The 114027-nt window shown below is 46.8% G+C and carries 82 protein-coding genes, 1 tRNA gene and 1 riboswitch; of the genes, 55 read left to right on the forward strand and 28 right to left on the reverse strand.

Annotated elements, in window-relative coordinates; genetic code table 11:
* The first annotated feature begins 394 nt into the window (after positions 1 to 394).
* Both polA and QZY95_RS13085 read left to right on the forward strand, forming a co-directional pair.
* Entirely contained in the window at positions 395 to 3034 is a 2640-nt protein-coding gene (gene polA / locus QZY95_RS13080; protein ID WP_290924234.1) for a DNA polymerase I, read from the forward strand.
* A gap of 282 nt (positions 3035 to 3316) precedes the next feature.
* Positions 3317 to 4504 (forward strand): class I SAM-dependent rRNA methyltransferase, encoded by a 1188-nt coding sequence (locus QZY95_RS13085; RefSeq protein ID WP_290924236.1) that lies wholly within the window; start codon positions 3317 to 3319, stop codon positions 4502 to 4504.
* Positions 4505 to 4598: 94 nt separating this feature from the next.
* Here QZY95_RS13085 and QZY95_RS13090 read toward each other — a convergent pair whose 3' ends face one another.
* Complete coding sequence (locus QZY95_RS13090) at positions 4599 to 5507, reverse strand: hypothetical protein (RefSeq protein ID WP_290924238.1); 909 nt, start codon at positions 5505 to 5507, stop codon at positions 4599 to 4601.
* Between the two features lie 378 nt (positions 5508 to 5885).
* On the opposite strand from QZY95_RS13090, the gene QZY95_RS13095 reads away from it, so the two are divergent.
* From QZY95_RS13095 to QZY95_RS13110, 4 genes are all read left to right on the forward strand, one after another.
* Positions 5886 to 7040 carry an alanine--glyoxylate aminotransferase family protein gene (locus tag QZY95_RS13095; protein ID WP_290924240.1) on the forward strand — a complete coding sequence of 385 codons (1155 nt, stop codon included), beginning with the start codon at positions 5886 to 5888 and terminating at the stop codon, positions 7038 to 7040.
* Positions 7041 to 7057: 17 nt separating this feature from the next.
* Positions 7058 to 7333 (forward strand): DUF1844 domain-containing protein, encoded by a 276-nt coding sequence (locus QZY95_RS13100; RefSeq protein WP_290924241.1) that lies wholly within the window; start codon positions 7058 to 7060, stop codon positions 7331 to 7333.
* A 24-nt stretch (positions 7334 to 7357) separates the two neighbouring features.
* A complete protein-coding gene (argC, locus tag QZY95_RS13105) occupies positions 7358 to 8410 on the forward strand; it encodes an N-acetyl-gamma-glutamyl-phosphate reductase (RefSeq protein WP_290924243.1) in 1053 nt (350 codons plus the stop codon).
* An 841-nt stretch (positions 8411 to 9251) separates the two neighbouring features.
* The gene (locus QZY95_RS13110; RefSeq protein WP_290924245.1) at positions 9252 to 10427 is read left to right on the forward strand and encodes an aromatic amino acid transport family protein; all 1176 of its coding nucleotides are present in this window, start codon (positions 9252 to 9254) and stop codon (positions 10425 to 10427) included.
* A gap of 66 nt (positions 10428 to 10493) precedes the next feature.
* On the opposite strand, the gene rdgB is transcribed toward QZY95_RS13110, so the two are convergent.
* Both rdgB and QZY95_RS13120 read right to left on the reverse strand, forming a co-directional pair.
* Positions 10494 to 11126: an RdgB/HAM1 family non-canonical purine NTP pyrophosphatase gene (gene rdgB / locus QZY95_RS13115; RefSeq protein ID WP_290924406.1), complete on the reverse strand. Its 633-nt coding sequence runs from the start codon at positions 11124 to 11126 to the stop codon at positions 10494 to 10496.
* A gap of 179 nt (positions 11127 to 11305) precedes the next feature.
* Positions 11306 to 12865: an ATP-binding protein gene (locus QZY95_RS13120; RefSeq protein WP_290924247.1), complete on the reverse strand. Its 1560-nt coding sequence runs from the start codon at positions 12863 to 12865 to the stop codon at positions 11306 to 11308.
* A gap of 76 nt (positions 12866 to 12941) precedes the next feature.
* Between QZY95_RS13120 and rimO the strand changes: the two genes are divergently transcribed.
* The 7 genes from rimO to QZY95_RS13155 all read left to right on the forward strand — a co-directional run bounded on the left by rimO (position 12942) and on the right by QZY95_RS13155 (position 23369).
* A complete protein-coding gene (rimO, locus tag QZY95_RS13125) occupies positions 12942 to 14240 on the forward strand; it encodes a 30S ribosomal protein S12 methylthiotransferase RimO (protein WP_290924250.1) in 1299 nt (432 codons plus the stop codon).
* Between the two features lie 210 nt (positions 14241 to 14450).
* Positions 14451 to 16163, forward strand: coding sequence for a 30S ribosomal protein S1 (locus QZY95_RS13130; protein ID WP_290924253.1), 1713 nt, complete (start codon positions 14451 to 14453; stop codon positions 16161 to 16163).
* Positions 16150 to 17052: a signal peptide peptidase SppA gene (gene sppA / locus QZY95_RS13135; protein ID WP_290924256.1), complete on the forward strand. Its 903-nt coding sequence runs from the start codon at positions 16150 to 16152 to the stop codon at positions 17050 to 17052. Before QZY95_RS13130 ends, sppA begins: the two co-directional genes overlap by 14 nt.
* 67 nt (positions 17053 to 17119) lie before the next feature.
* A complete protein-coding gene (gene malQ / locus QZY95_RS13140) occupies positions 17120 to 18622 on the forward strand; it encodes a 4-alpha-glucanotransferase (RefSeq protein WP_290924257.1) in 1503 nt (500 codons plus the stop codon).
* Between the two features lie 322 nt (positions 18623 to 18944).
* On the forward strand, positions 18945 to 20168 hold the full coding sequence (locus tag QZY95_RS13145) for a 6-phosphofructo-2-kinase/fructose-2,6-bisphosphatase (RefSeq protein WP_290924260.1): 1224 nt from the start codon (positions 18945 to 18947) through the stop codon (positions 20166 to 20168).
* A 354-nt stretch (positions 20169 to 20522) separates the two neighbouring features.
* Positions 20523 to 22559, forward strand: coding sequence for a DNA mismatch repair endonuclease MutL (gene mutL, locus QZY95_RS13150; protein ID WP_290924262.1), 2037 nt, complete (start codon positions 20523 to 20525; stop codon positions 22557 to 22559).
* A 465-nt stretch (positions 22560 to 23024) separates the two neighbouring features.
* Entirely contained in the window at positions 23025 to 23369 is a 345-nt protein-coding gene (locus tag QZY95_RS13155) for a DUF190 domain-containing protein (RefSeq protein WP_290924265.1), read from the forward strand.
* A gap of 94 nt (positions 23370 to 23463) precedes the next feature.
* On the opposite strand, the gene rfaD is transcribed toward QZY95_RS13155, so the two are convergent.
* From rfaD to QZY95_RS13175, 4 genes are read right to left on the reverse strand one after another with little or no spacing between them, the layout of a single operon-like run.
* Positions 23464 to 24435: an ADP-glyceromanno-heptose 6-epimerase gene (rfaD, locus tag QZY95_RS13160; RefSeq protein ID WP_290924268.1), complete on the reverse strand. Its 972-nt coding sequence runs from the start codon at positions 24433 to 24435 to the stop codon at positions 23464 to 23466.
* 18 nt (positions 24436 to 24453) lie between these two features.
* Positions 24454 to 25131, reverse strand: coding sequence for a YkgJ family cysteine cluster protein (locus QZY95_RS13165; RefSeq protein ID WP_290924270.1), 678 nt, complete (start codon positions 25129 to 25131; stop codon positions 24454 to 24456).
* Positions 25132 to 25167: 36 nt separating this feature from the next.
* On the reverse strand, positions 25168 to 26535 hold the full coding sequence (locus QZY95_RS13170; RefSeq protein ID WP_290924273.1) for a DUF1566 domain-containing protein: 1368 nt from the start codon (positions 26533 to 26535) through the stop codon (positions 25168 to 25170).
* A gap of 16 nt (positions 26536 to 26551) precedes the next feature.
* The gene (locus QZY95_RS13175) at positions 26552 to 27286 is read right to left on the reverse strand and encodes a metallophosphoesterase family protein (protein ID WP_290924276.1); all 735 of its coding nucleotides are present in this window, start codon (positions 27284 to 27286) and stop codon (positions 26552 to 26554) included.
* A gap of 358 nt (positions 27287 to 27644) precedes the next feature.
* On the opposite strand from QZY95_RS13175, the gene gnd reads away from it, so the two are divergent.
* From gnd to QZY95_RS13190, 3 genes are all read left to right on the forward strand, one after another.
* Entirely contained in the window at positions 27645 to 28544 is a 900-nt protein-coding gene (gene gnd / locus QZY95_RS13180) for a phosphogluconate dehydrogenase (NAD(+)-dependent, decarboxylating) (protein ID WP_290924279.1), read from the forward strand.
* A gap of 8 nt (positions 28545 to 28552) precedes the next feature.
* Positions 28553 to 30157 carry a glucose-6-phosphate dehydrogenase gene (gene zwf / locus QZY95_RS13185; protein WP_290924281.1) on the forward strand — a complete coding sequence of 535 codons (1605 nt, stop codon included), beginning with the start codon at positions 28553 to 28555 and terminating at the stop codon, positions 30155 to 30157.
* A gap of 233 nt (positions 30158 to 30390) precedes the next feature.
* Positions 30391 to 33162: a helicase C-terminal domain-containing protein gene (locus QZY95_RS13190; protein ID WP_290924283.1), complete on the forward strand. Its 2772-nt coding sequence runs from the start codon at positions 30391 to 30393 to the stop codon at positions 33160 to 33162.
* A gap of 197 nt (positions 33163 to 33359) precedes the next feature.
* On the opposite strand, the gene QZY95_RS13195 is transcribed toward QZY95_RS13190, so the two are convergent.
* The gene (locus QZY95_RS13195) at positions 33360 to 33749 is read right to left on the reverse strand and encodes a hypothetical protein (RefSeq protein WP_290924285.1); all 390 of its coding nucleotides are present in this window, start codon (positions 33747 to 33749) and stop codon (positions 33360 to 33362) included.
* Between the two features lie 441 nt (positions 33750 to 34190).
* Positions 34191 to 34348: riboswitch (cobalamin riboswitch) on the forward strand.
* A 171-nt stretch (positions 34349 to 34519) separates the two neighbouring features.
* On the opposite strand from QZY95_RS13195, the gene QZY95_RS13200 reads away from it, so the two are divergent.
* Positions 34520 to 36589, forward strand: coding sequence for a ribonucleoside triphosphate reductase (locus QZY95_RS13200; protein WP_290924287.1), 2070 nt, complete (start codon positions 34520 to 34522; stop codon positions 36587 to 36589).
* An 81-nt stretch (positions 36590 to 36670) separates the two neighbouring features.
* Here QZY95_RS13200 and QZY95_RS13205 read toward each other — a convergent pair whose 3' ends face one another.
* On the reverse strand, positions 36671 to 38041 hold the full coding sequence (locus tag QZY95_RS13205; protein WP_290924289.1) for a PFL family protein: 1371 nt from the start codon (positions 38039 to 38041) through the stop codon (positions 36671 to 36673).
* Between the two features lie 86 nt (positions 38042 to 38127).
* Complete coding sequence (locus tag QZY95_RS13210; protein ID WP_290924291.1) at positions 38128 to 38691, reverse strand: ACT domain-containing protein; 564 nt, start codon at positions 38689 to 38691, stop codon at positions 38128 to 38130.
* Between the two features lie 288 nt (positions 38692 to 38979).
* On the opposite strand from QZY95_RS13210, the gene QZY95_RS13215 reads away from it, so the two are divergent.
* The gene (locus tag QZY95_RS13215) at positions 38980 to 39672 is read left to right on the forward strand and encodes an amino acid racemase (RefSeq protein ID WP_290924293.1); all 693 of its coding nucleotides are present in this window, start codon (positions 38980 to 38982) and stop codon (positions 39670 to 39672) included.
* 74 nt (positions 39673 to 39746) lie between these two features.
* Here the strand turns inward: QZY95_RS13215 and QZY95_RS13220 are convergent, their stop codons facing one another.
* Both QZY95_RS13220 and QZY95_RS13225 read right to left on the reverse strand, forming a co-directional pair.
* Positions 39747 to 40841: an SO_0444 family Cu/Zn efflux transporter gene (locus tag QZY95_RS13220; protein ID WP_290924295.1), complete on the reverse strand. Its 1095-nt coding sequence runs from the start codon at positions 40839 to 40841 to the stop codon at positions 39747 to 39749.
* Positions 40842 to 41110: 269 nt separating this feature from the next.
* Positions 41111 to 42244, reverse strand: coding sequence for a hypothetical protein (locus tag QZY95_RS13225; RefSeq protein WP_290924296.1), 1134 nt, complete (start codon positions 42242 to 42244; stop codon positions 41111 to 41113).
* 449 nt (positions 42245 to 42693) lie between these two features.
* Here QZY95_RS13225 and topA point away from each other — a divergent pair, with 449 nt between their 5' ends.
* The gene (gene topA, locus QZY95_RS13230) at positions 42694 to 44979 is read left to right on the forward strand and encodes a type I DNA topoisomerase (protein ID WP_290924298.1); all 2286 of its coding nucleotides are present in this window, start codon (positions 42694 to 42696) and stop codon (positions 44977 to 44979) included.
* Positions 44980 to 45212: 233 nt separating this feature from the next.
* On the opposite strand, the gene QZY95_RS13235 is transcribed toward topA, so the two are convergent.
* A complete protein-coding gene (locus QZY95_RS13235) occupies positions 45213 to 45554 on the reverse strand; it encodes a hypothetical protein (protein WP_290924300.1) in 342 nt (113 codons plus the stop codon).
* A gap of 281 nt (positions 45555 to 45835) precedes the next feature.
* On the opposite strand from QZY95_RS13235, the gene QZY95_RS13240 reads away from it, so the two are divergent.
* From QZY95_RS13240 to QZY95_RS13295, 12 genes are all read left to right on the forward strand, one after another.
* The gene (locus QZY95_RS13240) at positions 45836 to 49240 is read left to right on the forward strand and encodes a PAS domain S-box protein (RefSeq protein ID WP_290924302.1); all 3405 of its coding nucleotides are present in this window, start codon (positions 45836 to 45838) and stop codon (positions 49238 to 49240) included.
* Positions 49241 to 49299: 59 nt separating this feature from the next.
* Complete coding sequence (locus tag QZY95_RS13245) at positions 49300 to 50739, forward strand: sigma-54 dependent transcriptional regulator (RefSeq protein ID WP_290924304.1); 1440 nt, start codon at positions 49300 to 49302, stop codon at positions 50737 to 50739.
* 469 nt (positions 50740 to 51208) lie between these two features.
* Positions 51209 to 54862 carry a pyruvate:ferredoxin (flavodoxin) oxidoreductase gene (nifJ, locus tag QZY95_RS13250; RefSeq protein WP_290924306.1) on the forward strand — a complete coding sequence of 1218 codons (3654 nt, stop codon included), beginning with the start codon at positions 51209 to 51211 and terminating at the stop codon, positions 54860 to 54862.
* Between the two features lie 141 nt (positions 54863 to 55003).
* Positions 55004 to 56689, forward strand: coding sequence for an L-lactate permease (locus tag QZY95_RS13255; protein ID WP_290924307.1), 1686 nt, complete (start codon positions 55004 to 55006; stop codon positions 56687 to 56689).
* A gap of 178 nt (positions 56690 to 56867) precedes the next feature.
* Positions 56868 to 58253: an FAD-linked oxidase C-terminal domain-containing protein gene (locus QZY95_RS13260; RefSeq protein ID WP_290924309.1), complete on the forward strand. Its 1386-nt coding sequence runs from the start codon at positions 56868 to 56870 to the stop codon at positions 58251 to 58253.
* 4 nt (positions 58254 to 58257) lie between these two features.
* Positions 58258 to 59553, forward strand: coding sequence for a (Fe-S)-binding protein (locus tag QZY95_RS13265; protein ID WP_290924311.1), 1296 nt, complete (start codon positions 58258 to 58260; stop codon positions 59551 to 59553).
* Positions 59554 to 59803: 250 nt separating this feature from the next.
* Positions 59804 to 61918 (forward strand): phosphate acetyltransferase, encoded by a 2115-nt coding sequence (pta, locus tag QZY95_RS13270; RefSeq protein ID WP_290924313.1) that lies wholly within the window; start codon positions 59804 to 59806, stop codon positions 61916 to 61918.
* Positions 61919 to 61945: 27 nt separating this feature from the next.
* A complete protein-coding gene (locus QZY95_RS13275) occupies positions 61946 to 63148 on the forward strand; it encodes an acetate kinase (protein WP_290924315.1) in 1203 nt (400 codons plus the stop codon).
* Between the two features lie 117 nt (positions 63149 to 63265).
* On the forward strand, positions 63266 to 64339 hold the full coding sequence (locus QZY95_RS13280; RefSeq protein ID WP_290924316.1) for a DRTGG domain-containing protein: 1074 nt from the start codon (positions 63266 to 63268) through the stop codon (positions 64337 to 64339).
* A gap of 318 nt (positions 64340 to 64657) precedes the next feature.
* Positions 64658 to 65254, forward strand: coding sequence for a lactate utilization protein (locus QZY95_RS13285; protein WP_290924318.1), 597 nt, complete (start codon positions 64658 to 64660; stop codon positions 65252 to 65254).
* A gap of 2 nt (positions 65255 to 65256) precedes the next feature.
* Entirely contained in the window at positions 65257 to 67401 is a 2145-nt protein-coding gene (gene ldhH, locus QZY95_RS13290; protein ID WP_290924320.1) for an L-lactate dehydrogenase (quinone) large subunit LdhH, read from the forward strand.
* A gap of 341 nt (positions 67402 to 67742) precedes the next feature.
* Positions 67743 to 69560, forward strand: a complete 1818-nt coding sequence (locus tag QZY95_RS13295) for a methyl-accepting chemotaxis protein (RefSeq protein ID WP_290924321.1) — start codon at positions 67743 to 67745, stop codon at positions 69558 to 69560.
* A 94-nt stretch (positions 69561 to 69654) separates the two neighbouring features.
* On the opposite strand, the gene QZY95_RS13300 is transcribed toward QZY95_RS13295, so the two are convergent.
* Positions 69655 to 70542, reverse strand: coding sequence for an NAD(P)-dependent oxidoreductase (locus QZY95_RS13300; protein WP_290924323.1), 888 nt, complete (start codon positions 70540 to 70542; stop codon positions 69655 to 69657).
* A gap of 470 nt (positions 70543 to 71012) precedes the next feature.
* On the opposite strand from QZY95_RS13300, the gene QZY95_RS13305 reads away from it, so the two are divergent.
* The gene (locus QZY95_RS13305) at positions 71013 to 71702 is read left to right on the forward strand and encodes a response regulator transcription factor (RefSeq protein WP_290924326.1); all 690 of its coding nucleotides are present in this window, start codon (positions 71013 to 71015) and stop codon (positions 71700 to 71702) included.
* Positions 71702 to 73114 carry a HAMP domain-containing sensor histidine kinase gene (locus tag QZY95_RS13310; protein ID WP_290924328.1) on the forward strand — a complete coding sequence of 471 codons (1413 nt, stop codon included), beginning with the start codon at positions 71702 to 71704 and terminating at the stop codon, positions 73112 to 73114. The genes QZY95_RS13305 and QZY95_RS13310 overlap by 1 nt, the downstream gene beginning before the upstream one ends.
* Positions 73115 to 73220: 106 nt before the next feature.
* On the opposite strand, the gene QZY95_RS13315 is transcribed toward QZY95_RS13310, so the two are convergent.
* Positions 73221 to 73856, reverse strand: a complete 636-nt coding sequence (locus tag QZY95_RS13315) for a hypothetical protein (protein WP_290924330.1) — start codon at positions 73854 to 73856, stop codon at positions 73221 to 73223.
* A gap of 77 nt (positions 73857 to 73933) precedes the next feature.
* Positions 73934 to 75253, reverse strand: a complete 1320-nt coding sequence (locus tag QZY95_RS13320) for a TolC family outer membrane protein (RefSeq protein ID WP_290924332.1) — start codon at positions 75251 to 75253, stop codon at positions 73934 to 73936.
* A 590-nt stretch (positions 75254 to 75843) separates the two neighbouring features.
* Between QZY95_RS13320 and QZY95_RS13325 the strand changes: the two genes are divergently transcribed.
* The 5 genes from QZY95_RS13325 (at position 75844) to QZY95_RS13345 (ending at position 82718) form a co-directional block, all read left to right on the forward strand.
* Positions 75844 to 78207, forward strand: coding sequence for a type I secretion system permease/ATPase (locus QZY95_RS13325; RefSeq protein WP_290924334.1), 2364 nt, complete (start codon positions 75844 to 75846; stop codon positions 78205 to 78207).
* 12 nt (positions 78208 to 78219) lie between these two features.
* Complete coding sequence (locus tag QZY95_RS13330; RefSeq protein ID WP_290924336.1) at positions 78220 to 79548, forward strand: HlyD family type I secretion periplasmic adaptor subunit; 1329 nt, start codon at positions 78220 to 78222, stop codon at positions 79546 to 79548.
* Positions 79549 to 79728: 180 nt separating this feature from the next.
* The gene (locus QZY95_RS13335; RefSeq protein ID WP_290924338.1) at positions 79729 to 80415 is read left to right on the forward strand and encodes a transglutaminase-like cysteine peptidase; all 687 of its coding nucleotides are present in this window, start codon (positions 79729 to 79731) and stop codon (positions 80413 to 80415) included.
* 14 nt (positions 80416 to 80429) lie between these two features.
* Entirely contained in the window at positions 80430 to 82496 is a 2067-nt protein-coding gene (locus QZY95_RS13340) for an HD domain-containing phosphohydrolase (protein WP_290924340.1), read from the forward strand.
* Positions 82497 to 82642: 146 nt separating this feature from the next.
* A tRNA-Phe gene (locus tag QZY95_RS13345) sits at positions 82643 to 82718 on the forward strand.
* Positions 82719 to 82839: 121 nt separating this feature from the next.
* Here QZY95_RS13345 and QZY95_RS13350 read toward each other — a convergent pair.
* A complete protein-coding gene (locus QZY95_RS13350; RefSeq protein WP_290924342.1) occupies positions 82840 to 84240 on the reverse strand; it encodes a class II fumarate hydratase in 1401 nt (466 codons plus the stop codon).
* Between the two features lie 130 nt (positions 84241 to 84370).
* A complete protein-coding gene (locus QZY95_RS13355) occupies positions 84371 to 84715 on the reverse strand; it encodes a helix-turn-helix domain-containing protein (RefSeq protein WP_290924344.1) in 345 nt (114 codons plus the stop codon).
* Between the two features lie 143 nt (positions 84716 to 84858).
* On the opposite strand from QZY95_RS13355, the gene QZY95_RS13360 reads away from it, so the two are divergent.
* From QZY95_RS13360 to QZY95_RS13430, 15 genes are all read left to right on the forward strand, one after another.
* Positions 84859 to 85362, forward strand: coding sequence for a lactoylglutathione lyase family protein (locus QZY95_RS13360; RefSeq protein WP_290924346.1), 504 nt, complete (start codon positions 84859 to 84861; stop codon positions 85360 to 85362).
* A 48-nt stretch (positions 85363 to 85410) separates the two neighbouring features.
* A complete protein-coding gene (locus QZY95_RS13365) occupies positions 85411 to 85920 on the forward strand; it encodes a nitroreductase family protein (RefSeq protein ID WP_290924348.1) in 510 nt (169 codons plus the stop codon).
* A gap of 941 nt (positions 85921 to 86861) precedes the next feature.
* The gene (locus tag QZY95_RS13370; RefSeq protein ID WP_290924351.1) at positions 86862 to 87662 is read left to right on the forward strand and encodes a 2-amino-3,7-dideoxy-D-threo-hept-6-ulosonate synthase; all 801 of its coding nucleotides are present in this window, start codon (positions 86862 to 86864) and stop codon (positions 87660 to 87662) included.
* Between the two features lie 24 nt (positions 87663 to 87686).
* Positions 87687 to 88658: a 3-dehydroquinate synthase II family protein gene (locus QZY95_RS13375; protein ID WP_290924354.1), complete on the forward strand. Its 972-nt coding sequence runs from the start codon at positions 87687 to 87689 to the stop codon at positions 88656 to 88658.
* 1 nt (position 88659) lies between these two features.
* A complete protein-coding gene (gene pheA / locus QZY95_RS13380; protein WP_290924355.1) occupies positions 88660 to 89850 on the forward strand; it encodes a prephenate dehydratase in 1191 nt (396 codons plus the stop codon).
* 25 nt (positions 89851 to 89875) lie between these two features.
* On the forward strand, positions 89876 to 91198 hold the full coding sequence (gene aroA / locus QZY95_RS13385; RefSeq protein ID WP_290924357.1) for a 3-phosphoshikimate 1-carboxyvinyltransferase: 1323 nt from the start codon (positions 89876 to 89878) through the stop codon (positions 91196 to 91198).
* Positions 91186 to 91977 (forward strand): prephenate dehydrogenase/arogenate dehydrogenase family protein, encoded by a 792-nt coding sequence (locus tag QZY95_RS13390; RefSeq protein WP_290924359.1) that lies wholly within the window; start codon positions 91186 to 91188, stop codon positions 91975 to 91977. Before aroA ends, QZY95_RS13390 begins: the two co-directional genes overlap by 13 nt.
* A 105-nt stretch (positions 91978 to 92082) precedes the next feature.
* The gene (locus tag QZY95_RS13395) at positions 92083 to 93498 is read left to right on the forward strand and encodes an anthranilate synthase component I family protein (protein ID WP_290924361.1); all 1416 of its coding nucleotides are present in this window, start codon (positions 92083 to 92085) and stop codon (positions 93496 to 93498) included.
* Between the two features lie 192 nt (positions 93499 to 93690).
* Positions 93691 to 94284 carry an aminodeoxychorismate/anthranilate synthase component II gene (locus tag QZY95_RS13400; protein ID WP_290924363.1) on the forward strand — a complete coding sequence of 198 codons (594 nt, stop codon included), beginning with the start codon at positions 93691 to 93693 and terminating at the stop codon, positions 94282 to 94284.
* A 205-nt stretch (positions 94285 to 94489) separates the two neighbouring features.
* Positions 94490 to 95482, forward strand: coding sequence for an anthranilate phosphoribosyltransferase (gene trpD / locus QZY95_RS13405; protein WP_290924365.1), 993 nt, complete (start codon positions 94490 to 94492; stop codon positions 95480 to 95482).
* Positions 95475 to 96236 (forward strand): indole-3-glycerol-phosphate synthase, encoded by a 762-nt coding sequence (locus QZY95_RS13410; RefSeq protein WP_290924367.1) that lies wholly within the window; start codon positions 95475 to 95477, stop codon positions 96234 to 96236. Before trpD ends, QZY95_RS13410 begins: the two co-directional genes overlap by 8 nt.
* 18 nt (positions 96237 to 96254) lie before the next feature.
* On the forward strand, positions 96255 to 96893 hold the full coding sequence (locus tag QZY95_RS13415) for a phosphoribosylanthranilate isomerase (protein WP_290924368.1): 639 nt from the start codon (positions 96255 to 96257) through the stop codon (positions 96891 to 96893).
* A 44-nt stretch (positions 96894 to 96937) separates the two neighbouring features.
* Positions 96938 to 98113, forward strand: a complete 1176-nt coding sequence (gene trpB, locus QZY95_RS13420) for a tryptophan synthase subunit beta (RefSeq protein WP_290924370.1) — start codon at positions 96938 to 96940, stop codon at positions 98111 to 98113.
* A gap of 10 nt (positions 98114 to 98123) precedes the next feature.
* Positions 98124 to 98885 (forward strand): tryptophan synthase subunit alpha, encoded by a 762-nt coding sequence (gene trpA, locus QZY95_RS13425; RefSeq protein ID WP_290924372.1) that lies wholly within the window; start codon positions 98124 to 98126, stop codon positions 98883 to 98885.
* A 208-nt stretch (positions 98886 to 99093) separates the two neighbouring features.
* On the forward strand, positions 99094 to 100821 hold the full coding sequence (locus tag QZY95_RS13430) for a methyl-accepting chemotaxis protein (RefSeq protein WP_290924374.1): 1728 nt from the start codon (positions 99094 to 99096) through the stop codon (positions 100819 to 100821).
* Positions 100822 to 100987: 166 nt separating this feature from the next.
* On the opposite strand, the gene QZY95_RS13435 is transcribed toward QZY95_RS13430, so the two are convergent.
* From QZY95_RS13435 to QZY95_RS13465, 7 genes are all read right to left on the reverse strand, one after another.
* Complete coding sequence (locus tag QZY95_RS13435) at positions 100988 to 101791, reverse strand: AraC family transcriptional regulator (protein ID WP_290924377.1); 804 nt, start codon at positions 101789 to 101791, stop codon at positions 100988 to 100990.
* Positions 101792 to 101862: 71 nt separating this feature from the next.
* On the reverse strand, positions 101863 to 102921 hold the full coding sequence (locus QZY95_RS13440) for a low specificity L-threonine aldolase (RefSeq protein WP_290924379.1): 1059 nt from the start codon (positions 102919 to 102921) through the stop codon (positions 101863 to 101865).
* A 298-nt stretch (positions 102922 to 103219) separates the two neighbouring features.
* Positions 103220 to 106201: an AIR synthase-related protein gene (locus QZY95_RS13445; protein ID WP_290924381.1), complete on the reverse strand. Its 2982-nt coding sequence runs from the start codon at positions 106199 to 106201 to the stop codon at positions 103220 to 103222.
* 320 nt (positions 106202 to 106521) lie between these two features.
* On the reverse strand, positions 106522 to 107490 hold the full coding sequence (locus QZY95_RS13450) for a polyprenyl synthetase family protein (RefSeq protein ID WP_290924383.1): 969 nt from the start codon (positions 107488 to 107490) through the stop codon (positions 106522 to 106524).
* A 95-nt stretch (positions 107491 to 107585) separates the two neighbouring features.
* Positions 107586 to 108311, reverse strand: coding sequence for a futalosine hydrolase (mqnB, locus tag QZY95_RS13455; protein ID WP_290924385.1), 726 nt, complete (start codon positions 108309 to 108311; stop codon positions 107586 to 107588).
* Positions 108308 to 108457 (reverse strand): hypothetical protein, encoded by a 150-nt coding sequence (locus QZY95_RS13460; RefSeq protein ID WP_290924387.1) that lies wholly within the window; start codon positions 108455 to 108457, stop codon positions 108308 to 108310. Before QZY95_RS13460 ends, mqnB begins: the two co-directional genes overlap by 4 nt.
* An 80-nt stretch (positions 108458 to 108537) precedes the next feature.
* The gene (locus QZY95_RS13465) at positions 108538 to 109851 is read right to left on the reverse strand and encodes a nucleotide sugar dehydrogenase (RefSeq protein ID WP_290924389.1); all 1314 of its coding nucleotides are present in this window, start codon (positions 109849 to 109851) and stop codon (positions 108538 to 108540) included.
* A gap of 56 nt (positions 109852 to 109907) precedes the next feature.
* Here QZY95_RS13465 and QZY95_RS13470 point away from each other — a divergent pair, with 56 nt between their 5' ends.
* A complete protein-coding gene (locus QZY95_RS13470) occupies positions 109908 to 110105 on the forward strand; it encodes a DUF2065 domain-containing protein (protein WP_020000240.1) in 198 nt (65 codons plus the stop codon).
* A gap of 101 nt (positions 110106 to 110206) precedes the next feature.
* On the opposite strand, the gene ubiE is transcribed toward QZY95_RS13470, so the two are convergent.
* Positions 110207 to 110923: a bifunctional demethylmenaquinone methyltransferase/2-methoxy-6-polyprenyl-1,4-benzoquinol methylase UbiE gene (gene ubiE, locus QZY95_RS13475; RefSeq protein ID WP_290924396.1), complete on the reverse strand. Its 717-nt coding sequence runs from the start codon at positions 110921 to 110923 to the stop codon at positions 110207 to 110209.
* Positions 110924 to 110935: 12 nt separating this feature from the next.
* Entirely contained in the window at positions 110936 to 111100 is a 165-nt protein-coding gene (locus QZY95_RS13480) for a hypothetical protein (protein ID WP_020000242.1), read from the reverse strand.
* Between the two features lie 332 nt (positions 111101 to 111432).
* On the opposite strand from QZY95_RS13480, the gene QZY95_RS13485 reads away from it, so the two are divergent.
* A complete protein-coding gene (locus QZY95_RS13485; protein WP_290924401.1) occupies positions 111433 to 112134 on the forward strand; it encodes a DVU0298 family protein in 702 nt (233 codons plus the stop codon).
* A gap of 53 nt (positions 112135 to 112187) precedes the next feature.
* Here the strand turns inward: QZY95_RS13485 and QZY95_RS13490 are convergent, their stop codons facing one another.
* Positions 112188 to 113369 (reverse strand): dicarboxylate/amino acid:cation symporter, encoded by a 1182-nt coding sequence (locus tag QZY95_RS13490; protein ID WP_290924403.1) that lies wholly within the window; start codon positions 113367 to 113369, stop codon positions 112188 to 112190.
* Positions 113370 to 114027 lie beyond the last annotated feature (658 nt).

The following is a 114027-nucleotide window of genomic DNA, read 5'->3' on the forward strand; positions in this document are numbered from 1 at the left end:
CTGCGTGAAAGGCAGGTGTCCTGGGCCAGGCTAGACGATGGGGACGCTTCTTAGTGCTTCGTGAGTTCCCTCACGTGCGAAGAGGTATTTATGGAAAACAGTGCTGACTGTCAAACAGTTTTTTATCTTTTTCTCAGTTTTCTTTCTCCAAAAAACGACACAATGCAAACAACACCTTTAAAAGCAAAATGTTAGCTACTAAAAAACGTTTAACCTTTGTTCTGCCTAACGTTGCAGAACAAAGTTTTTGTATTTGCAGCGAGCAAGGTAAGCAGGTATCATTCGTTTTTTGCGCTAACAGATGCAGGTGAAGCGGCAGCCACTCTCTTACTTCCATTTCTAATTACACAGCAATGCCGCCAGTAATACAACCCCCAACACCTATCTATATTATATGTCTTTACAAGAACGCCTCGGTCTTACATCTAAGCCAGTATACCTTATCGATGGCTCAGCTTTTATATTTAGAGCTTTTTATGCCATGCAGCACCTTAAACGTGCAGATGGTTTTCCAACAAACGCACTGTTTATCGTTTCCCGTATTCTTATGAAAATACTGCGAGACGAGTCTCCCGAATATATTACGTTTGTTCTTGACGGGCGCGGTAAGAATTTCCGCCATGAACTTTATGGCGAATACAAAGCTAACCGCTCTGCTACACCAGAAGACCTGGTCCTTCAGCTTGAACCAATTAAAGAAATGGTTCAGCACCTTGGTATTCATCTCATTGTTTCTGATGGCTGCGAGGCTGATGACTGCATTGCCGCGTTGGCAAAAAGACTTAAAAAAGATCATCCTGTTATTATTGTTGGGGCAGATAAAGATTTAAAACAGTGCCTTGATACCAATGTTTTCATGTGGGATCCGGGTGCAAAGCAAGAAAAACTTACAAGTCTTGCTGACTTTGAAGAAGAAACTAGTCTCACACCAGCACAATGGGCTGATTATCAGGCAATTATCGGTGACTCCTCCGATAACATTCCCGGCGTACCGGGCATCGGCCCTAAAACCGCTGATAAAATTTTTGCTCAATTCAAAACTCTGGAAGAAATTCGAGACGGCTTTGAAGAATTAAAGCCAAACCTGCAAAAGAAATTTGCAGACCACCTTGAAAATATGTTTGTGTTCCGTCAGTTAACGACCCTCAATACTGACACATGCGACCACGAACAGCTGGACAGCTTCAAGCTGAAACAAATCGAGCGCGATACTGTTTTAGACTTTGTCAAAGAGTACGAACTGCGCGCACTTGTTCGCGAAGTAAATGCTCTGTCTCATTCAGACACTCCAGCACCTGCTCCAAAAAAGAAAAAAGTAGCAACCGATCAACTCGGTCTCTTTGGTGGCGGGGAAAAAACTCTGCCAGATGAACCGGATGCAAGCCCTGCTATGTCTGTCAATGACGTTACAGGCATTACATCCTGCAAAGACAAACGAGTCGCTGTTCTTCTTGCAGAACAAACAGAAAGCAATTCTGTTCTTGTGGCTGTTGAACAAACAGAATTTTTGTATGCAGGCAAAATGGATGAGCTTGCAGAGTTCTGCACCGTAGCGAAACAGATAATTACTCCAGACGCAAAAGCACTTTTCCGTAAACATGCCGGATGGGCTTCTATTGCCCCAGAAAAGCTTCTCGACCTTGGGCTAATGGCATACTTACTGAACCCCGAGGATAGAGACTATTCATGGAAAAAATTATCCCGCAAAGCTGATGAACTCGAAATTTCCCGTAAGAACGGTGGGCTGTTAGCACTTGCCATTGCTGAAGAACTCGAGCGAAGCCTTGACGGCGGACACTTGCGCCCTCTCATGCTTGATATCGAACTTCCTTTGGTAGGTGTACTTGCTGACATGGAAGAAGCCGGAATCCGCATCGACAGATCAGCTTTTGCTGACTTCTTAAAGGAAGTTCAGGCTGATCTTGATAATCTGACCCGCTCCATTTACGAAATCGCTGGCAAACCATTTAATATTCGCTCATCGCAACAGCTTGGAAAAATCCTGTTCGAAGACCTTGGCTTAGCGTCAAAAACTAAAACCAGCGGTGGTCAGGCTTCCACCTCACAAGCTGTTCTTGAAAAGCTTGCAGGTGAACACAAAATTATTGATCTCATTCTTGAGTACAGAAAGCTTGAAAAACTTCGCTCAACTTACCTTGAGCCACTGCCGAAGCTTGCAGATGAAGAAGATCGCATCCATACCACATTCAATCAGCTTGCGACAGCAACAGGACGCCTTTCTTCCAGCAACCCGAACCTTCAAAATATTCCGGCTCGAGGCGAATTCGGCACTCGTATGCGCGGATGCTTTGTTGCCGCAGAAGGGAAGAAACTGGTCTCTGCTGACTACTCCCAAGTAGAACTTCGTGTTTTGGCCCATTGCTCACAAGATCCAACACTACTTGAAGCGTTCAAACAGGATCGGGATATTCACAGCAGTACCGCTGCTCTTCTCTTTGATGAGTCAGTAGAAGCTGTGACTTCAGACCAACGACGTGACGCCAAAACCATTAACTTCGGCTTAATCTACGGCATGGGACCACAGAAGCTTGCAGGCGAACTGCAAATTTCTCTCAAGGAAGCAAAAGAATTTATTGCCCGCTACTTTGAAAAGCTCCAACACTTAAAAGAGTTCTATGACAAAGTAGAAGAAGACACGAAAAAACTTGGTTATGTAGCAACGCTCGCCAGCAGACGTCGTTACCTTCCGGAAATTAATTCCGGAAACAACATGCTGCAATCGCAAGCACGTAGACAAGCTATTAACACTGTTATTCAGGGCAGCGCCGCAGACATTATCAAAATAGCGATGATCAAGACCGCTCGCGACGAGAAGCTTAAAGAACTCGGCGCACAGCTTATCCTGCAAATTCACGATGAACTGGTACTTGAAGTACCTACTCAAAACGCAGAAGCTGCCGCTGTACGACTTCAGGAAATCATGTCTAATGTAGCGCCTGACGGTAAAACAATGATGGACGTTCCGCTAAAAGTTGATGCTGGAATCGGTGACCGCTGGAACGAAGCTCACTAACGAGCGTACCTACGGTAACAATAACGCCCGTTTAAAAAACGACGTGCCAGGATAATGTCAGCTTCTCCTTATATACCGTTACCGAACGTACCTAAGCCGTTTTCTTTATAATAAGTAGCTTATTTCGTCATACGAATCATAATAACGATTTTTTGGAAGGCGCTTTGAGGGATGCAGATTCCATGTACGTCCTCTCAGTCACCAAAACATAAATGCACACATCGGGGCGCATATCGCGAACCCGAGCCTAACAGTATGGTTTACAGGAAACCAAAAGAACAGATGAAACAATTAATTCTCAAAAAAGGTGAAGACCGTCGTATCCGCCTCGGTCACCTCTGGATTTTCAGCAACGAAGTAGACACAAAAAAAAGCCCGCTCAAAGAGTTTGAACCGGGTGAAAGCGCTGTTGTTGTAAACGCTCAGGGACGTCCAATCGGCTCAGCATATGTGAACCCAAATTCTCTTATCTGCGCCCGCATGATCAGCAATCGTCCTCATGAAGGACTTTCTGAAGCACTGCTCGACAAACGTATTTCTCAGGCACTTACCCTGCGCGACTCAATGTTCGACAAGCCATTTTACCGTATGGTTTTCGCAGAAGGTGACTTCCTGCCGGGTCTCGTAATCGATCGTTACGATGATCTTCTTGTAGCCCAGCTCACAACAGCCGGCATGGAAAAAATGAAAGATCAGATTACATCTGTTCTGTGCGATATTATGCACCCTAAAGCAATTCTCTTCCGTAACGACTCTGCAAACCGCCCTCTGGAAGGGTTGGATCGTTATGTTGAACAAGCGGTAGGCACTGTCCCTGCTAAAGTTGCTATCGAAGAGAATGGCGTTAAATTTGAAGTTCCGATGATCGAAGGTCAAAAGACGGGCTGGTTCTATGACCAGCGCACGAACCGCCGTGACTTTGCATCGTTCTGTAACGGCAAACGTGTTCTTGATGCGTTCTGTTACGCTGGCAGCTTCGGCTGTAACGCAGTCAAAGCAGGTGCGAAAGAAGTTACGTTCCTCGATGCTTCCAAAATAGCTCTTGAAGCTGCTGTGCACAACGCAGGGCTGAACGGCTCACCGGACAAAGTTGATACCGTCTACGGAGATGCTTTAGATACATTGCAGGAGTTAAAAGATTCTGGCGCACAGTTTGATGTCATCTGCGTCGATCCGCCAGCATTTATCAAACGCAAAAAAGCGTTTAAAGAGGGACTCTCAGCATACCAGCGTGTCAATAAACTCGCTATGGACCTTGTGGTTGATGGCGGTATTGTTACCAGCTGTTCCTGTTCACAGCACCTTAGCGCTCAGGACTTGAACCGCGTTCTTCTTCACGCAGCTTCCAAGTCCAAAACACGCATCCAAACCCTCATTCAGGGTCATCAGGGTCCAGACCATCCTGTTCACCCTGCAATGCCAGAAACTCACTACCTCAAAAGCTACACTGTCCGCGTGTTCAAAAGCTAAGAACCATCGCGTATAAATATAATAAAAAAGGCGGAGCACTTGCTCCGCCTTTTTTATTAACGCTTTTATGGTGCGTCAGCTATGCCTTCTCAATCTAATCAAAGGTGGTATCCGGCATAACCACAGCCTTTCCGTCTTCTATGCGCACATCAATGGAGTATACAGTATCTGGATCTCCATGATGATCAAACACAAAACGAACTTCTTCAAACGGTGAAAGAAGTGGTAATTCATCAAGGCTTCTTATCCGAAGATTATGTCCGTCCTGAACGTATATTTCTTCTTTTTCAGCAGCAGCACGTGCAGTCTTTTCGATCTGATCCCGTGATATCTGAGGCTGTACAGAAGGGTTCAGCGGATATTTTTTACCGTCATTTACCATCACATGCTGAACACCTTTACTGGTAATAATCAGGTCATTCCAGCCGTTTGTTTTTTTCTCGAAAACAAATACTGGTGGTTCAGATACTGTAAAACGAGATAGTTTTTTCCCGTCAGCTGAAAACAAAAATGCTGTACATCCTCCAGAACCGCAAAAGTACGGATCCTGAATCAAAACAAACAATTCTGCTTTCCCGTCACCGTTCAAATCATGTTCACCATACTTAAACGGAGTACGATCTTTTGGCATTTCAGCTTTTTCAGGAGCGAAAACCTGTTTTTCAACAAGTGCATACACATCTTGCTCAGAAAATTGCGGAGCTACTTTTCCAGCTGCTTTAACAGCGCTGGATGTTTTCGTATCCTTTGCTGAACTATCCTCGGGCTTATTCTCTTTAACAGATTGATCTGGTGTACTCTTATTTTCGATGACAGTAGACGTCCCTGTCTTACCGGCACTATCCTGTTGATGAGAGCTCTCAGGAGAAATTGACTCCGCCGGCGCTGCCGTTGTTGCGGGTTCAGCAGGCTTTTCCGGTGCTGAATCACAACTTACAAGAGCAAGCTGAAGCAGCAGTGCTGCAACGATCCAAACCAAAATAAACATGTTTCTCTGTTTCATACTAACTTCCAATTTTAAATTTCGACGCCCTAAAAATTGCGACCGAACTGCCACTATCCCACAGACAACGCTGTATGACCATACAGCTGTAAAAGGTTGTCTACTGGAGTAATGCGCCCGAAGATTCGGATTGTCAACGCAACATAACGTTATATAAAAAGATTTTGCTCCCATTGTGCATAATAAATTGTTTTTTTGCCTCACTTGCTTGCTTTTATTTTTTTCATTGCCAATGTAGAGTCAACAGGATGAAGTTTGGTTCAAAAGCAGGAGACTGTTCCCTGCCTTCCCGCCGAGCAAAGGAAAAACGTCCGTGCCGGCCTTTATATTGAACCCCGAATATCTCATTCAGCATTTACTACCATTGCGGAGAAGATCATGCTTAACAAAAATAGATTGTTAGCACCGGGTCCGACCCCGGTTCCAGAACGTGTCCGTCTCGCATTAGCGCAAGACATGATCCATCACCGCAAGCCTGAGTTCAAAGCTATAATGGCGCAGGTTCAGCAGCGGTTACAGAAACTTTTTGGCACAGCACAGCCGGTTATGCCGCTGGCATGTTCCGGCACTGGTGTTATGACAGCAGCAGTAACCAACCTATTTGCTGCCGGTGAAAAAGTTCTGGTTATTGAAGCAGGTAAGTTTGGCGAACGCTGGTCAGAAATCTGTGAAGCCAGTAACGTAGCAGTAGAAAAAATCATCTTGGACTGGGGACAGGCAGTTACTGCAGATGCTGTTGCAAACATGCTGGATCGTCACCCTGACTGCAAAGGTGTTCTCATTCAGCTTTCAGAAACCTCCACAGGCGTACTTCATCCTGTCGAAGATGTTGCAGCCGTAACCAAAAAACGGGATGTACTTCTGGTTGTTGACGGTATTTCTGCTGTATCAATTTCTCCATGTGCTATGGATGAATGGGGGATTGACTGCCTTCTCACCGGTTCTCAAAAAGGATTAATGCTTCCTCCGGGGTTAGGTCTCATTGCATGCAGCGACAAAGCTTGGAAAAAAGCTGAATCAGTTACTCCATCTTGCTTCTACTTCAATCTCCTCGCTGAAAAACAAAAAATTTTGCAGGATCAAACACTGTTCACCACGCCGGTAAGTCTCATTGTTGGCCTTAACGAAAGTCTTGCAATGTTTGAAGAAACAGGATTTGATGTTGTCTTTAAAAAACAATGGGCTTTGACCATGATGGCACGCACGGCCGTTACTCACATGGGACTCGAGCTGCTTGCTAAAGATCACTTCACCTGGGGTCTCACAAGTGTTCTGGTTCCTGAAAACGTAAATGCCGGTGAAGTGCTCGCATATGCCAAGGACAACTTCGGTGTTATCCTTGCCGGTGGCCAAGCTCACATGAAAGGGCGTCTTGTTCGCATAGGACATATGGGCTGGGTAGATTGGGCAGATCTCGCTGCCGGTCTGCATGCGTTTGCCGAAGGTTGCAAAGCTTGCGGCGGCACCATAGCTTCAGGCTACCTTGAGAAGGGTCTGACAGCATACCATAGTACATTGAACGCCTCTGAATAATATCAAAGGAGCGCACCATGGCTGACCAAAACACAGAACAAACCGGCATGCCGGAAGTAACTTTTTCCACATTCATACTTTCCATTGGCTCTTCTGCACTTGTACAGCTTGGCGAAGTCCCTGATCCAGAAAGCGGACAAATGATGGAAAACCTGCTCGCAGCAAAACATTCCATTGATATCCTTTCAATGTTGCAGGAAAAAACAAAAACCTGCCTTGAAAATGACGAAAAGCAGCTGCTCGATACACTGCTTTACGATCTGCGTATGAAATACGTAATGAAGACAAAATAACAACCAACACAAGGTATAATGCAAATGGCACAGACTAAAGTAGGCTTAGTAGGGGTTACCGGATACACCGGAATGGAACTGATGCGCCTTTTGCAAACTCACGATCACTTCGAACTGGTACGTGTAACCTCACGTGCCGAAGCCGGCAAAAAATTACGCGAAATCTACCCGTTCATGCAGGGCATGGAAAACGGAGAATTACCGATAACTGAGCCGGATGCAGATGATCTTGCACAAGCGTGTGACCTCGTTTTTCTTGCAGTTCCTCATCGTACTGCAATGGAAATTGCAGCTGTTCTTTTAGAAAAGGGTCTCAAAGTTGTTGACCTTTCTGCTGACTTCCGCCTGCGAAGCAAAGATGAATATGAACATTGGTATGCTTGCGATCACACTCAGGAAGCCTTGCTTTCTCAAGCGGTATACGGATTACCGGAGCTGTATTCCGATGCTGTGACCGACGCTCAGCTAGTTGCAAACCCGGGCTGCTACCCGACTTCAGCAATTTTAGGTCTCTACCCTGCGCTTAAAGAAAATATGATTCTTACAAGCGGTATTGTTGTTGACTCCAAATCCGGAACAACTGGTGCAGGACGTAAAGCCAGCGTTGGAACTTTGTTCTGTGAAGTTGCTGACAACTTTAAAGCATATGGGCTGACAACGCACCGTCATACTCCGGAAATCGAACAGGAACTTTCTGTAATTGCAGAAGAAGATATTACAGTATCTTTCAATACACATCTGTTGCCGATTAACCGCGGAATCTTATCTACGATCTACACAACACTTTCAAAAGACATGACTCTAGATGACGTTCACGCCATTTACGAAGAAGCTTACCGGACACATCCTTGGGTTCGAGTTTTGCCTAAAGGCAAGCTCCCTGAAACCAAGCACGTCCGGGGTACTATGTTCTGCGATATCGGTATCGCTGTAGATAAGCGTACCAACCGCCTTATTATCGTCAGTGCAATCGACAACCTTTGTCGAGGCGCTTCCGGACAGGCTTTGGCAAACGCAAACCTTATGTGCGGTATTAATATCGATGAAGGGCTCAAACTCGCCCCGCTGCTGCCGTAAGTAACAACTCAATAAAAAAGGTGAACCGAATAACCGGTTCACCTTTCTTTTTTGCCCACACATACCTTTCTTTACACTTCCCAATAAAAGCTTACCCCGTAAAGTCAGGCTTTATCCCTAAATTTACCTTTCAAGCATGTACTTTTAATGTAGTTCAGTTCATTTTCACGTAAACACTATTCACCCTACAACGCAGCTAGCTGAGCAGATTCTCTACCAAAAAAGCGCTACACTGTTATATGCCAAAGCAGAACACGTTGTTACACATATTTGTCACCCTGTTCGGTACATTATATCCAACCGTATTTATATACTCAGCACTTTATAAAACGTAATTGTGAATAGTTGTGTCTCTACAAAAGGAAGAAAAAAGTATGCTTAAAAATCAGACCTTTTGTGCTACACATCACTTACTTCGTAAAAAATGCGTTTTTTATTAATAAAGCTGAAAATTTTGAAAAACTAATCAATTTTTTTCAAAATTCTACATTAGATCGATAGACAAATCGTGACCGTAATGACGTGCTTCACATAATAGAAATACTGATTGTAAGTGTATCGTTCACTTTTGTTCGAAAAAATTTGTCCATTTTTTGGCCGCCGACAACGACAGAGATATTTGCTTCGTTATCAGCTGATTATTTCTTTCACCCCTTGCATGACGGCAACAAAAGATAGACCCCATCAGGGCGACAAAAGAACATACCTTTCCTTTCATCATCTGGTTACTGTTCAACAACCATTGTATTTCCATGAAGCACCCTTGTAATAGTGTCCTGTCTCGCAAGAGAGTAACCGGTTACCAACCGCTAAGGACAAAGCAAACTGGGAGGTTCTGTTTATGGCTAGTAAGGCTTTTAGTGCTGGATGTATTGTTGCAGGCTCAACTATTGGCGCAGGAATGCTCGGTCTCCCCATGGCCGTTGGAAATCTTGGCTTCACTATGAGTTGTGTACTGCTCGTCTTCATGTGGGCACTGGCTCTTTACTCCGGATTACTGCTTGTTGAGGTAGATATGCAGGTAGGTCCAGGACTTAATTTTAATAAAATGGTTAAAAGTGTTCTAGGATGGCCGGGGCAAATAGTCGCGGTATTAAGCCTTGGTTTCCTTTTGTATGCGCTGTTAGTTGCTTACATCACAGGCATGGGCAGTATTCTGGCTAACACATTCCACATTGCAGACAGCGGATTCGGTGCTCCTGTCTGTTCAGCAGCATTTGCACTTATCATGGCTTTCATTGTTTTTTGCGGAACAAAAACCATCCTCCGCTTTAACAACGTCTTCTTTATCACTATGCTCTGTGCAATGACGTTCGCCTTCTTTTCTCTCAGCTCGACCGTAAATTTTGATAACCTTCTTGCTGTAGCGCCTAACTACAACCACTTCATGGCAAGCCTGCCTATCCTCTTTGCAGCATACGGCTACCATTTCTGTATTCCAAGCACCTGTAAGATTGTTAACGGTAATAAAACAATTCTTTACTGGGCTATCATTGGCGGTACCATTGCCCCTCTCGTTTGCTATGTACTGTGGCTGTTCCTTGCTCTCGGCAGTGTTCCTATGTCTCAGATCGCCCTCATGGACGGCAACGTTGACTCCTTGATTGCAGCTATCTCTCAAAGTTCCGTTTTCATCAAAGCTGTTCTTTCTGTATTTGCTTCCTTCGCACTCGTAACCTCCTTCTTCGGTGTTTCCCTTTCATTATATGACCTCGCATCTGAAACACTGAGTCTTGGTGAATCTCAGACTCATCGTTTGATCGCAACCGTTGTTGTATTCGCACCACCAATTGTTGCTTCTTACCTCTGTCCAGGCAGCTTTATTGCTGCGCTTGCTCATGCAGGTATCGGCTTTGCAGTTCTCTGTCTCTGTTTGCCATGCATTATGAGCTGGAAACTGCGTAACGAACGCAAAAGAACTAACACTGAGGCACCATATCAGGTCGCCGGCGGTAAATTCTCCATTGCTCTCGCTTCCGCATGTGGTATCTTCATCATCTTTGCTGCATGTGTTTAAACAGCTCTTACAAAAAAAGCGCCCGTTATTTAACGGGCGCTTTTTTATTTCTATTATGAAAACGAATTACTTTTCGACATCACTCCAAAAAGAATCCCACTGAGTCAGCAAGGCAGCCAAAGCATTTCCTCGATGAGAGCGTTTATTCTTTTCTTCTCGGGTCAACAGCGCAGAAACAGATCCATCGGTTGCATCGATAAATAACGGATCATATCCAAATCCATTATCTCCAACTTCTTCAGTGCCGATAAAACCTTCCCATGCACCTGATGCTGTAATGCACTTACCTGACGGTGCACATGCAGACATTACGCAACGAAAACGCGCAGTACGTTTTTCATGCGGAATACCTTCCAGCTCCATAAGCATTTTTTCATTATTGCGTTTATCACGCGTTTCGCCTTTCAAATTCGGCGTATTATCGCTGTAGCGAGCGGAATATACACCAGGAGCTTTGTCTAACGCATCAACTTCAAGGCCGGAATCATCAGCCACTGCAACAAGACCTGTGTGCTCAGCTACAGTTCGGGCTTTAATCAACGAGTTGGCTTCAAAGGTATCGCCATCCTCAACAATATCTCCAAGTTCAGGATACGCATCCAGCCCGCGGACAGAAAGACCATATTCACTCAACGTTTTTTCAAGTTCTGCAATTTTACCTGCATTACGAGTAGCAAGCACAATAATTTTTTCCATAATTTCATCCCTGCATCCTGCGGACGCTATATATGACCAGACAACAACTTCTGCCAGATAACAGTTGTGCATTTTTCAATTCGCTATATTAACTGCGCACACACTAGTAAGTTATGCTGCCGGACATCAAGCAGAAAAACTTAGAGTACAAGTTCAAAAAACGTTCTCTCTCACTCTGTCTCTTATGGCTTACCAATAAAATCAGAAGGAGAGCCTAGAAAATCAACGCTTCCTGATCGTTCTCTTACTTCATCCTCCTCATGCTTTTTAACAACTGCTTGAGAAAGAGATAACGGAGGCAGATAAAATGACAGAATGGTTCCTTTGCTCAATTTGCTCCGCAACTTAACCTTGCCACCCATATCTTCAATAATCTTTTTTGTCATCGCTAACCCAAGTCCAGAACCACCACTTTTTGTGGTAAAAAATGGATTAAAAAGATGTTCCAACAAATCTTCCGGAATACCTTCGCCTGAGTCCATTATCCGGATAATAATCCAGTTATCTGCACTTAAAGACGTTTCAATCCGCATTGTTCCACCATTCGGCATGGCTTCAAAACCATTCTTAATACCATTGATAACACATTGTTTTAATTGATCCGGATTTCCCCGCACCTTTGCAACATTAGACTTTAAGTTCGTCGTTACAACGCCTCCCTGCGATTCAAATTTCATACGCAGTAAACCTAATGCTTCTTGAATTACTTCATTAACGTCTATCTCGCCGTCTTCACCATGCGCAGGACGAGCGAAATTCAAAATAATCTTTAATATTTTCTCTAATCTTTTAGATTCATTGTAAATAATCTTTACTTTTTTCGTATCTTTTTCGTTCAAGTTTTTTTGTCTAAGAAGCGCTCTTGCAAAACCGCCAATAGCAAAAAGCGGATTACGAATTTCGTGCGCCACGAATGCGGACATCTCTCCAATAGCAGCAAGCTTCTCTGTCTGTTGGAGCTTACGCACCATAAAGTAGTTCTCGGTAATATCTTTACGGGTAAGAATCACCGAACGTACCGTGCCGTCACGCTTTACTGCGGGGTATGCCGACAACCCAAAATATTGCAGATCACCATTGCTGGTGACTTTTGTGATAACCTGATCTGCCCTTTTTGCCGTCTCAACAGCTCGCATAACAGCATTATCCGGCTTTGTTGCGTAAGGAAGAACATTATTAATAAGTGTCCCTTCCCTGCCCTCAAATTCAAGGTCACGCGGTCGATCGAGCACAGCACTGTTCGCATCAAGCACAACACCATTACTGTCTAGAAGCCAAAATTCTTCCTCTGCCTGATCTACGAAGGTGCTGAACAGTCCTAAGGCTCGATTCAAATTGCACGCCTTCAGGTCCACTGGATCAGGATCAATAGACGTTTTCTTAAAGACTAAAAGGGCTTCGCCACCGACAACCGACACTGCAGCAGGTACACAACGCTTAAGATGCTCTATATATTTACATTCTTCGGAAAGATCGAAGACTATGTTGACATCATCTATATTCTCGCATAGCTCCTCAACACTGTCATAGAAATCTACGCCATCAAGACACGTCAAAGCCGGTAGTTCATCATGAGGCGCACACGCGATAGCGCGCACTTTTATCCGAACGACTCCTTCCGGAGTATCTATGGAGAAAAGATGCATCAGCATTTCACGATATATGCTACGATATCCGACAGTCGCTATCTTGAGTGTCGTGAAAATCTCTTTACCGTTCTGGAATGGTTGCTTATTTTCCACGTATGATCTCTCCTATGACAGTGCAGCAAACACATGATTCATCAGTCAAAATAGTATATATACTGGAAACCACCCCATGATTAATATTTATTCCATCAGCCTCGGCTGCCCGAAAAACAGGGTTGATACCGAATGGTTGCTCGGCGCGGTAAGCGAAGAGATTACTCCGGTTGAAGCACCGGAAGATGCAGACCTAGTCCTGATTAACACATGCGGCTTTATTCAGCCTGCCATTGAAGAATCTGTTCAAACCATTCTTCAAGCCGTGGCTGATATTGAAGGCCTGCCATCAGGGAAACGTCCACTCATCGCTGTTGTCGGCTGCCTTGTCGGTCGCTTCGGAGAAAACGACCTTTCTTCAGAAATTCCTGAAGTAGATCTATGGCTCACCAACACACAGATGGAAGAATGGCCTGAGATGATCGCTAAAGCTATGAAGCTTCCGCTCATCAAAGATCCTCTTCGCCTTATTTCCACAGGTCCTTCGTACGCATATTTAAAAATCAGCGACGGCTGTAACCACAAATGTGCGTTCTGTACCATCCCTTCCATCCGCGGCGACCTTCGCACCACTCCTGCGGAAACAGTTGTTCGCGATGCTAAACACGCCCTTGAACAGGGGGTGAAAGAACTTATATTCGTTGCACAGGACGTTACAGCCTATGGTCGTGAGTTAGGTCTGAAGCACGGCCTGAGAGAGTTACTGGACAAAATTTTACCGCTGGACGGTCTTGAAAGATTACGTCTCATGTACCTTTACCCTGCCGGCTTATCCACAGAGTTTCTCAAGTACCTGCGTGATGCAGGTGAACCGTTTGTTCCATACTTTGATGTGCCTATCCAGCACGCCCATTCTGATGTACTTTCCCGCATGGGACGTCCGTTTGCCCGCAATCCGCGTGAAGTTATTGACCGGATTCGTGATGTATTTCCGGAAGCCGCAATACGCACCAGTATCATTGTAGGTTACCCCGGTGAAACTGAAGAACAATGGGAATACTTGCGCGACTTCATCATCGAAACCAGATTCCATCATCTCGGTATCTTTGCGTATCAAGCCGAAGAAGGAACTCCGGCAGCAGCTATGGACAACCAAATTGATGACATTGAAAAAGAGTGGCGTCGTGATGCTCTTATGGAAATCCAAGGTGACATCTCAGAAGATATTCTGGAGCAATACGAAGGCCAGCGCATGAAGATACTTGTCGACAATGAGCATGACGAATGGCCGGGGCTACATGTAGGACGCACATGGTTCCAGGCACCGGAAGTAGATGGCATTACCTATGTCAGTGGACCGGGCGTTGAGCCGGGTGCAATGGTAGATGCAGAAATTGTAGAGACACGTGACTATGATTTAGTCGCACTTGCATAATTAGCGGCGGTATTTTTTTTGTATGTTTTTTTATATAACTTCTTCTACCATGCGAAAAACATACATAAAACAGGGCAAGCAGCGACATATTAAGGGTAAAATCCTGATATTCACAGCATTTTCTGTTGAGTTTACAACGGTAATTTGCTAACACTTCGCATCTCACTTTCCAAGTGGGAAAAATTTTTTTTGTTGGTTGGAGGATTCTTTATGGAAACCATGGAAAATAACTCACTCGAAGCTGAAATGAGCTTTGAGGCTGCTCTTGAAGATTACCTTAGCTCAGATTTTGGTGAGCTTGATGAAGGTTCAATCGTTAAGGGCGAAATCGTTCGCGTGGACAATGACTACGTTCTCGTTGACGTAAACTTTAAGTCAGAAGGTCAGATCCCTGCTTCCGAGTTTGCAGATGCAGACGGCGCAGTAAGCGTTGGCGTAGGGGACAAGGTGGATGTTTTCGTTGTTCGTAAGAACGAAATGGAAGGCACCATCACCCTGTCCTTTGAAAAAGCAAAACGCATGCAGATGTTCGACCAGCTCGAAGAAGTTCAGGAAAAGAACTCCGTCGTTACTGGCCGCATCGTTCGTCGTATCAAAGGTGGCTACACAGTCGATCTCGGTGGTATTGAAGCATTCCTTCCTGGCTCCCACGTTGATCTGCGCCCAGTGCCAGACATGGACGCACTCGTGAACGAAGAGTTTGAATTCCGTGTACTGAAGATCAATCGTCGTCGCAGCAACGTTATCGTTTCTCGCCGTGTACTTCTTGAAGAAGAACGCGATTCCAAACGTCAGGACCTTCTCCTTACTCTCGACGAAGGCCAGATCGTTACCGGTAAAGCGAAAAACATCACCGAATACGGTGTATTCGTTGACCTTGGCGGCCTCGACGGTCTCTTGCATATCACTGATATGTCTTGGAAACGTATCCGCCATCCTAAAGAGCTCGTACAGCTCGGTCAGGAACTCGAGCTTAAAATTCTCAGCTTCGACAAAGAGAACCAGAAAGTATCTCTCGGTCTCAAACAGCTTGTTGAAGATCCTTGGCAGGACATCACTGCTAAATTCCCTGAAGGCCAGCGTCTCAGCGGCAAGGTTACCAACCTCGTTGATTACGGTGCATTCGTGGAACTCGAGCCAGGCGTTGAAGGTCTCGTGCACATTTCTGAAATGTCATGGACCCGCAAACTCCGTCACCCATCCCAGATGGTACGCGTAGGCGACGAAGTTGAAGTTGTTATCCTCGGCGTAGACGAAGATAAAAAACGCATCTCCCTCGGCATGAAGCAAGTTAAGCCAAACCCATGGGAAATCGTTGCTGAAAAATACCCTGAAGGTACTATCCTCGAAGGTGTTATCAAAAACATCACTGAGTTCGGTATGTTCATCGGTATCGAAGACGGCATTGACGGCCTGATTCACGTTTCTGACATCTCTTGGACCAAAAAGATCCGTCACCCTAATGAACTCTTCCAGGTTGGCGACACTGTACAGGCAAAAGTTCTTACAGTTGATCAGGACAGCGAAAAATTCACCCTCGGTGTTAAACAGCTTTCCGAAGATCCATGGTCTAAAGTTCCTTCCAACTACCCTAACGGTACCATCGTTGAAGGTGTTGTAACTAACATCACCGACTTCGGTCTCTTCGTTGAAGTAGAAGAAGGCATTGAAGGTCTCGTTCACGTTTCTGAAATCTCTCAGAAAAAAGTGAAATCTCCTTCTGAAATGTTCAAAGAAGGCGTAACTATCAAAGCTAAAGTTATCCACGTTAGCGCTGAAGAACGTCGTCTCGGACTTTCCATCAAACAGCTTAAAGACGAAGAAGATCGCAAAAAGCCTCGTGAATTCCGTTCCGGCGGTTCCGATGCTGGTCAGCAGACCCTCGGCGACATCTTCAAGCAGCTTGAGGATGCAGGCGAATAAGCCTAACTTCTCGCAGAGACATCCGTTTCTGTTTGGCATAATGCTAATTATTGCCGCAGTAGCCCTGTTTACAGGCGCTACTGCGGCTTTACGCATTTCAAACGGCACACCTGTCTCTTACTTTTCTCAAGACAAATTTGGCGTTATCAACATCCAAGGCTTTATCAGCAGTTCGCGCAAAGTTTCGGACTGGGCATATAAACTGCGTACTGATGATTCTATTAAAGGTGTTGTTGTTCGCATCAACTCTCCCGGTGGTGGCGTTGCTGCCTCTCAGGAGATGTACTCTGCAATTAAACGCCTTGCAGAGGTAAAACCTGTTGTTATTTCAATGGGAACCGTTGCCGCTTCCGGCGGATACTACATTGCAGCAGCCGGAGACAAAATTGTCGCCAATCCGGCAACCCTCACCGGTTCCATCGGTGTAAAAATGGAGTTACCTAACTTTAAAGGGTTAATGCAAAAAATCGGCGTTTCCTACCTTTCCCTTACAAGCGGAAAGCTCAAATCTGCTGGCAGCCCCTTCCAAACAATGACGCCAGAAGAGCGTGCCTACCTTCAAGCTATCATCATGGACATGTATAATCAGTTTATTGATGTTATAGTTGAAGGCCGCCATATGAAGCGCGAACAAATTTTACCGTATGCAGATGGTCGTGCAATGACTGGTAAGCAAGCCCTTGAAGCTGGACTAGTTGATGTTCTTGGCGATAGGGAAACTGCCTATATGGAACTTGCAAAACTCTGCAAACTTGAAGCTCCGCTTCCTCTTGAAGAAGGCCCTAAGAAAGAAAAGAGCTTACTTAAGGACATTCTTTCTTCTGCTCTAGACCTTGCACCGGTTAACACCGTGCGGGAACAGAACTCTCTCCAGCTTCTGTATAATTAAGCTCCCACGCTAGTCTCCATCCTTACCTCCATGGTATCATCGGCAGGTAACTTTTTTGGAGGCTCCTATGAATATTCGCTCCAGCGGAATACTTTTACACCTTACTTCCCTTCCATCACGCTTTGGTATTGGTGACTTAGGCCCTGCAGCTTATGATTTTGCCGATTTTCTCCGATCCCATGGCCAGCTTTATTGGCAGTTTCTTCCAACAACACCTACCACAGAGATCATGGGGAATTCACCTTACGCCAGTTGGTCTGCCTTTGCAGGAAATCCTCTGCTCATCAGCCCAGAAATGATGGTTGAAGACGGAATCATTACATGGGAAGAAGTGCGCGATTCTCCACAAGGACACGCAAGCTATGTAAATTATGGAGCAACAGAAATATACAAAGCACATTTATTACGCATTGCTTACGCACGTAAAAAGAAATCTCTAAGCTCCTGCCCACGCTTTGCCGTCTTCAAAGAAAACAATGCCAGCTGGCTTCGCGACTATGCTCGCTTCGTAACAATTATGGATGAACATCCCGGTAAAATTTGGAGCCAATGGCCAGATCCTCTTAAACATCGGGAGGAAGAAGCGCTCCTGAAGTGGGATGCTGAACATAAGGACGCAATTATCTTTGAAGAATTTGTCCAATTCCTTTTTTTCTCCCAATGGCGAAGATTGCGAGAGTATTGTAATAAAAATGGATTAAATCTGATCGGTGATGTTCCTATCTATGTCACTCATCATAGTGCAGATGTTTGGACTACCCCGCATCTATTTAAACTTGATTCAGACGGAAACCCTACACATGTTGGCGGCGTTCCACCGGATTACTTTAGCGCAACTGGGCAACGCTGGGGAAACCCTGTGTTTAACTGGGATGCAATGCGAGAAGACAAATTTTCGTGGTGGGTACGCCGGATGAAACATAACATAAATCTGGTCGACAAAATCCGACTCGATCATTTCCGCGGGTTTGCTGGATATTGGGAAATCCCTGTTGAAGAACAAACGGCTGTGAATGGCAAATGGGTTGAAGCACCGGGGATTGAGCTTTTCCGAATGTTCACGCTTAGGTTGGGAATGCTTCCGATAATTGCTGAAGATCTTGGGGTGATTACGGCAGATGTTCGAGAACTGAAGCAAAAATTCTCTTTACCGGGAATGAAAATTCTTCAATTTGGTTTTGGTGGTGATCTTTCACAGAATCCAGACACACCGTTTCACCATGAACCACACTCGGTTTTATACACTGGTACGCATGACAATTCGACAGTAAAGGGTTGGTATGTAACGGAAGCTGGAGATCAGGGGCGGAACAATCTTCACGAATTCGTCGGGCAATGTACTGATCTGGATAACGTGCACATCACGTTCTTACGACTTGCAATGCAAAGTGTTGCAAACACAGTGATTTTTCCTGTTCAAGATGTACTTGGTCTCGACAACGCCAGCAGAATGAATACCCCTTCTACTGCAAGTGGAAACTGGGAATGGCGTATGACAAGAGAGCAGATGCAACATCCTATGTTCATTAGACTTTCTCAGATGACAAAATTGTTCGGCCGTTGGACATAACTCCTTAAAAAGACGAACAAATACACCTGAAACCTTCTGTTTTTGGAGTACGCTTTCACGCTGTTTCTTTGCGCCCATCTGCTGGACATATTGGGAAGTTAGGGACAAACTGCTCCATCAATTAATGGTGACAGGTGTCTTCTTGCTAGCCGATAGGGCTGTATTTTATGTATAATTCGGTTGTTTTTTATATGCATTTTGTTGTTTTTTATGCGCATGACATCATGATTTTCACACATAACGCACGAAAATCACCTAGTTTACACCATTATTCGATCTTTTTTTGATACACAGTCGACGGTATGCACACGCCGGAGGAAAAATGCACAAGCTTTATATCGGGATGGTAGGATTACCTGCCCGCGGCAAAACCACAGTTGCTGCAAAAATTCTTGATGGACTTTCTAAAGAAGGTATCCGCACACAAATTTTTAATAACGGAGATATTCGTCGCGAACAGCTCGGATCAAAATCTTCGGAACCGCAATTCTACTGCCCGACAAATCAGGCGGGAAAAGCTGCGCGTGAAGATATTGCCGTTACCAATATGAATCGTGCTACAGAATTTCTCCAGAACGGTGGCAACGTCGCAATTCTTGATGCAACAAACGTAAGTCGTCATCGCAGATTAACGATTGAACGCATGGCGATTTATCCTATCCTCTGGATTGAATGCATCAATAACGACGAAGAGCTGGTTGAAGCTTCCATTCTGAGAAAAACAAAGCTTCCTGAATTTACGCAGCTGACAGAAGAACAAGCGTGCATGAGTTTTAAAGAACGCATCAAATATTACGAACAAATTTACTCACCGCTTCTTGATGAAAAGATGTGGGTAATGGTCGACTCCCTGCACAATCTTATTCTGAATGAAAACGTACCGAGTGATGTTCCGTTTTATCCGAACATCAGAGACATTCTTGTTTCAGACTGGGTACGTAACCTGTACCTCGCACGACACGGGCAAACAGAATACAATGTGATGGACAGAATCGGCGGCGACTCGTCCCTGACTGAACTCGGGCACAAACAGGCAAGTTGTCTTGGTGAATATTTTAAGGGACAAGAAATCAACTACATATTCACAAGTAAAAAACGCCGCTCAAGACAGACAGCTCAGTATGTGGTTGACCACATGCCGAACTGCACTGTTATTCCGCTTCCTGAATTTGATGAAATTGATGCAGGGATTTGTGAAAACTTACAATACTCTGAGATTAAAGAGCAGTATCCGGAAATTGCCCGTGACCGCTCTTATGACAAGTACGGATATGTGTACCCGAAAGGGGAAGGATACATTACCCTGAAAGAACGAGTGGACAAAGGTTTGAAAAAAGCTCTCTTCCTCTCTGGTAATGCAGAACGAGTGCTTATTGTGGGACATCAGGCAATCAACAGAATGATTCTGTCACACTTTTTGTTCAGGCGGCAAGAAGACGTTCCGTACATTCTTGTTCCGCAAAACTCGCTGTTCCATATTATCTCGACACAGCAAAAGAAACTCTTTGAGCTTGTCAAATTTATGGATGTCGATCTCGGTAACTAGGCAAAAAATAAGGGGACTCACCATTGAGTCCCTTTATTTTTTTATGCTTTGCTGCAACCACGCCTCTATCTTACAACAAAGCATTGCAAAACTGTATAAACCGTACAGTTTTACATCCTTCTATGTAATACGTACCGAGCCTACCCCTTCTTGTAAACTGCTTTTACAATTACTCATGTTATAAGTTCGCAGGCTGAACCCCTCGTATAATCAGTACAACGTCAATTTTGCTATTTTTTTGGCACAACAATTCTATGCACACTATTGCAAATTGCCAAAGCATGACTATTTCAGTACACGAATTATAGAACCGTCAGTTCTAAACTGTAACCGCCCCGTAGAATGGATTTTTGTATGACACAGAAAACTGATACCAGACGCCAGATTCAAGTGCTGCCATCAGACCTGCGCAACCAGATTGCCGCAGGTGAAGTTGTGGAACGCCCCGCCTCTGTTGTGAAAGAACTCGTTGAAAACAGCATTGATGCCGGAGCCACACATGTGGACATCACTATTGAAGAAGGCGGACAAACTCTTATTCAGGTACGGGACAACGGTCACGGCATCCCGCAGGATGAACTGGAAATGGCTGTCACCCGCCACGCAACAAGCAAAGTCTCCAATCTTGAAGAACTGATAAGCATCGGCAGCTACGGGTTCCGCGGTGAAGCCCTGCCGTCCATCGCCTCTGTCTCCACATTTACCATCACCTCCGCACCTGCACCGGAAGAGCCTAACACGCCGGCAGATGCTTTCTTTATCAAAGTGGAACACGGCAACACCATCAACCAAGGGCCTGCGGCACTCCATCAGGGGACAGTGGTTGAAATTCGCGATCTGTTTGCCAACATACCGGCACGCCTCAAATTTCTTAAAACAAAAAATACTGAAACAAAGCGTTGTCAGGAAATGCTGTCGCGCCTTGCACTCGCACGTCCAGAAATCGGGTTCACATTCACCAACAACGGACGCGAAGTCTGGCGTTTTCCCCAAAACCAGACATTGCGTGATCGCCTTGCTACATTGTGGCCGCCTGCAATTACAGAATCACTCCTGCCATTAAACTTCACCCGTGACGGATACACCGTTCGCGGCTTAACCGGACACCCGCAAAAAGCCCAGCCTCGTGCTGACAGAATGCTGTTCTGGGTAAACGGTCGAGCAGTCAACGACAGGCTGCTTATGCGTGCAGTGCGTGACGGCTACAAAGGACGCCTACTCAGCAAAGAATATCCACAGATTGCCCTATTCCTTGAAATGGAACCTGAACTGGTTGACGCCAACGTCCACCCTGCCAAAAATGAAGTCCGTTTTCAGGATGAAAACAGCGTCTACCTTGCCGTTAGAAAAGGCGTTGAGCGCGCTCTGGATGACCTCACTGTGCTGGAACAGGTTGAAGCAGGTACTGATCCCTTTGCGCCTGCAAAAGCAGCTCCTGAGCCCGCACAGGCATCTATGGACATTCACACGCCGCCACCGAAACCCACTGGATTCTGGGGTGCGGCAGACGACAATAGCGTTATCGGGAAAACCCCTGCTAAAGAAGCTACCGGATATGAAACGGAAGTTATGCATACAGCACATGCTGAGCCTGCAACAGAACACGAGAGTTCTGTTTCTATAAACTTTACCCCGTCCACAGCGCAGGAACCTGCACCGTATGCGCCGGTACTGGAAATAGAAGAACTCAGCAACGGCAGTGTTGAACAGGTCGATCTTTCCATTGCTCCGCCAACGCATGCATACGCTGAAGATGTGAACGCCGCAGTCGACACAGAACTTTCTGCACCAGAACACCCTGAACCGCACGTTGAACCAGAAGAGTCACACGCGGTAACCATTGGCGATTTGACGTATCTTGGACAACTGGCAGATACATATCTGATTATCCGCCAGCGTAACCAAAAACTGGTGCTGCTGGATCAGCACGCAGTTCATGAACGAATTTTATACGAACGCATTAAGCGTGATGCGTCCCAAGGACATTCACAGCTCCTTGCTCTGCCGATGAGTATGACGCTCCACCCGTCTGAGGCGAGCAGACTACAGGAAATGTGGAGTGATCTGGAAAAAATTGGATTCTCTTTAGCAACCTCCGGTGAAACGGAAGTACGAGTAAAAGGAATCCCGAACGCACTGGAGACTTCTGAAGCTAAAGACTTTTTGCGCGAACTGCTTTCCGGTCAAATCAGTTCACTGGAAGATGTATGGGCAATGATGTCCTGCAAAAGCGCTATTAAAGCCGGTCAAAAACTCACTTCAGATGAAGCTGCCGGTCTTATTGCCCAATGGCTTGCCACTCCGGATAAAACATACTGCCCGCATGGACGTCCTGCAGTTTTACAGTTCACTATTGATGACCTTGAAAAAATGTTTAAACGCAAAGGATAATCTCCTCTGCCTATATACCTGAAAAAAACGGTCAGCATGAATTTCATGCTGACCGTTTTTTATTGTGCATAGAGCGCCCCATACCCCATTACGACACATCCATTCTATTGCGGTATTCTCCATCGGGTATGGCGTTAATTTCATGTCAAAACGTCACGATATTTTTACAGGCTGATACAAATGATTGCCTACTGCGCCCGTCTGAAAAAATACATGTTCTAATGCCTCTACAATTATCACACATTTCTTTTTAATAACAGAATGTTATCGACAAACCATGTAGACTCTCAACTATTCTCTTCCTGCCGAGAATACAAAGAAACTCCTTACTGCGTTAATATAGCAGATACAACGCTGTAAAAACGGTATGGTGGAGTGGTATTCGTTGAACTTTATCCGAAAAAAAATACGCACGTATTTTTCCCATACAACGCAACGTTTAGAGCAGCTCCCACGGAGGCATAAATGAAAGAATGCGCAAAGGTAGAACGTATCACATGCATTGTTGATGAAGATAGAACCCACAATGGCGAACCGCTGTATCGTGCAATTGTAGAAGAAGCACAAAAAGCAGGTATTGCCGGTGCTACCGTAAACAAAGGTATTATGGGCTATGGCGCCGGTAAACGGGTAAGTCAGGAAAAACCGATGGGACGTAATTCGAACCTTCCGGTCATTATCCGCATTGTGGACGATAAAGAAAAGCTTGATGCATTTTCCGACCAACTTTGTGACATGATCCAGCAGGGTATCATCCTGCGTGAACCAGTCACCATGTGTCTTGTACGCTGTGGCGGCAAGACTCTTTAGCAAAGGCAAAAAAAGGGTGAAGCTGATATCAGCTTCAACCTTTTTACATTCAATGACTGCCCACCCCGTCTAGCCGCAGGGGAACAGGTACTTACTAGAGGTACGGATCTTCCTGTGCAAGGTAGTTCTGTACGTAGTCTTTTGCCCCTTCTTCAAGGGAGCGGAATTTTACAGGGCAACCTGCATCCTGAAGACGCTTCATTGGTGCTTCTGTAAAGTACTGGTACTTACCGCGCAGGATTTCCGGCATCTCGATGTAGCTGATGTTCGGTTCAATATCCATTGCTGCAAATACTGAGTTGGCAAGATCGTTCCAAGTACGAGCTGTGCCGGTACCAAAGTTGAAAATGCCGTTTGCCTGCGGGTTCTCAAGGAGCCACCACATGGCTTCTACGCAGTCTTTTACGTATACGAAGTCACGCTTCTGACCGCCGTGCGGGTAATCTGGATGGTAAGACTTAAAGAGTTTCATCTCTTTTGTCTCGCCAATCTGAGAGAACGCTTTGCACACAACACTCATCATGTTGCCTTTATGGTACTCATTAGGACCGTACACATTGAAGAATTTAAGGGACGCAATCTTATCAAGACGTCCGGTACGATCTGCCCAGAGATCAAAAAGCTGTTTAGAATAGCCGTACATGTTCAGCGGCTTCAGTTTGTTCATAGTCTCAAGGGAATCCTCAAAACCAAACTGACCGTCGCCGTAGGTAGCTGCGGAGCTTGCATTAATGAAGCGTGCGTTGTTCATAAGCGCAAGTTCGCACATCGCTTTGGTGTACTGCAGGTTGTTTTCCATAAGGAAATCTGCGTCTTTTTCTGTAGTAGAAGAACACGCACCCATATGGATTACAGCATCAACTTCCCATGGAAGCTGGTCGTGCATAACCATTTCGAGGAATGTGTCGCGATGAACATACTCTTCGTAGGTACGGTTAACGAGGTTCTTCCATTTTTCAGTAGAAGCAAGATTATCCACTACAATAATATCTGTGATGCCCATTTCGTTGAGCTTCCAGATCATAGCGCTGCCGATCATACCGGCGCCACCAGTAACTATGTACATTCAGTCCTCCAGAAGGAGCTAGCTAGCTTTTTTCTCGGTAAGTGTCTCAAGCTCAGGGCCGTGTTCAGTTTCAACAATACGCAGACCGAACATATGTACGGTTTCACCAAGGGTGCGACCGAAAAGAAATTCCATTTCTGCTGCCGGAACGCCTGCTTTTTCCTGAACAACCTTGCGGAATGCCATGTCGAAACGAACAGCCTCGAGGAACTCTTCCTTTGCAGAAGGATCGTCTTTCATACGTTCGTAGATGGTTCCGAGGTACTCGTAACCACATTTTTCTTCATGCATGCGCACAAGTTCAGCATAGCCGTTGTTGTCGCCGAGAATGTCATAACGTGTGATGCGGTTTTCTTCATACATTTCCTGAAGTGCATCAGGATTCCAACAGTCCAGAGTTCTACATTCTGCAGGACGGTCATTGTAGATGAAGCAAAGACGGTCTACCACGTTAAAAAAGCAACAAGTCCAAGTAGTTTCGTTACGGCGGGTAAGTTTTACGATTTCCTGCTGAAGCGGTTCAAGATGACCGGTTACGTTGTTACGCACCAGCTCACCGCGACGGAAAGTCATAAGGTCTTTACGCTGAAAAACCCCTTTTTCGTATAACTCAATATCTTCTTTGTGCAGAGCCGGCCCGCCCTTGGCACAACAAGTACCGCAGCGGGTACATTCTTTCTGTATTTCTTGACCCATGTTAGGTCTCCTTTTTTATCTGTATGGATAGTTCGTCTACCCGCGCACCGCTCTGACTGCAAACTGGCATGTCATATCCTGCCAGCCGACAAAGCCCATCGATGCACTCACAAACCATGCCGCCATATACGACTTTGTATCGCACGTCCAGAGTGTATCCTGAGCACTGTCCAGAAGCTGAGGCACACAAAAGGCTCCAAGCTCCGGTGGTTCCTGCACTAGTGACGATAATTCATCCACAGTAGGTAATTTCCAGTCATTGTAGCCAGCAAATTTATTTTCATTCAGCCCTGCAATATAGTCATGGGCTTCTTCCCATGTACATGCAAATTCGCTGCCGGACTGCTGCCACATTTTTCCTGTAGCGGCATCCGTCACGGTTCCGTCTTCATTGTCCACGATATCTGCCATCCCCGCACAATCCGGACGCCATAAGGAATCCAGCCGGAACGTCTTCTGCGCATCATGGAGACGAACCTTCAACGGCTCTGTGCGCAACGCTGGGGCGTCTGTCGGGCACGGCTGCGTTTCCGCAAACTCATCAATAAAACGGCATTCATTTTCTACCCGTTCCTGCCATTTTTCTACCAGCACATCCAGAGCAAGACGCATTTCTTTTGCTGTTGCAAAGCGTTTTTCCCGATCATACGCCATTGCTGTGTCAAAAAACGCATCCCACTCCGCATCAAGATCAAGAGAATACTGGCTGGCACGCGGAACGATATTATTTGTATACAGAGCTTCGTCCGTAGGCAACACCCCTGTGAGCATTCTGTACAACATAACACCCACAGAAAAAATATCTGCTCTGCCGTCTACACTGTCCGGTGCAGCTTCCTGCTCGGGCGCAGCATAGTATGGTGAACCGATACGCTCGCCCTTGGCGGCTGAGGTCGGCATCATTTCACCACGAAGTCGGGATAACCCGAAATCAATCAGCTTTATTTCATCAAGCCCTGTAATCATCAGGTTGAACGGCTTAACATCTCTATGAACAATGCCTGCCTGATGCATACGGTACAAGGCATCCAGAGTCTGGGAAGCATAAGAAACTGCGGTGGTAAGCGGCAGTTTTCGTGTCGGGGCTTCCACCCTGTAACTTTCTCCGATTACCATACCGAGGTTACGGCAAAAATACTCCATGATGAAAAAAGGAGTACCGTCTGCCACATCGTAATCCCAAATGGCTGCGATGTTCGGATGATCCAGTTTCCCCATTATGCGCGCTTCTGCTTCAAAACGGGCAACAAGCTCTTCCTCGTCAACCAAAAGCTCCATCATATCTGACGGCTTCAGCACCTTAAGGGCAACTATGCGTCCGGTCACAGGCTGGCGGGCCTTAAATACAGCCCCCATGCCGCCTCTGCCCAGCAGGCCGCACACCGTATAACGTCCAATTTTCATCTCGTATTCCTGTTGACTATGGCAGCAAACGCCTTGCGTATCGTTCCGGCAATCCGCGTTCTTTCATTTTTGCCACAGTCTCTGTGGGATCGTACGCAACGCAGCGTACAATGAGTTCGTGAGTGTCTGTGTCCCACACCAAATATTTCGCCCGAGGATCGCCATCACGCGGCTGGCCCACGGCTCCGGCATTAATCATGTAGCGGCTGGTAAAATCGAGGGTGTATGTGCCTTCTTTCAGGTCGCTCCGCTCCACTTCGCCATCCGCAGCACGAACCAGTCCCAGTTCATGGGTATGCCCGAGAAAGGCAATCTGCTCTGAAAAACGGGAGAACTTTAGGAGCACCCGTTCGTCGTCCAGCTCCCAGATATACTGGAATGCGGAACGTGGCGGTAAGCCGTGAACAAACAGGGAGCCGTGCAAAGAAAGCACGAGGGGAAGTGTGCGAAGGTACTCTATGGATTGTTCAGAAAGCAGTGCCGCTGTCTTATCCACCACTTCCACAGACTGCTTGTTGAAGCAGGATCGATATTTACTGCGCCCGACACCAAGCTCATGGTTTCCGGCAACAGAAATAATACCGCGTTCCCGAACGGTTGCAACGCACAGCTCAGGATCTGGCCCGTAGCCGACGATATCACCAAGAGAAATTCTCTCGGAAACATCTGGAAAAGTATGGGCAATATCATGTAGCACACTAGTAAGGGCTTCATAATTTGCATGAATATCTGACAGAACGACAATTCGCATGAGCGGAGCATAGCAGGAAGTGTTTTAGCTGACAAATTTACGTCCTGACTTGTAAAAACAGGCTGTTACGCTGAAAAGCACAATTCTGAGTACAAAGGGTGCCATGAAAGCCTGCATCTATCATGACTACAGATTGCACTAACCCCGCAGCTCACGTATTTTGTAAAGTGGATTGTTTTTCCGGATATCGGAGCTGCCGCGGCTTTTCAGATTCTGGGTATACGGTACGTGCATTCGTTGTACAGCACGATTCAAACAGTGGCGTCCGTATTTATATTGAGTTTGTCAAACGTTCTAACAGGCAGCGTGATTCGGGGTTGTCATCAATCTGAACCAATTACGTTTTAGAGGTACTCGTATGCAGATAGCAATGATCGGTCTTGGCAGGATGGGAATGAATATGGCGCGCCGTCTTCTTAAGGACGGTCATGAAGTTGTTGTTTGGAACCGCTCGCCGGATAAAGTTGCCTCAATGGTAAGCGAAGGTGCTGTAGGTGCACAAACAATTAAAGAGGCAGTACAGAAATTAACCGGCCCCCGCACGGTCTGGTGCATGCTGCCTTCCGGTAACGTGACCAAGATGGCGCTTAAAGAAATTTTAGACGCTCTGGAACCGGATGATCTAGTCATTGAGGGGGGTAACTCCTACTGGAAAGATGATCAGGAAAACTCCAAAGCATTCTTTGAGAAAGGATGCGGCTACATTGATGCCGGAGTCTCCGGCGGCGTATGGGGACTGAAAGTCGGCTACTGCACTATGGTCGGCGGAAAAGATCGTTATGTTCAGCGGGCAAAACCTATTTTTGATACGCTTGCGCCTCCTCGAGGCTGGAAACATGTAGGCCCTGTAGGTTCCGGACATTTTGTAAAGATGGTTCACAACGGTATTGAGTATGCCATGATGGAAGCTATTGGCGAAGGGTTTGACCTTATGCGCAACGGGCCTTTTGACAAGCTTGATCTTGGCGGCATTGCCGACCTGTGGGGACAGGGAAGTGTTGTACGTTGCTGGCTGCTGGAGCTGCTGGTTCTTGCGTATGAACGTGACCCTGATCTTTCTTCAATCCGCGGGTATGTTGATGACTCGGGTGAAGGCCGCTGGACAGTGCTTAACAGTGTTGAATACGGCGTTTCCGCCCCTGTGCTTGCTCAATCGTTATTCAAACGTTTTGAGTCACGTCAGGAAGACGTGTATTCAAACAAAGTTCTGGCTGCCCTGCGTAACGAGTTCGGCGGACACGCCGTTAAAAAAGAATAGGAACCGCCATGATGCCCAACATTGAAGCCACTATGACGCCATCACACGCACCGTGTGAAGAAAGCAAGCCTGAGGGCTGCGGGATTATCATTTTCGGTGCGTCAGGCGACCTTGTTTACAGAAAGCTGCTTCCGTCGCTTTTCCATCTCTACTTGCGCAAACTGATGCCGGACACTTTTTATGTTTTAGGGTTTGCGCGCACGGAAATGACGGATGATGCGTTTCGGGAACGAGTTCGCGAAGCACTTGCTGATGCGCATGAAAACAGTGATCCGCAAATGGTTGATGCCTTTGTTGCAAACTGCCGGTACACTTCCGGCGATTATAGTGACATTGAAGCCTACAAACGGCTTCAGAAAAAGGCGACCGGTTGCGACTCTGATTTTACTAAAAAAGAAAACAAACTCTTTTACCTTGCCCTGCCGCCGCAGTTACATCCGGTTGTTGTCAGCCGTCTTTCGCAGTCCGGCCTGACGACTGAAGGAGAAGATGAAAAGCCGTGGGCGCGAGTGGTGTTTGAAAAGCCGTTCGGGCACGATCTACAATCTGCTCTTGAGCTGGATAAGCATCTATGCTCCATGCTCAGTCCGCGACAGATTTTCCGCATTGACCACTATCTCGGCAAAGAAACGGTGCAGTCTATTTTAATGCTCCGTTTTGCAAACATCATGTTTGAGCCGCTCTGGAATCAGCGGTACATCGATAATATTCAGATCACCGTGGCGGAGTCTGTAGGTGTTGAACACAGGGGCGGATATTATGAACAGGCAGGCTGTCTGCGTGATATGTTCCAGAATCATATGCTACAGATGCTCTCCCTTGTGACCATGGAACCTCCGACACGGTTTGAAGCTGAATATGTTCAAGGAGAACGTGTAAAGCTTCTTAAAGCCATACGTCCGTGGTCTGAACGCACACTGAAAGATAACATTGTCCGTGCGCAGTATACGGCGGGAGATCTCGACGGTGAAACGGTTCCTGCATATCGAAAAGAAGCGAACATCGCGCCTGATTCTACCACTGAAACCTTTGTGGGAATGAAACTGTATATCGACAACTGGCGCTGGCAAGGTGTGCCGATTTATCTGCGTTCCGGCAAACGCATGCATATGCGTGAGTCTGAAGTCGCGGTAACGTTCAAACGCGTGCCGCATTCCCTTTTCGGTTTTGAATCACAACATGAGATGCCGGCTAATATTCTGGTGATGAAAATTCAGCCGGACGAGGGTGTTGATCTTACCATCCACACCAAACAGCCGGGGCCGAAAACGTGTATGGCGAGTCTTTCACTTTCCTTTAAGTATGATGAAGTGTTCGACACTGTTCCTCAGGATGCATATGAACGCCTGCTGCTGGACTGCATGCTCGGTGACAGGACACTGTTCCTTTCTCGCGAGGGTGTTGAGGCAGCATGGAAGATAATCGATCCTATTCTTACCTTCTGGGAAGAACAGCCTGAAAAGGCGCCTTTACATACGTACACTGCGGGATCATGGGGGCCGAAAGCGTCTGATGACTTACTTCTGCGTAGCGGGCATTTATGGCGCAATCCACCTCATGAACACGGAACGCATTTCAAAAGTCTCGCAAAGCCTCTCCTTATACGGAAGTAGGCTACAACATATGCGGAAAGCAGGCATTTTGCCCCTTTCCCAGTCCACGAGGAAAACCTGCTTTACTGTCCGGCGGCTTCACAGCACAAAGGCAGCGAGGCAGGTTTTTCCATATTTATTCCAGCTAGCTCTTTTTAAAGACCGAAATTCATCTGTGTAAAAGGTTCGTTCCGCAAATCACAACTGACAGGCTTGTTTGCTTTTGGTATGTCAAAGGAATGTTTCGCCCTTTCATGAACCCCATTCACGATATCGCCATTGTCTTCGGACATGAACGAAGTCTCAGTAACGGTGAAAAGAGAATTTACTCCGTTGCTGCCTTGCGTATTACACAAGATGCCACTGTCAGTGAGTTCACTTCACATATCCGCTCTGAAAAGCTTCGCGCACGGGAGTATGCTCATTCCCAGTTAAGTGAGTCAAAACTTCGCAATGCGCCTGATGAAATTACGGTTTCCGGCCATCTTCAAGATTTTCTGGAAGGAATTGAGCACGTGGTGGGGTATGTTCCTAACGGGCACATTATTTCTCTGGAGCCTCTTTGCAACAATGAACGGATTATTGATGCCGCTCTGCTTGCAGATTATTTCATGCCATGGGCAGGTGCTGCCACTGCGAAATCGCTCTGGGAATATCTCCACAAACAGGAGCGTCAAAAAGTTAGCTTCTCTGCGCTGGAAGGTGCACAGCTTTGCCAAAAGCTGCTGGAACATCTCTTCGGCACAGTGCTCAACGATACATCATTTCCCGCGGCCTGCGCTCTGCGGCATTATCTTCGCGCCAGCAACACGCTTTTCGGAACATTCTGTTGTCATCTGCTTGAAAACTATGGCGGCTACTTCGGAAGTTCTCTCATTACCCCTGCTTCAAAACCTGATTCAGCAGACTGGCAACAATTCCTTGATACTGTTCCTAAAAAAGAAAAAGAGTCTGTTCAGCAGGATGGTTTCCATGAACTGCCTGAAGACGACATTCAACAACTTTACGAGCAGCTTGCTCACAAGCGGAAGGGATATTCTGTACGCCAGCCGCAAGTCGAATATGCTTCCCATGTGGCACACGCCATCAACACCAATGCAGTGGCATGCATTGAAGCAGGAACAGGCACGGGCAAGACGCTCGGGTACCTTCTTCCTGTCATGGAATTTCTTAAACGCAACCCGTCTCAGCGCGTCGCAATTGCGACCTACACCAAAAGTCTGCAAAAGCAGCTCTACGGAAACGAGCTGGATTCCTGTCGTGAGTTATTCGGACAGTATGACGATATCCCTGTGGCGCTCATCAAAGGGAAGTCCAACTATGTCTGCGCTCAGAAACTAAACGATATTCTCTCGCCGCTTATGGATGGTCTGGAGATGCTCTGCTGGCTCTACTTTGCCAACATTTGCTACCACTACCGTATTGCAGATTTAGATGACATGACGCCGCGTATGCGGGCATATTTTGATGAAGGGCGGACACTCAGCAACATTGCTCAGGAAGTTTCTGCAAAAAACGGCTGTTACAGCACGCACAAACAGTGTCCGGGGAACATTGTCACTGCTGAGGCTGCGCAATCACGTCTGGTGATTACCAACCACAACAAACTGGTGTTGATGGAACACGATCCGCAGCTGAGCGATCTTTTCAAACACTGCATTATCGACGAAGCAAACCACTTTGAAGATGCCGTGCGTACAACGCTGAGTCCTGAAGTTTCTACATCGGACATTGTGTTCTACTGCCGGTACCTGCGCGAGCAATGCCGCAAGCTTATTATGGCTCCGTCAACACCCGAAGCTGTAGAGCATCAGGCAGAAGCTGTTGTCAGTGAAATTGCGTACACCATGACAAAAATCGACGCCCTGCGCGACCAGTTCAAGCAGATGAATCAGGGAGCAGCATTCGGGGCAGTTCCAGTTACCGCGTCACACAAAGCTTTTACCAAAGGCGACGCTGCAAAAGATCTTGAAATCCTAGGGAAACATCTGGAACGCATTCAAGATTTTTCAGCATTCTTTACGGGAAAAAAAGCCAAAGAACTCCCCATGGGATACAAAACTATATCCCGCTGCCGCACCATGCGGACGTTGCTGCAAGAAGTCAGTGCAAACCTGACTTCCATTCGCAAGGGATTGCATGAGGACGGTACATGGAGCTCTATCCACGTATTTCCCCGCAATTGGTTACTGTGCGGCGGAAAAGTCTACATGGGCGCATTTATTCGGGAAACCATCATCAAACAGCGCGATACTATTATTCTGACTTCGGCGACACTTACGCATCAGGCAAGTTTTACACCGTATCGCCGCACTCTCGGGCTGGGTAAAGGGGACAGGGTCTTTTTCTCTGATCCTGAAGCTCCGCCCAAACCATGCTTCGTCGCCCGAGTTGCCCCGCCGTTTGTACCGGATTTTTCATTAGTAGTACCTGCTGATGCACCCAGTGCTCTTTATGAATATAAAAAACAATGGCTGGAATACACCCTTGCCGTGCTTCCAAAGCTGATTGAATACAACGACGGCGCAACGCTGGTGTTATGCGCCAGCTATGAAGATTTAGAAGCTCTTCGTAAGAATCTTGAAGCAACCTATGACGGAAGCTACCCGTTACTCTTTCAGCGTAAAGGGGAGCCTGCCACCGCACTTATTGAAGAATTCCGAACAACACGCGAAAGTGTGCTCTTTGGTGTAGAAACGTTCTGGCACGGTGTTGATTTTCCCGGAAACACGCTGACACAGGTTGTCATTACCCGCCTGCCGTTTCCTGCTCCCAACTCCCCGTTAATGGATGCACGTAAACGATTTCTGCAGGACGGTGTGTTCTGGGAGCGCTATCGGTACGAAACTGCCATAAAATTCCGGCAAGGTGTCGGCAGGCTCATCAGACGTGAAACAGATTCCGGTCTTGTGGTTGTTCTTGATAATCGACTGCTGCGAAATCAGCGTCTGGCTCCATGCGAAATTCTTCAGGGTATGCGGAATATTCCGCAACGCCATCGTGGACGCGGGTGGAAGAAATCGTAAGCGAAAATTCATCCGTAGAAGTCCAGCCCCTAACTGCTGCAGCGCACAATGAAGCTGCTTCGTAGCTATGCTACTCGCGCAGCATACAAAAGAACGCTCTTCGACAGCGCGTACGATTAAAAAAATATGATAACGCACACAAAAACGCCCTGTTTCGATTTGAATACAGGGCGTTTTGTAATTGGATTTTTTTCAGCTTATTTTTTCTTCTCTTTCAGCTGCGGCTTGCCGGAAGATGAAGGACACATTTTTTCATACGCATGTTTGAATACGTTGTTCACGTCTTCCATTGATGAAACTGCGCCCATCTGACTGGCTAAATATCCGTGCAGGAAGCCACGTTCATACGCAAATACCTTAGCCATATCCATTTCTGTGGCTTCAGGATTCTGCTCTTTGAACATTGCTTCACCTTCAACAAAGTAATTTTTTGCAGCCTCATTGTTACGCATTTCCAGTGCCAGATATCCGCACTGGATTTTATTTTTGTAGTTTCCTTTTGCAGAATCGTCTTCTCCTCCTTGAGGAGCTGCCATAGCAACCTGCGCAACAAGCAGAAGGCTCAACGCCAGTACCAATGCTCTCATTGTATCTCCCTGTTTTTCGAACGTAATTATGTGGTGTTGCCACCATATCCGAAACAGCAAACGGTAACAACATGACTCGACAATCATCCGTTTACTTTTTGAAAAAAGTGACAACACCACTTTTTACACATTTTGCTCATTTTTTAAAAGCTAAAGCACAACTAATTAGAATAATACAACACCTGAGTGTAACCGCTTTTTAGTCCTTTTTATGTAACCCAAGTCACAGTTTGCAGGGCTTTGAGAGCGATTTTCACCTCAATGTAAGGCTCAATTAGTGAGTAATCAATCACGTTTACGAAACTCTGAGGTATGAATTTGTGCGTAAAAAAAATACTCCATACAATTCAACAGGCTAAGCTGTGGATAACATGTGAATTTACCCTAAATTTACAACTCCATACTTGATGCAAAACAGGCTTTTTGTTAGCTCTTGGGCACCCAAAGAATACTCCTTCAGGAGCCGAAAGGCGCAAAGGAAATCCGGTAAAAATCCGGTGCGGTCCTGCCGCTGTAATCTTACTCTTGTTTTATGAAGCAGCCACCCACGGCGCGTACAGTAAGAAAGCCAGCCCCCTTCCTGAAGCCCTACCGGTATAAGCGTACAACCGGTATTTAATCACAATAATATAACCTGTGCCTGCGTATGTAAGGGTTCTGCCGTTGCGTACACACATCAGGCTGCAAGATGTCGAATTGCTATCGCAACGCATGCGTTCTTTTCGTGTGCCTTTCTTTTGCCATGCACTTTTATGACGTCCGGAGTTGTAATGCCCAAACAGATTCTCAAGCGAGACGGTTGCATCGAAACTTGGTCCCTCGAACGAATTGCCCAAGCTATCCTCAAAGCACTCAAAAGCAGTGGTATCAAAGACCCACTTCTTTCCAAAAGACTTGCACGCAAAGTTGAAGAAAAACTTGCAAATGTAGAAGCTCCTGAACAAGAGCAAGTACAAGACACTGTTCAACAAGTACTCATGGAAGCTCGCTTGTACGCTGTAGCAGAGCGTTACATTATTTACCGTGAAAAACGCCGCGAAATGCGCACTCAAGATCAGGCTTACTTTGACGTTTCCAGCATGATCGAAAGCTACCTTGACCGTAGCGACTGGCGCGTTAACGAAAACTCCAACATGGGTCACTCATTTCAGGGTCTTATCCTGCATATGGCTGGTTCTGTTCAGGCTCGTTACGTGCTCGAAAAATACCCGGAAGAAATCCGTCAGGCACACACCCACGGGTACTTCCACATTCACGATCTTTCCTTCGGCCTCGCCGGTTACTGCTCCGGCTGGAGCCTGCGTGATCTGCTGCTTGAAGGTTTCAACCTTGAAGGTCGCTGCTGCTCAGCACCTGCAAAGCACTTTGATTCCGCATGCGGTCAGATTGTAAACTTCCTCGGTACCCTGCAGAACGAATGGTCCGGCGCACAGGCATTCAACAACGTTGATACCTACCTTGCTCCGTTCATCCGTAATGACAACCTCGATTACCCGACTGTTCGTCAGCAGATTCAGAAGCTTGTTTACAACCTGAACACCACTTCCCGTTGGGGCGGCCAGAGCCCGTTCACCAACTTTACTTTTGATATGGTTGTTCCTGCTCATATTGCAAAAGAACCTATCATCATCGGCGGTGCATTCCAGGATACTACCTACGGTGACTACCAGAAAGAAATGGATATGATTAACCGTGCGTTCCTCGAGGTTATGCTCGAAGGCGACGCAGACGGCCGTATCTTCTCTTTCCCTATTCCTACATACAACGTTACCAAAGATTTTGACTGGGATTCCAAACCGGCTCAGCTTCTTATGGAACTTACTGCTAAATACGGTGTTCCGTACTTCCAGAACTTCATCAACTCCGACCTTAATCCGGAAGATGTTCGTTCTATGTGCTGCCGTTTGCAGATGGACCTTCGCGAAATCCGCAAAAAAACCGGCGGCCTCTTCGGCGCGGGCGACCTCACCGGTTCCATCGGTGTTGTTACCCTGAACCTGCCTAAACTTGCTTACCTTGCGCACAACGAAGAAGACTTCCTCGACCTCGTTGAAGAATACGCAGAAATGGCAAAAGAATCTCTCGAGTTCAAACGCAAACTTTGCCAGCAGAACCTCGAAGCAGGCATGTTCCCGTTCTCACGCCGTTACCTCAAAAACGGGTACAAAGGTCACTTCTCCACCATCGGTCTCATCGGTGGTCACGAAGCATGCCTCAACCTGCTTGGTAAAGGTATCGAGTCTGAAAGCGGTCTGCGCCTCATGCGTCGTGTTCTCAACCACCTGCGCGCTCTTACAGTGCGTTTCCAGGAAGAGACCGGCAACCTGTACAACCTTGAAGCAACCCCAGGTGAAGGCACTTGTTACCGTCTGGCAAAAACAGACAAAGACCTCTACGCGGACATCGTTTCCGCCGGTAACGAAGTTCCTTACTACACCAACTCCACCCTGCTTCCAGTAGGTCTTACAAGCGACGTATTCTACGCTCTTGAGCACCAGAATGAGCTTCAGACTCTGTACAATGGCGGTACCGTATTCCACTCCTTCCTCGGCGAAGCAGTACCGGAACCGGAAAGTGTAAAGAACTACCTCATCAAAGCGATGACAAATACCAAAATTCCTTACATCTCCGTAACTCCTACCTTCTCCATTTGTAAGGAACACGGCTACATCAACGGCGAACACTTCAACTGCCCTACCTGCGGTAATGAAGCTGAAGTATACACCCGTGTTGTAGGCTACTACCGTCCGGTTAAACGCTGGAACAAAGGTAAACAGGAAGAATACCGTCAGCGTCAGGAATATGCTCTGACTGCACTCACTGATTGCAGCTGCGGTTAATCCTTTCCGACAGACTACATACAACAAAAGCCGTTCTGCTTATGCAGAACGGCTTTTTTATTTTGTATGAAAAAAACTATGCTAGTTTTTCAAACTATGGATCGGTGCAGGAATACGTCCGCCTAGGTTGATAAACGGCTCTGCGTTACCACCCGGAACAGCCATAATCTGCGCTTCACCCAGAAGACCGCCGAATGAAACGTTATCTCCCACGCCTTTGCCCGGAACAGGAATGATACGTACAGCAGTTGTTTTGCTGTTGATCATACCGATTGCCATTTCATCGGCAATAATACCGGAAAGGGTTGAAGCGGAGGTGTCGCCCGGTACTGCTACCATATCAAGCCCTACAGAGCAGACACTTGTCATGGCTTCGAGTTTTTCCATGGTCAGCGCGCCTGAAGCAGCGGCTGCCGCGATACTGGAGTCTTCTGATACCGGAATAAAGGCACCGGACAATCCACCCACATGAGAGGATGCGAACGCGCCGCCTTTTTTCACTGCATCGTTGAGCATTGCCAGTACTGCGGTGGAACCCGGAGCACCGATTGAGGACAGACCGATGGCTTCAAAAATTTCACCAACGGAGTCACCTACCTCCGGTGTCGGAGCCAGAGAAAGGTCTGCTACACCGAACGGCAGGCTGAGACGTTCTGCCACTTCTTTACCGATAATTTCGCCCACGCGGGTTACTTTAAATGCGGTACGTTTAATAACTTCTGCAATATCCCCGAGACTTTTGGCACTGCCGTCCTGCACTGCGCGGTCAATGGCTTTTTTAACAACGCCGGGACCGGAGACACCCACGTTGATAACCGCTTCCGGCTCACCCACACCAAGGTAGGCACCAGCCATAAACGGTACATCCTGCGGAATGTTGGCAAAAACAACAAGCTTGGCGCAGCCAAGTCCGTCTTTATCCGCGGTACGGCTTGCAATGTCTTTAATGCGCTGACCCATAAGCGCCACTGCATCCATGTTAATACCGCTTCTTGAAGACGCAACGTTAATTGAGGAACACACGCGCTGCGTAACTGCCAATGCTTCCGGAAGAGAATCAATAAGAGCACGATCGCCTTTGGTCATGCCTTTCTCTACCAGTGCACCGAAACCGCCGAGAAAATCTACGCCGGCTTCCTGAGCTGCTTCGTCCAGAATCTGACACGCTTTTACCATCTGTTCCGGCGTGTATGATGCACAGACAACGCCCATAGGGCTTACACTGATGCGTTTGTTAACGATAGGGATACCGTACTTGTCGCCCACTTCATTACAAGTAGCCACAAGCTTTTTTGAATAATGTCTGATCTTGGTACGAACCCGATCTGCAAACACGTCAAAGTCGTGGCTTGCACAGTCAAAAAGGCTGACACCAAGGGTTACGGTACGAACATCCAAATGCTCGTTTCGGAGCATTGCCAGCGTGCTGAGCACTTCGCGATCTGAAAGCATCTTTTTTCCTTATAAAATGATAGCTAAAAAACTCATCTTACACAGACGGTGACAAAAATTTCCCAGTAGTTGTCACCTGCCTGAAGCTACACAGGTTGAACCCTGTGCACTGCTTCGAAAATATCCCTGTGCTGAAGACTGACGCGAAGAGAAAGTTCCTCCGCTTTAGTATTCAATGCATCACGCAGAGCCGCAAGCTCCACGGAACCGGGAACAATAACCTCAAAAACAATGAGGGCATGTCCGTCCGGCTGATCGGCAGGGACAATAGCTTTCAGGTTGGCAATATTCACATTGTGCTCTCCCAGAATACCTGAGATTGCCGCTACGAGCCCGTGTTGATCCGGCCCGTCTACGCTGACCACAAACGATTGTGGATCTTCAGCTGTCCAGCTCCTACCGTCGTAAAGGCGTGCTGTAACACTGAGGTCTACCTGTCGTTCAGCAAGCCCTTTCACCAGTGCTTCCTGCAAAGAGTCTACGGTGGTACCGTCCGGCATTTCTGCGATGACGATAGCGGCAAACTCACTATGCAGGATAGTTTGGCTTACTTCATTAATGTTGCACTCCAGACCTGTAAGCAGGCTGGAGACCGCATGTACGACTCCCGGACCATCTTTGCCGAGAAATGATACAACTACCTTTTTCATATTTTGCACTCCAAACATATAGATTCAGCGAGATTGATTGCCTCTTCAAATAATGTCAAGCCTAACTCCATAAAGAGCATGGACAAAGCTTAGCTGAAGTTCCCGCTGTTCATACCGGAACCGTGTACTCAGATATCCTGCGCGTCTTGCATTCCGTTACTCATTTCCTACCAAACCAATCCGGTAACACTATGTTTTATAAAACATATTTTACATTCCATGCAGCTTATGCAAAGACACAGCTTATTTCACAAAACATGTTTTCACATAAGTTCAAAGGATATTTTCATGAAAAAGATCGGATTATTAGGCGGAATGACATGGGGTTCTACTATTGAATACTACCGCCTCTTAAATGAAGAAACACGCAACCGCCTCGGCGGGCTGCATTCCTGCAAAATCCTTCTGGACAGTGTTGATTTTGCCGAATTCCGTGAGCTTATCAGCAAAGACGACTGGGTTTCTGTAGGCACCAAACTGGCACAGGCAGGATTGAATGTTGAAGCAGGCGGTGCAGATATGGTGCTGATTGGTGCGAACACCATGCATCGTGTGGCAGATACTGTTCAGGGGGCGTTGGAAATTCCGGTTATCCATATTGCGGACGCTATTGCTGCTAAGGCGAACGAACTGAACGTGAAAAAGCTTGGTCTGCTCGGAACAGCTTTCACCATGGAACAAGATTTTATCAGCAAGCCGCTGGCTGAAAAATATGACCTTGAAATCATCACACCGAATGAAGATGACCGCTCTGTGGTACACAACAGTATCTTTGATGAATTTGCGCATGGTAAATTTCTCGACAGTACCCGCAAAGAATACCTGCGCGTTATTGCAGCGCTTAAAGAGAACGGGGCTGAAGCTGTTGTTCTCGGTTGTACCGAAATCGGGCTGCTGCTCAAATCTACCGAATGCGGCGTACCGTTAATCGATACAGTACAAGCACACGTTGATGCTGCGCTGGACAAAGCGATTGTTTAACAACAATCATCTCGAAGAAACAAAAAAAGCCACGCTATGCGTGGCTTTTTTTATGATTCAAAGGCAACTATGTCTTAATGACAGCCGCAAGTCTCACCATGATGATGTCCACGGCGTTTAATAAACTGACGACCGACAAGGAAGAGCAAAAGAATTGCTGAGGCATAGGCGATAATGCCGTGCTCATGTGCTTCCACATTGTTAATCCAAGAAAATACGGACAGACCAAGTTTTGCGTAAAGCCAGTTTACGGCGAGCCCCAAAATCACGGATGTTACAGCAATGGAAGAAACATAAATCATCGCAACACGCTTACCGAGGGTTTGTGCCACAACAGTGATTGTCGCTGCGTTTGTTGCTGGCCCAGCCAGAAGAAAAACAAGTGCGCCGCCCGGTGAAAGTCCCTTCAAAGCTAATGCGGCAGCGATTGGTGTTGACGCTGTTGCACAGACGTACATCGGTACACCGATGAAGACCATAAGGATCATGCTCAAAAGACCGTCGCCTACGTAATCCTGAAAGAATGTTACCGGCAGGAAGGTTGAAACAACAGCAGCAATCAAAATACCGATGAGCAGCCATTTTCCGATATCTGCAACCAACTCACCAAAGGCAAACTGCATACCGGAGGTAAATTTTTCTTTAAACGTATTTCCCACAGAATGCGATGAGCAGCAGCCTGAAGTGCATTCCTCTTTCTCAAGAGTTGTAGGCTTGAAGTTAAGCGGCGTGAACTCCACTTTTCCCGGTTTAGGCTTTTCAGGAAACATATCTACGAGTGTCCCTGCTGTAAGAGCAGAAATAAATGCAGCAAACGGACGGACAATTGTCATAATAGGATCAAGCAGCGCATAGGTGATTGCAATAGAGTCTACACCTGTTTCCGGAGTTGAAATCATAAAGGAAGTGGTAGCCCCTTTACTTGCACCTTGCTGACGAAGCCCTGCCGCGGCAGGGATAACACCGCAAGAACATAAAGGAAGTGGAATACCGAACAAAGAAGCTTTAACGACTGCTCCTTTTGTTTTACTACCAAGGTGACGTGCTACAAAATCATCAGGCAGAAAACCTTTCAGCAACCCAGCGACAAAGAAGCCGAACAGAACGTACGGGGCAGCTTCCAGCAGGATCTCCCAGACTTCTGTTACGTATTGTAATGCAATTTCCATATATTACCTCTGAAATAAAATTACGTATGAATATGTGTTCATATGTAATTAAGGCAGAAGCCTCCACGGGTCAAGTGGATAGATCAAAAGTTTCCATTCTCTTTTCATCATGCTGAAATACCATAAAAAAAAGGGACATCTTTTCAGATGTCCCTTCTACATACAATATGATGCATAGGTTGCTAGTCTATAGAGTGGTCAACGTTCCGTCATGTAACCGTTGTCAAAAATATGAGTCGGTTATTTTCGGATATGCCAACGTTTTCACCTTATGCAAGCATAGATAACGCCACGGTCAGCTCGGCATTAAGTCTGCTCTGCACACTTGCCTGAATCTGAGGTGAAGAGGTAGCAAACTCTTTTGTGCGCTGTGCGTATACGTTTTTAATAAACGCTTCCTGCATCTCTTCTGAGAAGCCGCCTGTTGCGCCAAAAGCTTTTGCAAAGATTTTTACTGCGCCGCTAGGCCCGTGCTGGAGAGAAGTGGAAAGTAACACTTCTTCCATGGCACTGCTCATGCGAGCCACGTTCATTTTATCCTGAAGCACGCTCGCCACCGGTGTGAAGTAGCGGGACTGCATGAAGGCATCCTGCATTTTCTCAAACCGTACAGGATCAATGCTTGCTACTTCCTGCCAAGCTGTTGGCATTTCGCCTTGTCTTGAACCTGTATTCACATCACCGGCTGCTCGCAAATGCAGTGAAATATCCGATGCATGTGTATCAAGATATGTCAAAAAATCGTCCATTGTTCCGCGCGCGGAGGAGAACTGGTATTTACCATATGATGTTCCGCCCGTTGCATCGTAGCCAATGGCAGCAATATTTCCGGCTGCGCCGGATTCGAACATTGTAGCTAATGAACCACGAACTTCATTAGTTACAACAGGTTCTACCCTGTTTGCCTCATTCTGATCAGCACTATCACCCATAGCGCTTTCAGAGGCTTGAACTGTGCTTTTTACAGCTTCACTGACAATTTCCCGACTCATCATTCCTTCCAGATTAACTGGAATACCACTGGCAGAAGCTGTCTCGAGCTGATTTTTTTCAGCTGCTTCTGTCAATGCTTTGAGCGCACCGCTTAATACAGTCGGCTCTACGGACGATGTGTTGATAAGTGTTGCCAGAGCAGAAACGTTACGCAGGTTCATTCCTGAACGTGCTGACTTCTCTGCTTCTGTCAGTCCAAAATATTGATATTGAATAGGTAACGCCGCAGTATTCGTAGATTGCGTTGATGCCATGGCATCCGCAATCTGCTGCGGTTCTCTAAGCAAGGCTTCGAAGCGGCTCATGCCGTTATCAGATGCAGCATCATTAAGTAAATTCGCACCATTGCGTCTCTTAGAATGCTGCAGGGCTCCCTGAACCTGCGTCATTGAGATTTGGGTAACAGACATAATATTCCTCCTAAAGCTCCCCCGAGCTCGACAACGTACGGCTCCTATTCAGCAATTAGAATGCCAACTCGTTAGACTCGTTATAATCCGTGGGCTAGAGGCTTTCCGATAGTAATCACTCACTTTAGTTATCGAACAAAATGTCAGTAAATTGAACACCATTAACTGCTGTAATAGATCCTGTTTCAGTAACAGCAACTTCTCAACCTGTATCATTTCCTTACTGCAATCATTTTGTAATATAGAGACAACGATAGAAAAGCCGGAAATTTTGCATTGTTCTTCAGGAACATATACCGTTGTAATCATAATTTTAGAAAATCGGCACTTGACGCTGACAGCATTTGCCGTATCTTCCCTTAACGGAAAAACGCTTAGCATCTGGTACACCTATTGATTTCTTTGTGGTGCCAGGTATTCCTTAACCAACATCGGAAACAGGACATTCAATGGGAAAAGACCTGATCATCGTGGAATCACCCGCAAAGGTGAAAACAATTAAGAAGTTCCTTGGCCGTAACTACATGGTGCACGCCAGTGTAGGTCACGTGCGAGATTTGCCTAAAAAAGACCTCGGCGTTGACGAAGACAAAAACTACAAGCCGAAGTATCAGATCATTCAGGGTAAACAGAAAGTTGTTTCCACACTGAAAGAAGCAGCAGCGAAAGCTGATCACGTTTTCCTTGCTCCCGACCCCGATCGCGAGGGGGAGGCTATTGCGTGGCATATTGCTGAGATTATCAAGAAAGAAAATCCCAATGCAAAGCGTATCCAGTTTAACGAGATTACCGCCCGCGCGGTTCGTGAAGCACTTGAGCATCCTAAAGAACTGAACGAAAACCTTTTTGATGCACAGCAGGCTCGTCGCATTCTTGACCGCCTTGTGGGGTACAAGCTTTCCCCGCTGCTGTGGAACAAAGTAAAACGCGGTATCTCTGCCGGTCGTGTGCAGTCTGTTGCGTTACGTCTTATTGTTGAACGTGAAGCAGAACGCTATGCTTTTGATCCAGAAGAGTACTGGGTATTCAAAGCTGAAATGGAAGGCGAAACTCCGCCGCCATTCAAAGCTCTGTTGCATCAGATTGCCGGTAAGAAAGCAGTTGTGCCGAATGAAGAAGCAGCAAATGCGCTTCAGGAAGCTGTTCTTGCCTCCAAAATGACCGTAGAAAAAGTAGAAGAGAAAAAACGCAGCCGTCAGCCGCTGCCGCCGTTCATCACTTCTACACTTCAGCAGGCAGCAAGTCAGCGTCACGGCTATTCTGCCAAGCGTACCATGTCCATTGCTCAGCGCCTTTATGAAGGTGTTGAACTTGGCGATAAAGGTACAACAGCACTTATCACCTACATGCGTACTGACTCCGTACGTATTGCTGATGACGCACGCGATGCTGCAAAAGAACTCATTCTTTCCCTTTACGGTAAGGAATATGTTCCGGCAAAACCGCGCTTCTTTAAAACAAAATCCAGCGCGCAGGACGCTCACGAAGCTATCCGTCCTGTTGACGCCTCTATTACTCCGGACTCAGTGCGTACTCTGCTCCCGCGTGAACAGCATGCTCTGTACTCCCTTATCTGGTCCCGCTTTATGGCATCCCAGATGGCAGCAGCTCAATTCCATGATACCACGGTAACTATTGCTGCTGCACCGAATCCTGCAACTATCGACAATGCAGACGCTCTTGCAAGCACTTGGCGTGTAAAAGGCGAACGCATGCTCTTCCCCGGCTTCCTTGCGGCTTCTCCGCAAAAAACCAAGGAAGACTCCGTTGAGTTGCCGAAGCTTGAAGCAGGTCAGGATATCCGACTCATCAAGCTCGATAAGGAACAAAAATTTACACAGCCGCCTGCACGATTCTCTGAAGCGTCTCTTGTACGCGAAATGGAAGAATTGGGTATCGGCCGTCCATCTACATATGCTGCCATTATCTCGACACTGCTCGACCGTGGCTATGCACAGCTTGAAGAAAAGAACTTTGTGCCGACAGACCTCGGTCGTGTTGTCTGCCAGCAGCTGGTAAAACATTTCTCCACCCTTATGGATGTTCGTTTTACTGCGCAAATGGAGACTCTGCTCGATAACGTTGCAGAGGGCACATTGAACTGGACTCAGCTCATGACTGACTTCATGAACGACTTCAATCCAACCCTTGAAAAGGCTGCCAAAGAAATGGAGTCTGTAAAACAGGGTTTGGAAACTGAGCTGACCTGTTCCGAATGCGGCAAGCCGATGATGATTAAATTCGGTAAAGCCGGAACATTCCTTGCCTGCTCCGGCTATCCGGACTGTAAGAATACTTCGAACTTTACGCGCGATGAAAACGGGAATGTTGTTCTCGTAGAACGCCCTAAAGAAGAATTACAGAAAATGGGCGAATGCCCTGATTGCGGCAAAGATCTGGTTCTCAAACGTACCAGAACCGGCGGACGTTTTATTGCCTGTACCGGATACCCTGAATGCAAGCATGCAAAACCGTTCTCTACAGGTATTAAATGCCCACGATGTAACGAAGGTGAAATCGTTGAAAAATCTTCACGCTCCGGTAAAATCTTCTACTCTTGCAGCAGATACCCGCAGTGTGACTACGCATTGTGGAACTACCCTGTTGAGGAAGAATGTCCGCAGTGTGAATCCAAATTGCTGACGATCAAAACAACAAAGGCACGCGGCAAACACATTGCGTGTCCTGAAAAAACCTGTCGCTACACTCGCAGTTTGGAAGAAGATTCTGAATAGCCTGTTGTAACGCGGTTCCGTTCATAAACAGAAAAATCCCGAATCACTGAGTGATTCGGGATTTTTTTATTTCTTTAACAGTCTCTGCTACAAGGACTGTTAAAGAAATTTACCTTACGGCCTGCTGCATAACCTAGGTAGGTCTTTTCGGGGGGGGGGGAATATTGCAGCAAGCCGCAAGGGTAAAGCAACGCAGTCTAACGTGAAGCAACCAGTCGGACTATACGTATGCCTTAAACTCGCTTTGAACGGTCAAACTGCACAGCAGTGCCGTAGCAAGAGAAATATTTGCTGCCATCCGGATGAAACGCAACGTTTTCCTGATATCCGATAATGGCTTGTGCGCCTTTGTTTACTGCGCGTGCTGTCATGCCGAAAAATGCATCGTCAGAATCATATCCGCGACAAGCAACCAACCCGAGAACTTTTCCGATAGCGCGTCCTTCCAGCACTTCAGTAGTTACTACAGGGAAACGGCCGGCAAGAAATAAGTCCTTCACACGTTCCATATTTTCGGTACGAGCCTGTTCAGCCTGTGTCGGCTTTTTATCATTTCCACCAAGCAAAAATAACATTGCAGTCCTCCTGAATGGGCACTCTATCTATTCGGAACGCCACGTAATTGTCTTTGCGAAGACTTATAGCAAGGAGCTTGCCATTTTTATAACATATTATTTTTACAGTAATATTTTTACTATTGTCAAAAATTCGCCGCTTTAGGGAAGATGACAATTGAGTGAATAAACGGTACATGAGGCGAGGGGGATGCAACAAAATTGGTAAAAAAAGGCTCCCTCCGGCTGTTTGCAGGAAGTTTTGCATGCAATACATTAGTTGAGCATATGAGGGATCGGGTATGGGTACACGAATTTTACATCTTATAGGTATAGCACTGTTCGCTGTTTTACTGACAGTTTCCGGTGCGGTTGCCAATCCTGCCTCGCAAACAAAACAGCGCAAAAACATTCTGTACCTCAACTCCTACCACAACGGCTACGCATGGTCGGACAACCTGCTCGAAGGCTTTAAGCAACGTATTATGGAAAGCCCTTATTCCATAATGTTGCAGGTTGAATATCTCGATTCCAAAAAATTTCCTTACGAACAGGCAGTGACGCATGTCATGGATCTGTTCCGTCGTAAGTTTGCCGACACTAAATTTGATCTAATTGCTGTTTCTGACAACGACGCCTTTAATTTCATCAATACATACGGGGAAGAACTTTTCCCAGATGTTCCCATTGTCTTTGTCGGTGTGAACGATTTTAAGCCTGACTGGATAAAAAGCAAAGAAATAACAGGTGTTATGGAGACGTTTGATGTCGCTTCAAACATCCGTCTTGCATTAGAAATGCACCCGAGTCTGAAACAGATGATTGTTATCGGTGACGAATCCGTTACCGGTAGAGCTATTCGCAAACAGGTAATTGAAGGTCTTCCGAAAATTGACAAGGGATTGAAGGTTCAATTCTGGACGGACTTACCGCACAGAGAGATTATCCGCCGTGTACAACAGGTTCCACCGGACACCTTTTTCTACTTTATTCCGATGTATCGGGAAATTGACGGTCAATTTTATTCTGCGCAGGAACTTCTGCAAAAAGTGCATGACAGCACCAGTGCCCCGCTCTACTCAAACTGGCGATTCCTGTTAGGTCACGGTATTCTAGGCGGACGCCTTATCTCCGGCTTAACCGACGGACAAAAAGCTGCGGAGCTTGGTTTACAGATTCTTGATGGCACCCCCGCTAGCGATCTTCCGGTCATATCCAAGACTGAATCTCCATGGGCGTTTGACTACAACGAACTCAAACGTCTTCACTTGAGTGAACGTGAGCTTCCTGCTCCAGCAATTATGATTAACGCTCCAAGCAGATTCTATGAACTGAATAAGCAGGTATTCTGGACAATTATTGTCAGTCTTATTTTGCTTACCATTACGCTTGTGCTGTTGGTGATGAATATTGTGGAGAAAAAATCCGTTGAGCAGAAGATCAAAGACCAGCTCACCTTTCTGCGTCTGCTTATGGATACCATCCCTATTCCAATTTATTCCAAAGACAAATTCGGACGCTATAAAGAATGTAACCTTGCATTTGAAAAATTCTTCGACATCAAGCGCGACGACATTTTGAACTGTAATGAGTGGGAGTTGCAGGAGTTCGGACTTTCGCAGCTTCAGCATCCTGTAGACCATCAGTTGCTGAACGATCAGGGTGAGTCCATTTACGAACAGACCATCTCCTCCCGCGAGGGCAGTGTGCACAACATTCTGTTGCACAAAGCTACAAACGTGAACGCGCGCGGAGAAATTACCGGCATGGTAGGCGTTATCTTCGACTTTACTGACCGCAAAAAAGCAGAAGACCGCTTACGCTTTGCTGAAGAAAAATACCGTTCTATCTTTGAAAACTCTCCGCTGGGCATTTTCCGAGTTCGCCCTTCCGGTGCATTTGTCGACGTAAACACAGCATTTGCACGAATGAACGGGTACACTACGCCTGAAGAGTTCATGGCGCATGAAAATAATGCCCTTGATGAATTATTACTGGATGTAGACTTCCACAAAGCACGGGCTAACGAGATTTTGACATTCGAGCGCACTCTCATGCGTCCTGATAACACAACCATTGCAGCGAATATGTCTGTGCGTGTTATCCGCGACCGACTCAATAATATAGAACTGCTCGAAGGCTTCTCTGAAAACATCACCACCCGTAAACGGGCTGAAAAAGCATTACGTAATTCAGAGCGGATGCTGCAATCCGTTATGGACAACATTCCACAGCTTGTATCGTGGAAAAGCAATACATTCCGCTACATGGGCAGCAACCGTTCCTTTGACAAGTTTTTCGGCATCAACCATGCCCGCGAGCTTATCGGAAAAACAGATGCAGAGTTCCTTTTTGACAAACAGGATGCTCTGGCCATGCAACAGTCAGAAAACATGGTGCTTGCCCACAACATCCCTCAACTGAAATCCAAAGAGCGGATCACAGATAAAGACGGCAATCTTGTATGGCTGGAGATCAACCGATTACCATTACACGGTGACAAGGGTGAAGTTGTCGGTATGCTGACCACAGCCGAAGACATCACACAGCGGATCAACCTTGAGCGCCAGTTATTGCAGTCTCAAAAAATGGAAGCTATCGGCACCCTTGCCGGCGGTATTGCCCACGACTTCAACAATATTTTGACCTCCATCATCAACTCGGTAGAGCTGGCACTTATTGATATTGATGAGGAGACATTAACCTGCAACGACCTTGCCCGTGCTTTACGGGCAGCCCAGCACGGAAGCAGTCTTGTTAAGAAAATTCTGACATTCAGCAAACCTTCTGTTGCCGGATTCCGCACCACCGATATTATCGACGTGGTTAACGAGTCTGTCGGGCTTGTATCAGCTTCCCTGCCGCGTAACATTACTATTGAAACAGAATACCATGTTGACCATGCCCATACCTTTGGTGATCCGACCCAGATGAACCAGATCATCATGAACATGTGTACAAACTCGTTTCAGGCACTACGTGAGCACGGCGGCAAACTCCGTCTGGAAGTAGACAGGGTGAATCTGACTGAAGAAAAAGCCAGTCAGGTAAACATTCCGGAAGGAGAATACTTTACGCTTGTAATCGAAGATAACGGACCGGGTATTACGTCTGAAATTCAAGACAAAATATTTGACCCGTTCTTTACGACCAAAGGAAAGACAGAAGGAACCGGTTTGGGCCTGTCTGTTGTGCTCGGCATTATTAAAGGTCATGGTGGCGGTGTTGAAGTAAGCAGCATCCCGTTTGTCCGCACTGCGTTCACCATTTATCTGCCGCACATTGACAAGCCTGTTCAGGAAGCGGATGACCAGCTGACGGAAAGCATTTTTCAGGGTGAAGGACGCATTCTTTTTGTAGAAGACGATCCCGACCAGCTTGAGACAATCCCGAGAGTTCTCAGAAACTTAGGGTACGAGGTTGACCCCATAGCCAATGCTGCGGTAGCTGCTACTATGGTCAGTGAAACTCCTGAAGCATGGGATTTGGTTATTACCGACTTCGACATGCCGGAACTTAACGGCCTTGAGCTGGCTAAACATATTAGTCTTGCTGCTCCGAACCTTCCAGTGATTATGGTTTCCGGTCGAAATATTGCCGCCAAGGGTGCAGAAGAAATCGCTTCAATTAAAACCCTTGTCAGTAAGCCGTACAACAGTTCGATAATTGCCAAAGCAATTACTTCTGTATTGCATCCGTTGCAGTAACCAAACACTTTACCGCCCCCGGGGGGCGTTGATCACCTCAACGTTTCGGAAAATTGAGCATGCCCAACATTCTTATTATTGATGATGACATTAATATCTGTGAGACCTTTGAAAGTCTTCTCTCACGCCTTCAGTATGACTGTGCCACAGCGCAAACCATAGCACAGGGATTTGATCTGCTGCGCAAGCGTGAATTTGACGTGCTCTTCCTTGATGTCCGGCTTCCTGACGGAAACGGGCTGGACTATCTTTCTGATATTTCGCACTTCGACAACCCGCCGGAAGTCATTATCCTTACTGGCGACGGTGACCCTGCCGGAGCTGAAACAGCTATCCAGCGGGGAGTTTGGGACTACCTTGTAAAACCTGCATCCATTAAGGAAATTACTCAGACGCTTCGCCGTGTTTTAAAGTATCGTCAGGAAAAAAAAGAAAAAAGCAGCGATGCAAAACCGCTGGAAATTGCCCACATGGTGGGAACCAGTTCTATTATCCGAAACTGTTTCAATTTAATGGCGCAAGCTGCCTCAACTGATGCCAACGTTCTCATCACCGGAGAGACAGGCACAGGCAAAGAGCTGACAGCACGCACCATTCACGCAAACAGCAAACGCACACAAGGCGATTTTGTTGTAGTTGACTGTGCGGCTCTTACAGAAACACTGCTGGAATCCACACTTTTCGGGCATAAAAAAGGTGCTTTCACCGGTGCGCAGACAGACAAAGACGGCCTTGTAAAGCTGGCCGATAACGGCACATTGTTTCTGGACGAAGTTGGCGAGATGCCGCTCACTATCCAAAAGTCGTTCCTGCGGTTCCTTCAGGAGCGAGTATTTCGCCCTGTCGGCGGAACGGTTGAAGAAAAAAGTAATTTCAGACTTGTTTCTGCAACAAACCGAAATTTGGAAGAAATGGTGGAACAAGGTGAATTCCGTCAGGATCTTTTATTCCGTCTTAAAACTGTACACATTGAGCTCCCCGCGTTACGTCTTCGTAATGACGATTTAGAATTGCTTTCAAAATTCCGTATTGAACAACTTTGTAAGCAATACAGTATTCCAGTAAAAACTTTTTCTGCGGATTTTTTCCCGACCCTTGCAAAATATGATTGGCCGGGAAACGTTCGCGAGCTTTTTAACGCCCTTGAACAGGCGTTAGTTGCTGCCGGCTCTGAATCTGTTCTCTATGCCCGTCATCTGCCTGCTGACATTCGTATTAAGATTGCTCAGGCAGGGCTGGTACGCGGAACGGAAAATCAGACAGCGGAGAGTGTTTTGGCACCTGTGTCTGAAAAATCAGACCAGAAGTCCGGAACACCGGTTTCATTTTCGTTCGACTCACTGCCGACCCTTCGACAGTTTAAATCGGACATGGAAAAGAAGTACCTTTTACAGCTAATCGCAGAACATGGATCTAACATTCAAGAAATGTTGGAAACTTCGGGATTATCCCGCTCCCACCTATATGCGTTGCTTAAAAAGTATAATATCTCCTTATAAAACAAGATTGATAAAACAAGCAAAAATAAACGCGAACTTTCCGTAAACAACCATTGTTTGTGTACTCATTTTGTTGTAGAAGGAGCAACGATGTTATAGTTGTCTGATATTTAGGACATGATAACCGTTTAATTTTATTTGCAAAGAATCAATGAACCCGCGGTTTACCGCGTGATTCGGAGCAGATAGATTAGAACGTGTCTTATTTTTCGGACACTATCGTGATTTATAAAATCTCACTCCAACCGTCTTACCATGTAACCGTTTGATTTGTTTGAGATTCTAAAAAATCACACAAGTGGCATATCTTTTGTATTGGTTAACCCGATCACCCTGTTTTTTTCCTTCGTGAAATGTGGGGCGGGGATAAACCCGCATTTCAGGCCGTCTGCTCTGCAGAGGCAGCGAACAGGAAAAAGCAGGATAGCATGACCCACATGCTTTCAGGCTACATAAAGGAGTTACTCTAATGGCCAAGACTATGAAAACTATGGATGGTAACACAGCTGCTGCACATATTGCGTACGCTTTAAGTGATACAGCTGCGATCTACCCGATCACCCCATCCTCCAACATGGCAGAAGCTGCTGATGACTGGGCTGCTGCCGGCAAGAAAAACATTTTTAACCAGACAGTTTCCATCCGTCAGCTTCAGTCCGAAGCTGGTGCGGCTGGCGCGGTACACGGCTGTCTCGCAGCAGGTGCGCTGACCTCTACATTTACAGCGTCTCAGGGTCTCCTGCTCATGATCCCTAACATGTACAAAATTGCTGGTGAGCTTCTCCCTGGCGTTTTCCATGTTTCTGCGCGTGCTCTTGCATCACACGCACTCTCCATCTTCGGTGACCATCAGGACGTAATGGCTTGTCGTCAGACCGGCTTTGCATTCCTGTGTTCCAACTCCGTACAGGAAGCTATGGACATGGCTCTCGTTGCTCACCTTGCAGCAATCGAAACCAGCGTTCCTTTCTGTCACTTCTTCGACGGCTTCCGTACTTCTCACGAACTTCAGAAAATTGAAGTTATCGACTACGAAGACATCAAAAAAGTAGTTAACTTCGAGAAAATTGAAGCTTTCCGTCAGAACGCAATGAATCCTGAGCACCCACACCTTCGCGGTACTGCTCAGAACCCAGATATTTACTTCCAGGCTCGTGAAGCTTGTAACCCATTCTACGATGCTGTTCCTGAAGCAGTTATCGATGCAATGGCTAAAGTTGAAAGCATCACCGGTCGTTCCTACAAGCCTTTCGAATTCGTTGGCCACGAAGAAGCAGAGCGCGTTATCGTATGTATGGGCTCTGGTAACGAAGCTATCGAAGAAGTAGTTAACTACCTCACCGAAAAAGGCGAAAAAGTAGGTCTCCTTAAAGTTCGTCTTTACCGTCCGTTCTCCATCAAGCACATGCTCGAAGTTGTTCCTGCTACTGCAGAAATCTTCACTGTTCTTGATCGTACTAAAGAACCAGGCGCTATCGGCGATCCTCTTTACCTTGACGTTTGCGCTGCATTTAAAGAACACGGCGAAATGCCAGTGATTCTTTCCGGCCGCTACGGTCTCGGTTCTAAAGAATTCACCCCTGCTGACGTACTCGCAGTTTACGAGAACATGAAAGTTACCGGTCCTAAAAACCACTTCACTGTTGGTATTACCGATGACGTTTCCCGTTCTTCCCTCGCTGTTGGCGACGTACTCGACACCGTTCCTGCTGGCACTGTTCAGTGTAAGTTCTTCGGTCTCGGTGCTGACGGTACTGTTGGTGCTAACAAACAGGCTATCAAAATCATCGGTGACAACACCGATATGTACGCACAGGGTTACTTCGCTTACGACTCCAAAAAGTCCGGCGGCTTCACTGTATCTCACCTTCGTTTCGGTAACGAAAAGATTCAGTCCACTTACCTTGTTAACGCTGCTGACTACGTTGCTTGTCACAAGTCTGCATACGTTAACCAGTACGACCTTCTCGACGGAATCAAAGACGGCGGTACTTTCGTTCTGAACTCCAACTGGTCTCCAGAGGAAATGAACGAACACCTCCCTGCTTCCATGAAGCGTACTCTCGCAGCTAAGAACATCAAGTTCTACAACGTAGATGCTGTTAAGATTGCATCTGAAGTAGGTCTTGGCGGTCGCATCAACATGGTTATGCAGACTGCATTCTTCAAGCTTGCTAACGTAATGCCTTTCGAACAGGCTGTTGCTCTTCTGAAAGATTCTATCCAGAAAGCATACGGTAAGAAAGGTGACCACATCGTTAAAATGAACGTTGACGCTGTTGATAAAGCTGTTGACGCTCTCGTTGAAGTTAAAATTCCTGCTGACTGGGCAACCGCTTCTGATGAATGCGCTTGCAACGGTGACGCACCTGAATTCATCACCAACGTTGTTCGTCCTATCCTTGCACAGAAAGGTGACAAACTCCCTGTTTCCGCCTTCGAACCGGACGGACTCTTCCCTGTTGGTACCGCAGCATTTGAAAAACGTGGCGTAGCTATCCTCGTACCTGAATGGGTTCAGGAAAACTGCATTCAGTGTAACCGCTGTTCCTACGTTTGTCCTCATGCTGCTATTCGTCCTGTACTCGCTACTGACGAAGAACTCGCTGATGCTCCAGCAACCTTCACTACTCTCGATGCGAAAGGCAAAGAAGTAAAAGGTCTGAAGTACCGCATGCAGGTTTACGCAGAAGACTGCCTCGGTTGTGGTTCTTGTGCTAACGTTTGTCCTGCTAAAGAAAAAGCACTCGTTATGAAGCCAATCGAAACTCAGGTTGACGATCAGGCTGCTAACCTTGCTTACGCTGAAGAAGCAATCGAAATCAAAGATTCCCTCATGTCCCGCGACTCCCTCAAAGGCTCTCAGTTCCAGCAGCCTCTGATGGAATTCTCCGGCGCATGTGCGGGTTGTGGTGAAACTCCATACGTTAAACTCCTCACCCAGATGTTCGGTGAGCGTATGATCATCGCTAACGCAACCGGTTGTTCTTCCATTTGGGGTGCATCTGCACCTACCACCCCGTACACTGTAAACAAAAACGGTCACGGCCCTGCTTGGGGTAACTCCCTCTTCGAGGACGCTGCTGAATTTGGTTACGGTATGGGTATGGCTTACACTCAGCGTCGCAACAAACTTGAAGACGTTGTAAAAGAAGCTATCGACACCGTTGAAAGTGCACAGCTCAAAGACGCTCTTCAGGCTTGGCTTGAAGTTAAAGGTCAGGGCGAAGCATCTGCTGCTGCAGGTGAAGAAATCCTCGCACTTATCGAAGCTGGCGTAGAACACAGTGCTATCGCACACGAACTCTACTCCATGGCTGACCTCTTCACCAAAAAATCCGTTTGGGTATTCGGTGGTGACGGTTGGGCATACGACATCGGCTTCGGCGGCGTTGACCACGTTCTCGCTTCCGGCGAAGACATCAACATTCTCGTAATGGATACCGAAGTGTACTCCAACACCGGTGGTCAGTCTTCTAAAGCTACACCACTCGGCTCCATCGCGAAAATGGCAGCTTCCGGTAAGAAAGTTGGTAAAAAAGACCTCGGTCTTATCGCAATGTCTTACGGCTACGTTTACGTAGCATCCGTATCCATGGGTGCTAACATGAACCAGGTTATCAAGGCATTCAAAGAAGCTGAAGCATTCGACGGTCCGTCCATCGTTATCTGTTACGCACCTTGTATCAACCAGGGTATCCGTAAAGGTATGGGCAAATCCATCGAAGAAGAAAAAATCGCAGTAGAAACTGGTTACTGGCCACTTTACCGCTACAACCCAGTTCTCGCTGACGAAGGCAAGAACCCGTTTGCTTACGAGTCCAAAGCTCCTAACGGTCAGATCCAGGAATTCCTCTCTGGCGAAAACCGTTACGCTCTGCTCGAAAAAATGGCACCAGAAGAATCCAAGCGTCTCCGTGCTCAGATCGAAGAAGACTACATGAAACGCTACGAATACTTCAAAGCTCTGAGCGATATGCCAGGCATCGAAGTAGCTACTCCTGGTGCTCCTGTTGCTGCTAAAGGTGACGAAGGCGGCCGCTGCGAAGTTGCAGCTACTGCTGAAACCGACGGCAAAGCAGGCGCTGGTGAAGCTTGCGACGACGGCCGCGACGCTAAATAGCGCGTAGCCTACTATATGCTGATAAGGGCTCCCGGTAAGGGAGCGGAAGCCTGAGCCGGGAGCCCTTTTATTCAATCGTATCCGTTTTAATGGTGGATAAACGGATACGGTTGCTAACAACTAAATGAGGAGCGTTTTATTATGTTGGCAATGTATGCTGTTCTGCCTATTTTGGCAGCTCTTATCCTGATGGTAGGTCTTCGTTGGCCTGCAACAAAGGCGATGCCTGTTGCTTGGGCATGTGCTGTTCTCGGTGCTATGGCTGGTTGGGGACTCGACGCTAGTTACGTAGCTGCGATGTCTTTCCACGGTCTCATCACTGCTATCTCCGTATTGATCATCGTTTTCGGTGCTATCCTCATTCTGTACACACTTCAGTACAGTGGCGGTATGGAAACTATTCAGTACGGCATGCAGCAGATTACTGGTGACCGCCGAATTCAGGCTATCATCATTGGTTTCATGTTTGCAGCGTTCATTGAAGGTGCAGCTGGCTTTGGTACTCCAGCGGCTCTGGCAGCTCCACTGCTTCTCTCCCTTGGCTTCCCGCCACTGGCAGCAGCAGTTATCTGTCTCGTATTTAACTCCTTCCCTGTAACCTTCGGTGCTGTTGGTACTCCGGTTATTCTTGGTCTTAAATACGTTCGTCCGCTCGTTGATCAGGCTGTTGCAGCTGGTATCCCAGGCCTTAACTTTGCCTCTGCTGACCAGTTCAACGCAGTAATCGGCCAGTGGGCTACTGTTTTCAACGCACCTATGATTTACATTCTGCCTATCTTCATGCTCGGTTTTATTACCCGTTACTTCGGTCCTAACCGCAGCTGGAAAGAAGGCTTTGGCGCATGGAAATTCTGTTTATTTGCATCTACCGCGTTTATCGTACCTTACCTCACCTTCGCGTGGCTCGTAGGTCCTGAGTTCCCATCCCTTATCGGTGGTCTCGTTGGTCTCGGTATCATTATCCTTGGTGCTAAAAACGGTTTCTGCATGCCTAACGATCACTTTGACTTTGGTGATCACGAAAAATGGGAACCAGAATGGACTGGTGATATCAAAGGTGGTGGCAACACCAACTTTACTGCTCACATGTCTCAGTTCCGCGCTTGGCTCCCGTACGTTCTTATCGGTGCGATCCTCGTGATCACCCGTATTCCGGAACTTGGCCTTAAAGGTATGCTTGCTGGCGTATCACTCAGCTTTGACGCTGGCTTCCTTGGTCACCCTGAAATTAAGAACGCTATTAAGTACCTGTACTTGCCGGGTACCATTCCATTCGTTCTTGTTGCTATCATCACTATCGGCCTCCACGGCATGAGCGGTGAAAACACCAAGAAAGCTTGGACTGAAGCTATCGCTAAGATGAAGAACCCTACCATCGCTCTCGTTTTCGCAGTTGCTCTGGTATCTATCTTCCGTCTTTCCGCGAACAACCCTGCAGGTCTTCCTTCCATGCCTCTGGCATTGGCGGAAGTTGCAGCTAACATTTTCGGTAGTGCTTGGCCTATGTTTGCTTCCTTCGTTGGTGGCTTAGGTGCATTCATTACTGGTTCCAACACCGTATCTGACCTTCTCTTCGCTGAATTCCAGTGGGGTATGGCAACTCAGCTCGACTTACCTCGTCAGCTTATCGTTGCTGCTCAGGCAGTTGGTGGTGGTATGGGTAACATGGTTTGTATTCACAACATCGTTGCAGCTTGTGCAGTAGTAGGACTCTCTGGTCAGGAAGGCGCCATCCTTCGTCGTACCTACGCTCCTTTCCTTCTGTACGGTATCGTGGTTGGTATCATGGTATCTCTCTGCATCGTTATGTTCCCGACCCTCTTCTAAGTATACTGGCAGGAGACAGCCCTGCGCTGTCTCCTGTTTTTCTTACTAGTGTATTGAAGAACGGGGCTACTGCGGAAGTGTGCCCCGTTTTTTAAAAAGTACGGTCTAGCTGTTCGTTGCCGGTTACTGTGGGCAGTTAGCACCGATTGTAGACAACATAATTATTGAGGAGAACTCCGTGATTAGTGCGTCCTTGACTAAAGAATTTGAAGCCGTTGTAGGCAAAGAAAATGTTTTCACTTCTGAGCCGGAGCGTCAGGCTTACTCTTACGACTCCGCTGTACTTGATCCTGTAACCCCTTCATTGGTTGTTCGCCCGACCAACTCTGAAGAATTAGGCAAAGTTATTGCTCTTTGTAACGAAAACAACTGTCCTATTACCGTTCGCGGTGCTGGCACCAACCTTTCCGGTGGTACCATCCCTGACAAACGTAACGGCATTGTTATTCTCACAAACGGTCTGAACAAGATCCTCGAAATTAACGAAGAAGATCTTTACGCTGTTGTTCAGCCGGGTGTTGTTACTGCTAAATTTGCTCAGGAAGTTGCAAAACGTGGTCTGTTCTACCCACCAGATCCAGGTTCTCAGGCTGTTTCCACTATCGGTGGTAACGTTGCTGAAAACGCTGGCGGTCTGCGCGGTCTTAAGTACGGTGTTACTAAAGACTACGTTATGGGTCTGGACTTCTTTGACGTAAACGGTCAGCTCGTTAAAACCGGTTCCCGCACAGTTAAGTGTGTTACCGGCTACAACCTTGCTGGTCTTATGGCTGCTTCTGAAGGTACACTTGGTGTATTTAACGAAATCATCCTTAAGCTTACTCCGCCACCAGCTGCTTCTAAAGCAATGATGGCTGTGTTTGATGATGTAAACAAAGCTTCTGAAGCTGTTGCTGCTATCATCGCTGCTCACGTTGTTCCTTGTACTCTCGAGTTCATGGATCAGGCTGCGCTCAAACACGTTGAAGCTTACACTAAAGCCGGTCTTCCTGTTGAAGCTGCTGCTATCCTTCTTATCGAAGTTGACGGCCACCCAGGACAGGTTGCTGACGAAGCTGCTGTTGTAGAAAAATGTCTCACCAAAGCCGGTGCGACTGCTGTTCACGTTGCTAAAGACGCTGAAGAGAAATTTAAACTGTGGGAAGCACGTCGTAACGCGCTGCCAGCTCTTGCTCGCGCGAAGCCGACTACTGTACTTGAAGACGCTACAGTACCTCGCTCCCAGATTCCTGCAATGGTTGCAGCAATCAACGACATCGCTAAGAAATACGACCTTGCTATCGGTACCTTCGGCCACGCTGGTGACGGTAACCTGCACCCTACTATTCTTTGTGACCGTCGTGACGAAAAAGAATTCCACCGTGTAGAAGAAGCTGTTGACGAAATCTTCGACGTAGCTCTTTCTCTCAAAGGTACACTTTCCGGCGAGCACGGCATCGGTATGGCTAAATCCAAGTGGATGGAAAAGGAAACTTCCCGCGCTACTATTGACTACTCTCTCAACATGAAGCGTGCGATCGACCCTAACAACATCCTCAACCCTGGTAAAATCATCGCAGGTTAGTATCATGTCAGCAGATCTTACTAAACTTGCGAAGCTCCTTCAGGAGTTGGACGACCAGATGGTTGCCTGCATGAAGTGCGGCATGTGTCAGGCTGTTTGTCCAGTTTTCTCCGAAACAATGAGGGAGTCTGACGTTACCCGTGGTAAAATTGCCCTTCTCGAGCGCCTTGCAGCTGAAATGATCAAAGACGCAGAAGGCGTTCAGGAAGCCCTGAACCGTTGTCTGCTTTGTGGTTCATGTGGTGCTAACTGCCCATCCGGCGTACAGATCAGCGATATCTTCATTAAAGCTCGTAACATCGTTAACGAGTACATGGGTCTTTCCCCAGTGAAGAAAGCTATCCTGCGCGGCATGGTCGGTAACCCTAAACTCTTCAACATGCTTCTTGATTTCGGTTCTAAATTCCAGAACCTCATGACTTCTAAAGCATCTGAAGCACAGGGCACCCGTAAAGCTCCATTGCTCGAGCCATTTATCGGCAACCGCCACTTTAATCCGGTTGCTAAAAAATCTCTGCACGCCAAATACGGTACAATTGACACACCTGCTGGTAAATCCGGCCTTCGTGTTCTCTTCTTCCCTGGCTGTGTAGCAGATAAAATGTACACCAACATGGGTGAAGCTTGTCTGAAAGTATTCAAACACCACGGCGTTGGCGTTTGGATGCCTGCAACTCAGGCTTGTTGTGGCATCCCTGCTCTTTCCGCAGGTGATAAAACTGCCTATGACAAGATGGTGAAATACAACGCGGAAATCTTTGCTGAAGGCGAATATGATTATATTGTCGCCCCATGCGGTTCCTGTATTTCCACTATCATGAAATACTGGCCTAAGTATGGTAAAGAATACCCGGCCGACGTACAGAAAAAGATTGAAAAAATTGCTGCTAAAGCAATGGATATCAACGAATTCCTCGTAGATGTTCTTGGTGTGAAGCCGGAAGGCGACGCTCCTAAGGGCGGAAAAAAGGTAACATTCCACGACTCTTGTCACCTGAAGAAGGGTCTTGGTGTGGCAGAACAGCCTCGTGACCTTATCCGCATGAACAACAACTACGAACTGGTAGAAATGGACGAAGCCGATCGCTGCTGTGGTTGTGGCGGTACCTTCACATTATACCACTACGATCTTTCCAAGAAGATCGGAGGACGTAAGCGTAACAACATCATTGATTCCGGTGCGCAAGTTGTATCCACAGGCTGTCCGGCTTGTATGATGCAGATGAACGATATGCTTTCACAGAACTACGACGACGTAGAAGTTAAGCATAGCATCGAACTCTACGCTGAAACCCTGTAATCGCATTGCGATTAACGGTTCAGTGACGACGTCCTGAACTTACAGACTGAAACAAATCCGTACATTGCCGACCGCGGAACAGTTTCATGAGCCTGCACATCACTCTCCCGTGTAAGCACTTGAAATTTATACCGCAATAGCGCAGTGTACGGGTTTGTCATCGGTCTGCAGAAGTATCCTCCAGGAAGCGGTTCTGGAGATGCAGGTTCGATAATTTGGCTAGTATCAATGGATATGCAAGGAGTCCATAGTGTCCCAAAACCTTTACATTACAGCTACCGAAGCAAGAACAGGTAAATCTGCTGTTGTTCTCGGCATGATGCAATTGCTCACCAAAGACATCAGAAATGTTGCTTTCTTCCGCCCTATCATCAACGACGATGAGAACGGAACTAAAGACCATGATATTAACCTGATTCTTGAATACTTCGGCATTGAAATTCCGTACGAAGATACCTACGCGTACACCCTTAATCAGGCACGCGAGCTTATCAACAACGGTCAGCGTTCAATGCTTCTTGAGAACATTCTCAACAAATACACTCAGCTTGCTAACAAATACGACTTTGTTCTTTGCGAAGGAACTGACTTCCTTGGTAAAGATGCAGCGTTTGAATTTGACCTTAACGCAGATATCGCCGCTAACTTAGGCTCCCCTGTTCTCGTTGTTATCAACGGTCAGAAACAGGACTGCGAAGAAATTATCAGCTCCACCAAGCTCACCCTCGATTCCCTTGAAGACAAAGGTCTCGACATTGTTGCTTCTATCATCAACCGTGCAGAAGTAACCTCTGAGCACTGTGCTGACATCATTTCCCAGATCGCTACCAAAGAAGGTGCTGATCGCGCACTGGCTGTTTACATCATCCCTGAAGAACCTACCCTCAGTAAGCCGACCATGAAAGACGTGGCACAGTGGCTTGAAGGTGACGTGATTTACGGTGAAGATCGCCTCGATACCCGTGTAGACGACCTGTGCGTTGCTGCTATGCAGATTGGCAACTTCCTCGATTATGTTAAAGATGCCAGTCTTGTTATTACCCCTGGTGACCGTTCCGACATCATCATTTCCACCCTTGCTTCACGTATGTCTTCTGCATACCCGGACATTTCCGGTATTGTGTTGACCGGTGGTCTTGAAATGCCTGAAAACGTTCGTCGCCTTGTAGAAGGTTGGTCTGCTGCCCCGATTCCAATCGTGAATGTTAAGCAGAACACCTACCTTACTATTCAGGTTCTGAACCAGCTTTACGGTAGAATTGATCCTGAAGATACCCGTCGTGTTGCGACTGCTCTCGGTATCTTTGAAGACAACGTGGATACCAAAGAAATTGCAAGCCGCGTTATCTCCCGTAAATCTTCTAAAATCACGCCGAAAATGTTTGAATTTAACCTTATCGAAAAGGCTAAAGCAAACAAAATGCGCATTGTTCTCCCTGAAGGTCAGGAAGAACGTATTCTGCGTGCAGCAGAAATGCTCAACCGTCGCGGCGTTGCAGAGATCATCCTCCTTGGCAACATTGACGTTGTTAAACAGAAAATCTCTGACTTAGGTCTCCATCTTCCAAATGTTGCAATTATCCAGCCTGAACTTGCGCCTAACTTCAATGACTACGTAGAAACCTACTTTGAAGCACGTAAGAAAAAAGGCATCAGCATGGAACAGGCACATGACACCATGTGCGATACTACCTACTACGGTACCATGATGGTTAAAAAAGGCGATGCTGACGGCATGGTTTCCGGTGCGGTTAACACCACTGCCCACACTATTCGCCCTGCATTTGAGTTTATTAAAACTAAACCTGATGCTTCCATCGTATCTTCCGTGTTCCTGATGTGCCTTAAAGACCGTGTTCTCGTATTCGGTGACTGCGCAGTTAACCCGAACCCTAGCTCTGAACAGCTTGCTGAAATTGCCATCAGTTCTGCAGACACTGCACGCATCTTCAATGTCGACCCACGCATTGCAATGCTTTCCTACTCCACCGGTTCTTCCGGCAAAGGTGCAGATGTAGAAAAAGTTATTGAAGCAACTAAAATTGCACAGGAACGCGCTCCTCAGCTCAAACTGGAAGGCCCACTCCAGTACGATGCTGCAATCGACGCAGACGTTGCTGCTACTAAGCTTCCGGACTCTGAAGTTGCCGGTCAGGCCACTGTTTTCATCTTCCCTGACCTCAACACCGGTAACAACACTTACAAAGCTGTACAGCGTGCTGCAAATGCCGTAGCAATTGGTCCGGTCTTGCAGGGACTCAATAAGCCTGTTAACGACTTGTCTCGCGGTTGTACCGTACCGGATATTGTAAACACTGTTGCCATTACAGCAATTCAGGCACAGGCAGAAAAAGGGCTTATCTAGCCAAGCCATTTTAAAGGATAAAAATAGATGAACGTACTCGTAATTAACTCCGGCTCCTCTTCTCTTAAATTTCAGCTGATCAATATGGAAAACGAAACCGCTCTTTGTTCCGGTCTCGTAGAACGTATCGGTCAGGAAATGGGTAAACTTGTTAACAAGCTTGCTCCAGACACTGACGACGAACGTAAAGTTGTTATCGACGAACCATTTGCAGATCATGAAACCGCTATGAAGCGTGTTGTTGAGCTGCTCACTGACGAAAACGACGGCGTAATCAAAGACAAATCTGAGATCTACGCTATCGGTCACCGTGTTCTCCTCGGTGGTGAAGAGATTAAAGAATCAGTTAAAGTAACTGACGAAGTTAAAGACATCATTCGCAAATACATCCCGCTCGGTCCTCTGCACAACCCTGCTAACCTTGCTGGTATCGAAGTTTGTGAACATCTCTTCCCTGGTACTCCGAACGTTGGTGTATTTGACACTGAGTTCCACCAGACCATGCCTGAGAAAGCGTTCCTTTACCCGCTTCCTTACGATCTCTACGAAGATCTGCGCATCCGTCGTTACGGCTTCCACGGTACTTCCCACCGTTTCGTTGCTAAACAGGCTGCTAAGTTCCTCGGTAAAGCTCCTGAAGAGCTCAACCTCGTTATTTGTCACCTCGGTAACGGCTGCTCCATGTCCGCTGTAAAAGCTGGCAAGTGTGTTGATACTACTATGGGTATTACACCTCTCGAAGGTCTCATGATGGGTACCCGTTGTGGCGACATCGACCCTGCACTCGTTCCTTTCATCATGGATCGTAAAGGTCTTTCCGGTGAAGAAGTTGACACTCTCATGAACAAACAGTCCGGTCTCTTCGGTATCTGCGGCATGAGCGACATGCGTGACATCCACGCTGCAGTTGATAACGGCGACGAAAAAGCTAAAACTGCACTCGACATGTTTGTTTACCGCATTAAAAAATACATCGGCTCTTTCATTGCTGCACTCGGCAATGTTGACGCTATCGTATTTACTGCTGGTATCGGTGAAAACGACGACATCGTTCGTGAAATGGTTTGTGCTGATATGGAACTCTTCGGTATCAAAATTGACACTGAAGAAAACGCAACTCGTCGCGGCACTGAGCGTTCCCTGAACGACGGTGGCAAGACTGAAGTTCTTATCATCCCTACCAACGAAGAGCTCGAAATCGCTCAGGCTACTGTAAAAGTACTCGCCTAGTATTTCAGTTTTTTTTGCGAAGACAATCCGGAGCAGAAACATGCCAGTTTCTGCTCCGGCATTTGCCATTTTACCGAAAGAGGTATATCCCGAAGCATCTTCTTTGGGAGGGAATACATGATAGGAATTTACATAGGCTCAACAGACGCATTTGCGGGTAAAAATATTGCATTGATGGCTTTAGGGTTGGAAATGCAACGACGCGGCATGCGTGTAGGGTATATGAAACCTGTTGGTTCTCTTCCTAAACGGGTTGATGATGTTTTCGGGGATGAAGACGCCATTGTCATCCAGGAACTTCTCGGCCTTGAGATTTCCCCAGATATACTGACGCCGGTACTTATTCCTAACAACCTGAGAGCCACTACCCTTTCAGATGAAACAGACGCTCTGGCTGCCATCCAGAGTGCCTACGACACAATATCCAAAGACAAAGACGTTATGCTTGTCGGCGGCTGCGGTTCCATCCAATATACCGGCACCCACAGGGGTGTGGATGGCATCACACTGTCGAAACAGCTTGGATTGAAAACCATACTTGTTGACCGCTATCGCCGGAACAGACTCAACTACGACGCTATTCTCAATATCAAAAACACGCTCGGCGACGACATGCTCGGAGTTCTGTTCAACGATGTGCCGGAAGACTTTTCCCGCGATGCTGAAGACATCCTTATTCCTTTCTTAGAAAGAAACGGAGTTGATGTTTTTGGTACTGTACCACGCGACCCGATGCTCAACGCCATTAAAGCATCGGAACTTGCATGGCGCCTCAAGGGAAAAATTATTTCAGGTAATTCTCAATCCCAGCGTATTATTCAGAACTTCCTGATTGGTACTATGCAGGTGGAAAACTTCATGACATATTTCCGCCAGTCATCCAATCTTGCCACCATTGTTGGTGGAGACAGAACTGACTTACAGCTTATCGCTATGGAAGGTGGTTGCCCGTGCCTTATCGTTACAGGCAACATCACTCCTAACGAGATTGTACGTTCCCGCTCTGAACAGCTCGGTGTACCTGTTATTCAGGTTTCAGATGATACCTATACGGTTGCCAAACGTATGGAACTGATTCTGAACAGCCAGAAGCTTCGTGAGCTGGTGAAAATTAAACGCGGCGCTGAACTTGTTGATAACGCGTTTAACTACAACAGGCTGTGTAAAAAACTGTCGGAAAAATCTGACTAGCATTACGCCCAACCCGCCTTATCAGTTGCCACATGACAAGTACGGATTGCATTACTGCATATGCATTTCTTTACTGCTGCCATTCTAGATCACAGCAGTAAAGGTGGATGTACCGTACGAGCAAAGCATACTCGTTGCCGCTTTGCTGAATTTGTCCGGAAGACCGAATTCTGTACGACATTCATCCGTGAGGAGATTCTACAACCTATACGGTTGCTGTTCTGCATACTCCAGACCCGCCTGATAGCCTCAGGATGCAGCGGTTATGGATATGCTCAGCGGTATTCCTATGGAATGCCATAGTCTCAGGAGTGTCACATGAGCGACCTGAAAGAGCTTTTTCGCGAAAAAGCAGAACTGGTAGCAGCTAAAGTTACCAACATTAAATCCATGGAAGAAGCATACGCTTACGCTGCAAACTACGTTGCAGAAAAAAATCCATGCGAACTTCTTATTCCTTCCAGCCCTAGCGCACCACAGCCAGAATTTGCTGAAGAAAAAATTATGGCTGCACCAGAACTTTCTGATGAACAGTACGCTGCTCTCGCAAAAGAATGTGAAGCAAAAGGCGTAAAGCTCATTAAAGACGGTATGCGTGGCTACATGGCCGGCATTGATGCCGGATTCACCATTGCTGACGCTGGTCTCATTGAAACCGGCTCTATTGTTCAGCAGTCCAATGGAGAAGAACTGCGCCTTGCAACTATGGTTTCTGAAGTACATGTTGCTGTACTTCCTGCTTCCAAAATCTTCGAGGACTCCATCGCAGCAGAAAAACTTCTGCTCGAACTGATGAGCGGCGTTGCATACACCGCATTTATCACCGGACCTAGCCGTACTGCTGACATTGAGCGTACTCTCGCTATCGGCGCACACGGCCCACTCGAACTGCACATTCTTCTCCTGGAGGACTAATCATGCATAACGCTGAAAATCTTAAAGAATACCGCGAAGACATGCAGGAAGCTCTTGATAACGAGTTTCTGCGTAAATCCATGGATGCATTTGCTGTTGGCTACCGTGAAAACCGTGCAAAAGCATTTGCTGGCATTGACGAGCGTGCGCTCATCAAAAAAATTGCTGACTGTAAAGACTACGCTGTAAAAAACAATGCTGCGCTCATGAAGCAGTTCACCGAAGAAGCTGAAAAGCGCGGTGTTCATGTTCATCAGGCAAAAGATGCTGAAGAAGCTAACCGCATCATTGCTGAAATTGCGAAGAAAAATAACGTTAAGAAGATTATTAAATCCAAGTCTATGACTTCTGAAGAAACTCTTCTTAACCACTACCTCGAAGATGAGAACCTCAACGTTGTTGAAACTGACCTCGGTGAGTGGATCATTCAGATGCGCCATGAGGGCCCTTCCCACATGGTTATGCCTGCGATTCACCTTTCCCGTTATCAGGTACAGGATCTCTTCTCCAAGCGTACCGGTGAAAAACTGGATTCCGACCCTGTAAAACTCACTAAAGTTGCTCGTCGTGAACTGCGTCGTGACTTTGCTGATGCTGACATGGGTATTTCCGGTGCTAACTTCTGTGTTGCAGAAAACGGCCACATCGGTATCGCTACTAACGAAGGTAACGCTCGTCTTACTACTACTGCTCCTCGCATTCACGTTGCTATCGCAGGTATCGACAAGCTTGTTCCTAAGCTTACTGACGCTCTTACCGCTCTTAAAGCACTTCCACGTAACGCAACCGGTCAGGCTCTGACCTCTTACGTAACATGGATCGGCGGTGCTAACGAGTGCGCTATCGGTGAAGACGAAAAGAAAGAAATGCACATCGTTTTCCTCGATAACGGCCGTTCTAAAATCGCTGAAGATGAAATGTTCTCCCAGATTTTCCGCTGCGTACGCTGTGGTGCTTGTGCGAACGTTTGTCCTGTTTACCGTCTGGTTGGCGGCCACAAAATGGGTCACATCTACATCGGTGCTATCGGTCTTATCCTCACTTACTTCTTCCACGGTGAAGAAAAAGCGAAGAACCTTGTTCATAACTGTATCAACTGCGGCGCTTGTAAGAGCATTTGTGCTGGCGGTATCGATCTTCCGGGTCTTATTAAAGAACTCCGCGCTCGTATCAACCAGGACAACGGTATGCCTATTGAGACTAACCTCCTCGGTAAAGTTCTCAAAAACCGCAAACTGTTCCACTCCCTGCTTCGCTTCGGTAAATGGGCACAGGCTCCTATGAAAAAAGGTCCTTACCTGCGTCACTTACCGCTTATGTTTATGAAAGATCAGGGCTTCCGTTCTTTCCCATCTATTGCTGACAAGCCGTTCCGTGATCGCTTCAGCGAAATCAAGCCTATGGTTCACAACCCTAAACACCGCGTTGCGTTGTTCTCCGGTTGTGTTCAGGACTTTGTTTACCCTGAACAGATGGAAGCTGCTGTAAAAGTTATGGCTCGCCATAACGTTGCAATCGACTTCCCTATGGATCAGAGCTGTTGTGGTCTCCCTGTTCAGATGATGGGTGAAAAACAGGCTACTATCGACGTTGCTAAGCAGAACGTTGATGCATTCGAAGGTACAAACTGCGATTACATCGTTACTCTTTGTGCTTCCTGTGCTTCACACCTCAAAGAAGGCTACGCTGAGCTTCTCGAAAACGAACCTGGTTACAAAGCAAAAGTTGAGCGCTTCTCTGCGAAGATTATTGACTTCTCTTCCTACGCTCACGACGTACTCGGTGTTTCCGCTGACGACTTCAACAAGTCCAGCGAAAAAGTTGCGTACCACGCTTCTTGTCACCTCTGCCGTGAACTTAAAGTTGTTGAACAGCCTCGTAACCTCATCGAAATGGCTGGCGACTACGCTCCATCCGCAGAAGAAGATGTTTGTTGTGGCTTCGGTGGTACATTCACCGTGAAGTTCCCTGAACTGTCCTCAACTCTTCTTGATAAAAAACTGACCAACATTGAAGCAACCGGCGCAAAACGTCTTGTTGCTGACTGCCCGGGCTGTCTCCTTCACCTCGGTGGCGGTTCCAACGTGCGTAACAACGGCATCAAAGTTACACACATCGCAGAACTTCTTGCAGAAAACCTCAAGTAATCTGCTAAGTCTCTCTGTTAGAACATCAAAAGGGCGCCTTTGGCGCCCTTTTTTTATGCTCTTTATCTATTGCATTGCCTCTTGAGTAATGCAGCATGGTTTGTCTCCCCCAAAAAATATGTCAGCCTGAGACTGTATTCTCCTGCATCAGCACTCTTTAACACAACACAATCTTTTTATTACTTAGTATTACAAAGACAAACACATACAAACCTTACTTTCCCTAAACATAAGCGTTTGCTTTTTAACACCTTTTTTCATTATAATATTAAGTTCAAACATTTTCTGCCGATCAGACTATATCCACCGCAATACATGGACTTACTACTGAAGGGGGCTAGATGTTTAGAAAGATTACAATCCGTGCACGAGTTTTCCTGTTACTGGCAGTTTTTTTACTGTTTATTTTAGGAATTCTTTTGTTCAACGCACGTTCAACAATGCAGTCGAATGACGAGGCCGTTCAGCACCTGCAAAATGTCATGCTCACAGGTGAAAAAGAAACACTGAAAGTTGCAACCCACTCACTCTCCCTTGCAATCAGTGCTCAGCTTTCCGGAGTCAGTGACAAAGAAACACAGCACACAATTATTCAGGATGCCGTTGATAAGGCACGCTTTAAACCGGACAGCTCAGGTTACTTCTTTGTATACGAAGGAACAACAAACGTTGCGCTCCCAACCAAGAAGAGCTTGATCGGTAAGGACCTTGGCCAATCGAAAGACAAAAACGGCGTTTATTACGTACGTGAACTGAAAAACGCTGCCGTTTCCGGCGGTGCGTTTGTTGAATACGTGTTTAATAAACCCGGACAGGGCAACCAGCCGAAACTTGCCTATGCTGAGAAAATTCAGGGAACACCATACTGGATCGGTACCGGCGTCTACATTGACAACATCGACAAGCACAAAGCAATGCTCCAAAACGAATTTGATTCCCGTATGAAAGAAAGCCTGACTATTCAGCTTTCCATCATCGGCATTGTACTGCTTTGCGGATTTGCTCCGTTCTGTCTCTTCCTTGTTCGCTCCATCACTACCCCTGTTTTACAGGCGAACACGGTCGCTCAGCAAATTGCGGGTGGTGATTTACATGTTTCCATCACTGTTGAAGGAAATGATGAAATTGCTGAATTACAGTCTTCTTTGAGTGTCATGGCTGAAACACTGCGCAGCAACGTTGAAGAAATGGAGGCAAAAGAACAAGAAGCAAACCGACAAGCTTCTATTGCCCGCGATGCTGCTGCTAAAGCAGAAGAAGCCATGCAGCAGGCTGCTGTTGCAACCAGTGAAGGCATTAACACCGCAGCGGATCGTCTTACAGGATTGGTGGGCAGCATTAACGCCAGCTCTTCCGACTTGGCAGCAACCAGTCGTCAATTGGAAAAAGGCTCAGAAGTTCAGCTCACACGCATCAGTGAGACCGCCACAGCCATGGAAGAAATGAACGCAACGGTTCTTGAAGTTGCGCGCAATGCCAGTGATGCTGCCGAACGTACTGAACGTTCACGCCGACAGGCGGCAGAAGGACAATCCGTTGTTAACGACACAATCAGTGCGATCAACGAATTACGCCAGATTACCAATACCCTGCACGAAAATATGAATTTGCTTGGTAAGGAGTCTGAAGCAATCGGTCAGGTTATGACGATCATTAACGACATCGCAGATCAGACCAACCTGCTTGCGCTGAACGCTGCCATTGAGGCTGCCCGAGCCGGTGATGCCGGACGCGGATTCGCAGTTGTTGCTGATGAAGTACGCAAGCTTGCAGAAAAAACTATGGGTGCTACCAGCGAAGTCGGAAACAGCATCAGTACTATTCAGCAGCTTGCTCAGAAAAACATCAAGGGCATGGAAGAATCTACAAGCGCGATGGAATCTACTGCACAGCGCTCTCAGGTTTCCGGTGACATGCTTGAGTCCATCGTTGAAATGGCAGATGCAGCTGCTGCACAGGTACAATCCATTGCTACTGCGGCAGAAGAGCAGTCAGCAGCGTCTGAAGAAATTACCCGTTCCATTGAAGACATTAATGCTATTGCCAACGAGTCCCGCTCCATGGCTGGAAATGCTGAGCAAAGTGTTTCTGCACTGCACGACGAAGCGCGTAATCTTCAAGAAATTATTTACGAACTTAAAGAAGAAGCTGCCCGATAAAGCAAAAAAAGTTTACTTACAAAAAAAGGGCTGCCTTCATCATGAAGGCAGCCCGTAATATGCATTATTTTCGTTGGAGAAATACCTGACAAGGCTATGCCTGATTCATTGCTTCAAAAACTTTGTATAAGCCTTGTGTGCCGAGATCTTCCAAGCCCTGTGCCTTTGCAGCCACGTAGAACTGATTCGCCATGGCAAGCCCCGGAAGAGAGAGGTTCATTTTTGCACTTTCTTCAAGTGCGATGCCCATATCTTTTACAAAGTGTTTGATGAAGAAGCCCGGATCAAAATCACCTTTAGCAATACGACGGCCAAGGTTATTTATTGACCATGAGCCTGCGGCACCACTGCCGATAACATCAATAACCTGATCAAGATCCATTCCGGTTTTTGCGGCATACAGCAAGGACTCAACTGTACCGATCATTGTTCCGGCGATAAGTATCTGATTCGCCATCTTGCAGTGCTGCCCTGAGCCTGCATCTCCCATACGTTGAATGTTCTTGCCCATTACTTCGAAAAATGGAAGCATAGCCTCATAGGTTGCGGCATCACCGCCGACCATAATTGCAAGAGTACCTTCACGGGCGCCAAGATCGCCACCTGAAACTGGAGCATCCAGCGCGGCCATTTTTTTAGAAGCCGCAACTTCTGCAATGCGCTTTGCTAATGAAGGAGTAGAAGTTGTCATATCTACAACAACTGTACCTTCCTTTGCATTTGCCAGAACACCGTCTTCACCAAGAATGACGCTTTCTACATCTTGAGGAAAACCGACAATTGTAAAGACAACATCACTGTTGGCTGCGACTTCTGCCGGTGAATTGCACAGCGTTGCACCTAACTCAACAAGTTCTTGAGCTTTTTCTGCACTACGATTGTATACATAGGCTGTACAACCAGCGTTAATCAAATGTTTACACATTGATTTACCCATTACGCCTGTTCCGATCCAACCAACGCGCTTTGCTGTAAGACTCATATATCCTCCGTTCATGCTGTATATAGATCAATCGTTACCTTGATTTTACAACAATAAATGTATCCCATTGAAACAAATAGAGTTATGGAATAAAGGTAAGACAATTACACAATGTGAATTTATGTGGGGTTATAAGATATAATAATATTCTTACGTTACAACGTTTTTATTACAAATGCCGCTTGCGTATTTATTTCTATACTTTTTTCTTATATAACCCAAAAGCAATTTACCTGATAACTAACTACTTTCAATCATCTCGCCAGAGCGCGATTAGCACTCTTTTTCTGTTATCGGGAGCTTTTTAAAAACGTTATTTAACACTTGCTAACCATTGTTGACATCCGACAATTGTTGAAGTTTTCTTTTTATCATCATCTTTAACAATCGGGCCCCTACTACAACAGTGGTGTTTCCTTAAAAAACGTGTGTTTTAAAGACACGAAACAACATAACCAAGTGCACTATCCATGGAACAAACAATTCTGATCATCGACGACGATGCGAAGTTGCAAGACCTTTTGACTGAATATCTAGAAAATTCAGGCTTTACCGTTGTGTCCTTACTTAACGGACACGACGCACTTTCCAGCATCCGCAACATTGCTCCGTCCCTTATTATTCTAGACGTCATGCTCCCCGGTAAAGACGGTCTTGAAGTCCTTCGTGATATCCGCACGGAATCTACTGTCCCGATTATTATGCTTACTGCCCGCGGAGACGATGCAGACCGTATTGTCGGTCTTGAGCTTGGCGCTGACGACTACCTTTCTAAACCGTTCAACCCGCGTGAACTTCTGGCTCGTATTAAAGCCATATTACGCCGGTTTGACAACAGCACAGCAAAAGTTACCTCGCACCAAATTGAATGTGCAGGGCTTGCATTAGAAGCAAGTAGACAAATTCTTATTATAGACAACGAACAGATAACATTGTCTCCTACAGAAACAAAGCTCATGGCTGAGCTTATGCGCAGCCCGAACCATGAATTCTCCCGCGACGACCTTATGACTAAGGTGTGGGGGCGTGAATTCAACGCCTATGACCGCAGTATTGATGTACACATCTCTAAACTGCGTAATATTTTAAAACCATACAACGAGCATGCTCATCGCATCCGCACTGTGTGGGGCAAAGGGTACATGTTCCTGAGCGATTAATGTTTTTGAAATCTATTTCCGCTAAGCTGATCGCAACGTTTCTTTTGATTCTTGCGCTCAGCTTAGCAATTTATGTTACTCTGTTCTCTATTACGATGCATCGGGATGCTGAACGCTCTATTGTGCGCTCCCTGCCCATGATTTCGTCACTGCTCAATACAGAATTCGCATGCTTAAATGTTGTCCCGCATGAAGACAATCAAGACACGCGCTGCGAAATATCCAGTATTCTTTCCGGCCTGCAGCCAACATTGCAAGCTGAATTTCTTTGGGTTGTTACCCCCAGTGGTAAAATTGTAACAGCTCGAAACGCCAAAATTCCTGACCATACGCTGTTTTTCCACAAAACATTGAATAACGGCATCACACTTTCATTCTTCAGTTCTTTGGACACTGATGAGCTACTTGCTCTTACCTTTCCCATTCCCTTATGGAACGGCAAAGGAAAAATCATAATCGTGCAGCAAACCACATGGCCATCGCATAAGATCCTTCTGGATTTTCTGGTTCCTACTGCCGGAACCGGCTTACTTATAGGCTTAATCGTTCTCCCGCTTATAACGCGTACGCTTCGCCCCCTAAAAGAGCTTGAAGCAAAAGTTATTAACTACGCAACGGGTGATCTTTCCGAACGCATTGAACCTGTCGACAATGATGAAATTGGACGTCTTTCACGTACGTTCAATATTATGGCGGACAACCTTGAACAGATGACCAAGTTCCGTCATGAACTGACCGCCAATATATCCCACGAGCTCCGCAGCCCGCTCACACGGATTCAGATGTCTGAAGAACTGGCTAATATGGGCTGTGACAAAAAGAATTATGACAATGTAAAAAAACACCTGCGGGCTATTCGCAACGAAGTTGCAGAACTTGATGGTCTTATTGAAGAAATTCTCCGGCTATCCAGAATGGAACTCAGTACACAGGTCGGTGAAATAGGTGCCTGTGATGTAGCAGACACATTACAACGGCTTTTGCGAAAAAGTGCTCCGATTATTGAGCGAAAAACTCTTAATGTAGAGACAACACTCTCGCATGACAGCGTTATTACCTGTAACTATCCTATGGTGAACCTCGCGATAAGTAATCTGGTTGCCAACGCTCTTAAATTTGCTCCGGAATTCGGATGTATCCGTGTAACGACCATTTCAAATTCGTGCCTTGTTTCCATACAGATATACAACTCATTCTACCGTAAACTAACGTCTTCTGAACTGGTATCTATCTTTGAGCCTTTTGCACGGGCTGAAGGAGAAAACATTCCCGGAACTGGCTTGGGGCTTGCCTTGGTCGCCAAAGTCGCTGAACAGCATGCCGGAACAATTACCGCTGAAAATAGAGACGGCGGCATCCTCTTTACCATTACATTACCCCGAGGTTTTGCGGAACAACAACTCCCGACGTAATCGCAACATATTTATCTGCCAAGCAGTGTGCTAACTTCATTAAATAACAAAAGCTCCCGTATCCAATCTAGATACGGGAGCTTTTGTGTAATGAAAGATGGTACTATCAGAGAGCAGTACCCTTTGCCGCAACCCATTCCTGTAATAACCGAAACGCAGCCCTGCATTCTGCGGTGGGAAGGTTTGCCACAACCTCTTCAACAGAAGGCTTATCAGGAAAAAAAGGTACACCACGTTGGGAAGTTGTATCTTGTAGAAGAGGCAGCACTCTTTCTATGGGTGCTGAAAACTCAGTCCATAATCCTTGCGGTGCAAGTATCTGTGAATGAGCGTACTGCCCGCTTAATAACACATCATCTACAATAACAATCGGAAACGCAGGAAAAAGTGCAGCCTCATACACTGAAACGTTCTCGGAAAATCGTTCCGCAAGTGCAGCAAAAAATTCTCTGGAAACTTCAGCTTTATCCAGCATGTCTTCTCTGCTGTTTTGCGGACGAATAAGACGACATGCAGCGTCCATCCACACCACATCTTTCCAGACGGGTAATAATATCACCTCAAGCTGTACTCCACGTTCAAGAGCACATTCCAACGCTGAACTCACCGCACTGTTTTCCGCAAAACGATTGTAAATAGCAGCATGGAGCAAAATACGCTTTTTTGCTCCAGTAAAACGTGCCGGAAAATCCAATGATAAAGAATCAGCGTGGACAATTGCAGATATTGAAGAAACTGGCATTTAATCCATCCTGTTTGCATAAAAAAAGAGGGGAGAGTTTTGCTCTCCCCCCTCGATAATGCTTTTTTATCCGAAAGTTATTCAGCCATGGAAACGTAATCTGCAGGCTCAATACCAAAGGATGAAACCAAACCGCCGCCAAGGGCGAGGAGACGGTAGGAAGCAATAAGTACATTCACTTTTGATGTTACAAGACGACCACGGGTAACAAAGAGTTCGTTCTCTGCATCAAGAACGTCAAGCAATGTACGCTGACCGACTGTAAACTGTTGTGCATAGACATCACGGGTTTCTACGTTGAAGCCCACAGCTTTGTTGTACTGCTCAACCTGTTCGTAAGCAGCCTGCTGCTCACTCCAAGTTGATGCGACCTGACGGTAAAGATCGTCGATGGTATCACGGTAATCTTCATGTGCTGTCACTTTACGAGCCATAGCAGCACGAGTGTCAGCAAGGTCGCTGCCGCCGTTGTACAGGTTCCATGAACCGACAACCGCGAAACGGAAATCTGTTGTGTAATCATCTACGCCCTGCATATCTTCAGTGTAGCGGTAAGAACCTTCACCGGAAATACGTGGGTAGTAGTAAGATTCACGTTCATCAATCAAACCCTGAGCAACGTCGATTTCGTGTTTACGAGTATCGAGGCGCGGGTTTTCTGACTGCATGCGCATAAACGCAGTTTCAATATCAACAGGTGCAGCATCGGAAACTTCTACATCAAGAAGCTCTTCAGGCTCCATACCTGTCAGACGCTTGTACTGAGCCATGGCAATTTCCAACTCACTACGCTGTGTTGCAAGTGTCGCAAGAGCACGAGCAAGACGGCCCTGAGTCAGGGTTAAGTCTGCTACACTGCTACCACCTGCATCTACAAGCTCCTGAATAGATTCAAGAATATCGTAGTACTGCTGGGCGTTATCTTCTGCAAGCTCAACCAATGCTTTGTTTCTAAGCACAGTCAAGTGTGCGATAACTGCATCAAGTCCAAAGCGCTCGCCAGCATCATCAATCTGGCTCTGACTGGATTTGTATGCAGCTTCTGTGCGTTCTACACGGCTCTGTGTAAAGCGACCGTCGTAGATAAGCTGAGAAATAGTCACGCCACCATCAAATGCACCGCGCCATTCATTTTCTCGTCCCTCGTTACGGGTGGTTGGGCTGTCGTGCTTTGTTGGCCCGTAAGAACCATTTGCATCAACGTCTGGAAGATACCCACCCCATGCAGATCTGTTATCCTGCTTTGCAGCCTTACTATCACTTTCCAGCGCAGCAATACGCGGATATGTTTTTAATGTAGCAAGCACGGTATCTTTCAACGAAATTTCAGCTGAAGCGACGCTCGCACATCCAAACAGTACCGCAGTCATTACTAACAACGCGTACATTCTTTTCATTTAACCACTCCTGAATATGTTCACTCACTTACTCAAAAACAAGCAAGCCCCCTAGTAAATAAGTATGAAATTGTACGTTCCCCCCAAAATCATACTTACAACTCTTTGCCTATACGCGGTTAGCCATAACTTCTCAAGAAAAAACAGTTTTTACACTATGTTCAACCTTATGAGCTATCTGCACATTCGCGTAACAATCCCCCTTTTCAGTGAAAAGTGATTACACAAGCTTTTAACAGCATAATTTTTAATACAATATCTCACATAAAAAATTAAGCCAAAAACATTCTTTCACTTTCCACTTGTGCTATACTCAAGTCGTAGATGACATCCTGCTCCTCCATAACCACCGAAATAACAAGACTCTTCCTTCTAACGACATTATTCATACTCCCCTATGATTATCTTACTCTTTTTTCACATCTGCTCACAAACTGTTTACAACCGGAAAGTCAGATATATCGGGAGCTGAAACTATGGTCTCATCTATACTTTTATAAGATTTTGTGAAAAAATATGGGGATACATTACTACACGTTATTAATATTTCCCTGCCCTAAAACCGGGAAGTATGAATATAGGGAGTGCTCATGACTGATTCTACGCCAAAAAAGCCGGTTCCCAATGCTACTGCAAAGCCAGAACCGGATACTCAAGCAAAACCTGAATCGGAAAAAGTAACACAGCCTTCAAAAAAGGCCGAACAACCGCCGAAACAGGAACAGGCAGGACAGCAAGCTGCTCCACAGCCTCCTACCCCTGAACAACAGAATCAGCAGCAGCCAGAACGAAAAACTATTGTAGATGCGCCATTACCATCAGACGTGGACTACGAGTCTCCACTCTTGCGCTCTCTTGTTCATTTGTTTTCTCTGTTAGGCAAACCACTCACACTGGAACAATTGAAAGCCGGTCTTCCTGAGCATGGCGTACAGTCACACACCTCTGCGTGCCTGCGTGCTGCCCTGCAAGCCGGTATGAATGCCAAAGCTGTCCGCCGAAACAAATTATCGGAAATATCTAATCTGACACTGCCGTGCATCATCCTCCTTAAAAATAGAGGGGCTGGCGTTCTTACTTCTCTTACAGACACCCACGCTAAAGTCATTTTTCCAGAAATGAACAACCAGCCTATTTCTGTACTCCGTGACAAACTGGAAGAAGAATACGCCGGTTATGTTATTTTCGGCCAAATCAAAGGTCGTCTCGATAAGCGCGCCAGCGAGCTGAAGCTTCTTAAAACCAAACGCTGGTTCTGGGACACGATTCTCTACTTTTTACCGATCTACAAACATGTGGGGCTGGCAAGTATCATCATTAACTTGCTCGCCATTGCTTCGCCGCTCTTCTTTATGAACGTATACGACAGGGTTGTGCCGAACAACGCCATCGACACCCTTTGGGTTCTCGCCATCGGTATCGGTATTGCCCTGATGTTCGATTTTATACTCCGCAACCTGCGCAGCTATTTCTGCGACGTTGCAGGTAAGAATGCTGATATTATTCTGGCATCGCGCCTGATGCAGCACATTATGGCGTTACGCCTTGATGACAAGCCTGATTCAACCGGTACTATGGCGAACAACCTGCGTGAATTCGAATCACTGCGTGAGTTTTTCAGTTCCACCACTCTTCTTGCCATCATTGATTTGCCGTTCCTGTTCCTGTTCCTCATTCTGATTCATTTTATCGGCGGCCCGATGGCATTTATTCCTGCCGTTGCCGTTCCGATCGTTATTATCGTCGGCGTACTTCTTCAGTACCCGTTCCAACGGGCTGTTGAAGCCGGCTACAAAGAAGGGGCACAAAAACATGCCCTGCTTATTGAGATCATAAACGGCATTGAAACAGTAAAGACCAGCATGGCTGAAGGGCACATGCAGCATATGTGGGAAAAAGTTGTAGGCATGAGCGCGAAATCAAGCAACAGCGCAAAACGTCTTGCAAACTTTTCTATGACTTTCACTATGTTTGCTGCCCAGACTGTTTCTGTCTTCATCATTGTTTTCGGCGTATACCGCATCAGCGAAGGTGAGCTGACCATGGGTGGTCTTATTGCCTGTAACATTCTTGCCGGTCGCGCCATGGCGCCGCTCAGCCAGATTGCGGGAATGCTCTCCCGCATGCAGCAGTCACGCATGGCATTAAAATCCCTTGATCTCATTATGCAGCTGCCTACAGAAGCTCAGGATGAGTACACAGGAATCAGTTACGAAAAGCTGGATGCTTCCCTTACTTTTGATTCACTGGCATTTAAATATCCAAATGCAGAACGCTTTGCTCTTGAAGATATTCACTTAAAAATCCGTAAAGGCGAACGTGTCGGCATCATCGGCAGAATGGGCTCCGGTAAAAGTACGTTCGGCAAGCTTTGCGTCGGACTCTACCGCCCTACTGAAGGTGCCGTGAAACTGGGCGGTGTTGATATCCGCCAAATGGATATTGCCGATCTCCGCTCCCGCACCGGGTATGTTTCTCAGGATAACTACCTGTTCTACGGCAGCGTGCGTGACAACATCGCTATCGGCAATCCGCAGGCTGATGAAAACGCCATTCTTCGTGCCGCTTCCATTGCCGGTGTGACAGAGTTTGTTCAAAACAACCCTGCCGGTTTCGGACTGCAGGTCGGTGAGCGCGGCATGGCGCTTTCCGGCGGACAGCGTCAGTCTATCGCTCTTGCAAGGGCGCTGCTGACTGATCCGGACATTATCATTTTAGATGAACCAAGCTCCAACATGGATAACGGTTCTGAACTGACATTCAAGCGCAAGCTGGCACACATTGTACCGGGGAAAACCCTTATCCTCATTACACATCGACTCAGTATGCTGGATGTTGTTGACCGTTTAATCGTTATGGATAACGGCAAAGTTGTTGCTGACGGCCCTAAAGCAGCGGTTCTTGAAGCGTTGAAAAAAGATCAGATAAAAAAAGCACCGACAAGAGCGGCGTAGGAGTCAGACCTCATGAAAAAAGACCGTTACAGAAATGAAGATATCGAATTCATGAGCGAGGTCGATGCTGCACTGCGTCACCGCGGGCATCCGAAGGCATACCTCCTTTCAATATTTATCTTTCTTGTATTTGTAGCTTTCGGAGTTTGGGCAAATTATGCCATACTTGATGAAGTAACCCGTGGCATGGGTGTAGTTGTTCCTTCGCGTAAAATTCAGGAACTCCAGAACCTTGAAGGCGGCATACTGAGTGAACTGCTTGTAACAGAAGGTCAGATTGTCGAAAAAGGACAGATTCTTGTCCGCATTGATAACGAACAGGCTGAAAGTATTGTACGCGATGCTGAATCCAAATCGTTAGAACATGAAGTCGCTATTATCCGTCTGATGGCAGAAGCGAATGACACCCCGCTGGAATTTCCAGCAGAGTTACAGGAAAAGGCACCGCAGATGGTTGCCGACCAGACAGCTCTATACAATTCACGAAAAATGCAACTGGAAAGTGAATTGAGCGTACTTGCTTCACAGCAATTTCAGAAAGAACAGGAAATTCAGGAGATGATCGGTAAGCGCAAGCAGCTCGTCTCCAGCCATAAAATTGCAAAACAGCGTCGCGATATTGCACGTCCGCTGATGCAAAAAAATGTGTACCCGAAAATTGATTATCTTCAGCTTGAAGAACACCTGATTCAGCTTCAGGGTGATATTGAAGCACTCTCGCTTGCTATTCCGCGCGTACGCAGAGCTGCTGAAGAAGCAAGCGAACGTACTAAGCAGCGCGTTGCTGAATTTAAAAATGAAGCACACCGTGAAATTAACCAGCGCCGTGTGGAAATGCGTTCTCTAAAAGAAGCTATGACTGCGGGACACGACCGTGTTACACGTACTGATTTACGCGCACCTGTACGCGGTACAGTTAAACAGATTGCTGCCAACACTCTTGGCGGTGTTATCAGACCGGGTGATACGATTCTTGAAATTGTTCCTCTTGATGATACTCTGCTCGTAGAAGCGCGTGTACGTCCTGCTGATATTGCGTTCCTGCATCCGGGACAAAAAGCAATGATCAAAATTACAGCCTATGACTTTTCCATTTATGGTGGTCTGGAAGGTTCTGTAGAACAGATCAGTGCTGATACAATTGAAGATAAGCGCGGTGAAAGTTTTTATCTTGTAAAACTGCGCACAAAAACCAATACTATTGTTTATCGGGGAGAGAACCTGCCTATCATTCCCGGTATGACAACTTCCGTTGATATTTTAACAGGCAAAAAGTCTGTTCTCGACTATCTGCTGAAGCCAATATTAAAGGCAAAACAAAACGCTTTGAGAGAACGGTAATTGCGCCACTGGACTTATTCGACAATTTTTTGTGCTGCACTCGTAAGTATTGTCTGTTGCCTGCTCGTAGCAACACAATGCTTGCAAGCGTCTGCACAATCAAAAACGAATAAGGCCAGACCGAAAATCAGTACAAAAGATGCGTCGATATCAAAGGGGAAAAAGAAATCTGCATTCCGTATGCTGTTTAAACCGCCCCCTGTTAAAAAATCTACGCCCAAAAGACGAAAAAAGCTTACTGCCAGTACTGGCCCCTTGAAAGATAAAAAGGGAAGAATCCGTTTATTCCGCACTATGGAAATAAAAGGGAAAAACAAAGCACTGGCACGATGGCGACGTATAGTGAACAAAATGGCTGCCCATAAGCAGCAATATCTTTCAAATTCGCTGCCTACATCCGGAAAAAATCAGCGAAAACGATGGAAAGAATTTAAAAGCACCATTGTTTCCGCACCGCGTATGCAGCAACTACGCAAGGTGAACGCCTATTTTAACAAATGGCCGTATCGTCTTGATAAAGAAAACTGGGGAAAAAAAGAGTACTGGGCATCGCCACCCGAGTTCGTCAAACGTTCGGGAGACTGCGAAGATTACGCCATTGCCAAGTACTACGCCTTACGAGAACTGGGAGTACCTGACAGCTCAATGCGCATTGTCGCACTTATGGATAACATCCGTCGTCTTGGGCACGCAGTACTCGTAGTGTATCACGCAGGAGACGCATGGGTGCTGGACAATCAGACAAAGCTTGTCCTTTCGCACTCAAAGTTTTCTCATTATGTACCGCAGTTTTCTGTAAACGAAACTAATCGCTGGGCGCATATCCCGGTGAAGAAAAATCAACCGGCTTCCAAGCCGAAAAAATGATTCCGGAGCTGAAAATGCCTACTCAAACAAATGACTATGAGCTTCCCGTCACGCAGGACAAGCGCTCTCGTCTTAAATGGTTCGGCATCGCTGTGCTTTCCGCTATTGTTGTCATCTCTGCTTTTGTCTGCTTTATCCATATTAAGAATGAAGAAACCAGTCTTCATCAACGATTGGAAAAACAGCAAACGCTGCTGGCTACTGCTCATCTGGAAACTATCAGCAACTGGCTGCAAACCATGGCTGAACAAGGCGACAGACTGATTAATGCAGATTTGTTCCGCCTGTTTGCCTCTGAAGTGGATTTACTCGGAGACAATATCGGCAGCCTGTATGCTGAAGAGGCTTCCGAATCCGAAGATTCTTCTCTTGCGCAGCAGCTGCCTATGATGCGCAACCTGCTTGAGGAATTTTCCAGCTATGCCGGTTTTTCCGACGGTCGTATCATCAACCGCTTCGGACAGACATACATTGCCACAAATGCCAATGTAGCAGCATTGACACAGTCACAGCTCAACATGGTGAACAGTGTCCTTGAAAACCCTAAGGTTTACTTCTCTACTGTTCACAACAGCAGCAACGGGCTTGTTTTTGATATGTTCCTTCCTATCTTTCCACCGGAATTTGAAGGGGAATATACAAAACCTATTTCTGTTCTGATGCTCACTAAAATTGTTTCCGGAAAAATTACTGAAATTATATCCAGCTCCCCGCTTGCGGAACAGGGAAACAAAACCCATCTCGTTCAAAAACAAGATGGTGTCCTTCAAGATATTTTGCCATGGAAGCCTGAAGGAATTGCACCGATTAATTCCGACTTCGGCGCTGTTGAGCAGGAAGTTCTTCCTTTTGCCCTGCGCGCAAGTTTAACCGGAAATACCCAAGGATACTCTTACGGCCTCAAAGTTCCGGATGTTAACTGGTGGGTGATTGAAGAAATCGGATACGAAACAGCACGAAAAGAATTAACAGAAACAATGCAGACAACCATTGTTATTGCTGCACTTGCTACCGGTGCATTTACATTGGTGCTGTTCCTTTTCTGGTGGTTATTGGTATCGCAGGACAACAAAAAAGTTGCCGATAATTTCCGTGAACTTGCTATGACAATCAAAGAACAAAAGATGTTCCTTGATTCCATTAACGACACTATTCCTGACTACATTGCCTTAAAAGATAATGAAGGCATCTATCAATATGTGAACCCTGCCTTTGCCAATGCAGTAGGACGCGGCGTTGAAGAAATGATCGGTCTGGATGACACGGCAATCTTTGGATACGCAACCGCAAACCGCCTTGCGTCTTCCGACCAGATTATAAACATGTCTGAAGAGCCGATGAACATTACTGAAACCATTTATCTTCAGTCTCAACGCTACATCATGCAGATATCCAAAGCACCGTTCTTTGACGGTGAAGGAACGCTTGCCGGTATTGTTTCGGTTTTCCGCGATATTACTGCCGCTGTTGAAGCGGAAGAACAGCGAAAACAGGCAGAACAACAGACCATTACCGCTCTTGCCAGCACTATTGAACATATTGATCCTTATCTCGGCGGTCATACCCGCATGTTGGAATCAATCTCTGTAGAACTGGCTAAGAGTTTGAATATGACTGATGCAGATATTTCTACTATTGAAGCCGCCGCGAACCTTTCCCAGATTGGTAAGCTCTTTGTGCCGCGTGAAATTCTGTTGAAACCTGGTGCACTGACTGCTGAAGAAAAAGCTGAAATGGAAAAACATGCTCTGCATGCCAAAAAAGTACTGGGCAATATTGAATTCGGTCTGCCTGTTCTTGAAACAGTGACACAGATGAACGAAAAAATGGACGGCTCCGGTTATCCGGAACATTTGAAAGGTGATGACATTATTCCACCTGCAAAGCTGCTGGGACTGACAAACACTTTCTGCGCGTTAATTAGACCACGTGCGTATCGTCCGGCACTGTCCGTTGCTAATGCCTTCGACATCTTGAAAGAGATGGAGAACTTTTATGACCCTGAAATGATCGCAGCGCTTGAGCGTCTGCTTAATACTCGATTCGGTGAAGACTTTATTGAAGAAGTGAACGCTACATAGGCAGCAGTTGCACTGCAATCGGCAGGCGTCTGCACAGCTACCGATAAGCGTTCCATCCGTGTTTTTTGGCTTTTTATAAAAAAAATGCACTTTTTTTAAAAAAGTGCTTGCCAAGCAGCCGGTCTTTCTCTAAACCTTCCACCTGTGCCGCGATAGCTCAGTTGGTAGAGCAGGGGATTGAAAATCCCCGTGTCCGCAGTTCAATTCTGTGTCGCGGCACCACTTGAAAATTATGACCCGCTTTTTAGCGGGTCTTTTTTTTTGCCGTTCTCAAATCCCTTACTTTCTCACACGCAAAAAAAGGGAACGCCAGCCGCGCCCCCTCTTTAGTACAACGTTCTTTTTATTCCGCATGCGGTTTCGCCATCCGCATATAATTCATGGCTTCATCAAATTCCTGCTCATCAAGCACCCCTTCCCGAAGAACAATTTCTTTTAGCGTCTTATCTTCATCATATGCCATCTTAGCAACCTCGGCGGCTTTATCATAACCAATCACCGGAGTCAGCGCAGTTACCAGCATTAACGAAGATGACAGATATCCTTCAATGGTACCTGTATTCAGCTCAAGTCCTTCTACAGCGTATCGAGTGAACATACGGACTGAGTCTGTTATCAAGCGAATAGACGTAAGCAAATTGTAGATCATCAACGGTCGATATACGTTCAACTGCATCACCCCTTGCGATCCCGCAAAGGCCAGCGCAGAATCCAATCCCATAACATGCACGCACACCATGGAAAGCGCCTCGCATTGGGTCGGGTTAACTTTCCCCGGCATAATGGATGACCCCGGTTCATTTGCAGGAAGGATATATTCACCTATCCCTGCTCTTGGCCCTGAAGAAAGCATGGCAATGTCATTTGCTATTTTCAGCAGACTGCATGCCAGTGTACGGACAGCACCGGACGCTGCAACAATATCGTCGCTGGAAGAAAGTCCGGTGAACGTATTTTCCATAGGAGTAAAAGGAATCCCGAGATACTCACCAAGGTGACCGATTGCACGTTTTGCAAACCCCTTCGGGGCATTTAATCCGGTTCCTACTGCTGTACCGCCAAGGGGAAGCGCCTGTAATTGAGGCAGCACCTGCTCCAGCCTCGCTAGTCCTGATTCAAGCTGATAGGCAAAAGCAGAAAATTCCTGCCCTACCGTCATTGGAACGGCATCTTGTCGATGCGTACGTCCGAGCTTTGGAACATCAGCCCATTGTTCGGCTTTATCACCCAAAGTATGCATAAGCTCTTCAATTGCCGGAGTCAGGTAGTACTCTATGGCAATGGCAGCTGCCACGTTCATGGCGCTTGGAAAAATATCGTTTGAAGACTGGGAACGGTTCACATGATCATTAGGATGCACAGGAGTCTTGCTTCCTAAAGGACTTCCTGCCATCTCATTAGCACGGTTCGCGATAACTTCATTCACATTCATATTTGTCTGTGTTCCACTGCCTGTCTGCCAGACATGAAGCGGAAACTGCCCGTCATGACCACCGTTACAAATTTCATCCGCCACTTCGATAATGAGATGGCCTATCTCTTCAGAAAGCACACCCAATTCAACATTGGCATGCGCGGCAGCTTTTTTAATATGTGCTAGAGCAATAATCACTTCCAGAGGAATCCGCTCGGCTCCGATGGCAAAATGATGCAGCGAACGCTGCGTCTGCGCGCCCCAGTAACAATCTTCAGGCACCTCAATGTTGCCCATTGAATCAGATTCTATCCGGCTTCCCTGTGTCATGACTACTCCCTTATCAAACGTTACTCTCTGCTAAACCGCCTCTTTCGATATCCCGACAAAAACTGTCGCCTTGCACTACTTTTTTCTACACAGATAGGTAAACATTCCCCTAAACGGGCTACCTGCATTTTTAGCTTCTATCACACGAGTGCTCGCAGCCAAGCTCATCGATAGCCCAGTCGTGCATCATTTTCAGAATAGGAAACGCGCTGTGTCCAAGCTCTGTCAGCGCATATTCAACCCTCGGTGGTACTTCAGGATACACGGTACGCAGCAGCAAACCATCGCGCTCCATTTCCTTCAACTGCTGCGTCAGCATTTTTTGGCTCACACCGGGGACGATGCGTTCCAATTCTTTAAAACGCTTTTCGCCTTCATGCAGATGCCAGAGGATAAGGCTTTTCCATTTGCCGCTGATAACATCCATGCCCACTTCAACCGGACATCGATATTCTTTCCCGTTCCACTTAATCATAAAAAAATATTCCTCGAAAATACGCTAGTACCAATAAAACTTACCAAAAGGTATGCATATGAGAAAAAAGTGCCTTCTTGTTCCTAAAAAATAACAGGTTATATTTCCTGCGTGAAGCAAAATGACAGACTAGGAGATCACTCATGACATACCCAAGAAATTTTTCCCATATCGGCCTTAGCGTAACCGACCTTGAAAAGGCAGTTGAATTTTATACAAAAGTAATGGGTTGGTACCTTATTATGCCACCAACCGAAATTAAACAGGACGACTCCGCCATCGGCATTATGTGCAACGATGTGTTCGGCAAAGGCTGGGGCAGCTTTAAGATTGCCCACCTTTCTACCGGAGACAAAATCGGTGTAGAAATTTTCGAATTCCCCAATGCAGAGCGTCGCGAAAACAATTTTGAATACTGGAAAACCGGCATATTCCATTACTGCGTACAAGACCCTGATGTAGAAGGGCTTGCTGCAAAAATCGTCGAACACGGCGGAAAGCAGCGCATGCCTGTTCGTGAATACTACCCCGGTGAAAAACCGTACCGCATGGTCTACTGCGAAGACCCGTTCGGCAATTTAGTTGAAATTTACAGTCACAGCTACGAATTGACATACTCCGCCGGAGCGTATCAGGACAAACTTTAACAACCTGTTGCATCCCCAGAACAGAACCCAAAAATTGCAGGAGAAAACATGAACGTACTTGAAGCCATTGCAACCCGCCGCTCTATCCGCAAATTCACTGCTGAAGCTGTCAGTGAAGAAAACATCAACACCATGCTTCAGGCAGCTATGGCTGCACCTAGTGCCGGTAACGAGCAACCTTGGCAGTTCATTGTCATTGATGACAAAGCACAGCTTGAAAAAACCGCCAAACTCAGTCCGTACATCGGCATGGCTGCGAAGGCACCTCTGGCGATTATGGTTCTTGGCGACCGCAGTGTTGAAAAATACCCCGGCAACTGGATGCTTGATTGCTCCGCTGCTATTCAAAACCTTCTTCTTGCAGCGCACGGTGAAGGGCTCGGTGCCGTCTGGTGCGGTCTTTGGCCTGAAGAAGATCGCGTTGAAGCAGCGCGCACGCTTGTTAAAGCACCGGAAAATGCCGTGCCGCTTGCTGTTATCGTACTCGGGCACCCTGACCAGAATCTCAAGCCCCAAGACCGCTATGACGCATCACGCGTGCACAGGAACCTTTGGTAGCTTTGTATCCTTGTTCTTTTTTTGGCCTCCGGCGGCTGGGCGGAAACTTTTTAAAAAAAGTTTCCCCCAGACCCCCTTCCAAAACTTTTATTAGTCACACCATAATGTTTTACTTGTAACACCGTGTGCAGTTCTCATTTTTTGCTCCACCAGTGGAGAGACTTCAGCTCAGAAACTCGAACCACCGTAGCGCCTATTATCTTGAAATATTTATTTTATATATTTCAATAGCGTAAAATTTAGGTACTGAATGCTCTCTATTCCTCCCAATAACGATCCCTAATCGGGGTCAAGGGGGCAGTGCTCCCTTGCGGGGATGCAAGGGGCAGCGCCCTTTGCCCCTCGGAGAGCCGCCGGAGGCCCAAAACAACGCAAGCAGACTCATACATCACAAAATAGAGTAACACTCATTACTTAGGCGATTTTATATCATGTAAATTCATGCCGTTACATCCTCATTTTGACGTAATCATCAGTTTTTTAAAATTTCGTATTGACAGAAATCGCCTCAGGTCTCTATGCTTCCGTATCGAATTTAACAAACTTGTAAAGGAAATCAGAAACACCATGAACGCAATCTTTGCCAAACCTGCTTCTTTTGAAACCAACTTTTATTTTTGGTTTTTCTTTAGCTATGGCAAAGCCCGTGGCCGGTTTTCTGGTGCCTTCTCGTAAGTAACTTCGACACCAACTAGAAAACTTAAAGCCGCGGGCACACAGCCTGCGGCTTTTTTTGTGCGCAAGCTGTGGCGGCCAACCCCGAAACAACTTCCGTCACTTGTTAAGAAAATGCTCATTTAGCAACTATGCCAAACGCCCAAAGATTGATAAAAGATCGGGCAAGCGAAACAAAGAGAGTTTTTTGCTGCATAATGCTAACTAACAATGCATTCGTACTTATCGGGTGATAGCTTTACTGAGAACACGCTAAGGAGAATACGATGGAAATTGGCAAGAAAATCCGCATGGAGCGCATCATCAACAGAGTCACCGGACGAACAATCATTGTTCCTATGGACCACGGTGTTTCTGTAGGCCCGATTGATGGACTTGTAGACATGCGCAAAGCTGTCAGTAACGTTGCAGAAGGCGGCGCAGATGCTGTTCTGATGCACAAAGGTCTTGTTCGTTGCGGTCACCGCGCCGGCGGACGTGACGTAGGACTTGTAGTCCACCTTTCAAGCTCAACCTCCCTTGCACCTTCACCGAACGCAAAAATTCTTACCGCTACTGTTGAAGACGCAATCAAACACGGTGCTGACGCTGTTTCTGTTCACGTTAACCTTGGTGACGAAACTGAAAGTCAGATGCTGTCTGATCTTGGTAAAGTATCCGCTGTTGCGAACGAATGGGGTGTTCCTCTTCTCGCTATGATGTACGCACGCGGTCAGCATATCCACAATCCATTCGATGCCAAAAATGTAGCCCACTGTGCCCGTGTTGCTGTAGAATTAGGCGCAGACATCGTAAAAGTTTCCTACCCGGGCGACATTGATTCATTCTCCAGCGTTGTTGAAGCCTGTTGCGTTCCTGTTGTTATTGCAGGCGGCGAAAAAATGAACTCCACACGCGAATTCATCACCATGGTTCACGACTCCATCCGTGCAGGCGGCGCAGGTCTTTCTGTAGGCCGTAACGTTTTCCAGCACAAAAACAGTGCCATGCTCGTTAAAGCGCTCCGCGGCGTTGTGCATGAAGACTGGGATATCGAACAGGCAATGGAACTCGTAGGAAACGATTAACCCGTAGTTATCCGGACTAGAAAAATGAAAAAAGTTCTCTTCGCAAGCGTACCGTTCAATAAAGATCACGTCACACTCGCTCTGGAATCAGGCGTTGACGGAATCATCGTACCGGAAAAAGAAATGGCCGGAGTAGCCAGTCTATCCCGCTGCACCGTGCTCGCAGCAGAGTCTATGCCTGTCATTACGCTTACTGAAAAAAGTGTTGAAGAAGAGGCAGCAGAACGTCTGAAAAAAGGCGAGCAGGTCATTATCGGTCACGGATGGGAAATTATCCCGATTGAAAATTTATTAGCGCAGTCTGACAACGTGCTGGTGGAAGCCAACACAACAGAAGAAGCGCACCTTGCTTTCGGCATTCTTGAACGAGGCGTTGACGGCATTGTTGTAACCGCAGATGGAATTACTCAGTTGAAGCAGATTGTAGCACAGTGCAAACTTTCTATGGGCACGCTGGATCTTGTTCCGGCAACCGTTACCGAAGTCAGCTCTTCCGGCTTGGGACATCGGGTTTGTGTAGACACTCTGTCTGTCCTCAAACGAGGTCAGGGTATGCTGGTTGGAAATTCTTCTGCCTTTACATTCCTTGTTCATGCTGAAACCGAAAACAACGAATACGTGGCTGCCCGCCCGTTTCGCGTAAACGCAGGCGCTGTTCATGCCTACACACAGCTCCCGCACGATAAAACAACATACCTTGAAGAACTTGCTTCAGGCGACGAGGTTCTCATCGTTAACCACGACGGTTCCACCTCCATCGCAATTGTAGGACGCTGCAAAACAGAAGTACGCCCTATGTTGCTGATTAAAGCTGAAGTAAATGGTGTTGAAGGCGCGGTATTCTTACAGAATGCTGAAACTATCCGCGTTGTGGACACAAAAGGAAACCCGATCAGTGTTGTTAATCTTAAAAAAGGCGACGAAATTCTCGTTCGCACAGATGTAGCAGGCCGCCACTTCGGTATGCGCATCGAAGAAGAGATCAAGGAAGGCTAATATGTCTGAACAAAAGAAGACAGACACACCTGAACAGACAGGTGCTGAAGATAACTGCGTAGACAATTTGCCGCGCCTTAAAGAGGTTCGCAGCGAGATTGATTCTACCGATTTAGAACTCCTTGAATTGCTCAACCGCCGTGCTTCACTTTCCCTTGAAGTAGGAAAACTGAAACGCGGCAAGCAGGACGTAGTATTTAAGCCGTTCCGTGAAAAGGAAGTGCTCGACAACCTTCGCTCCAACAATGAAGGCCCGATTCCTATCGAGCATCTGCGCTTTATCTACCGAGAAATTTTCTCCTCCTCCCGTGCGTTGCAACGCCCTCAGCGTGTTGCCTACCTCGGGCCGGAAGGAACCTTCTCCTATTTTGCAGGAGTTGAATTTCTGGGTCGCTCTGTAGATTATACACCGCAAAAAGATCTCACCGCTGTTTTCCGCGCTGTTGCAAACAAAGAATGCGAACTGGGAGTTATTCCTCTTGAAAATTCTTTGCATGGATCAGTCGGTCAAAGCCTTGATCTTTTTATGGAGCATGACCTTTATATTGAGGCAGAACTTTTCTGCCGCATCAGCCACAGTCTGCTTACCCGTGAAAAGCTGCTTGCAGATATTCATACCGTGTACTCGCACCCGCAACCGCTGGGTCAATGTTCTCACTGGCTGCGCTCTACCTTACCGAATGCGCGCATCATCCCGACAGAGAGTACAGCGGCGGCAGCGCGCCGAGTTCAGGAAGAAGAAGGCGCAGCAGCTATCGGGCATGGCAGTCTTGCAGATTTACTGAAACTGAACATTCTTGCTGAACACATTGAAGATATGCAGGACAACTGGACACGCTTCGTCATTATCGGTTCCAAACCGAGCGACGGAGAAGGACAGGACAAAACCTCCCTGCTCTTCACTGTTCCGGATAAACCGGGTGCCCTCGCAAAAGTGCTGAATATAATGGCACGCGAAGGGCTGAATATGAAAAAGCTTGAATCACGTCCGATGCGCGGCGAAAAGTGGCGATACGTCTTCTTTGTCGACATCGAAAGTGATCTTTCAACCGAAGAATACGAACAGCTCATTACCGAGTTGCATGCAGAATGTCAGTCACTGCGCATCCTCGGCAGTTATCCAGCCGGTCAGTATATGGACTTCACTAAAGGCAGCGATATCGCCAAAGCAGTAGATGAGCAGAACACATAATTTATAGTTAATTGGAGACAAACCCATGATCGCCATCAAAGCACCAGCTTCTAAATCAGTATCCCACCGTATGATCATCGGCGCCGCTATGGCAGCAGGTGAATCTACAGTTTCCGGAGTACTTGAAAGTGAAGATTTAGCCCGCACCATCGGTATTTTTAACGACTGCGGCGCAAAAATCTATCGGCAGGATGCGGGCGTGTATACCGTCACCGGTTGCTGCGGCACACCGGCGGGCGGCATGGATAATCCTGTCTCTTGTGATGTACATGAATCCGGAACAACATGTCGCCTGTTAACAGGCGTACTTGCAGCAGGTTTAGGAAAATTCCGCATCCACGGCGCTCCGCGCATGCATGAACGCCCTATAAAAGAGCTTGCGGATGCGCTGGCAAGTCTTACAGTAGATGTTACGTACGAAGGCACTGAAGGGTGTCCGCCGGTTGTTCTGGACACAGACGGTCTGAAAGGAAGCGAAGTTTCCATCTCGTTGGAAGAATCCAGCCAGTACCTGTCCGGTCTTCTTCTGGCTGCGCCATCTACACGCGGGCTGACCATTAATTTAGTCGGCAATAAAGCAGTAAGCTGGCCGTACGTGGGACTGACTCTGGACGCTATGGAACTATTCGGCATCACCTTCCGCGTTGAAACACTGGAAGATGGCGAGTGGATTGAAAAAGACTGGCGGACATTTGAAACTGCCGTTCCGAACAAAACCCGCTTCATTGTTAAGCCGAGCATGTACAGAAACGGTTCCTACACTGTTGAAGGTGACTGGTCCAACGCATCATACTTCCTTGCAGCCGGTACCCTTGGTTCAGAACCGCTGCACATTGCCAACCTTCGTCCCGATTCTTTACAGGGCGACAAGGCAATGTTCACCATTCTGAAACAAATGGGTGCTACATTGGAGATTGATGATACGGGCGTAACCGTTCATCCGTCTTCACTCAAAGGTGTTGATGTTGATATGGGCAACTGCCCTGACCTTGTTCCGACAGTTGCCGCACTTGCCGCGTTTGCAGAAGGTGATACAACCATCCGTAACGTCGCGCATTTACGAATTAAAGAATGTGACCGTCTTGCAGCTCCTGCGGCTGAACTGGCTAAAGCAGGAATTGCTACCGAAGTCACTGAAGACGGAATTGTTATCCGTCCTGATAGAAAGAGTATTGCAGCACCGGAAGGTACTGTATTCAGCACCTACAACGACCACCGAATGGCAATGAGCCTTTCCTTGCTTCAGTTTGCGCTCGGTGAAATTGAGTTTGATAACAAAGCATGTGTTGCGAAATCCTTCCCTACCTTCTGGGAAGAGTGGGAGAAAGTTTCACCATGCAGGAGATAGACTTTAGACTCAAAAAAATTGCTGTTGTCGGTGCTACCGGAAAAATGGGCGCTATGTTCTGCTCCCGCTTTTCCAAAGCAGGTCTGGAAGTTGCTGAAATCGATCAGCCTTTGACAGACGAGGTTTTACAGGCTGGAATCGAGGATGCGCAGATCGTACTGGTTTGCGTCCCTGCAGCGGTATTTTACAAAGTTGTAAAATGTGTTACCAAGCACATGACACCGCCACAAATACTGGCGGATATTACATCCGTAAAGGTTCAACCCATGATGCAAATGCAGAAAGCTTACACAGGTCCCGTTGTGGGGACACATCCTCTCTTCGGCCCTGAGCCGAAGGCTGATGATGTACGCGTTGCCATTACGCCTTCTGAAGGCTGTGATGATGATTCTGCACGTCTGGTGGAAGAACTCTTCAACCGCATCGGCTGCGAACCGTTCTGCTCTACAGCTGAAGAGCACGACAAAGCTGCTGCACTCATCCAAGGTTTAAACTTTGTAACATCTGTTTCCTATCTTGCCCTGCTGGCAGATAAGGAAGACGTGATGCCGTACCTTACACCATCTTTTGAACGCCGACTGAAAGCTGCTGAAAAAATGATCAACAAAGATGCAGAACTCTTTGAAGGCTTGTTTGAAGCCAACCCTAGCTCTCAGGACGCTGTGCGCTCCTATCGTTCTATCCTGAATATTGCTGCCGGCGGCGACATCAACGTTATCGTTGAACGCGCTCTTTGGTGGTGGCGATTTAGTGATACCTCAGGAGAAGTGCATCAATAGCCCTGTATTGTACGCAGTACTTACGCAAGTACCAAGCCGCACTTCTCATACGAAGTGCGGCTTTTTTTATGACTTATCAACACACTAAACGAGAGAAAGAATGCCATGAAAATCACTTTACAGCAGACAGGCCAATGGTTGGCAGCAGACATTCAGACCCCCATAAGCCTCTTCTTAGGACTCGTCGGAACCGGACAGGGATTCCTTCTTGAAAGTGCGGAAGTGGACGGCAGACGAGGCAGATACAGCGTTATCGGATTTAACCTGCTTCTGCGTCTCGGCTGCAAAGAGGGAAAGCTTGAAGTAGCTTCCCGAGACAGCAGACTTAACGATCTTAAGCAATACGAAGGCATGGACTTTATCGAAGGTGCACGCAAAGTCATGGAAGCCATCCACATTGAACCGCAAGGGGATATGAAAGAACTGCCAGCCATTGCCCGCGGTCTGTTCGGATACTTCGGATACACCACCATCGGTATGTTTGAGAAAAAGCTCGAAGAAGTTCTGCCACCGGAAAACAGCGATGCATGTCTTATGCTTCCGGGGACAATTGTTCTCTTCGATCACCTCTACAACAAGCTGTGCATGCTTAATCTGGCAGACAATCTGCCTGTTAAAATGGACAGAGCCGCAGTGGAACGCACACCGGAAGCCCCGACTATCGGCAAGATTACGACTATTCCGGATAAAGCTTCCTACCTGCGCAATGTTCAGAAGGTACAGGAACAATTAAGACAGGGCGAAGCCATTCAGGTTGTTGTTTCAACGCGTTTTCAGGCTCCGTTCGAAGGTGACCCGTTTATTCTGTACCGCAGACTGCGACAGATCAACCCGTCACCGTACATGTTCTTTATGCGGCTTTCACACATCACACTTATCGGCTCCTCACCGGAGACAATGGTGCGCTGCCAGAATAACGTAGTGGAAGTTTGCCCGATCGCCGGCACTCGTCCTCGCGGTGCTGACGATGTAGAAGACGCGGCTCTTGCAGACGATCTGCTCGCTGATCCCAAAGAGCGTGCTGAACATGTTATGCTTGTAGACCTTGGAAGAAACGATGTGGGACGCATTGCCGAAGCCGGTACCGTGTCCGTGGAAAAATTTATGCAGGTTGAGCGTTTCAGCCACGTTATGCACATGACTTCATACGTGAAAGCTCAACTTAAAAAAGGGTATGATGGACTGGACGTTCTCGGTGCAACATTCCCTGCCGGAACCGTAAGCGGTGCTCCGAAAATTCGCGCTATTGAAATTATTGAAGAAACTGAAGCTATCTCCCGTGGAGCATACGCCGGAACCATTGGCTGGCTTGGACTGGATAAAGATTCCGTGAACCTTGATACCGGCATCCTTATCCGCACCATGTGGGTCAAAGACAACCTTGTTGAATGGCAGTGCGGCGCTGGCATTGTGCACGACTCTGTTCCTGAAAAAGAATGGGAAGAATGCCACAACAAAGCACGTGTTCTCAAGGTAACCCTGAACGCTACTGGTCAGGCAGACGTCTTTTCCGGACGGTAGAGCGGTAACGGGAACGGAGCAGTTGTATGTCCCGAACGTGCAAGAAGGCTCTTTCGCCCTGCACCTCCCGACCACACCGTGTTGTATGCCGAAAGGCGATAACTAATAAATTTAATTGTGAGGTTGTTCCAACCACAAACAGCATAACGGCTGGCTGAAACGGAACCGGAACAATCTTACAATGGAGATAGCATGTTTCTTCTTATCGATAACTACGATTCGTTTACGTTTAACTTGGTGCAGGCATTCCAGAAAACAGGGCGATATCCGCATGTTGTTCGAAATGACAACCCTGAGCTGCTGGAACTTGCCTCAAGCGGTAAACTGGAGATGGTTTGTATTTCTCCGGGACCGGGGAAACCGGAAAATGCCGGACTCTGTTTAGAGTTCCTGAAGCAGCTTCCCAAAGAAGTTCCTGTACTGGGAGTGTGTTTAGGGCATCAGGTACTCGCCCACTATGCTGGTGCCACCGTGGATGTTGCTCCGCGCATTATGCACGGGAAACACTCTAATATTGATCATGACAGGAAAGGACTTTTTGACGGCATTGATTCACCTATGCAGGTAGCGCGCTACCATTCCCTGATTATTACTGACAACAACGAAGATTTACTTGTTCCTACGTCCTCCACAAAGACGCCGGACGGAGAAGAGGAGATTATGAGCATTAAATATGCCGACCGCCCTTGGGTTGGTGTTCAATTTCATCCCGAATCGATTTTGACACCCCTCGGCGAGGCAATGCTGAAGAATTTTCCAGAGAAAATTCTAGCTGAAAATTCGTAATCTCCACGCTCTATGTGGTCTGTGGTGTGAGGGATTCTTTCCAACACAGGAATCCCTCACCCAGAAGACACAACGGTCTACCAGACCAGCATCCCTGCTACGGTCAATTCCTCAGCAGGAACCGGAGAAACAAGAATCACCAAACGGTTCTTAGGCTGCCGGATGCACAGAGCATAGACACACAATGGCGAAAAGGAACAAAGAGATGAATACCACACAAGTTTTAGAACAACTGGCGGAAGGCCGCCATTTAACGGCGGAAGTTGCGCACTGCATCTTCACCAAACTGATGGATGGCGAAATGACATCCGGTCAGGCGGGATCACTACTCATGGGGCTGCGCCAGAAAGGGGAAACTGCGGAAGAAGTTCACGCAGCAGTCCGTGTTTGTCTGGAACGCGCCAAATCTGTTGCGACTATTGATGGTGCTACCATTGATCTAGTTGGAACAGGCGGTGATGGAAAAAACTCCTTCAACTGCTCCACTGCCACGGCATTAACCCTTGCGGGCATGGGATACACTGTAACCAAACACGGTAACAGAGCTGTATCCTCCTCATGTGGCAGTGCTGATGCTGTTGAAGGACTTGGACTTCCGCTAAGACTTCTTCCTGAAGAAGTGCCGGCAGAGCTTGAAAAACGTAATTTCGCCTTTCTGTTTGCACCGGACTATCATCCTGCGTTCAAGCACGTAATGCCTGTGCGTAAGGAACTGGGATACCGCACCCTCTTCAATTTACTCGGCCCGCTTCTGAACCCTGCACGTCCTACACACATGCTGCTTGGCGTAGCAAAGCCTGAATACATGGAAATGATGGCTGAAGTACTCGCACAGGCTGGAATTGAACGCGCAGCAGTTGTTCACGGTGCCGGAGGCTATGATGAGTTGACCACCATGGGCGTGGCAAAAGTTCTTTACGTTGAACAGGGTACAGTACGCGATGCTGAACTGGATCCGGCAGAATTCGGCTTTGAACCATGCGCAGAAGAAGACCTTGCTGTTCATGGAAAAGAAGAAGGGCTGAATGTTCTGCGCCAATTATTAGAAGGTAACGGCCCGAAGGCAATGCTTGATATGCTGGCATTGAATACGGGCATGGCATTACACCTTATTACAAATGAACCACTTACTTCCTGCATGGAACGAGCACGAGAAGCCGTTGCAGCAGGAGCCGGAAGGAAAGTCCTCCATGCTTAATAAGTTTCTTGCAGCGAAACATGCTGAAATTGCTCGTCTTGTAAAACTGAAAAAAAATGATGCGTTACCTGCTGCTTACAAAGGTGAACGTATTCCTTTTGCTGCAACTTTATGTGCAAATAAAATGGCTTGCATTGCAGAATACAAACGTGCGTCTCCGTCACGAGGTGATATTGCTCCGCATCTTTCTCCTGAAGATGTTGCAGAACAGTATGCAAAAGCAGGAGCAACAGCACTTTCCGTGCTTACTGAAGAAAAATACTTTAGAGGTAAACTTGAATTTCTAGAGCGAATGCAGTTTGTCGGTCTGCCAATGCTCCGCAAAGATTTTATTGTTCATCCTTTGCAAGTAATTGAAACAGCCGCCACTCCTGCATCTGCTCAGTTGCTTATTGCACGGATGTTTAATTCACCAGCTGAACTTGCTGAATTAATTGAACTTGGTGAATCATTCGGTCTTGAAAGTGTTGTAGAGGTTTTCAACCATGCGGATCTTGTTTTAGCAAGGCTTGCTAATGCTACAATAATTCAGGTAAACAATAGAAATCTAGCTACATTGGAAACTGACCTTGCAATTTGCGAGCGTATGATTCCTCACCGCAGAACTGCCGAAGTATGGATAGCGGCCAGCGGTATTTCGTCGTCCACGCAACGACGCCACGTTGAAGCGGCGGGATACGATGCGATGCTGGTCGGCACAGCTCTTATGCAGGGTGGAGACCCGCAAAAGGCGCTTAACCGGCTACTCGAATAAATCTCAAGGAGAGCATTAATGGCGCACAAAGAATCCTTTGTGAAAGTATGTGGCATTACCACACAGCAAGATGCTGATTTATGCATGAAACTGGGCGCTGATTTAATCGGATTTATTTTTGATGAAAAAAGCCCCAGAGCCATGACTGTGGAAAAGGTCAAAGCCATTGAGACTGAAGACGTTATGCGTGTCGGTGTGTTCACACACCATGACGTAGACGAAGTGCGTCTGATTATGCAGCGTGCGAAGCTGCATCTTGCTCAGCTTCACGGAGATCAGGACACAGCCTTTGCTGCCAGAGTAGGCAAAAGCAAAGTAATGAAAGTGTTCTGGCCTGCCCGTTACGAAACGCGGGAAGAACTTGAGGCAGAAATGAAAAAGTTTGTGGATTGCTCCCGATTTTTCCTTATGGATGCCGGAACATCCGGCGGAGGACACGGCAAAACACAAAACTGGAGTTTCCTTAACGGACTACGCGGATATAAGTCATGGTTTGTTGCCGGAGGCATCGGCCCCGAAAACGTAACCGAAGTGCTGCAAGGGTGCGCGCCCTGTGGCATCGACATCAATTCAGGTGTAGAATCAGAACCGGGTAAAAAAGATCCGGACAAACTGCGAGCCGTTATGGAGGCGCTGACAGCCCCCATATTACCATAAATTTCAGCAGCCTCTGGCGTGAGGCTGCGAAAAGAGAGAATATCATGACTAAAGGATACTTCGGCAAGTTCGGTGGTCAATTTGTAGCGGAACTTCTTATTCCGCCCCTTAAAGAGTTGGAACATGCGCTTGAGCACATTGTGCCTTCAGAAGCGTTCCAGACAGAATTTTCAGATTATCTCAAAAACTACGTAGGACGCGAAAGCCCCCTTACGCTTTGTCCTACGATTTCTAAAAACCTCGGGTTCAACCTGTACCTGAAGCGTGAAGACTTAAACCATACCGGCTCTCACAAAATCAACAATGTGCTCGGTCAGGCTCTGCTTGCCAAACACATGGGCAAAAAAGCACTGCTGACCGAAACCGGTGCAGGCATGAACGGAGTTGCTACCGCAACTGCCGCCCGAGCACTGGATATGGATTGCATTGTCTTTATGGGTGCAGTTGATGTGGAGCGTCAGTCTCACAACGTACGACGCATGAAATTACTCGGTGCTACTGTTGTTCCGGTTGAAGCCGGCTCCAAAACATTGAAAGACGCCATTAACGAGGCACTCCGCTTCTGGATTAAAGAACAGGCAGACTACCACTACTGTTTCGGTACGGCTGCCGGTCCACATCCATTCCCGACACTTGTTCGCGAATTCCAGTCTGTAGTCGGACGCGAAGCACGCAAGCAAATTATTGAACGCACCGGTGCGCTGCCGCACTCTGTTCTTGCATGTGTTGGTGGCGGTTCCAACGCCATCGGTATTTTCTCCGGCTTTGTTGATGACTGCGACGTAAACCTTATCGGCGTTGAAGCTGCCGGAACCGGAGAAGAAGGCTGCACAAACTCCGCGCCGCTCTGTCTCGGAACTGACGGCATCCTTCATGGTCAACGCACTATGCTGTTGCAGGATGATGATGGTCAGATACTCCCGTCACATTCAATTGCAGGCGGACTGGACTACCCCGGTGTTGGCCCTGAGCATGCGCACTTACAGCACTGCGGACGTGCAAGCTACGTTAAAATTAATGACTGCGAAGCACTGAATGCATTCAAAACTCTGACCCGTTCTGAAGGAATCATTCCTGCACTTGAAAGCTCCCATGCGGTTGCCTACGTGCTTGAGAACAAAGAGAAGTTCCCGAAAGGATGTAATGTTATCGTAAACCTTTCCGGACGTGGCGACAAAGACATGGATATTGTTGAACAATGTACCGAGCTGTTTGATTAAGGAGGCAGTCATGACATCACTTACAGAACGCATTAATGCTGCAAACAAAGCAGGACGCAAGGCAGTAATTCCATTTTTGACTGCCGGTTTTCCAACGAAGACAGACTTTTTCACGCATCTGGAAGAACTGGACGCCAACGGCGCTGATATTATTGAAATCGGCGTACCGTTCTCTGATCCTGCCGCTGATGGCCCTGTGGTTGAAGCGGCTTCTATCCGCGCGTTAGAACAGGGAGTAACCCTGCACTGGATTATGCAGGAACTCATAAAGCGCAGAGGACAGTATCAGGCTGAACTGGTTCTCATGGGATACATCAACCCATTCTTCCAATACGGTTTTGCAGAATTTGCTGAAGATGCTGCAAAAGCCGGGGTTTCAGGACTTATCGTACCAGACCTGCCATTCGGTGAAGATCAGGAATTTAAAACAATCCTGAAAGAACAAGGCATTGCTCTTATCTCCCTGATTGGATTGAATACTCCGAAAGAACGCATGCAGGCTTATGCTGAACAGGCAGAAGGGTATGTGTATGTTGTCTCCTACATGGGAACAACTGGCGCAGCTGTTGCCTTTCCTCCTGAGTTAAAGAAAACGCTAAGTGACGCACGGGAAGCTTTTGACATCCCACTTGCTCTCGGTTTCGGCATTAAAGAGCCACAACAGCTTGAGCCGTTCGGCGATGCTATTGATGCTGTAGTTTTTGGTAGCGCCCTCATAAAAGATATTGAAGAAAAAGGCACCGCAGTCCCGTTTATGGAACGTTGGAAATAGTCTTGTAAAAAACAATAGTTACCATTAAGCTCTCGTAGGTTTCTGCGGGAGCTTTACTTTTTTCTGCAAAACTCCCCATCAATCGACACTTTTTATGTAATGCTACGGGGTATCAAGCCGATACCTTACTAGATCAGTACGAAAACTGTTCACGCGTTGATAAGAATTCTCATCTTCTAGGCTGTATCTCTTCAGGGGGGATCTCGGTATGAATCTCAAAGCACGTATGCTGTTATCTTTTATTTCGATTTTCATGGTTATTGTCGCCATGTTTTCAAGCACATACTATGTGACCAGCCAGCAAAAAAGTGACGGGCTCGTCATCAACCTATCCGGCAGACAGCGCATGCTAAGCCAAAAAATTGCTAAGGAAACATTAGCGCTTCCTCTGGTTAAAAACGCAGCCAGTGCAATACAGCAGCTGGAAAAAACAGAAGAAGTTTTTGACAGCACACTGCATGCTCTCATCAACTCCGGCAATGCGCCTACCACATTAAATCCTTCCGGTGCTAAGGCGTTTCTTCCAAAGGCAACAGGAGCTGTACGCAACCAGTTGCTCACAGTTCAATCTCTGTGGAAAGAATACAGAACATTAGTCAATGCGGCGCAACGCGGCGATGACAAAGCACTGCATGCTATTTCTGCAAAAAGTGTAACCGTTCTTGCTGCCATGAATAAGGCAGTGGGTATGCTTCAAAAAGAAGCAGACCAACGTGTTACGATGTTGGTAACTCTTCAGACTATTTCAATGGTCATTGGTATTGCGCTATTATGTTTTGTTATCATGAACCTGCGCAAACACTTGTTCCGACCTTTGGATGACATGCGCTCTTTTGTGAATAAAGTTTCGGGGGGAGACTTTAATGCACAAATTAACGCCAGCTACCTGCTTGAGTTTGAAAACTTAAAGAATGACACCGTTGCGATGGTAACGGAGTTAAACGCATTAATGAAGCAAGCCGAAGATGCCAGCACAGAAGCGGGACGGAACGCTCAACGCGCAGAAGAAGCACTTGCTGAAGCGCAGGAAAAAGAACAGCGCATTGCTGCAATGATTGCTACGATCCGCACTGTTGCTGAAAAAGCAAAAGACATTTCTACCAGAGTGTTTGATTCCATCGGCACGCTCACTTCGCAGGTCGACACCGTCAACGGCGGTGTTGATGTTCAACGTGAACGTATGATTGAAACTGCCACTGCAATTACCCAGATGAACAGCACCGTAATAGACGTTGCACACAATGCCTCCAATGCTGCTGAACTGGCCAACGATTCCAGAGACCGTGCTGAAGAAGGTGCTATCGGTGTACGCAACGCTGTTACTTCGATTGAACTTATCCAGAACAGCTTCCTTGAATTAAAAGAATCCATGCTTCAGCTTGGCAATCAGACTGATTCTATTTCCCGCGTTATGGAAGTAATTAATGATATTGCCGACCAGACAAATCTCTTGGCGCTTAACGCTGCAATTGAGGCTGCCCGCGCCGGCGAAGCTGGTAGAGGCTTTGCGGTTGTTGCGGATGAAGTACGAAAGCTTGCTGAAAAAACCATGCTTGCAACCCGTGATGTCGGTGAAGCAGTCACCCAGATTCAAACGCAGGCACACACCAATATAGCTGCTGTTGAAAGTGCGGCTACAGAAATTACTGCTTCTACAGAAGCTGCAAATACCGCCGGTGAATCTATGGCAAACATTGTTTCCATGACAAACGAAACCGCGCAGCAGGTCACTTCAATCGCAACAGCTTCTGAAGAGCAGGCCGCTGTTTCTGAACAGATTGAACATGCTGTTAATGCTGTGACAGGCGTTGCTGAAGAAACCGCAGACGGTATGTCTCGCGCTGCTGGCGAACTTTCTGAAATTGCGACACTTATCGCACAATTGGATAGCCTTCTTGCAGACATGCACACTGAGGCAGCACCAGCTGCGGCTTAATACGGCTCATCCTGTTACGGCCTCATAACTGGTACAGAGGACGGGAAGGAAGACTGTGAAAAATTCCTTTCTCGACTCTACATACTTCAGGAAGTCACTCGCTCTATAACTACATAAAAAAAGGGTGTCCTACTTTGGTAGGACACCCTTTTATCATTTGTAAACATTAGTATTTGGATGGCGGAACGCTGTATGCTTTTTTGAAGGCATGCACAAAGTGGCTCTGATCATAAAAGCCCACATTTGCGGCAACGGTTGAAACCCGCTCGCCTTTTTCTAACAATCTGCAAGCATGCTCAAGACGCAGTTGCTTCAGCCAGTTATACGGCGTGACTCCGACGGTAGATTTAAAGCGACGCAGGAACTGATAGCGGCTCAAATTACATAAGGCGGCAAGCTGCTCCAGCGTAATTTTCTCTGAAAGATTATCGTGGCAATAGTCACGAACTTCCTTCCAGTCCGGCTTGGCAAGCCCCCCTTCCGATTCATCAGCAAGAGGTTTTCTTGAATGCATTACCAGACGTCGTACAAGATCCATCCACTGCTCTTCAACAAACATTGAGCTGGCATCACCACGTTGTAATACATAATGCAGCAGGCATGCTCGCTCCCAAAGAAGCTTATCATCCAACACGTTACTACTGAATGCCACTCGACGTGCGGAGTCCATTGCCTCTGCCATTTCTTCAGTCAGAAGCTCCGGCGGAATGCGGAATGTTTTGAGCGTATATTCACATTTTTCATATCCGGAACCGTCATGCATTTCCTCCGGCGGAATTACGGATAACCGTCCCGGCCCTACGAGAAACGTTTTACCGGATGCGCTCTGCCGCTGAACGCCATCTACCACCAGACTTATATGATAATTCAAGTGGAAGTGACGTTCAAAACTGAACGTTGAAAAGTGCCCGTCGCTTAAGACAAGTCCCGGCACATCTGGAGCGCGAAAATATTGAACAGTATCCTGCATAACGTCTGCCTACCTACTCACAACAAGGAGCTGGTGTCAAAAAAGAATTCTTCCAGTATAAAATGGCACTGCTACACGGCTTCTGCGTACCCAACAGCTTGATTTACTGCAGATAAAAAGTACTGGATATCTTGTTCTGTGGTCGCAAAGGATGTCACAAGGCGAATTACATCCTTCTCCCATTTTCCATGGTAGAAACTGAAGCCCTGAGCTAACAACCTGTCAGCACAATCTTTTGGCATCTTACAAAAAATGATATTTGTCTGAGGAGAACCAAGTACAGAAATCTGAGGAATTTTCTCTAATCCCCGCTTCAACAGCTCTGCCATTGCATTTGACTGACGTGCATTATTCAACCAGAGATCATTCTCAAGGTAGCCTAACATCTGCGCAGCCATAAACCGCATTTTAGAACCAAGCTGTCCGGAGCGTTTTATGCGAAATGACATTTCCTGTGCAATTTTTTTATCAAAAACAACGATTGCTTCTGAAGACATTGTGCCATTTTTTGTTGCACCGAATGAAACAATATCAACACCGCATTTCCATGTCATTTCAGCCGGAGAACAATTAAGCGTAACCAATGCGTTCGCAAATCGCGCACCGTCCATGTGCATACGCAATCCATGGTTCTTAGTGATTGCGCCGAGCATGCAAAGTTCATCCAGCGAATACACAGAACCTGACTCTGTTGCCTGAGTAAGGCTCACAGCTGCCGGTTGAGAAGAATGAATATCGCCGACTCTGTGTTTTACGCCCCACTTCAGTGCTTCCGGATCAATTTTGGAATTCGCACCGTCGAGAGTTAACACGCGCGCGCCGGAGTTGAAAAACTCTGGAGCCCCACATTCGTCATGATTAATATGCCCTTCATGATGGCATAATACTGCGCCCCATGGCGGGGTTAACGCGCTTAACGATAAGCAGTTTGCTGCTGTGCCTGTTGTTACAAAAAAGACGCGGGCATCTTTTTCAAAAACATCTGACAACATTTTCTCAGCCTGCATTGTACATGCATCCCGACCATACGGGTCTGCCTGACCGACGTTACAACGCGCCATTGCTTCCAAAACTTGCGGGGAAACACCTGCGATATTGTCGCTGGTAAATGCAGTATTATATGTAGACATGTAGGATTCTCCTCATGGTTCTCTAATAAATAAGCGTAAGAACCGGAGTATGCAAAATAGTGTCACTCCTGCATTGTAAAATATTGCAGCACCGCATTATATAAAGAACATATCTACTTGGAATATCAAACGTTACATCATCAGGCAGAGTACTCATGATACAAAAAAGAAGAAGAGCGGGAGAACACATGTTCGCCCGCTCTTCTCACCAAAACCATCTGTCGGCTGCAAGTCCCGAATAATCTTGCAGCTACAGAACTTAAGCCGCAGTTATAAAGCTCCCATGAGCTTTTTCACGTTAAAACTTAAGTGTGCCCTTAAAGGACTGAGCAAGTGATTCGCAGTTATCTGCTACCAAAACAGTTGCGCCGGAAGCGATAATGAACTGCTCATCACCTGTAACTTCACCCAGACAGCCGTATGCCTGTCCAGCAAAGATCTTTTCAAAAGTTTCTACTTTGTCTTCCGGTACGGATACTACCAAACGGGAAGCTGACTCAGAGTAAAGAACTTCTGTTGCATTCATTTCTTCAGTTACCGGTACTGCATCAAGATTGATGAGTGCACCGGTGCGACCTGCAAGTGCCATCTCTGCGAGAGCCACTCCAAGACCGCCGTCTGAGCAGTCGTGACATGCGTTAATTGCGCCTTCACCGATTGCTTTATGAACTGCACGGTATCGTGCAAGTGCGGATTCAGCATCTACTTTCGGACATGCAGCAGCGCTGATGCCGAGTTCTTCTGCAACTTCAGAACCTGCTAATTCGCGGGCTGTTGCGCCAAGAACGTAGATTTTGTCACCGTCATTTTTAAAGTCGGATGTGGTTGTTTTATTCACATCTTTAATAACACCCATGACAGAGAAGAGTACTGTCGGCGGAATGGAAATTTTTACTCCGCCGCCTGTGTAGTCGTTCTTCATGGAGTCTTTACCGGAAATACACGGTACGCCGTATGCGGTACAGAAATCTGCAAGTGCTTTGTTAGCACGAACAAGCTGTGCAAGCTTGTAATGGCCGTCCGGAGTTTTTTCAGACTGCACAGGATCGCACCAGCAGAAGTTGTCGATACCGGACATGAAGTCTACGTCACCGCCGACAGCAACTGCGTTACGCACTGCTTCGTCAACAACGTTCGCCATCATCCAGTAGGTATCGTAATCACTCAGTGTCGGGTTGATACCGTGTGAAAGAACAATACCGCTCTCGGAATCAAGAATTGGACGAACAACGCCAGCATCAGAAGGACCGTCGCATTTTACGCCGACCATTGGCTTAATTACGCTGCCACCCTTAACTTCGTGGTCATACTGACGCACTACGTATTCTTTTGAACAAATGTTCAAACGGGCAAGCATGGATTTAAGCAAGTTACCTTGCTTTGCGTCTGCTACGTTTACTTCTTCATCCTTGTGTTCAGGACGTTCCCATACAGCTTTGAGCTGCATCTGTGGAACACCGTCGTGCAGGAATTCCATATCAAGGAATGCAACCGGCTTATCACCGTATGTTACGTGGAAGTAGCCGGAATCAGTAAACTCACCAAGTGCGGAAGCTTCAACATCCATACGCTCTGCAAGTTCCATGAACTCATCCAGCTTGTCAGCAGGAACAGCAAGGGTCATACGCTCCTGAGCTTCTGAAAGAAGAATTTCCCAAGGGCGGAGACCGTCATATTTAAGCGGAGCTTTAGAAAGATCCAGACGACAGCCGTTTGTATCTTCTGCCATTTCACCAACAGAAGAAGAAAGACCGCCTGCGCCGTTATCTGTGATTGCGTTGTATAAACCCATGTTACGGGCACGCATAATAAAGTCGTATGCTTTGCGCTGTGTAATTGGGTCACCGATCTGTACAGCTGTTGCCGGAGATTCTTCGTGCAGTTCTTCAGAAGAGAAGGTTGCGCCGTGGATACCGTCTTTCCCGATACGACCACCGACCATCACGATAGTATCGCCAACTTTAGCTGCTTTTTCGTAACCGGGCTTGCCTGCAACAACTTTAGGAATCATACCTACTGTGCCGCAATGAACAAGCGGTTTACCGAGGTAGCGCTCTTCAAAAACGATTGAACCGTTAACTGTTGGAACACCGGATTTGTTACCGCCGTGTTCAACACCTTCACGAACACCTTCAAGTACTCGGCGAGGATGAAGGAGACGCGGAGGAAGCTCGCCTTCGTGGAACGGAGATGCGAAGCAGAATACGTTTGTGTTACACACAAGATCTGCACCGATGCCTGTTCCCATAGGGTCACGGTTAACACCCACAATACCGGTCAACGCTCCGCCGTATGGGTCAAGAGCGGATGGAGAGTTGTGAGTTTCAACTTTAATACACACGTCGTGTGTTTCGTTGAAGTCGATTACACCAGCATTATCTTTAAATACTGAGCGGCAGAAATCATCTTCGCCCTTATTCTTACGGATAGTTTTGGTGGAGCCCATTACATATGTTTTGTAAAGGCTGTCGATGACTTCACGTTCACCGGTTTCTGTATCGGTGTAATCAATTTTTGAAGCAAAAATTTTATGTTTGCAGTGTTCTGACCAAGTCTGTGCAAGTACTTCTACTTCTGCATCACTTGGTTCTGCGGTTAAGCCTGCTTTTACACGTTCAGCCACAACTTCCGGGCTGGTGTAGTAATCGCGGATTGTATGCAGTTCTTCCAGAGAAAGAGCCAATGTGTTCTCTCGGGAGAACGCCATAAGCTGCTCGTCTGACATGGTTGAGAACGGCAGGTTAACCACTTCATCATTTGCCTGACCGGAAACACGGGCGGCAAATGCCGCAAAGCCCGGCTCTTTCTGCCAGTCTGCTTTGCTTTTGTATTCAAAACGCTGAATAAGTTCGTTTGCAAGAACATCACGGCCGATAGAAGCAATCTGCTCTTCTGTAAAATCACCGTAGATGTGGAACTGGTCTGCAACAAAAACAGAAACTGCTTCGCGATCTGCAAGTTCCAGTACGATTGCAATGGTTTCCCGCGCTGTGCGGCCTTCGTTATCTGTTACACCCGGACGGAACCCAACTTCGAGTACCCAGTCTGCCTGACTGGATACCGGAGAAAGTGCCGCGTCCTGAAGTACGGGATCATGCAGAGCTGCCTCACTCACAACAGTTTCAAGCTGTTTGTCGGTAAGACCGTCCACAGTAAACACCTTGACCTGACGAACTTCTTTAACGTCAAATCCCAGAGCTTCCCTGATCTTGTTAGCAGTTTTGATACCCTGAGTATCAACTACACCTTCTCTAAGACCAGCTTCAATGCGCCGCAGCATGTATTTTCTCCTGATGCTTGCTGAAATTAACAGGCGGAATCTATTTGCCGTCCCGCTGTATTTGGAAAAAGTAAACACACCAACACAGTCTTCTTCCGTCTGTGATGGCGGGGGGTATACCCCATTTATACATAAAACCCAAAACTGTTCTCTTGAGACAGTTCGGTACAACCCAAGACAGTTTGTAGACCTCCATTACTCAATGCGGAATAGCCCTCTACATATCCACAAAAAAGCTATCCCCCCTTACGTCCTCGGGAAATGAGTACGGAGATACTGAAAACAAAAGGCCGCAGAGTCTCCCCTACGGCCTGAATTTTTTATGCACTACGCGATTTTACGTAATCAAGAGTTTGCAGCAATATCTTTCGTTCCGGACAAGCTGGCAAGACTTCCAAAGCCTTTTCTGCTTTTTCCAGATAAGAATCTGCAAGTTCACGAGTGGCAGCATCAAGCCCCAGTTCGCGAATTTGCGCTGCAACAGAACACACCTCTTCTTCAGTAAAGGTGCCTGCTTCAAACTTGGTTACAAAATCATCACGCTCTGCACCTTTTAATGTTTCAAGGTACATAAGCAACGGTGGAGTTAATTTGCCTTCACGAAGGTCACCAGCCACCGGCTTGCCGATTGATTTTGTTGAAACAGCAAAATCCAGCGCATCATCCACAATCTGGAAAGCAATTCCAAGGTTCATACCGAATTCAGACGCCGCTGCGATCTGTTCATCAGTACCACCTGCCTGAATAGCTCCCATAATGCAGGATGCCTGCAACAGGAACGCGGTTTTGCCTTTAATTATTTCAATATAAGTTTCCTGCGAATGATCAGTTGAACGTAAATATTCAATCTCTTCAATTTCGCCGGTTGCTGTCTTTACGATAGCTTCTGCAATGCACTGTGTAAGACGAGCATCATTGTATCGCGCAACAACCAAGTTTGCCTGTGCAAGCAAAACATCACCAGCCAGCACGGTTTTTGTATTACCGAACTGCGTATGGGCTGCAGGTTTTCCGCGACGCAACTCTGCGTCGTCAATGATGTCATCGTGCAATAATGTCGCAGAATGAAGCAGCTCTACGGAACAGGCAAGCGGATAAATATCCTCATCAGTATACCCGAGAGTTGCAGCAGTAAGCAGAGTTAACAAAGGGCGCAGCCTTTTTCCTCCGGCAGTAAGCACATGGGAAACAACAGGCTGAACTAATGCGTTAAGCTGAGCAGTTTCTGCCGCCAACGTCGCATTGATCTGCGGTTGTTTTAACGTAAGGTACTCTAAGAGTTCTTGCATAGAAAAGCTTCCATCGAAAAAACGTGAATCTAACATCTTAGAAACCATTGTAAAAAAAGTGCCGGTACTAACGACACTCAGTTTTACAATACCTTCTAAACAAAAAGCCCTCTGGCGTGCCTGCCAAGAGCTTGAAGCGCATCGTCCAGTTTCCAGTGTTCCGGTTTGCGAGACCCAACCAGATTTGACACGGTGCGAAGTTCAAGAAAAGGAATTCCGGCTTGAAGACAAGCGAGCGCAAGGGAGAACCCTTCCATATTTTCTGTAAGCGGATTGTACCGCTTTTGCAGCATACGGGCACGTTCTTCTGTTCCGGTGACGCCGGATACTGTCATGCTTGCGCCTTCGAGTAAATCCCCAGGGGTGGATAAATTGAGCTGCCTGAACGCCTTTTCCGGTTCAAGCGGCAATGTATCCCAGATAGTCTGCTGTCCGCCTACTCCGTAATATTCCCATACAGGAAACTTTATTCCTTCCGGATCAATACCTTCTGCTGTGTGCAGTCCATATTCCGGCCAAATTTCTGAATCTGCCGTCACAAGACTGCCTAACGGAGCTTGCTCTAAATCAAAACTTCCTGCAACCCCAAGGTTTAGAACACCAGTAATACCTTTGCATTCCCCGAGAATTCTGCCAATGCTCAATGCAGCATTAACAGGCCCGACTCCCGTGACAGCAAGCAAACATTCATGGTTATTAACAGGCGTTTTGCAACATCCGCCTACAGCGGGAAACTTGCAACCAATCCGCCCACGCCTGTTAAATCCCAACAGAACAGCTTTCATTTCAGTTTGCGTAGCTGTTGCGATAACTAGTGTCATTTAATTTTTTCCAACGTAAAGTTAACGAGTGTGCCGCCAAGTGACAATTCTGAAACTATACTGGCGTCACGTAATCGTGCGATACGCTCAATGCGTCTGCGGTCTTCTTCTTTTGCAGCAACAATGAGCTGTGTACCTTTTTCCATTTTTTTAAGAAGCGAACTCGCTTCGAAATACCCTGTTCAGCAATCTTTTCTACAATCTACGCGCAAAGGTCCAGCCATTGTCACATTCTCCAAAGTTCTAGTCCAGCTGCCTCCATTACAGCAGGCTCGAAAAATCCTTTCACATCTAACACCAAAGTATTTCCGGAATCGCGGAACCACTTGAGCAACTGTTTTGGCTGGATAAAAGAATATTCTTCGTGCGGTACTGCGACAATAACAGCATCCAGCTGCTGAAAATCTTTCAGGTAACTCAAAGAAATTTCATATTCCCGAATTGCCTGCTCGTTATCAGCGATAGGATCATGCACGAGGGCTTCTATACCGTATTCTTTTAATTCTCTGATAATATCTATGACACGGGTATTGCGGATATCAGGTACGTTTTCTTTATAGGTAAGTCCTAATATTCCTACTTTTGCATCACGGACAGAAACACCTCTGCGGATTAATTCTTTTACACAGGATTCGGCAACAAACTTGCCCATTGAATCATTTATTCGCCTGCCGGCAAGAATAACCTGCGGATGGTATCCTAACGATTCCGCTTTGAAAGTAAGATAATATGGATCTACCCCTATACAATGACCTCCAACAAGCCCCGGTTCAAAAGGTAGAAAATTCCACTTTGTTCCAGCTGCTTCAAGCACCTCGCCTGTATCTATTCCCAATGTATTGAAGATAATTGCCAGTTCATTCATTAACGCTATGTTCAAGTCACGCTGTGTGTTTTCGATGACTTTCGCGGCTTCAGCAACCATTATTGAACTGGTCGGGTGCACCCCCGCAGAAACAATTCTGCCATACAGCTCTGCCAACAAAGCTGTTGTCATATCGTCAGAACCAGCAACAATTTTGACGACATTTTCAATGGTATGCACCTTATCCCCGGGATTGATACGCTCCGGCGAATAACCGACTGAGAAATCCTTACCAAACCGCATTCCGGATACATTTTCCAACACGGGAACACACTTGTCTTCTGTGGCTCCCGGCCAGACTGTTGATTCGTATACAACGACTGAATCCGGCCGCATAAATGAGGCGACGGTTCGAGTAGCCATAAGTAACGGAATCAAATCCGGTGTATGGTGTGCGTCAATAGGCGTCGGTACAGCTATTATATGCACACCCGCTTTTTCTAAAAGCTGCGGGTCAGCAGTAAAATACGCAGTACTTTCATTGAGAGTTTCAGAAGACACTTCTCCGGTTCGATCTTCACCACGACGCAGTTCTTCTATTCGCTGCGTATATTGATCGTACCCGATGACTGAAAAATGTTTCGCCAAAGATATAGCAAGAGGTAAACCGACATATCCAAGACCAATTACGGCTACTGGGACATCTCCAGACACAATCCGTTCAAAAGATACCATGTCTTCTCCCCCTTACCTGCTGGACTTAACTGCCTGTCTGTGAAAAAACAGGCTCCATGCAGATAGATTGGAATTTACTACTTACAGCGCTGGGGCTTGCATTTGTTCTCGAAGGTCTTCCTTACGTCCTTTTTGCGGACAAACTCCCTAAATACTTACGTGAAATAGCAGAACGCGGCCCTAACGCTTTGCGTTACATGGGATTAACTGCCATGTCCGCCGGTGTTCTGCTTGTATGGCTTATGCGCCATTAGTCGCACCGTATTACTACGCTACGTCCTCACCTGCGCCTTTTCCAGCGCAGTTTCCCCTGTTGCAAAAAGTTGCAGCAGGTTCTCTCATGCCTTCCGGTTTGTTACTCAGCTTTTTTCTGAGCTACGTGCAAGTACACAATGCCCGATGTCATCGGCTTGTAGTACACACGATCAAAACCGGCCTGCATCATTTCCGTGCTCAATTCAGATGCGGTCGGAAACGCCATGATTGTATCAGCAAGATACTGGTATGCTCCGGCATCACCGGAAAAAACCTTGCCGATCATAGGAAGAATTTTTTTCAGGTACAGGTTGTAAAAGCCTTTCCATACCGGATGCTTACCTGTGCCAAATTCAAGAATACACAATCTGCCGCCCGGCACAAGTACTCGATTGAGTTCTTTAAATGCTGCTTCTCGCGGGATAATATTGCGAATTCCGAATGAAATTGTTGCGCAATCTACACTGTTATCCGGCAACGGCAATGTTCTGCCGTCTGCATGAACAGGGAAGATTCTTCTATTGCGCCCTTTTGTAAGCTTCTTGCGTCCTGTGGTCAGCATAGGACGGCAATAGTCCAATGCCGCAACCTTAGTCTGCGGATGCTGACGCACGATTTCTAACGAAACATCCATAGTACCGGCGGCAAGATCCAGCATGAGTCCGGTTTTCCCCGGCACTGTCGCTTTTACAAGCTGCTGTCTCCAATAAAAATCCATTCCGCCGCTAAGCAGATGATTTAAAAAGTCGTACCAGCGGGCAATACGGCTGAACATGCCTGAAACTTCACGGGCATGCTCATTTGGTGAACATTGCATGTGCTACAAAGCCTACTCTTCGGTTTCCGTTTCGTCTTCACATACTGTTGAAGAAACAACTTCAAATACCGCAGGAAACACTTCGCTGATATTAGAAGGTGAAACGCGGCCTGTTTCAATAAACTTGACCACTATTTCTTTAGTTACCTGTATTGCTTCTTTTTTTGCCTTATCCATATTCCACCTCTAGGCATTACGGGCACACCCGCAACGTATATTTGATGAAAAGCCCCCGCCCGTGGGGGAATGGTTTCAACCTACATAGATAAAAACCGGGCGGGGTGAAAAGGAAGAAACCTGCTAAGCCACTCCCTTTTTCTCAACATGCCGTATACCACTAACATTTTGGAGAGTCGAGCATGCACTGGTGTACTTATCCTGTTTTTCCGCTGCAAATTCTATATCTTAATTAGAGGTAAACAAATAATAAGTTCGATAACGTACATAAAAAGCTTGATTTCTTATCAGTAAAGATTATCGTTAAGGAAAGAACAGCTTTGGAGGCGCATATGGCAAGATTTCGTGCTCTGAAAACTGAATTGCGTTCCCTCTTAACACAAGAAGACTGGGAACAGTCCTTAGATATAATTGTTTCTATGCCTGCAACACAGACTATTGGCCCGCTCATGTCGTTCTTTTTATTCGGCGGTGAAATGAAGTGGCGTGCGGTTACTGCCTTTGGTCTGGTCATGGGTAAACTTGCGCAAGAAGATATTGAGCAGGCGCGAATCATAATGCGTCGTCTGCTTTGGCATATGAATGAAGAATCCGGAAATGTTGGCTGGGGAATTGCTGAAGCAATGGCAGAAGCAATGATCAACAGTGAGACTCTCGCTAACGAATACAACAGAATGCTGCATTCATATGTTCGAGAAACAACCGACGACGATAATTATTTAGACCATCCACCGCTCAGGAGAGGCGTGTACTGGGGGCTTGGCAGGATGGCGAGGAAATATCCGAAACTGATGCTTCCGTCCGTTAGAGCCTTATCCTGGGGCTTACAAGACGAAGATGAAGAGGGACGGGGACTTGCAGCTTGGGCTATTGGAGCGCTCGCTACAGAAGCAAACGTTCCAGCTCTACGAACTATGCTCGATGACAACTGTCCTGTGGAGCTTTTTGAAAATAGAGAAATTCATTGCACCAGTGTCGCCCAGCTCGCACAACGGGCGATTACTGAGATAGAACAACGCAATGACAATGCGTAAATGCTATCCTCTAAGAAAAGGGTGGAGGTATTACCTCCACCCTTTTTGTGTGTCTAATTCAATTTTTTATCTTTATTAAAGATACCTTCAAGCATAAGAGCCAGCGCACCGTCACCGGTCACGTTACATGCTGTGCCGAAGCTATCCTGCAGAGCAAAAATAGCGAGAAGTAAAGCCACTCCAGCCGGGTCGAACTGAAGAACTCCCACTACAATACCAAGAGATGCCATTACAGTACCACCCGGTACACCCGGAGCACCGATAGCGAAGATGCCGAACAGTGCGATAAAGAGGCACATAGTTCCAACGGAAGGCAACGTTCCGTAAAGCATCATTGAAATGGTCATCGCAAAGAAGGTTTCTGTCAAAACTGATCCGCAAAGGTGTACGGTTGCTCCAAGAGGAACCATAAACTCTACAACACTTTTGGAAAGCACTTTTGAACGGGCTGCACATTCGAGAGATACCGGCAGTGTTGCAGCACTGGACATGGTACCGACAGCTGTAAGGTACGCAGGTGGGTAGTGACGAAGGACTTCGATCGGATTACGTTTAGAAATGAGACCCGCGATCGTGTACAGCACTGTAAGCCAAATGAAATGACCAAGAATTACGATCAAAACAACTTTCAAGAAAACAGGAAGCTGTTTTGTAAGTGTGCCTTCATAAGCAAGGCCTGCAAATGTTGTAGCAATAAAAAACGGAAGAATTGGAATAATGATGCGGCTTACAACCTGCATCATTATTTTTTCAAAATCATTAAAAATACGCTCAAAGGTTTCAGCTTTAGTCCAGACAGTCGCCAGACCGAAAACAAGTGCGGAAACGAGTGCTGTCATAACTGACATCACCGGTGGAATGTTTAACTGAAAAAGAACTTCCGGCAACTCATGCAGTGCATCAACCTTTGTGGCAATAGAAAGATGCGGAATAATAATGTAGCCGGCAATCGCAGCCATTGTCGCTGCACCTGCAGCAGAAAGGTACGCAAAACCGACACCTGTAAACAACATAGAACTTGCATTACGACCAAGACGAACAATGGCAGGTGCAATGAACGCAATAATCACAAGCGGTACTGTGTAGAAAATAAACTGTCCAAGCACATACTTCAGACTAACAACAACTTCCATTACACCAGTGCCTGCATAAAGGCCGACAATAACACCTGCTGCAATACCAAGCAGCAACTGCAAAATTAGTCCGAACTCGCCGAATCGTTTAAAGAACGACATAATCACTCCTCCAGTGAGCTAATGGGAAATAATTTGACGACGAACGCAAGGCTGAGGTTCACACTAACTATTCAGCAGTAACTCTGAATAATTTCCTCTTGAGCATTCGCAACGCATGCCCACACAGCAACGCCTGAGTTCGTCAACAGCACAGTAGTAAGTACACACTGCGCCAATTGCTTACGAAGGAGGTCAAATTGAGTCAATACCTTTCTATAACCATTCGTTTTTAAATCGATTTTCCTGATACAATAGAGACAAGATTGTCAAATTCACAAATACCAAGCCTGTTTTGCAGAACAGAGACACCAATAATCTGTAAAGAACTTGCTATCCATCCACCACAAACAAGAATCAACGAATCACACCAACAACCTAAGCTGAGCGCTAAAAGAGACTTCACTCGACACTATTCATTTATCAGCCAATATTATTCCCCTACCTAATCTATTCTCAAAAAATCTGACACAGCATCCCTTGGATTGTGTCTTCGAGAGGATTCACGACATAGTTTTTCGTGCGGATCTTAGCCTCGTTTGCTGGTCACCATTCTACCGACAATATTCCGTGAAGCGGCTCGAAGACATAATCCAAGGGATGCGTTCATGCCTCTTCATTTGTAGCTCTAACACTATATTGTCCCTTCGCTTAACAGGAC

The organism is Halodesulfovibrio sp., from assembly GCF_015482765.1.
Classification (GTDB): Bacteria; Desulfobacterota; Desulfovibrionia; order Desulfovibrionales; family Desulfovibrionaceae; genus Halodesulfovibrio.

What these genes read in the sequence shown, in the direction of transcription:
- QZY95_RS13095 (WP_290924240.1), top strand. Translation starts at nt 5,886, where the DNA reads ATGCTTAACAAAAATAGATTGTTAGCACCGGGTCCGACCCCGGTTCCA.
- QZY95_RS13375 (WP_290924354.1), top strand. Translation starts at nt 87,687, where the DNA reads ATGAAAAAAGTTCTCTTCGCAAGCGTACCGTTCAATAAAGATCACGTC.
- QZY95_RS13245 (WP_290924304.1), top strand. Translation starts at nt 49,300, where the DNA reads ATGCCCAACATTCTTATTATTGATGATGACATTAATATCTGTGAGACC.
- rfaD (WP_290924268.1), bottom strand. Translation starts at nt 24,435, where the DNA reads ATGTACATAGTTACTGGTGGCGCCGGTATGATCGGCAGCGCTATGATC.
- QZY95_RS13285 (WP_290924318.1), top strand. Translation starts at nt 64,658, where the DNA reads ATGAGCGACCTGAAAGAGCTTTTTCGCGAAAAAGCAGAACTGGTAGCA.
- QZY95_RS13165 (WP_290924270.1), bottom strand. Translation starts at nt 25,131, where the DNA reads ATGGGTCAAGAAATACAGAAAGAATGTACCCGCTGCGGTACTTGTTGT.
- QZY95_RS13145 (WP_290924260.1), top strand. Translation starts at nt 18,945, where the DNA reads ATGCACAAGCTTTATATCGGGATGGTAGGATTACCTGCCCGCGGCAAA.
- sppA (WP_290924256.1), top strand. Translation starts at nt 16,150, where the DNA reads ATGCAGGCGAATAAGCCTAACTTCTCGCAGAGACATCCGTTTCTGTTT.
- QZY95_RS13410 (WP_290924367.1), top strand. Translation starts at nt 95,475, where the DNA reads ATGCTTAATAAGTTTCTTGCAGCGAAACATGCTGAAATTGCTCGTCTT.
- QZY95_RS13175 (WP_290924276.1), bottom strand. Translation starts at nt 27,286, where the DNA reads ATGCGAATTGTCGTTCTGTCAGATATTCATGCAAATTATGAAGCCCTT.
- trpA (WP_290924372.1), top strand. Translation starts at nt 98,124, where the DNA reads ATGACATCACTTACAGAACGCATTAATGCTGCAAACAAAGCAGGACGC.
- QZY95_RS13205 (WP_290924289.1), bottom strand. Translation starts at nt 38,041, where the DNA reads ATGCTTTCAGATCGCGAAGTGCTCAGCACGCTGGCAATGCTCCGAAAC.
- QZY95_RS13295 (WP_290924321.1), top strand. Translation starts at nt 67,743, where the DNA reads ATGTTTAGAAAGATTACAATCCGTGCACGAGTTTTCCTGTTACTGGCA.
- gnd (WP_290924279.1), top strand. Translation starts at nt 27,645, where the DNA reads ATGCAGATAGCAATGATCGGTCTTGGCAGGATGGGAATGAATATGGCG.
- QZY95_RS13485 (WP_290924401.1), top strand. Translation starts at nt 111,433, where the DNA reads ATGGCAAGATTTCGTGCTCTGAAAACTGAATTGCGTTCCCTCTTAACA.
- malQ (WP_290924257.1), top strand. Translation starts at nt 17,120, where the DNA reads ATGAATATTCGCTCCAGCGGAATACTTTTACACCTTACTTCCCTTCCA.
- QZY95_RS13170 (WP_290924273.1), bottom strand. Translation starts at nt 26,535, where the DNA reads ATGAAAATTGGACGTTATACGGTGTGCGGCCTGCTGGGCAGAGGCGGC.
- ldhH (WP_290924320.1), top strand. Translation starts at nt 65,257, where the DNA reads ATGCATAACGCTGAAAATCTTAAAGAATACCGCGAAGACATGCAGGAA.
- QZY95_RS13280 (WP_290924316.1), top strand. Translation starts at nt 63,266, where the DNA reads ATGATAGGAATTTACATAGGCTCAACAGACGCATTTGCGGGTAAAAAT.
- polA (WP_290924234.1), top strand. Translation starts at nt 395, where the DNA reads ATGTCTTTACAAGAACGCCTCGGTCTTACATCTAAGCCAGTATACCTT.
- QZY95_RS13215 (WP_290924293.1), top strand. Translation starts at nt 38,980, where the DNA reads ATGAAAAAGATCGGATTATTAGGCGGAATGACATGGGGTTCTACTATT.
- QZY95_RS13390 (WP_290924359.1), top strand. Translation starts at nt 91,186, where the DNA reads ATGCAGGAGATAGACTTTAGACTCAAAAAAATTGCTGTTGTCGGTGCT.
- mutL (WP_290924262.1), top strand. Translation starts at nt 20,523, where the DNA reads ATGACACAGAAAACTGATACCAGACGCCAGATTCAAGTGCTGCCATCA.
- argC (WP_290924243.1), top strand. Translation starts at nt 7,358, where the DNA reads ATGGCACAGACTAAAGTAGGCTTAGTAGGGGTTACCGGATACACCGGA.
- QZY95_RS13220 (WP_290924295.1), bottom strand. Translation starts at nt 40,841, where the DNA reads ATGGAAATTGCATTACAATACGTAACAGAAGTCTGGGAGATCCTGCTG.
- QZY95_RS13210 (WP_290924291.1), bottom strand. Translation starts at nt 38,691, where the DNA reads ATGAAAAAGGTAGTTGTATCATTTCTCGGCAAAGATGGTCCGGGAGTC.
- QZY95_RS13365 (WP_290924348.1), top strand. Translation starts at nt 85,411, where the DNA reads ATGAACGTACTTGAAGCCATTGCAACCCGCCGCTCTATCCGCAAATTC.
- topA (WP_290924298.1), top strand. Translation starts at nt 42,694, where the DNA reads ATGGGAAAAGACCTGATCATCGTGGAATCACCCGCAAAGGTGAAAACA.
- pheA (WP_290924355.1), top strand. Translation starts at nt 88,660, where the DNA reads ATGTCTGAACAAAAGAAGACAGACACACCTGAACAGACAGGTGCTGAA.
- QZY95_RS13315 (WP_290924330.1), bottom strand. Translation starts at nt 73,856, where the DNA reads ATGCCAGTTTCTTCAATATCTGCAATTGTCCACGCTGATTCTTTATCA.
- mqnB (WP_290924385.1), bottom strand. Translation starts at nt 108,311, where the DNA reads ATGACACTAGTTATCGCAACAGCTACGCAAACTGAAATGAAAGCTGTT.
- QZY95_RS13090 (WP_290924238.1), bottom strand. Translation starts at nt 5,507, where the DNA reads ATGAAACAGAGAAACATGTTTATTTTGGTTTGGATCGTTGCAGCACTG.
- QZY95_RS13225 (WP_290924296.1), bottom strand. Translation starts at nt 42,244, where the DNA reads ATGTCTGTTACCCAAATCTCAATGACGCAGGTTCAGGGAGCCCTGCAG.
- trpB (WP_290924370.1), top strand. Translation starts at nt 96,938, where the DNA reads ATGACTAAAGGATACTTCGGCAAGTTCGGTGGTCAATTTGTAGCGGAA.
- QZY95_RS13435 (WP_290924377.1), bottom strand. Translation starts at nt 101,791, where the DNA reads ATGCAGGATACTGTTCAATATTTTCGCGCTCCAGATGTGCCGGGACTT.
- QZY95_RS13350 (WP_290924342.1), bottom strand. Translation starts at nt 84,240, where the DNA reads ATGACACAGGGAAGCCGGATAGAATCTGATTCAATGGGCAACATTGAG.
- QZY95_RS13415 (WP_290924368.1), top strand. Translation starts at nt 96,255, where the DNA reads ATGGCGCACAAAGAATCCTTTGTGAAAGTATGTGGCATTACCACACAG.
- QZY95_RS13430 (WP_290924374.1), top strand. Translation starts at nt 99,094, where the DNA reads ATGAATCTCAAAGCACGTATGCTGTTATCTTTTATTTCGATTTTCATG.
- QZY95_RS13470 (WP_020000240.1), top strand. Translation starts at nt 109,908, where the DNA reads ATGCAGATAGATTGGAATTTACTACTTACAGCGCTGGGGCTTGCATTT.
- QZY95_RS13300 (WP_290924323.1), bottom strand. Translation starts at nt 70,542, where the DNA reads ATGAGTCTTACAGCAAAGCGCGTTGGTTGGATCGGAACAGGCGTAATG.
- rimO (WP_290924250.1), top strand. Translation starts at nt 12,942, where the DNA reads ATGATTAATATTTATTCCATCAGCCTCGGCTGCCCGAAAAACAGGGTT.
- QZY95_RS13360 (WP_290924346.1), top strand. Translation starts at nt 84,859, where the DNA reads ATGACATACCCAAGAAATTTTTCCCATATCGGCCTTAGCGTAACCGAC.
- zwf (WP_290924281.1), top strand. Translation starts at nt 28,553, where the DNA reads ATGATGCCCAACATTGAAGCCACTATGACGCCATCACACGCACCGTGT.
- QZY95_RS13330 (WP_290924336.1), top strand. Translation starts at nt 78,220, where the DNA reads ATGAAAAAAGACCGTTACAGAAATGAAGATATCGAATTCATGAGCGAG.
- QZY95_RS13395 (WP_290924361.1), top strand. Translation starts at nt 92,083, where the DNA reads ATGAAAATCACTTTACAGCAGACAGGCCAATGGTTGGCAGCAGACATT.
- QZY95_RS13235 (WP_290924300.1), bottom strand. Translation starts at nt 45,554, where the DNA reads ATGTTATTTTTGCTTGGTGGAAATGATAAAAAGCCGACACAGGCTGAA.
- QZY95_RS13305 (WP_290924326.1), top strand. Translation starts at nt 71,013, where the DNA reads ATGGAACAAACAATTCTGATCATCGACGACGATGCGAAGTTGCAAGAC.
- QZY95_RS13465 (WP_290924389.1), bottom strand. Translation starts at nt 109,851, where the DNA reads ATGGTATCTTTTGAACGGATTGTGTCTGGAGATGTCCCAGTAGCCGTA.
- QZY95_RS13460 (WP_290924387.1), bottom strand. Translation starts at nt 108,457, where the DNA reads ATGGAAAAAGGTACACAGCTCATTGTTGCTGCAAAAGAAGAAGACCGC.
- QZY95_RS13240 (WP_290924302.1), top strand. Translation starts at nt 45,836, where the DNA reads ATGGGTACACGAATTTTACATCTTATAGGTATAGCACTGTTCGCTGTT.
- QZY95_RS13370 (WP_290924351.1), top strand. Translation starts at nt 86,862, where the DNA reads ATGGAAATTGGCAAGAAAATCCGCATGGAGCGCATCATCAACAGAGTC.
- ubiE (WP_290924396.1), bottom strand. Translation starts at nt 110,923, where the DNA reads ATGCAATGTTCACCAAATGAGCATGCCCGTGAAGTTTCAGGCATGTTC.
- QZY95_RS13100 (WP_290924241.1), top strand. Translation starts at nt 7,058, where the DNA reads ATGGCTGACCAAAACACAGAACAAACCGGCATGCCGGAAGTAACTTTT.
- QZY95_RS13110 (WP_290924245.1), top strand. Translation starts at nt 9,252, where the DNA reads ATGGCTAGTAAGGCTTTTAGTGCTGGATGTATTGTTGCAGGCTCAACT.
- QZY95_RS13335 (WP_290924338.1), top strand. Translation starts at nt 79,729, where the DNA reads ATGCTGTTTAAACCGCCCCCTGTTAAAAAATCTACGCCCAAAAGACGA.
- QZY95_RS13325 (WP_290924334.1), top strand. Translation starts at nt 75,844, where the DNA reads ATGACTGATTCTACGCCAAAAAAGCCGGTTCCCAATGCTACTGCAAAG.
- nifJ (WP_290924306.1), top strand. Translation starts at nt 51,209, where the DNA reads ATGGCCAAGACTATGAAAACTATGGATGGTAACACAGCTGCTGCACAT.
- trpD (WP_290924365.1), top strand. Translation starts at nt 94,490, where the DNA reads ATGAATACCACACAAGTTTTAGAACAACTGGCGGAAGGCCGCCATTTA.
- QZY95_RS13275 (WP_290924315.1), top strand. Translation starts at nt 61,946, where the DNA reads ATGAACGTACTCGTAATTAACTCCGGCTCCTCTTCTCTTAAATTTCAG.
- QZY95_RS13400 (WP_290924363.1), top strand. Translation starts at nt 93,691, where the DNA reads ATGTTTCTTCTTATCGATAACTACGATTCGTTTACGTTTAACTTGGTG.
- QZY95_RS13130 (WP_290924253.1), top strand. Translation starts at nt 14,451, where the DNA reads ATGGAAACCATGGAAAATAACTCACTCGAAGCTGAAATGAGCTTTGAG.
- QZY95_RS13085 (WP_290924236.1), top strand. Translation starts at nt 3,317, where the DNA reads ATGAAACAATTAATTCTCAAAAAAGGTGAAGACCGTCGTATCCGCCTC.
- QZY95_RS13450 (WP_290924383.1), bottom strand. Translation starts at nt 107,490, where the DNA reads ATGCAAGAACTCTTAGAGTACCTTACGTTAAAACAACCGCAGATCAAT.
- QZY95_RS13445 (WP_290924381.1), bottom strand. Translation starts at nt 106,201, where the DNA reads ATGCTGCGGCGCATTGAAGCTGGTCTTAGAGAAGGTGTAGTTGATACT.
- aroA (WP_290924357.1), top strand. Translation starts at nt 89,876, where the DNA reads ATGATCGCCATCAAAGCACCAGCTTCTAAATCAGTATCCCACCGTATG.
- QZY95_RS13195 (WP_290924285.1), bottom strand. Translation starts at nt 33,749, where the DNA reads ATGAGAGCATTGGTACTGGCGTTGAGCCTTCTGCTTGTTGCGCAGGTT.
- QZY95_RS13255 (WP_290924307.1), top strand. Translation starts at nt 55,004, where the DNA reads ATGTTGGCAATGTATGCTGTTCTGCCTATTTTGGCAGCTCTTATCCTG.
- QZY95_RS13310 (WP_290924328.1), top strand. Translation starts at nt 71,702, where the DNA reads ATGTTTTTGAAATCTATTTCCGCTAAGCTGATCGCAACGTTTCTTTTG.
- QZY95_RS13490 (WP_290924403.1), bottom strand. Translation starts at nt 113,369, where the DNA reads ATGTCGTTCTTTAAACGATTCGGCGAGTTCGGACTAATTTTGCAGTTG.
- QZY95_RS13480 (WP_020000242.1), bottom strand. Translation starts at nt 111,100, where the DNA reads ATGGATAAGGCAAAAAAAGAAGCAATACAGGTAACTAAAGAAATAGTG.
- QZY95_RS13320 (WP_290924332.1), bottom strand. Translation starts at nt 75,253, where the DNA reads ATGAAAAGAATGTACGCGTTGTTAGTAATGACTGCGGTACTGTTTGGA.
- QZY95_RS13155 (WP_290924265.1), top strand. Translation starts at nt 23,025, where the DNA reads ATGAAAGAATGCGCAAAGGTAGAACGTATCACATGCATTGTTGATGAA.
- QZY95_RS13340 (WP_290924340.1), top strand. Translation starts at nt 80,430, where the DNA reads ATGCCTACTCAAACAAATGACTATGAGCTTCCCGTCACGCAGGACAAG.
- QZY95_RS13265 (WP_290924311.1), top strand. Translation starts at nt 58,258, where the DNA reads ATGTCAGCAGATCTTACTAAACTTGCGAAGCTCCTTCAGGAGTTGGAC.
- QZY95_RS13200 (WP_290924287.1), top strand. Translation starts at nt 34,520, where the DNA reads ATGCCCAAACAGATTCTCAAGCGAGACGGTTGCATCGAAACTTGGTCC.
- QZY95_RS13190 (WP_290924283.1), top strand. Translation starts at nt 30,391, where the DNA reads ATGAACCCCATTCACGATATCGCCATTGTCTTCGGACATGAACGAAGT.
- QZY95_RS13355 (WP_290924344.1), bottom strand. Translation starts at nt 84,715, where the DNA reads ATGATTAAGTGGAACGGGAAAGAATATCGATGTCCGGTTGAAGTGGGC.
- QZY95_RS13440 (WP_290924379.1), bottom strand. Translation starts at nt 102,921, where the DNA reads ATGTCTACATATAATACTGCATTTACCAGCGACAATATCGCAGGTGTT.